We start from the raw sequence: 115,343 nt of genomic DNA, 5'->3' as shown, positions 1-115,343 counted from the left end.
CAGGTGTTCGCGGCGTCCCGTGGCGCGCGAGATAGGCAGGCGAGGCACAGGCAATCCGTGGGGACGGACGCAGCGGGCGGGCGATCAGGCCGGAATCGGGCAGCACGCCAACGCGGATCGCCGCATCAAAGCCTTCCACCGCCAGATCGACATAGCGATCTTCGAGCGACAAGTCGACCTGCACCTCCGGATACCGATCGAGATAGCCGGCCATTACCGGCACCAGCGCGCGCGTGCCGTAGGCTATCGGGCAGCTGATGCGCAGACGTCCGCGCGGGCTGGCCTGCATCTCGCGCGCATCGAGCTCGGCCGAATCGACCAGGGCCAGAATCTCCAGGCAGCGCGCGTGATAGCGCTTGCCCAGCTCGGTCAGGCTCTGGCTGCGGGTGGTGCGATGGAGCAAGCGGCCTTTCAGGCGCCGCTCCAGTTCGCGGATGTGGTTGCCGACCATGGTCGGCGTCATGCCGCTTCCTTCGGCCGCCGCCGCAAAGCTGCCGCGTTCCACCACGCGCACAAATATCGCCATGCTGGTGAAGCGATCCATTCGTAATTTCCGCTTATGAGTAAGTGAAGAAATCGCGCGTTTATCCAGCGTACGTAACGAATGATAGTGGCGGTCTCTCCACAACGGGACATCCACGTGAACACTGCCGCCTATTCGCTTAAGCAACAGCGGGTCGTTTTGCTGGGGGGTACTTCGGGTATCGGGTTGGCCACCGCACGGGCTGCGCAGCACGCCGGCGCGCGGGTGGTCGTCGTTTCCTCGCGCCGTGAGCGGGTAGAGCAGGCGCTGGCCTTGCTCGGCGAAGGTGCCGAAGGCCACGCGCTGGATGCCGCCGACGAAACCGCCGTGGAAAGCATGTTCAAGCAGCTCGGGCCCTTTGACCACCTGGTTTACAGCGCGGGCGAATCGCTGCAATTGGGCGCGCTTGCAGAAACGCCGCTATCGACGGCGCGCAAGTTCTTCGACGTGCGCCTGTTCGGCGCGATGGCCGCCGTGAAATACGCAACGCCGCAGCTGCGGCCCGGCGGTTCCATCGTGCTGACCGGCGGCATTGCCGCCGTGCGACCGAAAAAAGGCTGGACCGTGGCGGCGACGATCTGCGGCGGCATGGAAAGCTTGACCCGCGCCCTGGCGGTGGAACTGGCGCCGCTGCGCGTCAACCTGGTGTCTCCGGGACTCGTGCGTACCCCGATGTGGGAAGGCATGCCCGAAGCCGAACGCGAAGCCACCTATGCCAGCTACGGGGCCGCACTTCCGGTGGGGCGTGTGGGCGATGCCGAAGACGTCGCGCAGACGTATCTGCACTTGATGACCAATCGATATGCCACCGGGCAGGTCGTTGTGGTGGATGGTGGCAGCGTGCTGGTTTGATAGGTGCCTGCACCCGTCTTGGCTGGAGGAGAGGTGTGAATCATGGTTGACATGATGATAACCATGGTTAACACTGCACTTCATGGAGATAGTTAAGAGCAGGACGTTCGACCGCTGACTGCGGGAGCTCAGGGATCGTCATGCGAAAGCGCGAATCCAGATGCGCATTGATCGTCTGAAGCTTGGAAATCCAGGCCAGCATCGGCAACTGGTTGGCGGCATCAGCGAAATGAAGATCGATTGCGGCCCTGGCTACCGGATCTATTACGCGATACGTGGTGAAACGCTGGTCATCTTGTTGTGCGGTGGCGATAAAAGTTCCCAGCAGGCTGACATAGCCGATGCCATGCGTATCGCACGTGCTTGGAGAAGTTAACCTTGGCCACGAAAATAAAAGAAACGTTCAGTCGCTACGATACGGCCGATTACCTCCATGGCGAGGAAGATATCGCGGCCTATCTGGAAGCTTGCTCTGAACAGAATGATCCCGCGTTGATGGCTGCCGCACTGGGTGCAGTAGCGAGGGCGCGCAACATGAGCCAGCTTGCGCGTGATACGGGCCTCACGCGCGAAGGTTTGTACAAGGCCTTGTCGGCGGACGGCAATCCGAGCCTGGCAACGGCGATGAAGGTGGCCAACGCGCTTGGGTATCAGTTGAAGCTGGTCCCGTTGACGTCGTGACGCTGGCGTTCGGCAGCACCGCCGCGCAACTGACGGTCAAGCGGATTGCGCTGCCTGCATCCGCCGATGGCGCTGCCGGTAGAACATCAAGCCGATACCGATCAGCAACCCCGATCCGCCGATCACCTTGAGCAGGAACAGCGCCGGATGAGGATCGTCCGCCGGCGGGATCATCGCCGTGGCGATTGCCAGCAGGGTCACTGCAAAACCGGTAAGCCCTGCCACCCAACTGCCGACGTTGCCCAGCGGCACGAGATTCACGCCCTGGTTGCGTCCCTTCGCACGATGGCGCAGCAACGGAAATGCCAGCAGGATGTAGGACAAGGGCAGCAGCGACATGATCACCGTCATGTCGATCAGGATGATGTAGGCCTCGTGGATGGTGGAGCCCGACAATGCCGCCAGCAGCATCAGCGACGTCAGCACGCCCTGGGTGATCAGCGCCACGTGCGGCGTATCGTGCTTGGGATGCAGTTGTCCCAGCGCGGGCGGCAGATAGCGGTCGACGCCGACGACGAACGGCAGGCGCGCGGTGCCGGTGACCCAGGCGGCAATCGTGCCGATCGAACCCATGGTGACCAGCAAGGCGGTGATCGGGCCGAACACCGGCAGGCCGATGCGGTCTCCGATCGCCGACAAGGCCTGCGGAATGCCGCCGATCACGTCGATGGTCGAAGCCGGCAACGCGATCAGCAGCGAAGCGGTGCCGGCGATGTAGACCGCCGCAATCACCCCGCAGGAAATCAGCGTGGCGCGCGGAATGCGCCGCTCCGGCTCGCGGATTTCACCGCCGAGTATCGGTCCCAGTTCCAACCCCTGGAACGCGAGTGCGATGGTGGCAAAGGTCGTAAACGTGGCGAGCTTGCCGAAATCGGGCCACACGTTGTGCGCGGTGATGTGGGTGGCCGGCCCGAAGCGATACATCGCGATGGCGCCGCCGGCCAGAATCAGCACACCGGCCGACCAAGTCGCGGCGCCGCCGATGTTCTGCAGCCATTTCGCGCGTTCCAGGCCGAGGATGCTCAACCACGTGGCCGCCCACAACACGCCCAGGCAATACACCAGGTTGTAGCCGCCGTCGTTGGCGTGCGCCGTCCAGTGCGCGCCGCCCACGTGCAAAAAGATGCCCGCGCTGAACAACAGCATCGAAGGAAAGTAGGCGAGATTGGAAACCCAATAGGTCCAGCCGACGATAAAGCCGTGCAGATCGCCGAACGCTGCCTTCGACCACAGGTAAAGGCCGCCTTCGCCCGGTACGCGCGAACTCAGTTCCAGCACCGCCAGCGCCAGCGGCAGGAAGAAGCACACCAGCCCCAGCAACCACAGCACCAGGCTGGAAGGCCCGACCTGCGCCGCCACCGAAAGCCAGCGCAGGGCGATGATGGCGGCGATATTGAACAGCACCAGGTCCCACGTGCCCAGCACGCGGCGCAGGCCCGGCTCGCTCTCCGCCATGGGTGTAGCCGCCATCGTTTGCTCTCCCCGGGCAGGACGATTGCTGGTGCTCAGGATACGGCGTCTTGCGAATAAGCCGACTGTTTGCCGAGGTGCTCCGGCGTGCCGGCGGCAGCCGGGTGCCGGCCGATCTGCCGCAAGGGCAGCCCGGCCATCAGATTGCACTCGATCTGTTCCAGCGTTGCACCTTTGGTCTCCGGTACCAGCCAGAACGTGAGCACGATGAACACCGCGTTGAAGGCTGCGTACAGCCAGAACGTCTGCGCCTCGCCAATGCCGTTGAGCAGCGGCAGAAAGGAAATGCCGACCAGCCAATTGGCCACCCAGTTGGTGAAGGTGGAGCAGCCGATACCGAAGTCGCGGCCCTTGAGCGGCTGGATTTCCGAGCACAGCGTCCAGATCAGCGGACCGGCCGACATCGCGAAGCCGACGATGAAGATCAGCAGCATGCCCACGGTAAAGAACTGCTGGCCCTGCGTGTGGATGCCCGCGTGCATCATGGTGCCGACCACGCCGAGGCCCAGCGTCATCACCACGAAGCCGATGTACAGGATCGGCTTGCGCCCCAGCTTGTCGACCAGACCGATCGCGATGAAGGTGGCCAGCACGTTGACCAGGCCGACGATGGCGGTAAACCACATCTGCGATTCGGTGTCATAGCCCATGCCCTGGAAGATGCGCGGCGCGTAATACATCACCACGTTCATGCCGGTGAGCTGCTGCATCACCTGCAACAGCACGCCCAATCCCACCGAGCGGCGGAAGTTCGCATTCTGGAAGAACATCAGCACGCCGCGTTGCGGCGTCTTCAGCTGCTCGCGGATTTCGCCGATCTCGCGGGCGATCGCATCATTGCTGCCGAGCAGCTTGTGCAGCACCTGCTCGGCCTCCGGCTGGCGGTTGCGCATCATCAGCCAGCGCGGGCTTTCCGGCAGGAAGAACACGCCGAGCAGGAACAGCGCACCGGGAACGGCGATCACACCCAGCATCCAGCGCCAGTTGCCCGAGTAGCTGAAGGCCGTGTCGGACAGGAAGGCGACCAGGATGCCGATGGTGATCATCAACTGATACAGCGAAATCATCGCGCCACGAATCGATTCCGGCGCGATCTCGGCCAGGTACAGCGGCGCGGTGAAGCTGGCCAGGCCGATCGCCACGCCAAGCACGATGCGCCCTGCGATCAGCACATCGGGCGACCAGGCCGCACCGCACAGCGCCGACCCGCCGACAAACAGCACCGCACCGAGAATCAGCGTGCGCTTGCGGCCAAGCTGGCTGGACAGCCAGCCGGCCACCAGTGCGCCCAGCGCGGCACCGAGCATCATGATGCTCACGATCAAGCCGATGGTGTTGTCGCCGATGCCGAAATCCTTCTGGATGAACTGCTGCGCGCCGGAGATCACGCCGATGTCCAGGCCGAACATCAACCCGGCCAGCGCGGCGAGAATGCAGGTGAACACCGCGGTGGCGCGGGACGATTTGTGTGGAGATGTCGCAACAGCATTCATTGGGAAAATCCTGCAGGCAGCGGGTGGTGATGGATGATGCTGATGGCGGTCACGGGCATCGTAGGAACGTGACATCCATCAGAAGAAAGATCAGGGGCAGGTTGGTTTTCCGGCAAACCGCGGCTCGGCCAGCCCGCGCACCGGCACCCGAGTATGAAACAGCGCGCCGGCATCGGGCTCATCCGCCAGCTGCGCCGCAGACAGGCCGTCGCGCGCACTGGTGACATAAAGCGTATCCAGGTGCGGGCCGCCCAGCGCCGGGCGGGTCGGTTGCGTTGCAGATAGCGGCAACGTGTCGCGCACCGAACCATCCGGCGCATAGCGGATCACCCGGCCGGTGCCCCACTGCGCGTTCCACAACGCACCCTCGGCATCCACGCACGAGCCATCCGGTTCGCCGGTGGCGTCGTCCAGCTGCGCAAACAGATGCGCTTCGCCCAGCGTGTCGTCATAAGCGCACTGCAGGATGCGGCGCGACAGCGAATCGCAGAAATACATCGTGGAACCATCCGGGCTGAAGGCGATGCTGTTGCTGATCGCCACTTTCGGCAGCGCCAGCTGCTCCAGGCGCAGATCGGCGTGCAGCCGCCAGAAACTGCCTACGGCCTGCTTCGCGCCGGTCACCGGTTCGTGCAGGGTGCCGAACACAAAGCGGCCCTGCCGGTCGCAGGCCCCGTCGTTGCTGCGCGTGGGAAGGTCGGGCTCCACCTCGTGCAGGGTTTGCAGATAACCGTCGGACAAGCGAAAGAATGCCAGCCGCGAGGCGAGCGCCAGCAGCAGCCAGCCGTCGTCTTCGCATAGCGCGAAGGAAGCGAGCCGCTCCGGCATCGGCCATTGCTCCAGCTTGCCGCTGGCGGGCGCCATGCGATAAAGCGTGGCGCGCTGGATGTCGGTCCAATAAAGCGCCTGCGCGCGTTCGCACCAGACGATGCCCTCGCCCAGCACGTTGCCGGCATCCAGCAGCACGTCCAGCGCGGCGCTCATACCCAGCCGCCGTCGACGATGAAATCCTGTCCGGTACACATGCGGCTGTCGTCGGCAGCCAGGAACAGCGCGGCGCGCGCCAGATCTTCGGCCATCAGGAAACCGGGCAGGCATTGCACGCGCTCAATTTCTTCGCGGCCGGCGTCGTCCAGCCACAGCCGCGCCTGCTTCTCGGTGATCACCCAGCCCGGCACCAGGCTGTTGATGCGAATTTTCTGTTTGCCCAGCTCGCGCGCCATGCCGTTGACGAAACCGTGCACCGCGGCCTTGGCCATCGCGTACAGCGGATAGCCGCCGTTCTTTTTCATCCAGCCGGTGGAGCCCAGGCAGATGATCGAGCCGCCGCCGAGCCGTTGCATATCCGCAATCACCGCCTGGGTGGCGAAGACCTGGTGGCGCAGATTCACCGCCACGTTGCGTTCGAACGCCGTTGCATCCATCTGGGCCAACTGATGGCGGGCATCGTTGGCCGCGTTGTTGACCAGCACGCCGATCGGCCCGATCTGCTTGCGCGCCTCCACGATGGCCGCCTGCAACGCAGCCAGGTCGGTGAGGTCGCAATGCAGGTAGCTGGGCGCGTATCGCGCGTCGCCGAGCGATGCGCACAGGGCGACGGCGCTCGTATCGTCCACGTCCAGAAAAGCCACGCGTGCGCCTTGTCGCGCGAAGTGTTCGACGAAGGCCGCGCCGATGCCGCTGGCACCGCCGGTGATCAGCACGCTGCGGTCGACCAGGCTGGGGTAGGTTGCGAACGAAGACATCAGCGGGCTCCGGAATCAGGCAATGAGGCGGCGGCGATGCTCACCATTCGGCCACGCTGCCATCATCGTGCCGCCACAGCGGATTGCGCCAGCGATGGCCGACTTCGGCCCGCTCGGCGACGTAGTCTTCGTTGATCTGGATGCCCAGGCCGGGGCCTTCCGGAATCGTGACGTAACCGTTTTCGTAGGCAAAAACCTTGCGATCGGAAACGTAGTCGAGCAGGTCGTTGGAAGCGTTGTAGTGAATGCCCAGCCCCTGTTCCTGGATGAAGGCGTTGTGGCACACCGCATCCAGTTGCAGGTTTGCCGCCAGCGCGATCGGGCCCAGCGGGCAGTGCAGGGCCAGGGCCACGTCGTAGGCCTCGGCCATCGCGGCGATCTTGCGCGTTTCGGTAATGCCGCCAGCGTGCGAAGGATCGGGCTGAATGATGTCCACGCCGCCGGTTTCCAGCACGCGCTTGAAGTCGTAGCGCGAATACAGGCGTTCGCCCAGCGCGATCGGTGCAACGCCCAGCGAAGCCAGCTCGGGGATCGCTTCCAGGTGTTCGGACAGCACCGGCTCCTCGATGAACATCAGCTTGTACGGCGCCAGCTCGCGCATCAGCACTTTGGCCATCGGCTTGTGCACGCGGCCGTGGAAATCCACGCCCAGGCCCACGTGCGGACCGACCGCCTCGCGCACCGCCTGCACGTTTTCCAGCACGCGATCGACCTTGGCGTGGCTGTCGACGAAATGCATTTCCTCGGTGCCGTTCATTTTTACCGCGGTAAAGCCGCGCTCGACCGCAGCCTTGGCCGCACGCGCGGTGTCGGCCGGGCGATCGCCGCCGATCCACGAATACACGCGAATGCGCTGGCGCACCGGGCCGCCCAGGAGCTCGTGCACCGGCACGCCAAGGTGCTTGCCCTTGATGTCCCACAGCGCCTGATCGATACCGGCGATCGCACTCATCAGGATCGGGCCGCCGCGATAGAAGCCGCCGCGGTACATCACATTCCAGTGATCCTCGATGTGGCGCGGATCCTTGCCGATCAGGTAATCGGAGAGTTCTTCCACGGCGGCGGCCACGGTATGCGCGCGGCCTTCCACCACCGGCTCGCCCCATCCGCTGATGCCGGCATCCGTGTCAATGCGCAGGAACAGCCAGCGCGGTGGCACCAGAAAAGTGGTGAGTCGGGTGATCTTCATGCACTACGTTCCTTCGAGGGTGGGGAAACCGCGTTCCAGGCCTGGGCAAAGGCGCGGGCGCGTTGGGAGATTTGGGCGAGATCGATGCCGGGCGCGTACAGCGCCGAACCGATGCCGAAGCCTTGCGCACCGGCGGCAATCCACGGTGCCATGGTGTTGGGCGTAATGCCGCCGACCGGCAACACCGGCACGTCTTTGGGCAACACCGCGCGCCAGGCTTTCAGGCCTTCGGGCGAGATCTGGTCGGCCGGGAACAGTTTCAGTCCGTCCGCGCCCGCGGCCAGTGCGGCGAACGCTTCGGTCGGCGTCACCACGCCGGGCACGCATAGCAGGCCGGCCTGCTTGGCGGCGCGAATCACGCTGGTGTCGGCGTGCGGCATCACGATCAGGCGTCCGCCCGCGTCGGCCACCTGTTGCACCTGCTCGGCGGTCATCACCGTGCCGGCACCGACCAGGAATCCGTCGCCCAGCGATTGCGCGAGCCGCTGGATGCTTTCCATCGGCTGCGGCGAGTTGAGCGGTACTTCCAGCACGCGGAAGCCGGCATCGGCCAGCGCCCTGCCGATGGCGACGCTCTCGCTGGGCAGGATGCCGCGCAGGATCGCGACCAGGGGCAGGGGATGCAGCCAGGGTTTCAGCATGACGATGTTTCCTTGGATGCCGCGAACGGCCCGGCGTCGACCAGGCCTGCGTCGCAGGCAATGTGCCAGAGTCCGTGCGCCGCGGCGTCGGCGATGGGTTGGGCGAGCTCGAGATCGAACAACAGCGCGGCCGCGCGATAACGCTCGCACAGTGCGGCATCGCCGATCAGCTGGATCGCGGCATCTTGGCGGAACCGCTGCGTGGCAAGGCCGCTGCGCAGTTCCTCGCCGATCAGCAGGCCGGAGAGATATTCCGGCACCGAGGCAGCTGCCAGTGCGCCATCGAGCATCGAGGCGCGCGCGGAGAACAATCGGCTCAGCGCGCCGGCGGCGCCGCTGTCGCGTGCCACCACCACGCCGCGCGCAAACGCATCCGGATCGCTCGCTTCGCCGTCGATGCCGGCGGCAAGTATCGAATGCTGGCGCAGCACGGCGAACAACTCGCCAGTCATCAGCGTGCAGAAATCGGTGATCGCACCCTGGCGCACGCTGACCCATTTGCTGTGCGTGCCGGGCATGATCCAGCTGGAGTATTCGGCCAGCGCCGGCTGCGTGGCGAAGGCACCGATCAGCTGGGTTTCCTCGCCGCGCATCACGTCCGGCCCAAGCGGATTGCGCAGGCCGGCGACGATGTGCACATCCATGCCGTCGTCGGCGCGGACGCTGCGCAAAGCGCGCGCCAATTGTGTGCGCGTGGCAGGAACATCCAGGTACGGCACTTCCAGCCAGCCCTGGCGGCTGCCGACCATGCCGCAAGCCAGTCGCGGCAAGCGCGGCCATCCGGCGGTGATGTCGATCAGTGCGCCCTGGAAACCGCCTTCGGGCAGATGGCGGATACCCCACGCATGCGCACGCGTGTCGCAGATCTTGCCGGCCTGCAGCCAGTAGGCGCGCAGGCTGGAAGTACCCCAGTCCAGTGCGATCAGGCCGCTCACGTCAGCAGGTGCTCCGATAGGGTGGATGGGCGATGCGTCATGGCGAAGCATCCTTCCAGATCAACGTCTGCGCCGGCATCAGCGGCGTCTGACCGTGCACGATGTGCGCGCCGGCCGGAAGCGCAGGTGAAAACGGCTTCGGGTTGTAGTTCGACAGGAAATAGAAACCGCCACGCCAATTGAGAAAAACGCCGGTGGGCAGGTCGTCGATCGGCACGCCCGCGCGCTGATAGACGCCGCGCACCAGCTCGCGTTCCAGCACGCCGTCGTCGGTGGAAACGCCAATCATGGTGACCGTGCCCTTGCCGAGCGTACGCGTGGTCGCCGCTGCCTTGCCCGCGTAGTAATGATTGGCGTACGTCGCGAGCACGGTGGTGCCCGGGCGCGGCGTAAGGATGTCGCCCCAGCGATGCCAGGTGTACGGCTTGCCATCCGCCGTCACTTCGCCGTCCGCACTCGGCGGCAGCATGTCGAAGCCGTCCACGTCGTCGCCGATCAGGTCCAGAATCGGCTGCGACCACGGGCCTTCGGGGAAGTGGCCGTCCTCTTTTTTCTGGCCGGTGCGGGCGGTGAGGATCAGGTGGCCGCCCTGTTCCACGTAGCGGCGCCATTTCTCCGCCAGCGCCTTGCTCACCATTTGATAAGCCGGCGCGATCAGGAACGGGTAGCGGCTGAAATCGTCGTCTTCGGCGATGAAATCCATCGGCGCGCCGGTGCTCTGCACCGCCAGCGTGTAGCCGTTGCGATATTTCCAGCTGTTCCACAGCGTGGTTTGCGGCTGGATTTCCAGATCCCAGAACACGTCCTGGCTCCACAGGTACGCGGTATAGCGCGCGGCCAATTTCTGCGGCAACGGTGCCTTGGGGTCGAGCTGCGCTTCCAGCGCCTTGATCTGCTGCAGCGTGTCGACGAATTCGCGCCCGGTGCGCGACGGCGTCACGCCGTCGGTGCCGATGATGCCTTCGTGATACATCTCGCTGCCCTGCACCGGATGGCGATAGCGGTACGTGCTGAGCAGCGAGGCGCCGGAAGCGAACGCGTGCCACATCCACATACCCACCGCGCCGGGCATCGGCTGCGGATTGATCTCGCCCCAGTTCACCTGGCCCGGTTGGAGTTCCATCACCCCGAAGGTGCCATTGATCGGGCGGAAATACGCCGCCGCCTCCATCAGGTTGGCGGGTTTGCCGATGGCGTAGCTGTCGCCGCCCAGCACATTCGAGCCCTGCACCGGATACAGCGTGAAGGTGGGGAAATCCAGGTCGTGGCTGCGGCGCGGATCGGTCGCAGTGGTGACATTGGTGTAGTTGGTGGTCACCCACTGGTTGTGCGCGTACTTCTTGATGATCGCCGCCTGCGCATCGAGAAAATGCGCGGTGGTGTCGGCCTGGTAGCGCGCGAAATCCAGTTGCGCGTGCGGGCTTAGCTTGTCTTCGGCGGCCAGCGTGGCGTTGGGCAGGTGCACTTGCTTGAAGCTGCCGTAGCGCGTGCTCCAGAACGAACCGGCCCACACTTTGTTCATCGCATCGATGCTGCCGTATTTCTTTTGCAGCCACTGCTGGAACGAGGTGCGCGCGCTGTCGCTGAAATCCAGGAACGTGCTCGGCTCATTGTCGACCTGCCAGCCCCACACGCGGGGATCGTGGCCGTAATGCTGCGCCATGGCCGTGACCAGCCGCGCCACGAAGGCCTGGTATTTCGGATTGGCCAGCGATACCTCCGCGCGGATGCCGTGCTCGTGGCGCTGGCCGTGCTCGTCCACCCGGTATACCTCCGGATAGCGCTCGTCCATCCAGCTTGGCGGCGCGGCCGAAGGCGTGCCCAGGATCACGCGCAAGCCGGCCTTGCTGGCCAGATCGATGGCGTGATCCAGCCAGCTGAAATCGAAGCGGCCTTCTTCCGGTTCCAGGTAGGTCCAGTCGAACTCGGCCACGTGCGTGAACTGGAAACCCAGCTTGGCCATGCCCTGGAAATCGCGCTGCCATTGATCCTGCGGCCATTGCGTCGGGTAATAGAACACGCCGAAGCTCATCGGGTCTTGCTGGTGTAGCAGGGCCGCGCCGCGCAAGGCAGCCGGATGCGGGCCGCCCAGGTCGAGCGGTGTCGCGGCGGCAGCAGTAGTCATCACGGCAGCGGCCAGAACTGCCGCTAGCAAGGGCCGAAACATGCGATAAGCCTTCAGCTGAATTCAAATGTCAACTTATACTACTATTTGACCTCCCGCAATATTGGCCGCGCGCGAACTTATGGATGTTCTGACCCCCGACGAAGCGCTGCAACTGGCCGACCGCCATTGGCACATCCGCGGCACCGTCAGCGCGCTGCCTTCTTACGCAGACCAGAACTTCCGCATCCGCAGCGCCGCCGGCGAGTACGTGCTGAAAGTGGCGCATCCGTCCTGGTCGCGCCCGGACCTGGAGCTGGAAAACCTGGCCATGATGACGCTGGCCGCGCGCGAGCCCGGCCTGCACTGGCCCCAGGTGCAGCGCGCGACGGACGGGCAGCACCTGCTGACCCTGCCCATCCACGGGCAAACCTGTCACGTACGGATGGTGAGCTTCGTGCCGGGCTGTACATATGCGGAAGTGATCGAGGGCCTAGGGCCGGCGCAGCGCGAAATCCTGCATGCGAGTCTCGGCCGTGCGGTCGGCTTGCTCACGCGCGGCTTGCAGGGCTTCGAACACCCCGCCGCCGATCGCAGGCACGACTGGAACCTGCTGCGCCTGCCGGAGCTGCGCGGCGAAATTAGCGGCATCGAGGATGAGGGTCTGCGCGCCATCGTGCAGGCCCATCTGGATGCCTTCTGCGCGCACCTGCCCGAGTGGCGCAAACGCCTGCCGATCGCCGTCCTGCACAACGATGCCAACGATCTGAACGTGATCGTGGCGGTCGGCGACGATGTGCCGCGCGTCAGCGCCGTCATCGATTTCGGCGACATGTGCACCAGCTTCCGTCTGGCCGACCTGGCCATCGCCTGCACCTACGCCATGCAGCACGAGGCAGACCCGATGGCTTGCGCACGCACCATCGTCGGCGGCTATCTCGCCGCATGCCCGCTGCAACGCGCGGAACTGGAACACCTGCACGACTTCATTCTTGCGCGCCTGTGCCACAGCGTATTGATGGCCACCCGGGCGCATCGGGAAGATCCCGACAATCCCTTCATCATGGTGTCGCAACGAGGCGTGCGCGCCTTGCTGCGGCATCTCGCCGACATCGACCGCGGGGCCATTGCCGGCCCCTTTCTGGAATCCAGCCATGATTGATACCGCTCACCGCACCGTGCTCGATGGCGTGCCCCAGCGCGGCAACCAGGAAATCCTGCAATTGCGCAGGGAGCTGCTCAATCCCACGCTCAGCGTGTCGTATCGCGAACCGCTGAAGATCGTGCGCAGCGAAGGCATCTGGCTGTACGACCAGCAGGGCCAGGCCTATATGGACATGGTCAACAACGTCTGCCACGTCGGCCACTGCCATCCGCGCGTGGTCGCGGCCGGGCAGGCGCAGATGGCGCAGCTCAATACCAACACGCGCTATCTGCACGACAACATCGTCGAATACGCGTTGCGCCTCACCGCCACCTTGCCCAAGCCGCTGTCGGTGGTGTTCCTCACCAACTCCGGTACGGAGGCCAACGACCTTGCCCTGCGCCTGGCGCGTGCGCACACGAAGGCGCGCGGCGTGGTGGTGGTCGATCACGCCTATCACGGCCATTCGCCGTCGATGGTCGAGTTGAGCCCGTACAAATTCAACGGCAAGGGCGGCGAAGGCCGCGCACCGCACGTCGGCGTGGTCGCCATGCCCGATACCTATCGCGGCCTGTTCGGCGAAGGCCCCGATGCCGGCCGCCAATACGGCCAGCTGTTGGCGCCGGCCATGGCCGGCCTGCACCAGCGCGGAGTCGAGACGGCCGCGTTCTATTGCGAATCGCTGCTCGGCTGCGGCGGCCAGATCGTGCTGCCGCAGGGCTACCTGGCCCAAGCGTATGCCGACGTGCGCGCTGCCGGCGGCGTGTGCCTGGCCGACGAAGTGCAGGTCGGCTTCGGTCGTGCCGGCGAACACTTCTGGGCATTCCAATGCCAGGACGTTGTGCCGGACATCGTCACCCTGGGCAAGCCGATCGGCAACGGCCATCCGATCGGCGCGGTGGTGACCACGCCGGACATCGCGGCGAGCTTCATCACCGGCATGGAATACTTCAACACCTTCGGCGGCAACCCGGTGTCCTGCGCCATCGCACTCGCCGTACTCGACGTGATTGCCGAGGAACAACTGCAGGCCAATGCGCAATGCGTCGGCAACTTCCTGATGGATGGCCTGCGCGATTTGCAGCAACGGCACGAATGCATCGGCGAGGTGCGCGGACGCGGCCTGTTCATCGGCGCCGAACTGGTGAGCGAGCGCGGTGCGCGCACGCCGGACCGGCAAAAGGCCAAGGACGTGGTGGAGGCCATGAAGGACCGCCACATCTTGCTGTCGACCGAAGGTCCGGACGACAACGTGTTGAAGATCAAGCCGCCGATCGTCTTCAGCCAGGCGAATGCGGAGGAGTTTCTGGACAAGCTGGATACGGTGCTGAGTGCTGAGAGGCCCTAGCAGCTTCCACCGCTATAATGGCGCGGCGAGGCAGGGGTCCCTTGTCTGGACTCACTTTGGGGCCTCGCCTACCATGAGCAGCAACATGACGTCGAAGAAACACTCCGAACGCATCCTTGGCGCCCTTCGCGAAGCCTTGGGCCGGCCAGACATAGAACGTCCCGGAGTGTTGATCTACCAGCGCGACTGCCTGCAAGCCATGCAGGCGATGCCGCAGGAGCTGGTCGACCTGACCGTTACCTCGCCGCCCTACAACATCGGCAAGGAATACGAGAACAAGCTCGCCGTCGAAAAATACGTCGACTGGTGTGCAAGCTGGATCGCGCAGGTGCATCGCATATCGCGCGAAAGCGCCGCGTTCTGGTTGAACGTGGGTTATCTGTCGCTGCCCAATCAGGCCAAATGCCTGCCCATTCCCTATCTGCTGTGGGACAAGGTTCCGTTTTTCCTAATTCAGGAAATCGTCTGGAATTACGGTGCGGGTGTGGCGTCGAAGCGCAATTTCTCGCCCAGGAACGAAAAATTCCTGTGGTACGTGAAAAACCAGCTGGACTACGTGTTCAACCTGGACGACGTGCGCGATCCGAACGTCAAGTATCCCAATCAAAAGAAGAACGGGAAACTGAAATGCAATCCGTTGGGCAAGAATCCCACGGACGTGTGGCAAATCGCCAAGGTCACTTCCGGTGCGAACCGCTCATCGGTGGAACGCACCTCTCACCCCGCACAATTTCCGGTGGCGGTGATCGAGCGCATCGTGCGCGCATGCAGCCAGCCGGGAGCGCTGGTGATGGATCCGTTTGCCGGTTCCGGCACCACGGCGGCGGTCGCCAGGAAAACCGGCCGCTTGTCGCTGGGTTTCGAAGTGGAATCGAAATACCTGGAGATCATCGAGCGCCGGCTCGACAATCTCCAGGAAGTTGCCGAGCGCAACGCTGCGCAAGGCCATTTGTCATTTGCTGGCGCTTCCTTCGTAAAGGGTGCGGAGCTTGTGGCGGGCGACTTCGACTGACAAGTTTGCCTGCTGTCCGGTGGCGGCAGCCTGTCCGCGCCAGTCGCTGTGGTCCAGCCAGCCGAAGCGGATTTTCCGGATGCTCGGATCTTTTGCGTTTCGCTCGACCTTGTCGAAATTGACAGCCAGGTAATAACCCGACTTGCTCTTTTTGCCGTTCTCGGTCGGCTGCGCATAGCTTCTGTTGCCGAAGATCTGCGAGCGGTGCGAGGAGGTTTTGATTTCGAATGAAAAGTTCGAGTCGGGAATGCAAACCACGTCCTTTTCGCTCGCTTCACTCCCCAGGCGCCATTGCCAGGGGTGTCGCTCGCTCAGTTCGTGGCCGATGAGCTGCTCCAGCATGCTGCCCAGTACCTGCGGCGGAAAGATCAGCTGCTGCCCGATGGCGAACTTTCTGGCGCCGACGGTCGTCTTGAAAATGTCGCTCCAGCTGGAGAGAACGATTTCGACCAGTTCGTTCATGCGCAATGGAAACGCTGCGATGAGTTCGTCGGTTTTGTGGCTCCAAAGCTCTTGCGATAACTGATGATACGGTCCTTGCATCACGCATCCTCCAATAAAGAACCGGGTTTGGCATGCAGCGCCCGCGCGAGGCGGACGATATTTGCCAGGCTGATATTCCTTTCTCCCCGCTCCACCGAACCTACATAGGTTCTATGCAGGCCGCATCGAGCTGCGAGTTCTTCCTGCGAAATGCCCGCTGCCTCTCGCATTCGCCGAACGGTGTCGCCGAACTTCTTGGCTTCTTTGGAATGTGTCACGCCGCCAAATCTGGAATTCTGCACTCTATGTGTCTACAGACTTTAAGTAGCATGCCGGGCATCTGTGAAGCGAGCCTCATTGGCTTGATTGCAATACATTTGTCATGGACGGATGCGCCCCCGGCGCTCGTCAGCCGCCTGTAAGTCGCAGCGTCTGCGGGTGTGGCCGGTGCCGCGAGTCGTCGCGGCACGCCATTATTTTTGCCGGGTTTCGGCTGATTTTTTCACCGCGACCTTGCGGCGCTTGTGCAGATTCGCCTGCGAGTCGGCAATCATCGCCTGCATCGCCTTGCGCGCCACTTCCGGTTGTTGGCGGCGTACCGCGTCCAGCACCTTCTGATGGTGCGGCAGCGAATACTTGAAGTCGCCGGCCGTCTGCGCCGACAGCACGAAGAACATGCCCAGCGCGCTCTCGACCACGGAAAACAGCGAGATCATCAACTCGTTGCCGGTGGCCTGCAGCACTGCATCGTGGAAGTTCAGATCGGCCACCGCCCATTCGTCGGACGTGCGGGAAGCTTCCATCTGGTGATACGCGGTATCGATCTTCGCCAGCTGCGCGGCGGTGCGCTTGCGCGCGGCGGCGGCAGCGGCGGCCGGTTCGATGATCTCGCGCATCTCCACCAGCTTGTCGATGAAATCGTCGGTCGGCATCGAGGCGCAGCGCCAGGACAGCACGTCGGCATCGAGCTGGTTCCAGAATTCCATCGGGCGCACGCGCGTGCCGATCTTCGGCCGCGCTTCGATCAGGCCCTTGGCCGTGAGCACCTTCAAGGCTTCGCGCAGCGCGGTGCGGCTGACGCTCATGCTTTCGGCCAGCGCTTCCTCGCGCGGCAGCACCTCGCCCGGCTTCAGTTCGCCGGTGACGATCCGCTTGCCGACTTCCCGCACCACGTGGCCGTGCAAATTGCGCGCATCCGTAGCTTTCATCTTCGAGGTTTCTCCGTAACTCGGCGTTCGTTGCCTTGCCGCGTACCAGGTGCGTGCAAGGCCGTCTGCCATGAGGGTGCGGCGTCACGATTTGCTGCAGCGCAACGGTCGACAAAATTTATCATACAAACATATTGTGTGAGCTTTGCGTGGCGCGCACGTGGCGGCCACCCGGCAATGCCCGGAAGCCTTGCAAATCAGAGCCGTAGCGCCCGCTTTCGGTACGCTCACCCCCTGCGGCGAATGGCTTGGTCGATGGGATGGAGCGACTGGGCATGCCGAATGGCACAGGTGCGCTTTCATATTTCAAGCGTATGTTACTATTGTAGTACAAATACGATGTTTTGAGTTAAGCTCACGTCAACCGGCAACAAAGCCGGTGGCCAGAACGCAGCTAGGGGCAGGCGGCTCCGAAACTGCCGGCGCGCAAGCGTCGCCGCGATGGGTCCTGGAAAAAAACAGCCAGAAATCTCGGGGAGTAGATTCAATGAGCATTTGCAAGCAGATCAGCCGGCGCACGCTGGCGGTCGCCATAGGCGCTTTGTTGACGGCCGGTGCAGTGCAGGCCCAGGACACTCAGACCCAGGCCACCGGTACGCAGCCTACCCAGCCCAGCCAGGCCAAGCCCGCCGCGAAGAACGCGGCCGGCGCAACGCAGAACGCCACCACCCTCAACCAGGTCGTGGTCACCGGCAACTCCAGCTTCGGCGGTATTCGCAAGATCGACGCCAGCTACTCGGTCACCACCGCCACCAGCGAACAGATCAAGGAACTCAACCCGCTCAGCACGGCGGACCTGTTGAAGATGTCGCCCGGTGTGTATCCGGAATCCTCCGGCGGCCAGACCGGCGCCAACATCGAAGTGGCCGGCTTCCCCTCCGACAGCGGCGCGCCGTTCGTCACCTTGCAGCTCAACGGCTCGCCGCTGTTTCCGCAATGGGAATACTTCACCGACGCGATGTTCCGCCTCGACGACACCATCGATCGCGTGGAAGCCGTGCAGGGTGGCCCCTCGGTGCTGTACGGCAACGGCCAGCCCGGCCTGATCGCCAACTTCATCCTGAAGGAAGGCAGCTCCACGCCGGGTGGCGACGTCGGCATCACCTACGGTTCGGAAGGCATGGTGCGCCTGGACGGTTTCTACGGTTTCCCGTTGTTCGGCAAAGACAGCGGCTGGTACGGCAGCATCGGCGGTTTCTGGCGCAAGTCCGACGGCGTGCGCGATCCGCAGTTCGCCTCCGACAAGGGTGGCCAGCTTACTGCCACGTTGAGCCACGACCTGGAACACGGCTCGATCATGTTTTATGCGCGCGAGCTGCAGGACAAGAACCAGTTCGTCACCGACACGCCGATCCTCAATCCGGCGCCGGGCAAGTTCTCGGCATATCCGGGCTTCAACCCGCTTACCGGCACCTTCGGCAGCAACGCCGACCGCTTCCAGTTCCTGCAGACCACCCCGTGCTTCACGGCCGGCTGTGCGCCGGGCGGCATGAACATCGACATGGCCAACGGCCAGGGCGGCGACGTGCACGTGATTGGCGGCAACCTGGACCTGGACTTCGACAACGGCTGGTCGCTGTCCGACAAGTTCATCCTGCTGGGCGGCAACATGGATACCAGCGCCTTCTTCAGCACCGGCCAGAACCCGATGACGCTGGGCAGTTTCATCACCAGCGACGAACAGTCTTTCGGTTTGCCCGCCAACCTCACGACGACGGCGACCTACACCAATGGCAAGCCGGCCAACTTGAATGAAAACGTCACCGTCCAGAACCCCGAATACATTCACAAGCGCATCCAGTCGGTCAGCAACGAGTTCCACATCAGCAAGGATCTGTTCGACGGCAACACGCTGACCCTGGGCAATTACACCGCGGTGTATTCGGAGTTCCACCAGGAAGACGACGGCCTGAACATGCTGATGCAGGCCAAGAACAACCCCAACCCGATCGTGTTGAGCGCCACCGATGGCACCAACACCTATCAGCTCACCGACGGCCAGGGCCTGTTCTGGAACAACCAGCCGCAGTCGTGGATGGCGTTCAACGAAAAGTGGCACGCCATGACCACCGCCCTGTTCGCGGCCGACACCTGGAATATCGGCAACTGGCGTTTCGACGGCGGCCTGCGCGTGCAGTACATCAACATCGGCGGCTGGTTCCAGAACACCGCCTCCGGTGACCTGGATGCCAATCCGTACACGGTGTACAACAACGATGCGGAATACCTGATCGACAGCTTCCAGCATCCGTCGTATTCCAAGACCGCACCGTCCTGGACGATCGGCGCCAACTACGCCATCAATAGCAACATGAGCGTGTACGCGCGCGTGAACGACGGCGTGTTCCTGCCCACCTTCGACGACGTGCAGCCGCTGCCTAGCACCCCGGTGGAGAAGATCCACAACATGGAACTGGGCTTCAAATACCAGTCGCCGTGGATCTATGCCGACATCAGCGCCTATCGCCGCCTGTTCTACGGCGTGCCGTATTCGATCACGCTGGATACCGGACAGATCAACCTGGTCTACGGCTCCACCACCAAGGGCCTCAATACCCAGGTGATGATCAAGCCGTTCAATCACTTCTCCGTGGCGCTGAGCGGCAACTACATGGACGGCCACTACTCGGGCTACGCCGGTTGCGTACCCTACGTGGCGCAGGACGGCAGCAACCAGTGCAGCAGCATCAACGGCATGGACATGGACCGGCAGCCGCGCCTGCAGTTCCGCGTCACGCCTGCGTATGAGTTCCCCACCAGTTGGGGCAGCATGAAGTTCTGGATGACCTACGAGCACATCGGCAACCGTTACAGCGACCAGCTGCAACAGCAGCCGCTGGGCACGTACTACGATCTGTCCATCGGCGCCATCGCCAACATCGGCCAGGATTGGATGGTCACCTTGCGCGGCACGAACATGACCAACCAGATCGGCATCACCGAAGGCAATGCGCGCCTGTTCGGCTTTGCCAGCGGCGGCGGCGTGATTCTGGCGCGCTCGATCGAAGGCCGTGAAGTGAATGTCCAGGTGAAGTACAAGTTCTGACGTCGGCACTGCGCCCTCTCGCCGCGAGGCAGAGGGCGCAACCGGCGCGTCGATATCGCAAGCCACCATCCAGCCATGCATGCATTGAAGAAAACCTCGCTATTCGCCTTCGCCGTGCTGCTAGGCGCTGCACGGATCGCCGGCGCGCAGGACGACGCACGCTACTACGACGTACTCGACCTGCATGGCGCACCGGCGTCCCCCGACGATCGCAGCTTCAACATCTTCTTCGACGCCGGCGCGTGGCAGGGCTACAGCCTGCCGCCCGTCGGCGATCGCGCTACCGGTTTCATCGGCCCGTTCGTGCACAGTCTCGGCGATGGTCAGTGGGTCGGCACGCGCTTCGCGCAGCTGGTACTGAGCGACGCCGCGACGCATCAAGCCATCGCGCTGGCGCCGGTCGAAAGCCATGCTGCCCCCGGTTATCTGGTTCGCCGCTTTTCTACCCCCAGACTGAAAGTGAGCCAGATTTTTTTCTTTGCCAACTCCTGGCACGCGCTGGCGCAGGTCACCTTGACCGCGAGCCAGGCGCAGGACGTCGACCTCGGTGTCGAAGGGCGCATCTTTTCCTCGCCCTCGACACGACTCGCCGCAAACGGCGGTGAGGTGGTGCAAACCTTCACCAAGGCGCCTTCGGTACTGACGACGAGCCTGCAAACCGGCGGCCTTGGCGCCAGCCACGTCACGCTGTCCGCCGTGGGATACCGCATCGATCTGGACAAGCCGTTGCACCTGGCGGCGAACCAGTCGGTCACGGTCTACATCGACCAGACCCTGGTCTACGACCCGCGCACGGACAAGCCCGCAGCGGTCGATGACACTACCGCGTGGCAGCACAATCGCGAGCGCTGGGCCGGTTACCTGCACGGCGTTTCCAACAGCCACCTCGCCGGCGTGCCAGAAGAGACTGCGCAGCGCATCGCCGTCAAGGCCATGATCACCTTGCTGGGCAACTGGCGCGCAGCGCGAGGCGACCTGCATCACGACGGCGTCATTCCTTCGTACTCCAATCCCGACTTCAACGGCTTCTGGGCCTGGGATTCGTGGAAGCACGCCGCGGCGCTGGCCACCTTCGCTCCCGATCTCGCACGCGACCAGATCCGCGCGATGTTCGACTACCAGGCCGCCGACGGCATGGTGCCGGACTGCATCTATCTGGATAAATCCAACGACAACTGGCGCGACAGCAAGCCGCCGCTGGCCACCTGGGCCACGCTGGCGGTGTACCGCGCCACCGGCGACAAGGCGTTTCTCGGCGAGATGTACGACAAGCTGGTGCGCTATCACCGCTGGTGGTTCGCCAAGCGCGACCACGCGCACGACGGCCTGGCCGAATTCGGCGCGACCGACGGCACCGCGATCGCCGCCAAGTGGGAAAGCGGCATGGACAATGCCGTGCGCTTCGACGATATCCGCATGCTCAAGAATGGCGAAGGCGCCTGGTCGATGGATCAGGAGTCGGCCGATCTCAACGCCTATCTCTACCGCGAAAAGCTCGACCTTGCCGAAATCGCGCAAGTGCTCGGCAAAACGGACGATCACGCGCATTGGTTGCAGCAGGCGGCTGCCATGAAGCAGTTGATCCAGACCCGCCTGTTCGATCCCGCGCACGGCTATTTCTTCGACCGCAAGCTCGATGGCGGCGCCTTCGTCCGCGTCTACGGTTCCGATGGCTGGGCGCCGCTTTGGGCCGGCGCCGCCAGTGCGGAGCAGGCGAAAGCGGTGATGCAGGTGATGACCGATCCGCAAAAATTCGCCACCTTCCTGCCGTTCCCCACGCTGGCCAGGGATGACACGCACTTCTCGCCCATCAAGGGCTATTGGCGCGGACCGGTGTGGCTGGATCAGGCGTACTTCGGCGTAGTGGCGTTGAGAAACTACGGCTACGCCAGCCAGGCCGATGCGATGGCGCGCGATCTGCTGATGCACGCCAAGGGTTTGAGCGAACAGGCTCCCACGTATGAAAACTACGATCCGCTCACCGGACAGGGCTATCAATCGCGCAACTTCAGCTGGGCGGCGGCGAGTTATCTGATGCTGCTGCAGGGGCAGGGCGCCACGAAGCAGTGATGCATCACTGCACGTGGGCAGCCGCGTAGGCGCCTGGTCCGGTATGGAGCAATGGCGCCAACACCGCGAGACCTGCTTCCACGCGGTCCGCGCGAGCTTCCGCGCCCAGGCATATCCTCGCCGCGTGCGGCGTTGCCGCGCGTCCCGGCACGAAGATCTCGGTGGAGGCCAGCGATACGCCGAGCTTGTCCGCCTCGGCAATGAATTCGTTCGCGCGCCAGGGTTCCGGCAATGGCAGCCACAGGTGGAAGCTGGGCATGGTGGGCGATGCGAAAGCGGAACCAAGCCGGTGCCTGGCCAGTTGTTCGCGTTCCCTGGCAGTACGGATGCGTTGCTGCGCCATGGACCATGCCGTGCCGTCATCGACCCAGCGGCTGGCGATCTCGGCATTGAGCGGACTGCTCCAGGTGGTGGCGCCGATGCACGAAGTGATGGCTTGCCGTGACGTAGACGAACACGCCGCGACGTAACCCACGCGCAATCCCGGTGCCAGGCACTTGGAAAAGCTGGTGAGATATACCACCCACTCGGGCGCCAGCGCCTGCAACGGCGTCACCGCACTTTGTGCCATGAAGCCCCATGCATCGTCTTCGATAGCCAGCAATTGCCGCTTGTGCAACACCTGCGCGATATCGCGACGGCGCCGTTCGGACATCGTGAGCGTGGTGGGCGTGTGCAGCGTCGGCATCACGTACACGGCACGAGCGCCAGTGGACTCGCACGCACTTTCAAGCGCATCGGGCAACATGCCTTCATCATCGCCGGCCACTCCCATCAATCGCAGGTGATGCATGGCCGCAAGCGCTTTGATGCTCGGGCTGGTCAAGGTTTCCGTAAGCACGACATCGCCCGGTGCGGTGAGCGCGGCCAGGCTGGCGGCCAGTCCATGCTGCACGCTGGTGCACACCAGCACATCGTCCTCGTGTGCCGATACGCCCAAGCGAGCAAGCCAGCGTGCGCCAGCCTGGCGATGGCGCGCCAAACCCGCATACGGCGCCACACTCAATAAGCCGGACAAGGGCTGGCGCCGGCTCAACGCACCGAGCGTTTCGGCGAGTGCCTGTTCGGTGTCGCCGCATGCCGGATAGTTGAGCGCGAAGTTGATCGCCGACGCCCGGCCCAACCCAGTGCTGTGGATCGCGGTGTCGTTGCCTGCGGTCACAAAGCTGCCGCGCCCGACTTCCGCACTGACCACCCCGGCACGTTCTGCCAGGGCGTAAGCGCGATTCACCGTACCGGTGGTGATGCCCAGATGCCGGGCCAAGGCACGCTGGGTTGGCAGTTGATCGCCCGGACGCAACTTGCCCGCAGCGACGTCCGAGGCGATCGCCTCGGCCAGGCGCTCCGCCCAGCGTTTGCCGGAACCGGAGAGTTCGGGGAGCCACGTCGTAGTGACCTGGGGCTGTCTTGACATGCCGCGCCTCCCGATTGTAGCGTCGCTATAATCGATACAATAAATACAATATTTTCAAATTGTATCGATACATTCAAGCGGTAGCAAGTGCTCCCCATCCCCGTTTCGTGAGGAGAATTCCATGAAATGCAGTATCGCCATCGCCACGTCCCTTTTCGCTTGTGCGGCATCCTGGGCAGGTCCGGTTTCCGCCAACAGTGCCATGAAGATGCAGGACACGAGCAGCGCTGCTTCCAGTGCGGCTCTCAATGCCGAAGGACGCCAAAGCCTCGCGCTGTTCCAGAAAATCAAAAGTCTCACCGGTGAGTGGCAGGCACCGCTCGACGGCAACGGCTCCATGGTCAACATCTTCCGGCCGTTCGCCTATGGCACCAAGGTGCTGGCGGAAGAATGGGAGAACGGCAGGCACATTACCTCCACCGTGTTCTATGTAGTGGGCAACGAGCTGCACGCCGATCATTTCTGCGATTACAAGAACGAACCGCGCTATCGCCTGGAGGCCGCACCCAACGATGCCAACGTCATCGATTTCAAATTCGTCTCCGCCACCAACCTGGACAAATATCCGGTGCACTTTCATTCGACCACCTGGCACTTCGTCGACGACAAACATCTGATCCAGGACTGGTACACCGCTGGCGACAAGCAGCCCGTCGCGCCGATACGCATGAGCTTTACCCGCATCAAACTCTCCGTGCGAGAGGATGGCTCCCCCACGGCTTTTTCCGAACAGCAAGTAAAAGAAGGCAGCCTTGGCGGCTAGTCGAGTGCAGTGCAGAGGTGTGGTGCGCGGCGCGTGCGCCGCGCCATTCCTGCAACGTTATTACGTATGATTTGAGAACGATACGCGAACACGCCACTCTCAAAAATCGGGAGTAGAATACGCGCATTCCAGGTCAACCGACCCACCGACATGATTCGCATCTTTCAAGGTCAAGCTCTCCCCGACGCGCGACGAAAGACTGCCACGCCCAAGCGCCCCACCTAGCCGGGACACATCCCCCACTCATCCCAACGCTCGATTCGCCAGCGCTTCGGAAGCCTTTCGCTTCAGCGTGCTGACGTTTCACGCGACACGCGCCTCATGACAGGGCAAACCACCTAAACGGCACTTCGTCGCCCATCCACGTAGGGAATGGTCACCGCGCCATGGCCCAGTGGATAGCCGCGACTCTCGGCGCCGACTCCCATTCCAACCAACCACCGACGTCTTTCGCCAATGCCGGCCGCTGCCGCGCGTTGCGGCCAAGTACGTCCTTTTTCCGAGGTGAACCATCGTCACGACCTGATTCGTTGCACGCATTGCCAACCCTGACCGAGGTCAGGCCATCCGCATCAAGGACAGACATCCATGACCATTCTCATTGCCATAGCCGTAGCAATTGTCGTCATCGTCGCGTTGATCTTTGCATCCAACGTCATCGTCTACATACCCAACGACCGGGTCGGTATCGTCGAGCGGCTGTGGGGTGCGCCGTCGCTGACGCGCGGCCTGATCGCGCTGAGCGGCGAGGTGGGCTATCAGCCGCAGGTGCTGCGCGGCGGCCTGCATTATTTCTTTCCCTTCCAATACCGCGTGCACAAGGCGGACCTGGTGACGATACCGCAGGGTGAAATAGGCTACATCTTCGCCCGCGACGGCCGCGAACTGCTGGATGGCCAGGCGCTCGGCGAGATCGTCGATGCCAACATCGAAGACGTTGCCGCGTTTCTCAAAGCCGGTGGGCAGAAAGGTCCGCAGCGCGCGATCATTCGCGAAGGCACGCATGCGATCAACGTGGCACAGTTCGCCATCATCACGGCTGCGCGCGTGCACGGCTTGCTGTTGTCGGAAGAGGAAAAAGACACCGTCGACCACATGGGCCGCATGCTCGGCGAGCGCAAAGGCTTTGCGCCGGTGGTCGTAGGCGGCACCGCGTCCAAGGTATTGCCCGTGGAGAAGAGCGCTCAGGGCGACGACGATGCCAGCGACGTGCTTGGCGTGGTCACCATCCACGACGGCCCGGTCTTGCCGCCCGATGAAATTGTCGCGCCGCGGGTTGGCGAAGATCCGACCAACCGCGCAACCTTCCACAACAACTTCCAGAACATCAGCGCCTTCCTGCGCGCCGGCGGCCGTCGCGGTCGCCAGCACCAGGTGCTGGTGGAAGGCACGTACTACCTCAATCGCCTGTTTGCCACGGTGGAGTTCATTCGCAAGACGATTGTGCCGGTCGGCAGCGTGGGTGTAGTGGTTTCCTACTATGGCAAAGCGGGCGCCGATCGCTCGGGCGATGGTTACTCACACGGCGAACTGGTCGACAACGGTTGCCGTGGCGTGTGGAAAGAGCCGCTGCTGCCGGGCAAGTACGCCTTCAATACCTATGCGGGCAAGATCCAGCTGGTGCCCACCACCAACTTCATACTGAAGTGGTCCAAAGAGGTCACCAACGCCCACAAGTACGACGAGAACCTGACCGAAGTGGCGCTGATCACCAAGGATGCGTTCGAACCGTTGATGCCTTTGTCGGTCGTGGTGCACATCGATTACCGCAAGGCGCCTCTGGTCGTGCAACGCTTCGGCGACATCAAGCGCCTGGTCGATCAGACGCTCGATCCGATGGTGTCGGCGTATTTCAAAAATACCGGACAGACCAAGACCCTGATCGAATTGTTGCAGGAGCGCTCGGAGATCCAGGAAAAGGCCGGCATCGACATGAAAGGGCGCTTCGAGGCCTACAACCTCGAATTGCAGGAGGTGCTGATCGGCACGCCGCACGGCAATACCGGCGATGCATCCGGCCAGCGCATCGACACCATCCTCAATCAGCTGCGCGATCGCCAGGTGGCGAAAGAGCAGATGGAAACCTACGACCAGCAGCAACAAGCCGCCGACAAGGAGCGCACGCTGCGCGAAGCTCAGGCCAGAACTCAGATCCAGACCGAGCTCACCAAGTCGGAAATTAGCGTCAAGATCAGAACCAACGAGGGCGACGCGGCCATTGCCGCGGCGAGCAAGGAGGCGCAGGTGATCAACATCAATGCGGAAGCCGAGCGCAAGCGCCAGATCGCGGTGGGCGAGGGCAAGGCCGCCGCGACCGAGTCGGTAGGCAAGGCCGAAGCCAACGCCATTCGCGCCAAGGCCGAGGCACTTACCGGCGAAGGTGCGCGCATGCAGCTGATCAACGACCTCGGCCGGCAATTCGCCGATGCGCTGCGTGAAGGCAACATCGCCATCGTTCCGAAGATTGCGCTGGGCGGCAACGATGGCAACGCACTGTCGACGCTGGCGCAGCTCGCCAACGCTTTCATGGCGGACAAACTCGAACTGAAGGAAGGCGCGGAAGATTCGCGTGCTCCCGGCCCGGGAAGCTTGCCTCGCAACGTATGAGCCTGACCTGATCCTGCGCGTGTGATAGCAAAAAAGCTTCGCCCCGTGCCAAACGCGGGGCGGAGCTTGGTCGTATCGATCGGCGAATCCGTCCGGTGCCCGGCTGCGGTCCTGGAAAATCCACAGTTTGGTATTACGCTTCCGCATGCAGCTGGATAACGCATACAGGGGTGAGCCATGGCATGGATGGTCCGTTTGGCGGTGGTGTTGCTGTTGATCGTGAGCGGCGCGTTGCCTCGCGTGGTGCTGGCAGCTGACAGCAACGACTGCGCTTCTCAGTCGCAATTCGCTCCACCCGGCACCTTGCACATCACCAAGGCAAAGATCGCGGGCGCAGCGACCGAGCGGGTCTCGCTCTACGGACAGGTGCCCGCGGCGGGCGCCGATAACACGACATCGGGCTACGTGCTGGGCGGCGATGCCGTCGATCACGTGTACGACTGCGGCGACTACGCCTATGTGCGCTTTCACGGAAAGACGCGCACCACCACCGGATGGGTGTCGAGGAATCGGGTGACCTTGCTGGGCACGCCCTACGTGCCGCTGCCGGAAGGCGCCGAAGCGCTGTGTGCCGGCGTTCAAGACGCGGTCAATGCCAAGCATGCCGCGGGCTGGACCAATCTTGATGTGCTGCCCTCCAGTCAAATCCCGGAAGGCGGATTCAATGTCGATGCGGATCCCGAGTTGAGTCAGGGCAACGGAACCGTCCCCAGCTTCACCCCGTTCGATATCGGTAACCGGCACGTGGCCGCCATCGACTATTCGGATGGCGGTACGTGTCCCTCCGAAAGCATCTATATCTGGTCGGGCGATCTGAAGCGGCGCCTTTCGCCTGCAGATGTCGTCAGCCGTGATCCGGTGCGGCTTCATTACGGTGGTGAGGATTGGGCCATGGACCTGGGCGAGCATATCGTCAGCATCAAGGGCCGGCCGATGATGCTATCCAGCGGCACCGGCGGAGACTTCGAATTGTCCGCCATCGACGAAACCGGCGACATGCAGCTGGTCTGTCACGGACGTGACGTTGCATTGCGCAAGCAGACGGTGATCAGCGGAAGCGATACGGCGCTTTGCGATGCGGTGGCGGCGCACTCGCTGAAGCCGATTGCCATGCAAGCCGTTACGCCAGCGAACGGCAAAGCTCTGCTGCGCACCGATCAGATCAAAGACGTCCCCGGCCATTTCACCCTTTCGCAGACAGGCATGGCCGATCTGGACAATAGCGGCACGAAGCGTCCCGTCGGGATCGTTACTCATCAGTGGGATTTCGGCGGCGGCTGCGGTTCGGACGCGACGCTCCAATTGCCGGTGCTGCTCGATCAAGCGGGCCGTGCCGATCCTTCTGGCAAGACATTCCAGGCCGACTATAAGTCCCTGCTTGGCGAGCCCGGCGATATCCAGTGGGGCTCCAGGACCCGATCGATACGCCTCATCGAGTTCCAGGGCGCCACTTACGTCGAAGTCGTCAATCTGGATCTGACCGACGCAAAGAATGTGGCCGACGCGCCGGTCGAAAGCGTGTGGAAGCTCACCAGGACGGATGCCAAACAGATGTGCACGCTGCAGACACATCACTATGTCGTAAGCACGCCATCGAACCAGGAAAAAGAACTGAGCTACTGAGGCAGGTACGACGAAGGAAATCGTTGTCATCGCGAGATGATCGAGTCGCGTCCACCCGGTTGGCCGTGTCTTGGCGGCGCATGCATGCAGTTAGTCGATAGTCGTCGGCCGAGCGATTAATTTTTGCCGCAATATGCGTGAATTCTTTCTTCACGTCATCGATCCGCGCTTCTTGCGAAGTCCATCACGTTGCGACGTGGCCATAGCGGCCAGACGCACTGGACAACGTTGTCATTTCGCGTCGATACTCGCCGCACTTTAGCGCTCGAAAACGCATTGCACGCAGACACGTGCAGGGATGCGCGATGGCGGCTGTCCCCGCACGGAATTCCAGTACGCACCGGCGCCGCGCCGGTGCGGCGTAGAGGTTGCGAACTCGTCCAAGGGAGACAGTCCATGCATACATCGAAGTTGACGAAGTGGTCCGCGCTTACCTTCAGTTCCTTGAGCGGCGCGATAGGCGCCGTGCTTTCCACCGCCGTGCTGACGGCGGTGCCGGTGCAGGCCGTGCATGCGGAGACCTCGTGCGCAGCGGCGTGGAGCGCCACCGCGATCTACACCGCGGGCGATGTCGCCAGCGAAAGTGGCATCAATTACCAGGCGAACTGGTGGACCCAGGGCAACGACCCGGCCACCAGCAACGGTGGCGCCGGCAGCGGTCAACCGTGGACGTCGCAGGGAGCGTGCGGATCATCGCCGACGCCAACACCGACACCGACCCCTGCGCCCACGCCGACTCCCACTCCCACACCAACGCCGGTTCCCACCCCGACTCCAGCGCCGACCCCAACACCAACGCCCACGCCGTCGCCCGTCATCACCACCGGCACAGTCAACTTCCACCTGCTGCTAGGCGCAGGCTCGGCGCAGGATCAGATCCAGCTGGCGGGCGACAACTACACCGACCTCATCATGTCCAACGTGATCGCCGGCGTGATGTATGGCCATCTGGTGCAGGAATACTATCCGGGCATGCAGTTCGACAAGGACTACCTGTACGGCTCGATCATGGGCCAGCTGCTGCAGGAAAACATTGCTACCGAGTATTACCTCGACAGCAGCGATCTGATTGATCCTTCGCCCGATCAGCAAGCAGTGATGGGTGCCGGGCAGGGTGGCCCGTACCAGATCAACAATTACGCCGTGGACATGGTGTCCGGCTCGTACACACCAGCCGGCCATTCGTTGATCAACTACGTCGCGTTGCAGAAGAACATCGGCTACACCATGGCCAATGCGGCGACGCAATACAGCCAGCCGACGCCGCCTTCGTTCAACAACAAGTATTACGGGCCGATGTTGACGGCCTACTTCCACTACAACGACTTCGTGTCGTTGATCGTCACCGGTACCGGACCCGATGGCTGGGTCACGCCGTGGCAGCCGGCGTACGACAACGCGTTGACCAACTTCAAGAGCTTGCCGAACAACTTCCTCGACGTGCTGTTGAACGTGGCCTACAACCAGGGCTACTACGGCGGCCTGGTCGGCAGCTACAGCACGCTTGGCGCCACCGCGAACGCATCCACGGTTGCATCGGTGAATTCGTACAGCTCGATCTGGGGCAGCAACAACACCTATCAGCAATACCCCTACCAGGTGCACTATTACCTGGATCAGCTCTACGACAATCCGATTCCCACCACCAGCCTGACCACCGTGGTGACGCCGGCCAATCACGTCGCCTTTCCTGTCACGTCGTTGGAAAACGTTTTCTCCAACGTGTTCCAGACGTTGGCCTACGTAAACAACTCCGGCAGCTATGCCTACATCTCCGCGGCACAGGCGCAGACGGCATTCAACACGGCGCTGACGCAGGCGAACGTCGCCACTACCGATACGCTGGACCTGAGCAACGCAGGCGACCGCGCGAAAGTCTTCAGCGTGCTGGAAAATGCCATCGGCAATCTGGAAACCAACCTGGGTACGCAATTCGACGCGACGACCAACTCGCAACTCTGACGCGAACCATCAAACCGCAGCAACCTCTCCCTCCCTTGCGACAGCAAGGGAGGGATAATCTGGCGCCGACTGATCAGGCCCCGTAACGCAACGCATCCACCAGCAACGCAAACGCCGGCGAATGCTGCCGCCGGCTCGGGTAATACAGGTGATAGCCAGGAAACGGCGGGCACCAGTCTTCCAGTACGCGCACCAGCCGGCCGGCCTTGATGTGAGCCAGCACCATGTCTTCCGGAACATAGGCCACGCCGAAACCGTCGAGCGCCGCACTCAACACGTGCGGCGCCGTGCTGAACGCCAGTTGCCCGTGCACCCGGACGTGCACGTCGCGGCCGTGCCGCGCGAACTCCCACGCATACCATCCGCCGTAGGTAGGCAGGCGCAGATTGATGCAACGGTGCTCGGCCAGCTCCTGCGGCTTTTTCGGCCGGCTTCGCTGCGCGAAATAGGCGGGTGCCGCCACCGCCGCCATGCGCATGCGCGGCCCGATCGGCACGGCGATCATGTCCTTTTCGATCTGCTCGCCCATGCGCACGCCGGCATCGAAGCGTTCGGCAACGATGTCCTTCAGGCTATAGCTGACGTCGAACTCCACCTGGATGTCCGGATACTTGCGCAGCAGTGGTCGCAGTTTCGGCCACAGGATGGTGGCCAGCGCGTGCTCACCGGTGGTGATGCGGACGGTACCGGCGGGTTTGTCGCGCAGCGCGCTCAGTGCATCGAGTTCGCGTTCGATCTCATCCAGGCGACCGCCGATGCTGTCAAGCAGGCGCTCGCCCGCGTCGGTAAGCGACACGCTGCGCGTGCTGCGGGTAAGCAGGCGCACGCCCAGCCGCGCTTCCAGGTTGCGGACGGTCTGGCTCAAGGCGGGTTGGCTGACGCCCAGCTCGGCCGCCGCGCGGGTAAAGCTGCGCAAGCGCGCCACGGCGGTGAAAGCGAGCAGGTCGTTGAGATTCCGGCGGGCCATGGCCGCAACCCTATTCATAAATACAGGTTATATGTTTAATCCGATATTTCCGTCTAATCAATAGACGCCGGCGGGTCCAGACTAGCGTCATCCCATCCTCTGGAGCGCGCGCTCATGCACCTCATTCGCGGCGGTACGCAGGCATCGGCCAAAGGGTCGGCCGACTTTTTCACCGGCGATGTACGAGTCGATCCCTACTTCAACGCTCCGGCTCCGGCGCGTGTCGGGTGCGCCAGCGTCACGTTCGAGCCTGGCGCGCGTTCTGCCTGGCACACCCATCCGCTCGGCCAGATTTTGATCGTCACCGCCGGTTGCGGCTGGACGCAATGCGAAGGCGAGCCGGTGCAAGTGATCCGCGCAGGCGACGTGATCTGGTGCCCACCCGGCCATCGCCACTGGCATGGCGCCACCGCCACCACCGCCATGACCCACATCGCCGTGCAGGAATACCTCGACGGCAAGGCCGTGGAATGGATGGAACACGTCACCGACGAACAATATCTGGCCGGAAACGGAGCATCGTGATGAGCAACGAAACGCCCGCCAATGCAGGTCCCTATGCGGATATCGCCCCCGCACTCAACGACTACACCCGCCAGGTGCTGTTCGGCCAGGTGTGGGAGCGCGGCGAACTGCCCAAGCGCGACCGCAGCCTGATCACCGTTGCCACCCTTGTCGCGCTCTACCGCCACAACGAGCTGCCGTTTCATTTGAAGTTTGCGCAGCAGAACGGCGTGACGCGTGAAGAGCTGATCGAGCTGATCACGCACGTTGCGTTCTATGCGGGTTGGCCTTGCGCCAACACCGCCATCGAGGCGGCGCGCAAAGTCTTCGAAGAATCGCCAAGTAGGTTGGGTTAGCGCAGCGTAACCCAACGGCATCGCCGGGTTACGCTACGCTAACCCAGCCTACGTGCTGGGTCGTAACTCAATCGCACGCACGTAGCGTTCTATGCGGGCTAGCCTTGCGCCAACACGGCGATTGAGGTGGCGCGCAAAGTCTTCGAAGAATCGCCAGGTAGGTTGAGTTACCCCGGACTTGATCCGGGGATAACCCAACACAGCCGCACGGTATCGCTGGGTTACGCTGCGCTAACCCAGCCTACGTGCTGGGTCACAACTCAGCCGTACTCACGCCACCCATCGCTGCCACGGACTGCCTACGCCGCACCCAAGCCGGCGAAACGATGCAGCCGCGCTTGAACGCAACGGCGAGCAGCGCCAGCGTAACCAGCGTGCAAAGCGACAGCGCGATCACCGACGCCTCGGCACCGAACGCACCGCCGGTAAGCCAATCGGGTCCCGTACGGGTGGACACCAGCCAACCGTCAGCCGACGTGCCAGATACCGGAATGCCGTACACCGTGCCCTGGCAGAAATTCCACGCGGCATGCACGCCCATGCACAGCGGCAGCGAGCGGGTCACCACATAAAGCAGGCCGAACAGCAGGCCGGCTTCGATGGTGATGGCGAGCGAACTCCACACCGTTGCGCCGGGATTGCTGATGTGCGCCCAGCCAAAGAACAGCGCCGAGACGAACAACGCCGCCCAGCTGCCAAAGCCTTCTTCCAGGATGCGGAACAGCGCACCGCGGAACATGATCTCTTCGCCGATACCGGCGCCAAAGCCCACCATCAGCAGCGCCGTCACCCAATTGGCGCCCGGATTGAAGCTGGTTACGTGGTAGCTGCCCAGCAGCCACATCACCCCGACAACGGCGCTGAACAACACTGTGCCCACCAGCAGTCCGGTCAAGGCGCGGGAAGGCGCGTTGCGCGAGAACAGTTCGGCAGGCCTGCGTCGTTCCACGAAATAGGTCAGCAGCAAATACGCGACCAGCGCCGGCACGATACGTCCAAACAGCTGCCCCAGCCCGGCGCGCAAGGGACCGGCTGTATGTGTCCACCCCAACGCATGCATGGCGTGGGTTATGGCGATGACCCCGGGAATGAACAGCGCAATAAATATCAGCAAGCGCGCTATCGACGAATACAACAACCAGCGCTGCCAAGGCTTCGCCCCGGCGGGAATGGAAAAAGCGACCTTCTGGCCAGAAACAAACATCGATGATCCCCCGTAGATGTGACGGCAGTTTGGTAGCTGCCGGTCGGCATCATACAGTGGCGCAGGTCATTCCCTGCCAGAAGTCATTGTGCGATGAGGTTGCGCGATCGCCTGCAAGCAAGCGCATCGCTGACGATAAACGCCATCCAAACCCTACATGGATGCGCCATGCAACTCATTAGTGTGTCTTTGTCATCGGCGTGCTGCGCTTAACCAGCCCGCCGATGACCCATACAGCGATGTATGGAAAGCGCGGATCGTGAGAGCGGACACTCCCACGACCCGCTAAACCACAAACAACAACATAGGTAGGACTGTTGCTCATGGCCTCTAAGGATCATACGGCACGCGTGCCGCATTTGGTTTGCAACGAACCAAAATCTAAATCCACCTCATCGAACGACGGCAAGCCCCCCACGCGGGGTTCGGATGAGGAAAGTCGTCAAGCCCAGGTTGCCCAAGTCGCCGACATCGCGGTAGCCGTCGCGGTGCTCGAAGGCATGCGCGATTCGCATCGTGCCTTCGTGAAACGTGGCGCATGTGGCGCGAAAAGCGGACTGCTGCCATTGAATCCCGTGCAGCTCGCCGGCCTGACGACCGCCTTGAACTTCCTGCATCACTACGTCAATGCGCTCGCACCGGAGCAGGGTGGATAGATAAACCACCCGTGTCCGTGTGATGCAGCCATTTGGCGCATTGAGTGAGAGCAGTGCGTCGTTTTCGGCACGCTGAGCAGGAACAGCGTGCCGTTTTTTTTCGCCCTCACCTTCACTCCTCCCTGACCCTGCCGCGTGTAGCGTTCCGCGCGATCCCGGGCCACGCCCGCACCGTTGCAGTATCCGCACCATCATGCATAGGGAGGTTTGTGATGAAACGCATTCTGTATTTGGCCATACCGATCGCGGCGAGCGCAGCGCCATGCGCCGCACCGGCCCAGTCCGCCGCGCACCAAGCGGTGATCAGCGAATACGCGACACCCACCCAGGCCAGTTCTCCGCAGGGCGTGGATATCGCCCGCGACGGCAGCGTGTGGTACTCCGAAACCGCAGCGGGGAAAATCGCCGTGCTGCATCCGGATAAAACCTCCAGGGAATTCCCGCTGCCCAACGGCGGCCAGCCGTTCATCCTCAAAGCGGGTGCAGACGGCATCTGGTTTACCGACAGCGCCACCAAGGCCATCGGCCATCTCGATCCGAAAAGCGGCAAGGTGGTGGAATACGCCATTCCCTCCGGCGCATCGCCGTTCTTTATCCAGATCGCAGCCGACGGCAGCAAATGGTTTTCCGAAACCGCCGGTGTTGGGCGTCTCTCGCCGGGTGGCACGATCACCGAGTGGTCCGTCACGCTGGAGCACGACGACGACAACATCGAGCAGCTGAGCCTGGATCCGTTCGGCAACGTCTGGTTCGCCGAGCGCAATTTCGACGGCGGCGGCGCGGCGGGTACCAACGACGTGCGCCGCCTCAATCCGCGCACCAATGTCATCAGCACGTACCAGGTGCCGACCTTTGGCGGCAATCCCGCTGGCGTGCTGGCGAACGCCGATGGCACCGTGTGGGTGTCGGAGTATTACGCCAACGCCATCGCCTTGCTCATCCCCGCACTGGCCGCACACAGCGATGCAGTGGCCGTGCCGAACCGGCTGCCATCCAGCCCGCAGGTGGCATCGATATCACCCGCCGTCAGCGGACCCGCGCAAGGCACCGACACACCGGTCAGCCCCAGCGCGAATACTGCCCAGCCATCGCGCAGCCAGGGATGGACCGAGTACCCCATCCCGACCGCCGATGCCGAGGCCGAAGACATGCGCGTGGATCGCCGCGGGCAGCTCTGGTTCGAGGAGGACAAAGGGCTGCTCGGCCGCCTGGACCCCTGGACCGCGCGCTTCACCGAATACGCCATTCCCTCGCCCGACAGCGGCTACTACAACATCGTGCTCGACCGGAAAACCGATCGGCTGTGGTTTACCGAAGCCGGAGTGTTTGCGCCGGTGAGCACCAAGATCGGTTACCTGGACGCCCGCCATTAATGACGCAACGCGGACTCGCTGTCGCGGCAGGTTTTCGCTTGGATGCCGTATGTAGTCCTAACCCTACAAAGCATCGGGGTCGCCCCTGATTTCCCGACGTGGACATCAGGCGCAATCTAGCCAAGCCGGGGGCCAAACCTCTGTGCTTCCGGTGTAACCCCCTTTGAGCTTCACGCCCCCAACAAAGTGAAGCTCGTGGCCCCCGCAAGGGGGCCTTTCTATGTCGGGCGCGCGCCGACCGGTTCGCCGCCGAGCAGGACCGAATCCGTGCGCTTGAATCCGGCCCCATCGTCTCGTTCGTCATCGCGATGGCGCTTTACGGCGATCGAAAATTCGCACGGCCTTGCCGCGCTGGGCGAGCCGCCAACCGCCTGCTAGGCTTGCGTCCTGCCGCAATGGCACACAGGGAGTTAGGGGAATGGGGATGGTTCGCGTTGGTTGCGTGGTTGTCGGTTGCTTGCTTGCCGGCCAGGCTTGGGCGAGTAGTACCTGCCAGGTAAAAGACTTCGGTACGTTGTCGGTGGAAATGATTGGCGGCCAGGCCGTCACCGCGGTGAAGATCAACGGACAGGACGCGCGCCTCCTGGTCGATACCGGCGCATTCTTCAGCAGCATGTCCAAAGCCAACGCGCAATCGCTGGGGCTCAAGCTGCGGGCTGCGCCTTTCGGCTTTCGCATCGGCGGCATTGGCGGTTCTACGAGTGCGCAGATCGGGATAGCGCAGCAATTCACCATCCTCAATACGACACTCAAGGACATCGAGTTTATCGTCGGCGGCACGGATATCGGCTATGGCTTGCTCGGCGCCAACCTGCTCGATATCGCCGACCTGGAACTCGATCTTGCCGACGGCAAAGTCACTTTGTTCAAGCCGGAGCATTGCGATAAATGGGCCATGGCGTACTGGACGAAAACCGGTTACCAGGTGGCCAACACCGAAGACTCCTATAATCAAAACGACCGGCGCACCTTCGTCGACGTGATGGTCAACGGCAAGAAAGTGCGAGCGCTGATCGATTCGGGAGCGCACGCCACGATGCTAAGCCGCGACGCGGCCGAGCGCGCCGGTCTCGACCTCAACGCACCGGGTGTGAAGGTGAGCGGCACCTACGGCATTGGCTCCAAAGTGGTCAAGACGTGGATCGTGCACGTGGATGCGTTTTCGGTCGGCACGGAAACCATCCACAACAGCGAGATGGAGGTGTTGGATGGGAGCTTCACCAACATCGGCACCGACATGCTGCTCGGCGCGGATTTTCTGCTCGCCCATCGCGTATTCATCGCCAACAGCCAGCACAAAATGTATTTCACCTACAACGGCGGACGCGTATTCGCTGGTGCCCAGGCGCCGAGCGACACCGGCAAAGCCGATGCGGCAACGGGCGCAGACGGTGATGATACCAAGCCCAGGACCGCGAGCGATTACGACCTGGCTGGCGAAGCGCACCTGTCTCGCGGGGAGCCGAAGGAAGCCATTGCCGATCTAAACGAAGCGATTCGCATGGCGCCCGATCAGCCTGCCTACTACGTTGCCCGCTCAAGGGCGCTTGGTGCCGACAGGCAGTTCGATGCGGCACTTGCCGATCTGAACAAGGCGTTGAGCCTGGACCCGAAGAACGTCGATGCGTTGCTGGCGCGTGCGCAATGGCGAGTCCGGCACAAGGATCCGGCCGGCGCGGCCATCGATCTGACCACCGCCAGCAGCTTGGTGCCGCCCGACTCGAGGCAGTCGCTGATCATTGCCGACGTGTACATCGAACTGGGCCAGCCCGATGCGGCGATCCCCTTGCTCGATGCCTGGATTCACACGCACGGCAACGACGCCATGCTGGGCATCGCGCTCAATGCGCGCTGCTGGGCGCGCGGCCAGCTCAACCAGCAGCTCGACGATGCGCTCAGCGACTGCCGCAAGGCGATCAAGCGCGATGGCGAAAAGCCGGCCTATCTCGACAGCCTCGGCTTGGTGCAATTGCGTCTGGGGCACTACGACGATGCGATCAAGGCCTACCAGCAGGGGTTGGCAGTGAATCCGCATTTGGCCTGGTCGCGCTACGGCCTTGGCCTGGCCGAAGTGCGCAATGGCCAGGCGGACGCAGGCCATGCCGACATGGCTGCCGCTCGCGCGATCAATCCGCGAATCCAGATCATGGCTGCCAAATTCGGTTTGACCGAAAGCGGACATTGAGCGTGTTCGAGTACCGGTGAATCCAGGCTGGATTCACCGGAGTAACCCTTTGCAAGGATCTGCTGATGAAAATGTTGAAATCGTTCCTGGTGTCGTTCGCCATAGGTTTTGCGGTGATTTGGCTGCTGACGCTGGTGGAGTCTTTCTTTCACGAACGTGCGTTCAGACCGTTCGTGGCCGCGGGTATCGCCGCCGGCCTCGCGCTGGCGCAGGTCATTCGCGAAGAGAAGAAGTTGTCCACGGAACGCGCGGCGATTTTGAGTGGTGTGCTGGTGGGTCTTGGTTACGTGTTGGGTACCTGGTTGACGCACTGATGATTCGCGCCAAGACAGCATCGTGGTTGCTGTTCTTTCCGTTGGCTGCGCTACTAGGTTGTGTCGGCGTGTGGCTGGCCGGCTCGTCGCTCATCCGTCCAGCACAAAATGCCGTCGGTGCACCACCAGCGGACCTTCCCGTCGAGACCATCGTTTTTCCGGATGCCGCAGGCCAGCCCATCCACGGCTGGTTTGTCGCGGGCGAAAAAGGCCAAGGTGCGGCGCTGCTGCTCCACGGCGTGCGTGCAGATCGGCGCGCCATGATCGACCGTGCCAGATTCCTGCACGAAGCGGGTTATGCGGTACTGCTGATCGACTTTCAGGCAGCGGGGGAAAGCCCCGGAACGGCGATCACCTTCGGCTATCGCGAAGCGGCAGACGTCAAGGCATCGCTGCGCTATCTCCATCAACGGCTTCCCGGCGAGCGCGTGGGCATCATCGGCACATCGATGGGCGGCGCCGCCACGATACTGGCCGAACCCGACGTCGATGCAAACGCGGTGATACTGGAACAGGTCTATCCCACCATCCGACAGGCAACCGAAGACAGGCTGGCCATCCACCTGGGGCCCATCGGACCGTGGTTCGCTCCGCTCCTGCTGGCGACCTTGCATGCTCATCTGGGCATCGATGCGCAACAGCTGCGCCCCATCGACCACATCGGCCGTCTATCCATGCCCAAGCTGCTGATCGTGGGCGACCGCGATCGAGACACGACCATCGCCGAATCGCGCGCCATGTTCAGCGCGGCGGCGGAGCCCAAGCAGCTATGGGTGGTGCACGGTGCCAGGCACGTTGATTTGTACCGGTATGTCGGAGCCGATTATCGGGCGAGGGTGCTCGGGTTTTTTGGAGCTTGGTTGCGTAACCCATGAACTGAAGATGGCAAAACGGGGCGTAGCTCAACCCAGCCTTGCTTTGGAAACCTTCAATGGAGCGCACGACAATGTGGCGAGAGCAGCAGTTGAGTTGTAATGCCATCAGGCTAAAGAAAAAGTCCGATGGGTTAATAACCGGCATCTCAGGTGGACGTAATGGTTCAAATCAAGCATCAAACGCTAATAGTCGCCATCCAGGCCGTTGATGCGCAAATTCGCGCTATGCACATCGATTTTGCTGACGAGTCCGACCCCATGGCCTTTCAAATCCTGGATGACTGGCAACAAGCCGCGGATGATCTTGAGCGGGCCTACGGCGAGTTGGCTTCGACGGTCATTAACCTCCCGGCGTATAACGAGCTAGTTGGTCAGTAAGGTTGTTGTTGGGTCGCGTTTTCTTGATCAGTGGTAAGGAAGGCTGCCTGCCCTGATGACTTTGCGTAACAACCATGCGGCAAATGGAATGGCACCCCTGGCCAATGAGGCGCTTAGGGAAGCCCCTTTTCGCTATCGCTAATCTTTTCCGGAGTCGCCACGTGAGACCAAGCCCGACACAACCGACTGCGCTGCAAGATATCCAGGTACCCATCAAGCTGAAGCTCGCCGCGCTGTGGACCAGCCTGATGTTCTGCTACATCTACGGCGACTACTTCGGGCTTTGGCAGCCCGGCAATCTCGAAGGCATGCTCAAGGGCCAAATGGGTCCGCTTGGTGCCACGACGCAGCCCGTGCTGCTGGGCTTGTCGGTGATGATGGCCATTCCCAGCCTGATGATTTTTCTGTCGCTGGTGATGAAGCCGTCGATCAACCGCGTGGCGAACATCGTCTTCGGCTTGATCTATACCGTGATCATGCTGGTTTCCATGCCGGGCGCGTGGTGGTTCTACGTGATGTTCGGCGTCATCGAGATGGCGTTGTCGCTGGCGATCGTCGGGTATGCGTGGCGATGGCCGAGAGAGCAGGCATCGGGCTAGGTTCCTTTTCCCTTCATTCCCGCTCGAATTGCGCGATGTCTTGCAGCATTGCCTCGGCGTGTTTGATCGAGCTTCCGGCAAAGCTGTCTTCCAGGCGTTGACGCTGGCCGAGCTTGCAGATCAATGCATACGCCAGGCCGACCACGAGCAGTGAGCCCGCACCCAGCAACACGAGCCACGGCAGCGAACCGGAGGCCTGGTCCCACGCGTTGACGCCGGCGCGATCCATGGCGTACTGCGCCAGCATGAGCATGACTGGAATCCAGATGATGCTGCCCAATACGCCAAATACGCGTGCCTCCACGTTTACCCGCCACGCGCGAAGCTGGGCCAGGCGCCGTTGTATCTCCAGCACCGGGGCGGCGTAATCGACGGTGTGCACCAGCGCCAATACGCGCGCCGGGAAAATGATCGACAAGGTGCCGAATGCCTGCATGGCGATCCCGCAAGCCATCGCCTGCCAGATGCCGATGTGGGAGGACCAGAAGCCGATGCCCCACAGGGCAATGACCACACCCAGCGCCATCAGCGCCAACTGACCCCACACCAGCGTTCGCAGCCCGCGACGCAGGCGATCGGCCAGGCTGTTGCGAAATAGCTGCCGGTCGAGCACGTGCTGGCGGTCCAGGCGATGGTTGAGCGCTTGCCAGGCTTGCTTCATTTCGTCGAGTTCCACGGTCATGCTCCCGTCGAGGCCGCGCCGGTCATTTGTCCGCGCAGCGTTTGCTTGATGCGGCCGATCTTGGTGGCCACGTTGGTTTCGGTGATGCCGAGGATCTGTGCGATCTCGGCATACGACTTGTCTTCCAGGTACAGCAGAATCAGTGCGCGGTTGAGCGGATCGAACTGACCGATAAAGGCGTACAGCGCGGTCAGCCGCTCGTCCGGCTCGGGCATCGGTTCGGCGCCGATGCTGTCCCGGTGCTGCTGGTCGAGCGGTTCCAACTTTCCGTTCCAGCTGCCGCTGGTTTTGCGCAATTGCGAGATCGCCACGTTCAGCGCCACCCGGTACAGCCAGGTGGAGAACTTCGCCTTGGACGGATCAAAGCGCGCGAACGAGCGCCAGGCCTGCAGCCCGATTTCCTGCGCCAGATCCTGCCGGTCTTCGTTGTGATGGGCGTAGAGGCCGGCCACCTTGAACACGATGCCCTCGTGCTCGCGGAGCAGGGTTTGGAACTGTCGTGGATCGGTTCGCGGACTCATGCTCGCTCGTTTGCTTTCCGGTTCATCCCATGATTCGCGTGGCGGAAGAAAAAATCACAGTACGGCGGAAGATTGGAGGATGGGGCGGGAGCGGTGTCAAGCATGCTTTACATCGCACGCCCCTTTTTTAGCTTGCGAATGAGCGAGAGAATGAGCGCGCTGCCGGTTTGATGGCCACCCGTGAATGGAGCAAGCGCATGTCGGGGAAGAAAACGTGGGCCATCGGCCTGTTGTTGCTGGTGGCGGTACTGGGTGCAGGCATCTATGCCTGGAAAAGCCAATCCGGCGCGAACCGCCCGGCAGCGACCATCGCCACCGCGAACCCGCCGCAGCAAGCGGCCAAGCCTGTCGTGAAAGCCCCGGCGGCAACGTCCGGCAGCACGACAGATACCTATGCCAATGACCGCTTCAATTTCACCGTCAACTACCCGACGCAACTGCTGGTGCCGGGCAAGCCGGCGGATAACGACGATGGCTTGCGCTTTGCGCCGAAGTCGGGCGATGCCGATATTCGCGCCTGGGGCGAATACAACGCCAACGAAGATTCCCCCGCAGCGCTGCTGAAATTCGATCTCGACCACGACTGTGCCAAGGACAAGGTGTCCTATCGGGTCAGCAAGCCGGACCTGGTCGCGTATTCCTGCCTCAACCCGCAAGGCCGCGTCGTCTACCAGAAGGTGATCATTCGCGACGATACCCTCGCCAGCGTGCGCTTCGAATACGACACGAGCGAGCAGGCGACCTGGGCGCCGGTGATCAAGCAGATGGCCGGATCGCTCAATCTCGGGCCGGACCCGGTCGCGCAAGAGCTGCGCTGACGGCCGTCCATGGCGTTGTGGATCAGCGGGATTTTTGCGCCGATGCCGCCGATCCGGGCGCGGCGTGCCTGAGCGATCCTGCCGAGATCGCCCAGCCTGGAGCGATCCTCAACGTCCATCCCGGCCCCGTGTACGTGCCATCGTTCACGCGGAAGGCGCCGTCGACCGTGGCGGTCTTTCCATCGGTCGACACGAGCAGGCCGCCATCGACCGTGAGTGTTCCCCAATCGTCGTGCAGCACCGCGGTGGGATAGACGATGCCGAACGGTGGCAGCGGAAAAAGATTCTGCGGATTGAATTCCATCTGCACGTGCAGCAACGGCAGTTTCAACGTATCGCCGTCCACCAGTTTGGACTTCCATTTGGCGGCCGCCTGATCGCGTACGTGCTTGGCCTGCGTTTCTTCCTCTGCGATACCGGCGTAGCCGTATGGGCCGCGCACGGAACTCGCCGAAGGCAGCGGCGCATTGCCGATCGCTTCGTGCAGCATCGCTCCCAGGTCGCTGTCGGGGCGCAAGCGCGTGCGCCATCCCGGCGAATAGATATCCAGCAACAAGCCGTATGCGGGGCCCGATGCATAAGCGAAACTGCGCACGTACGCATCGCGGTGATCGTAGTCGGCCAGCGCCTTCAACGCGGAAGCGATCGAATCGGCGGGATTGCCCAGGCGCTTGCCGGTGTATTCGGCCAGCCCCTCGTTGATTTCCAGCGCATTCTCGCTTGCCGCCGCGTCGGGAAAGCGCGATCTGCGCCATTGGCGAAAAGCCAGCGCATCGCGCACCGCCGTTTTGCGCGCCTGGCCGTGTTCGCTCAGCGCCTTGGCCAGCGCGCGCCATTCCAGTCGCATGGATACCCGCCCTTCCAGCGTCGCCAGATGCTCCGGCAGCGGTGCGGGGGGAGGCGGCAGCCGGCTGGGCTGGATGCGATGAAACGACTCGTGCATGAGCAGTTCGTCGCGCCGGGTCTGATCTGTCGGCAGCGGCAGCATCACCATGATCCAGCGCGTTCCTTGCCACTCGGTCGAGGTATTGGCGATACCCACGTCCGGCGGCAAGACGCCGGTGTAGATGTCTGCGTCGCGCTTCAGGCTGCCGTCGCGTGTGTTCTGATTGGCGACGATCCGCCGGCTTGCAGCGTCGACCAGCAGCAGCGGCCCGCAAAGGTTTTGCCCCCAAAGATGGCCTTGGTCTCGCGCGCAGAGCGTATTGAATTCGGCGATCGCCGTTGCAGGCGAGACGGCCGCTGCGCGAGCCAGGCTGGGAGCCAGCAGCCAGAACGGGATGACGGCGAGCGAGGCTCCCGTGACGAGCTTGCGAGCCAATCGAGTGGTGACGAACATGGGATCTTCCAGGCAGTGCGGTACGTCCGTTGTAGGCGGCCCCGGTACCTGCTTCATGCCTGCTCTGTATCGGCCGACGGCTGCACGGACACGATGGCGATACATTTCTGATATATACCGCCCAGGTGAGCAGCCAAGCGAAAAAAATCATCGTCGTGGAAGACGACGGCAGCGTGCGTGACGCCATCGTCGGCTACCTGGCGATGCACGGTTATCACGCCGTGCCCGCCAAAGACGGTCGCGAGCTCGACAGCCTGCTCGCCAACGAAATGCCCGACCTGGTGGTGCTGGACATCATGCTTCCCGGTGAAAACGGCCTGTCCATCTGCCAGCGGCTGTTGGCGAGCGGGCCGCCCGTGCTGATGCTGAGCGCGCTGGGCGATACGGCTGATCGCATCGTCGGATTGGAAATCGGTGCGGCCGATTACCTGAGCAAACCGTTCGATCCGCGCGAGCTGCTCGCGCGGATCCGCTCGGTGCTGCGCCGGGATGCGCGCCCGGAAACAAGCCGCGCCTGCTATCGCTTCGACGGCTGGCTGCTCGAAGAAGAGCTGTTGCAGCTCACCGCACCCAACGGTCACGTCGTGCGCCTCACCGCGGGTGAATTGAAAATGCTGCTGGCCTTCGTCACTCACCCGATGCGCGTGCTTTCCAGGGATGCGTTGGTCGATCTCACCCATGAAATCATCGATGGGCCGTTCGACCGCGCCGTCGATCTTGCCGTGAGCCGCTTGCGCCGCAGGCTGGCCAGCCACGGCGGCGAATCCCTGATCGAAACCGTGCGCGGCTTCGGTTACCGGTGGCGTGCTGCGGTGGTTCGCCGGTGAAGCCGCTATCGATCCTGGCGCAAGTGACGGCGCTGGCGCTGGCCACGTTGCTGCTCGCCTTTGCATTGTGTTTTGCCGTGGTCATCGCCACGCCTGCACCGAAACCGCTGCGCATGACCATCGGGGATGCCGTTGCCGCGTTGCAGGGAAAGCCTGGCCGCAATTTCACGCTGGACAGTGGCGTGGCGCCGCCGTCGGGCCCTGGCATTCCGCAGGTCGAAACGGCTATCGCAGAAGCCCTTGGCGTTAATCCCAGCCGTGTGCATGCACGTTGGCTGGGCGTTGCAAGCATGGCCAGGCAAGTCGGCCAGAGTGTCGTGCTGGTGGGCAACCGCGCGTTGCTGGTGGACAGCGACGATGAAGGACTGCGCATGCGCTGGAGCGGCAACGAAACCTTCGCCGCCGATACCGAGATGCCGCCGTTCATGGCCTGGTACCAAGGCGCCAACGGTGCCTGGCAATCGGTGTCGCCGGTCGACCTGCGGCTTGCCGCGTGGCGACTGAGGATGCTGATCGCCCTGGGGCTGGCGCTCGTGCTGCTCGCTTTCCCTACCTGGTATGCAGCCCGGCGCCTGACCCGACCCATTCAACGACTTGCGACAGCCGCGGCAGGCAGCGCGCTGCACACCTCGCATCCCTTTCCGGTGGAAGGCCCAAGGGAAGTGAGAGAAGTCGGCGCGGCCATAAATGCCATGCACACGCGCCTCGCTGACGAGGCCGACGAACGCTTGAAGATCTTCGCGGCCATTGCGCACGATTTGCGCACGCCGTTGACGGGTCTGCGCATCCGCGCCGAATTCATGCCTCCCACGGAACGCCAGCGCGTGATCGAAGACATCGACCGCATGGCGGACATGACCGCCGAGTTGCTCGATTACGCCCGCTTCAATCATCGCCCTCTGCATCGCGAATGCATTGACCTGACGGCGTTCCTGGCCGATGTGGCGGAAGGCCGCCGTTCGGTCGCGCAAAACGTTGAGTTCCATGCCGGCAGCGACGAGACTCTCGTGCTGGCCGAAAGCGCCGCGTTGCGCCGAGCCATCGACAACCTGATCGACAATGCGCTGCGTTTCGCCGGCGATGCCAAGCTGTCCATCGAGCATCGACCCGGCTACGTCGATATCCACGTGGATGACAACGGTCCAGGCATACCCGAGGCGTTACTGCAGGAAGTGCTCAAGCCGTTTTCCCGCCTGGAAGGATCGCGCAGCCGCGAAACCGGCGGCGCCGGACTGGGCCTGGCCATCGTGACGCGCATTGCCGCCTCACACGGCGGGGCATTTGCGCTTTCCCATCGGGCGCAAGGTGGTTTGCGGGCGACGCTGAGCCTGGTGATGGAGTGATTGCTGCTTAAGGGGCACGTGAAGCAATTGCCTGCGTTCGATAGGATCGCCGCCGCACTCCAGGCGCCGTCGTCCGCGCGCGTGTCCGAGCAAAGTGTCCGCGGACACTCATCGCTGCGATAGCGCCAAGCTAAGCCACTGAATTGCCGCGCCGTTTTTCATCGGCTCAGCGTGGCACGTGGCTTGCTTCGATCGCCCAGCACTGGAGAGTGTCCGCTGCGGTAGCTCCAACGAACCAAGGAGAGTCGGTCTTGTTTGCCTACTACTTGTCGCTCGGCTTTCGCAGCCTACGCAAGGCGCCCATCTTGACCGCCCTGATGGTGATGTCGGTGGCGTTTGGCGTCGGCGCATCGATGACCACGTATGCGGTGTTCCGCGCCATGTCCGGCGATCCGATTCCGTGGAAATCGTCCAAACTGTATTTTCCGCAGTTGGACGTCTGGGGACCTAAATCGCGCGCGGGCAATCAGGCTAATGGCGAGCTGCCGGATACGTTGACCTATACCGATGCGATGGCCCTGATGCGCCACCGCACGGATGTGCCGCAGACGGCGTTGTATCCGATCGCGCCGACTGTCTATCCCGATGATCCGACGAAAAAATCCGTCGCGGTGGGTGGCCATGCGGTTTACGGGGATTTCTTCAAGATCGCCGACACGCCGTTCCGCTACGGCAGCGCGTGGTCGGCGCAGGACGACCAGAACCACGCTTTGCTTGCCGTCATCAACAGCGATCTCAACGAGCGGCTTTTCGGCGGCGGCAACAGCGTTGGCAAAGATCTTCGCCTGAATGACCGTACCTACCGGATCGTCGGCGTGCTCGACCATTGGCACCCGCAACCGAAGTTCTACGATCTGGCCAACAGCATCGCATTCGGTCCGGCTGACGACGTATTCATACCGTTTACCGCGGCGGTCGATCAGCAGATGCCGACCAATGGCGGCTTTGGCTGCGGGGCAGCGCTGCCTGCATCGGGATTCGCCGGCATCCTCAACTCCAATTGCGTGTGGGTGGCGTACCTGGTGGAGCTCGATGACGCCAGCCAGGTCGCGTCGTTCCGCACCCTGTTGCAAGGCTATCTCAGCGATCAGCAAAAGGCGGGCCGTTTCGACTGGCCGCCAAACTATAAGCTGCGCAACCTTCCCGCCTGGATGGATCTGGAACAGGTGGTACCGCCGGAGACCAAGATGTCGGTGGTGGTGGCTTCCTGTTTCCTGCTCGTGTGCATGGTCAACGCCATCGGCCTGTTGCTGGCGAAGTTCATGCGCCGCTCCGGCGAAATCGGCGTGCGCCGCGCCATGGGGGCCACGCGTGGAGCCATCGCCCTGCAATTTGGCGTAGAGGCGGCCACCATCGGCATTACCGGCGGCATCATCGGCTTGCTGCTTACCTGGGGCGGCATCGCGTGGATGCACCACGCACTGCCGGAGGACGTGGCCGCGTTGACCCGGATCGATGTGACCTTGCTGGCGGAAACATTGTTGCTTGCCATCGTGTCGGCCATTCTCGCCGGCCTGTATCCCATCTTGCGCGCTAGCGGGGTACGCCCGGCCATGCAGCTGAAGATCGATTGAGGAAAGCACCGTGGCCATCCATCCCATCATCGCAGCGTTGCGCAAGCACAAGACCGGCACGGTGCTGATCGTTCTGCAGATCGCGCTCACCCTTGCCATCGTCTGCAACGCGTTGTTCGTGGTGACGCAGCGGCTCGAACGCATCCATCGCGTCACCGGCATCGACGAAGCGGACATCCTGTTCGTATCCACGTCCCACGCCGGCCTCAGTGCCGATACGGACAGCGGCAAGGCGCGCATCGACGCCGACATCCAGGGCGACCTGCAAACGCTGCGCAAACTGCCCGACGTGGCCGACGCGTATGAATCGGAAATGCTTCCGCTGTCCAACGACAACTGGACGCTCGGGCTGAAGCGATCGCGCGACGATCGCCGCGGCGCACCCGGCGCAATGGTCTATGCAGACGATCACGCCATATCGACCCTGGGCATCAAGCTCATTGCCGGACGCAATTTCCAGCCCGACGAAATCGCCCAGCACACCTTGCTGGGCATGCTCGAACCGTCGGTCGTCATCATCACCAAGCACATGGCCGATGAGTTGTTTCCCAATGGCGATGCCTTGGGCAAACAGGTTTACATGGTCGGCGGCGCGACCAAGCCCAGCACCATCATCGGCATCGTCGACAGGTTGGAGAGCGCGGCCAGCCAAACCGACTCCGACAATCTTTCCTGGAACAGCATGCTGCTTCCGTATCGCATGACCGAGTCGCAGCGGTACTACGTGGTCCGTGCCAAGCCCGGCCGCCTGGAAGCCGCCATGAAAAGCGTGCCGGCCGCGCTTTATGCGCAAGATCCGCAGCGGGTCATTCCGGATGGCCAGGGCGACAAGGCCGGTGTGCGCACGTTTGCGCAGATCCGCGAAGAGGCCTACAAGAGCGACGTGGGCCTGGCGCAGTTGATGGTCGCCATCAGCATCACGCTTCTTGCCGTCACGGCGGCGGGCATCGTGGGGCTCTCCAGTTTCTGGGTGGGGCAGCGCCGCAAGCAGATCGGCGTGCGCCGTGCGCTCGGCGCAACCCGGCACAGCATTCTTTATTACTTCCTTACCGAGAATGCGTTGATCAGCACCTGCGGCGTCGTGCTCGGCGCGGCGCTCGCGATCGGCTTCAACCTGTGGATGGTCACCCAGTTCGAGATGCATCGTCTTCCCATGCCTTACGTGGTGTCGGGAGTCGTTTTGCTGCTCATCCTGGGTCAGGCCGCCGTACTGGGGCCGGCGCTGAGTGCCTCGAGCGTTCCCCCCATCGAGGCTACGCGGTCGGTGTGATAGTGAATGATCGCGGCTATGAAACCAGCGGTGCGCCACTGGGTTATGCAACACTTTCTTTTTCACAGATAATCGGGTTCGAGGAGAACCTATCAATGCGCCTGACGACGCTTGCGATGGTGTTCCTTGCGCTTTGCGCACTCTCTTTCCACGTCGACGCGCAGGCCGTTCAAATCTTCAAGTTCACGGAAAGTCCCGGCCCTTATGCGGTGGGATTGAAGGTTGTCGAGCAATACGATCGCGAGCGCAGCTTCCAGGGCGATGCCGACCATCAAGGCCAGTCCCAGCGGAGCGAGCACTCCCGGCCGGTGCAGACACTCATCTGGTATCCGGCGCAAAAGACTGCTGCGAAACCGATGACCGTCATGGATTACCTCAACGTGACGGCGACGGAAACCAGCTTCGGCAAGCCCCGGCTGGATCAGGACTGGAAGCAGAACCTGGCCGATATGGCACCTGCCTTGACCCAGTCGTCGTGGGCCGTACGCGATGCGTCGCCGGTGCCTGGACATTTTGCCGTCGTCATTTACGCGCCGGGCGCCGGCGGTCTCGCGCCGGAAAATTTCGATCTTTGCGAATACCTGGCCAGCCATGGCTACGTGGTTATCGCAAGTCCAAGCATCGGTGCGAGCGCACGCGACATGAAGCTCGATCTCGCAGGTGTCAATGCGCAGGCGCGCGACATCTCCTTTCTGATCAACTATGCGCAGACATTGCCCGATACCGATATGTCCAGGCTCGCCGTAGCGGGATACAGCTGGGGCGGACTCGCCAGCCTCTTCGCCGCCGCACGGAGCAACCGTGTCGATGCGCTGGTATCGATCGACGGCAGCCTGCGTTACTTCCCTGCGCTGGTAGAGCAAGCGGGCGACGTGCATCCGCAGCAGATGAAGATACCGCTGCTCGCCTTCACCCAGGGCGATATCACTCTCGAAGACGAGCAGCGCTATTTCAAGGAAGCCAGCCAGGGGCCGAATGTCCTCAACCAATGGGTCCACGGCGATCTGGTGACCGTGCACGTGATGGGTCTTGCCCATCAGGAATTCAGCGCCATGAATCAGCGCGACGAGGTGATGTGGCAGAAGGTGGGTTACAAGGACGACTATGGCCGGCAGGATGGTGCGACGGGCTATGCGCTGGTTGCGCGCTACACCTTGCAGTTCCTCGACGCCTATCTGAAACACGACGCTGCGGCCATGGCTTATCTCAAGCAGGCCCCGGCCGAACACGGTGTGCCCGCCCATACCATTACGGTGAAATTTCGGCCGGCAAAGCGCTGATCGGCTCCCGTTGGCCCGTGCGAAGGGTATAGTCCACCGGGCAGCAATGGAGGGGCGCCATGAGTCAAACCGTCATCCCGCAACTCAGGATCACCCGTGCAGCCGCCAGCCTGCAGTTCTATGTGCATGGCCTGGGTTTCATGGTCGATTGGCAGCATCAGGTTGGGGCGGGCGCTCCACTCTTTATCCAGCTCACCCGGTCGGGGCAGACCATCTTCCTCACCGAGCGTGCCGGCGATTGCGAGGTGGGCGGAGCGGTGTATTTTTCGGTCCCGGACGTGGACGAGTGCTACCGCAAGTTCCACGCCAGCGGCGTGGCCATCGCCAATCCTCCGAAAATGACGCCGTGGGGAACACGGGAAATCGTCGTGACCGACCCCGACGGCAATCGCCTGCGATTCTCGACGGCGGTTGCGCGATAATCGCACTGCCGTTTGAGCAACGAGAATGATCCACGAACCGCCGAATGATGGCGGTGTTTGCTATCGGAGCGGGTTTTGAAGCTGGAATTTCAGGGAAGCAGGCTTGACGCGCCCGGCGGGCCGATCGAGGTGGGGTTTCCCATCATCGACGCGCGGCGGATCGAGGACGTTATCGTGGTTCTGTGCGATTGGATGGCCTTTCCCAGAGGCGAGCCTGCCCGCAATCTCTTTGGGTTCGGCTTGAACGGCGAACACCTGTGGCGGGCGCAGGACATCGGAATGCACGCCATCGATGCCTATACGGACATCGTCGCCGAAGTCCCTCTATCCGTGTTCAACTACGCTTGCTTTGCCTGCACGATCGATCCTCGATCGGGCGAAGTACTGGCCAAGCAATTCACCAAATGATTTTTTCCGTCCGTTTTCGCACAAAATCGGCCGCGATTTCCCCGAGGTAGCCATGGTCACTTCCGACACCCTGCAAAAAGCATTGCTTCGCCTGTTCGAGCGCTACGAGGTGGAGCTGGAGCCCGATGAAGACTGGCTGGTGACCGATGGCGATTTTCCCGCCGTGCGCGCCAACTGGCACGAGGGAGAGGGAGATTCGCCGGGCCGGCTGGATGTGGACGTGGTGATCAGCGAGGAACGCCAGATGGAGGACAGCTTTGCCGGCAGCGGACGCGGCGAAGTGGGCCTGCGCGATGCGCTGGCCGCGTTCGAGCGCAACGTCCTGCACGTGCTGCTGGCGGCGTGCTGGTATGTCACGGACGATCGGCGCATCCAGCTGCAAAGCTGGGACATCGGCGTGCGCAACTGGGATATTTTCGTCGGCCCGCTTGCGTTCGATCGCGACGATGTCGCGGCGCCCGACGGCTTGCTGCCCGCCTTGCAGGAAGCCCTTCGCAACGAATCCCTGAGCGGCGAACTGCACTGGATCCGCCTGTTCCACCGCCGCCTGGATGATGGAACGGTCACCAGCGAAGCGCTGCTGGATAACGAGCCCTGGCTGGCCGGCGATCGTCTGCTGGGGCACTTGAATTGGCCATCGACGGACAAAGGTTATAGCGCGCGTTGCTTCATCGCCCTGGATATCCGGGACTACTGAGGCCTCCAGAGCTTTGGCGCTGAACCCTACTCGTGAGCAATCATGGACCTGTCCGCACGCCATCTCGTGTTTCACGGAAGTATCGTTTTGCTGATCGGCCTGCTTTGCGGTGCGCCTTATGGACGCGCCATCAGCCGTAACGCGCCTGCCAACATCGTCCACTCCTGGCGGGTGGCGCACGCCAGCCTGCCCATTGGCGCGATACTCATGTTCGCCGTGGCGGCATTGCTGTCGTCTTTTGCGGTGACGGCGCAGGTGAAGTGGTTGGTGGCGATCGCGCTGATGGTTTCCGCATATGCTTTTTCGTTCTCGCTGCCGCTGGCTGCGATGAGCGGTCATCGCGGTCTTTCCTCTGGCAGCACGCTCAGTGCAAAACTCGTGTTTACCGGCAACGTGCTGGGTTCCATCGCGTCGCTCGTGGCAGCGCTTGCGCTCGTCTATGCGAGTTATGTCTCGCTGTGAATCCCGTCCCGGTGAAGACAGGCAAATCCTCCGTGCGCATTGGCGCACTCGTTCCGCTTAGCCGTCCCGGCTGGGTCGAGGCGGGACGGCATCTGCTTGCCGGTCTGGATCTGGCTGTTGGCGAGGTGAACGGTGCCGGCGGGATCTGCGGCAAGCCCATCGAGCTGATCGTGCGAGACACCGCGGCGGATCCGCGGAAGGCCGCCGATGCCGTGGATGAGCTGGCTGGCATGGGTGTCGCCGCGTTGGCCGGGGAATATCACAGCGTTGTCGCGCGTGCCGCCGCTGCCCGCGCCGACGCGCTCGGCCTGCCCTTTCTTTGCGCTTCGGCGGTGCTCGATGCGCTTACCGAGCAACCTGCAGACTGGGTGGCGCGTCTGGCTCCGGCGCAATCGCACGGTTGGCGGATCTATGCGGACTTTCTGATTGGGGCAGGGCATCGCCGCATTGCCGTTGCCACTCAGCCGAGTGTGTACTGGGCTTCCGGTACGCGCATTTTGCGTGACCATCTCGCTTCGCGCGGCGGCAGCGTCGTGGAACTCGATACGCGGACGCTTGCAGCCGAAGCACTGTGCGAAGAGCTGGTCGAGCACCGCGCTACGGCGCTGCTTCTGCTCGTCGGCTATCCCGAGCCGGCGGCGTCGCTGGTCAGGGCCGTTCGCGGCGATCCGCGTCTCGCCCACGTGCTGATCGGTGCTCCGGCGGGCCAGCCGGAGTTCGCCGAGTGGATTGCCTTGTTGGGTAGCGATGGCGCCGCCATTCCGTTCCTGCGCTATCTGCCGGAACACCTGGGTGACTTCGGCGTGCGCGTCGAGGCGTCGTTGCGCGAACGTTTGAACGAGGCGCCGTCCTTCGTCGCCTTCGAGGGTTACGACACGCTGCTGGTGCTTGCCGAGCTATTGCGTAGAGATGCTGCGCCGTCTGCCGATGGCTGGTCGCAGGTGACGGTCGAAGGCACGCGCGGAAAAATCGCGTTTTCCCGCCAGCCCGGTATCAGCACGTGGCAATGGGCCTGGCCGCCCGTGCAGGTCGCCGATCGCGATCCGCACGTGCACGATCGCTTTCGAGTCCTGCACGTCGGCTGAGCCGCTCAGGTCAGGCTGCCCCTGCCATAGATATAGAAGTCGGCGAGTGAACCGGTGTCGTTGTCGCCGGCGTAGGGATAGCGATTGGGTATGTGGCGCAGCAATCGCCAGCCGGGCGCATTCGCGCGCACCCATTGGCTGAACTGGCGGTGGCGCACGTGCGCGGACGGCGTGTGCGGCTCGTCCTTGTCGGAGGAATAAATCACTACATAATCCCGCCCCGCGCCAAACAAGGTTTCCATGTACGGCTCGAACACCTCGTCCTCGGTCAGGTGATAGATCACGTCCAGCGACAGCGCGAGCTGCGCGGTCTGCCCCGCGTAGTCGTGCACCAGCATGAACGCCTTGTTGGCATCCTTGGCGAAGCGGCGGGTGCAGCGCTCGATGGCATCCGGGCTTACGTCCAGACCGAGATAGGACGGATATTTCGCCAGTGTCAACTGATTGCCGTCGCCACAGCCGAATTCGATGACTTCGCGAATATCGTGGCTGGCGACAAAATCGTTCAGCACCTCCGCCTTGAATTCGGCGAGGCGGTTATACGAGCCCGCGCCGGAGTTGCCGCCTTCGCGATATCGCTCCACCCAATAATCTTCCGAGCCGTGGAACGGTTTTGGGGGATTGAGCCAGCGCCGGTAAACGCTGCGGGCAACGGGGCCTAAGACGGGGATTCGCTTGATCAGGTCTTTCATGACGGCGCTCCAGTAACACGAAGATCCGCTGTGCCGCCAAGGTGGTTACCCCGTGCCCACGCTTTGGCGCCGTTGCAGAGTGCCCTAGGCTAGTCGCTCTTCAGGTAAAAGACGTCGCCGCTCGGCACCCCTCTTCAGCATCGATATTGTTTCGTGATTCGCGCGATCGAGGGGCGAAGAGGGCGACTTTGGCCGTTCAGCGGAACCAATCTCATAAAAAGGTGACATAAGCTCTAGCCGGCTTGGCCAATGCGATTCCAAGTCTTCACATTCGTATGCAAGGTGATGAGGCCGTTGACGAATGATCGCCCTGGACCCGATTTCCGTAGAAGACCTGATCGCTTTCGCGAAGGCTTCGGTTCCCGAGAGATTGGCCCATATCGCCCTGGAAGACGCACTGCCGCCTCCATCCGTTGCCACCCGATCGCTGAACCTGGTTTATCAAGGCCAGCAGCCTCCGTGGTGCAACAGCTTCTACATCCGCGAGCCCGACGACACCATCATCGGCGGCTGCCGATTCAAAGGCGAACCGCACAATGGGCAGGTGGAGATCGGCTATTGGGTATCCGTTGCGCGCCGAAACCGCGGCATCGCCACACGTGCCATCGAAGCGCTCGTGCTGATCGCCTTCAACAGCGGACAGGTTCGCGAGGTGTTGGCCAAGGTGAGGGAACTCAATGCTCCCTCGACGCGCGTCGTGCAAAAGCTGGGATTTGCAAGCGTTGGATCGGAGCTCAACCACAACGGAGAAGTGCTGGTCCATTGGACGCTGCAGATTCGTAGGTTGAGTTAGCGCAGCGTAACCCAACAAATTCCGCGAAAAACGTCAGGTTGCGTTGCGCTAACTCAACCTACGACATCCACGCTTCGTGCAACGCTTCGGTCTCCTCGTCCGAAGGAAACAAGGATTCGATGCGAAGCTCCTGCGCGGCAATGCTCTGCGGTGCGCCCACGCTGGTGATCATCGAAAAATACCGCAGGACCGTGCCATCCTTTTTGAAGCCGATGGGAATCATCGGCAGATTCGGAGCGGGACCCACCGATCCGTGCAATCGCCACGACGGATCGACCCCGGGGTAGGCAAACAACTCGTCAAGCAACGCATGGGCTTGTTCATCCAGGACGCGCCCGGTCGCTTCGCGATAGACGCGCTGAACCAGGCTTTGCGCGACGATTTCCCAATCCTGCACGAACGGCCGCATGCCGTCGGGATCGAACATCAAGTGCAGCATGTTGCGCGGACCGCTGCGCGCCGCCAAGTCGATAAACGAGCCAAAGAAGCGCGGCGACGATTCGTTGGCGTTCAACACATTCCAATAGCGGTCCATGACCAGGGCCGGATAGGGATTGTGCTGGCGAAGCATGCGCTCAAGCGCGCGCGTGATGCCCTGCATTTCATGGGCATTCCACGGTGCTTCCGAATAGACCGGCGCATAACCTGCCGCGAGGAACACGGCATTTCGTTCGCGCAGCGGAACATCCAGCGACTGCACGATGCTGGTCAATACCTGCCGACTGGGTGCGCTGCGGCCGCTTTCGATAAAGCTCAAGTGCCGCTGGGACATGCCGGCCTCGAGCGCCAGCCCCAATTGGCTGGCGCCGCGCACTTCCCGCCAATGGCGCAGGAGGGCGCCAAGGTCAGTGGATGGCCGCGTTCGATCCGTGCGAGGGGTGCCCACGTGAACCTCCCTAGGGCCTGTTAGCACTATTTTCGTAGCCCGCGTTGTCGTTGAGTGGTCGTCAGGTGGTAGTGCGCGGCACTGACTTGGCTGGCTGCCAAGCCGGTGCCGCGTGCTGCCGCATGGCGGCCACTCTACGGCAACCCTACGGGCCGGGTCTGTTTGCCCGCCATCCGGCGTCATCGCTCGGTCGTGTACGGACGTACACTCCCTCACTCTTCCTTGGCTGGCGCGCAAACAGCTCCCGGCGCGGGCCACGAAAATAGTGCTAACAGGCCCTAATAGGTCTTGCCTGGATATTAGCCTTGCTTGCGTGCATGTTTGCGAACATCGCTCCAAAAGCGTTCTATCGGTCGATCAGGCCTTCGGCGCATGCCAGCGATAATCCTGAAAATCCTGCTCCAGCGGCGGCAAGGTCACGTTGCCGGTGTAGTTGGTGATGGCCGATGCGGCGACGATGGCAATAACCTCCAGCAGGCGATCCTCGCCGAATCCGGCGTCCAGAAACGCCGACCGGTCGCGATCGTCGAGATGTCCGCGTTTTTCGATCAGCGTTCGCGCCAGCGTGGAGAGCGCAGCGTACTGTGCATCCTTGGGCAGCCGGCGCTCGCGGATGGCCTCGATATCCGCCGCGTCGATACCCTCTTTGGCAGCCAGGAACGAATGGAAGGCCACGGCCCAGGAACTCGCATTGGTTACCGCATTGGTAAGCAGCACGATCTGAACCTGTGGTTCCGAAAAACTTCCGCCGTGGACCTTGCCGAACAGCCCGACCAGGCTGCCGATCAGCACAGGCGATGTGGACATGGCGCGGGCAATATTCGGGATGACGCCAAACGTGTTTTGCAATGCTTCCAGGGCGGGCTTGGAGGATTCGGGTGCGGATTCGATGGTGTGAACGGGAAAGGCTGACATGGGGAGCGTCCTCTTTGAATGGCACGTCGATATCGACGGTGTGGAGCCACTCTAGGCGCACGAGTTCATCGCGCCAATTACCTCGGAGGTAATCAATCGGTATGCGACGTAACGCCCATCACGTGTTCCCGCGTGAAGCATGGCGATCGCGACGAACCCGGCGGGCGAATGTGCCGGGTTCGGGGTCGAATGCACGCGCTCGCCGATTTAACCGCCCGCCCTGGGCGCCCGCATCGTTTTCCCGTTCTGATGCAGGACCAACGCCGTGACCTTTCCGGAAGCATCGCGCTCAAAATCGATCTGTGCATCGACCACCCGATAGAAGAAATGGTCCTTGGCGCTGGCGTAGATGGGAAAAGTCGGCTGGCTGGCGAGTTTGGCCATCAGCTGTCCTTGATCGACCGTGATCACGAAGGTGCCGTCCGGCACGAGGTTGTAACGCCCCACATACTGCTGCAGCACGGCGGGATCAAGTGTGGTCTCCTTGACGCCTTCGATCGAAGCGGCGGCGGCCTCAGTGATTTTCGGCGCCGGATGGTCGCCGTGCTGATGCAGCACGAGGCGATTGATGCTGCCGTCCGCGTTGCGCTTGAAGCTCATGCTGATCCCGCCGATCCGCGCAAAGAATTCGTCGCGGCTGGAAGGGTAGATCGGAATGCCCTGTTGGCCGGCGGCCTGTGCCATCAGCTGGTCGCCGGCCAGGCTGAGCCTCAACACCATCTTGGGCGACAACTGATATGCGCCTTCGTAGACCTTCAGTTGGTCCGGCGACATCGCCACGCTTTTGCGCGACGGCTCCAGTTGCCAGTCCGGCCGCAGCGAAGCAAAGCCGAGATCGTCAACGTCGACCTGCGCATTGGTCAGGATCACCACGCCGTGCTTGCGGTCGGAGGTAAAGCCGATAAAGCTGGCGTAGCCACCGGTCATGCCGTTGTGCCAGACGATTTCCGGCTGGCGGCCGTCATGCTGCGTCATCCAGATCAAGCCGATTTGCACGGTTGAGCTGCCCGCGGATGTCCTGGCCGTTTGCGCCAGTTGCATGGCGGGCAGCAGCGGCGAAGGCAGCAGCCCCATATTGGCCTGCAGATAGCGCAGCATATCCGCGCCGGTGCTGCGGATGGCACCAGCGCCGGCCAGCGCGTCGAGGTGCCAGCCGGGTACCGGTTTTCCCATGGCATCGTGTCCGCCGGCCATGCCCGTGGGATCTGGGTTGCTCACGCCCACGGAGCTGTCTTTCATTTTCAGCGGATCGAAAATCGTGGACTTCAGCAGCGCCGGATAGCCGGTTCCCGCGTGTTGCCCCAGTGCATAACCCAGCAGGCCCACCGCAAGGTTGGAGTATTCGTAGCGTGCGCCGGGATCCCTGGGCAGCGTATACGCGGCCAGGAATTGCTTGAGCTTGGCCGCGTCGTAATCCGCATAAGGGTCCGTGGGATCGGCGGGCTTCATGTTGGAGGGAAGGCGCGGCAGCCCCGAATTTTGTTCTGCTATGTTGGCCAGCGTGATCGCCTTGCCGTCCTTGGATGGAATGGTAAAACCGGGAAGCAGCGTGGACAGCGGCTGATCCAGGCGCAATTGCCCCTTGACGACAAAGTTGGCCAGCAGCGTGGCGGTGAAGGTCTTGGTGACGGATCCGATCTCATACACCGTTGAGGGGGTAGGCGCCGCTCCGCTATCGAGTTTGCCAAATTCATAGATAGCGCTTTGGCTGCCGTCGACCACAGCCACCACTACGGTGGGATTTTCACCGGCGGCCACGCGATCGCGGATGGCCTGCTCCACGCGCGCGGGAATGAGCGAATCGGCCGCCACCGCATTCGCGGCAAGCATGCAGGCTCCCATAACTACGGCTAATCGTTTCACACTGGCTCCTTTCCACGTGGATTGGCGAAGACGTCGGGTAGTGCGGTGAGTCGAGGCTGCGAAGAATTGGTCAAGCATAACCATCGGTTGAAGTGCCTTTCGGCACACCACCCCGATTCCCGCGTCCGAAATCCCCGCTGCGGGCGACTTCTTTATGTCCACATTGTGAAATCACGGGATAGTCACGTGACGGCGCTGGAATGCTATCCGGATGGCACGGGCACGCCACGGCTGGAAAAGCGCGCAGGCGGCCCATAACCGGCAGGTTTCTTTCGAACTCGGGCGTTTTTCGGGGAAGCAGCCGGGCTGCCTCTGGATGTATTCGTTCCGCCCCTCTAGGATGGCCACGTGCCGCGGGGAAAATCAGGGAAGTGAATACCGACTCATGCCCCCGCGTGGCGTCGTCCTACTTTCGATGTGAAACAGGCCAACGAGGAGAAGCCATGAAGAAGCGTTTGTGTATTGCCGCCTTGACGTTGATGTCGCTGCCGTTGCTTGCCCATGCGTCGTGCGACAGCGTGAAATCCAGTATCGATGCCAAGATCAAGGCCGCCGGTGTAAGCAATTACAGCCTGGACGTGGTCTCGGCCGATCAGGCCGACAAGAATGGCGGCAAGGTGGTCGGCCAGTGTGAAGGCAACAAATCCATCGTCTACACCCGCGGCGAAGCGGCGGCGAGCGGTGACAAATCCGACAGCAAGTCGAAGGAGCAACCGGCCGCCGACAAATCGGCACCGGCGTCCAGTTCGTCCAGCGGCGGCTGAGTCCGCGCGATAGTCGTCTAACGACATCGAGGCCCGGCAGCACATTGTTGCCGGGCCTTCTACCGTACCGAAGACATCACACCAGCGGGATCGTGTCCGACTCATGGCACAGCATCGGAAGCGTCGTTACGTTGTCATCGTCCTGGCCTTGATCGCAACCGCGACCTGCGCCGCGCAGCAATCCACTGTCGAAGTCGAGCAACCCGGGCAATGGAGTGCAGCGGGCGTGTATTTGTGGCCAGGTGAAACCGACATTGCCGATGCGCCGGCGGGAACACGGGTCAGCACCGTCCGGTCGCCCAGCCACACGCTTGCGCTGAAAGTAACCGATGACGCATTGGCGGTCATCGATGCCAGCGGCAAGGCCGCGTCGAAACCGCTTGAGATCGAGGACCTCGCCGAGGTGAATTGGGCGCCGGATTCGCGCGAGTTCGCGGTAACCCAGAGCGACGGCGGCTGGGTGGGCACCTGGACGGTTACCGCCTATGCGGTGACACCCGACGGCCTGCACTCGTACGAGCTTTCGAAGCTCGTCGCCGCGAAGTTTCAGGCGAGGAAAGGCGGTTGTGCGGAAATTCCCAATGTCGGCGCGGGAGGCTGGCTCGGTCCAGGCCGCTTGCTCGTCATCGCCGAAGCGCCGCCGCACAGCAGCTGTAGCGACATGGGCAGCATTCGCGGCTACGAAGTTGCCGTCGAGCATGCGCAGATACTCGATGAATACGATGCCCCTGCATTGAAGAGCCGGTTCGGCCGCTTGCTCGGCCGGCGTTTCGGAAGTTCGCCATGACTTCGAGGAAGGCAATCGCATGCACGTGACGAGACGGGCAACGTGGCTGGTCATTTTGATACTGGCGACCGCCGGGTGTGCGAACAAGCACGCAGTGGCGGCGCCAGCGTCGTTTATCTCCGGCGAAACGGGCAAGGCCGGCGCCAAGCTGGCCTACGAGCATCATCTGCGCATCGAATTGCCCGATGCGCAGATCGCGCCGCGCGTGGCAGCCGTACGCGAAGCCTGCGAATCGGCGCGCTTCGGTGCGTGCAACGTATTGAGCATCGAGCAGAGCGAGCACAGCGGAGCACTCACACTGCGCGTAGTGCCTGCCGGAGTCGAGCCGCTCGCCACCATGGCCGGGCAAAACGGCAAGCTGGCCTGGCGGCAGACGCATGCCGAAGACCTGGCCGACGCGGTCCAGGACAACGACCAGAAGCTGAAACAACTGGACGCCTACTCCGCGCAGATGGAGCAGCTTTCACAGCGCAAGGATCTCTCGCCCAGCGACCTGATCGCGCTGGGTCACGAACGAGCGCAGATCCAGGTGGAACGGGAAAATCTCCAGAACGTCTCGGCGCAGCAGCAGCGGCGCATCGACACCAATCTACTCGAGCTGGATTTTGTCGAGGAGGGCGGCGGTCACCATCTTGGAATCTCGCTGGATAGCAGCATCGATCAGCTCTACGAAGGGATTCGCGATGCCCTGCAGATGCTCGCCTACGGCATTCCGTTCCTGCTGCTGGCGTTTCCGTTGGCCTTGGGTTGGCGCTGGGTATGGCGACGGATAACCAGGAAGTCGCGCGAACGAGATATGCGCTGACGTTGCGTTCTCCCTCCACTTCCGTCGCAGGGGAGGGAGCGGGTTTTCACTTTCGGTGCTGCATATCTGTCGTAGGTCACGTAGTGAACACCTCGTATAAGCTCTACATTCAACCGCCGCAATGTGGCGGATACCACAAGGGAATCCGATGAACGGTTCGATGCTGAAACGGGTTGCACTGAGCATGCTTCTGGGAACTGCCACCACGGCAGCCTGCGCCGCCACGGACGCGGGCTCACACTGGGTAGCCACCTGGAGCGCAGTGCCCGATTCGCAAGGTCCGGGCTTCAAAGACCAGACGCTGCGGGAAATCGTTCGCGTCAGCGCGGGAGGCACGGCGATACGCGTGCGCTTGAGCAACCTGATGGGTACTGGGCCGGTAACGCTAGGCCCCGTCCACGTGGCATTGCATGCCAGCGGCGCGTCCATCCAGCCGGGCAGCGATCACGCGCTCACCTTCCACGGTTCGTCCACGGTCACCATCGCCAAGGACGATAGCGTATTGAGCGATCCGGTCGCCATGGCGGTGGCGCCGCTGCAAGAGCTGGCGGTAAGTCTCTACGTACCTGCGCAGACCAATCCCTCTACCCAGCATGGTGACGCCCAGGCCACCACCTACATCACCGACAGCGGCAACGCGGCAGCAGCAGTGTCGTTTCCCGGCGAAGAAGAACTTCCCAGCCGGGTGTTTCTCACCGACGTCGAGGTGGCTGCATCGCCTGCCAGTAAAGCTGTTGTCGCGTTCGGCGATTCGATCACCGACGGCTATCGGTCGACACCCAACGCCAATCGCCGCTGGCCGGATGTACTCGCTGCGCGTCTGCATGCCGACCAGGCCACGCAGGCTGTCGCGGTGGTGAATGCGGGCATCAGCGGCAATCGCATCTTGAATGAGGGCGCAGGACCCAGCGCGCTTTCGCGCTTCGACCGCGATGCACTGCAGAAAGCCTCCGTGCACTGGATCGTCCTGCTCGAAGGCATCAACGACATCGGAGAGTCCAGCCAGCCGGACACACCCAAGGACGCAGTTTCCGCCCAGCAAGTCATCGACGGCATGAAAACGCTGATCGGTCGGGCACACGCCAAAGGGCTGAAAATCTACGGCGCCACCTTGCTGCCCTTCGGCGGTGCGGACTGGCCGTACCACACGCTCGCCGCCGAACAGAAGCGCCAGGCCGTGAATGCGTGGATACGCCAATCCGGTGCCTTCGACGCGGTGATCGATTTCGACAAGGTCGTGCGCGATCCTGCGCGCCCGAATCGTTTTCTGCCGGCGTTCGACAGCGGCGACCACCTGCATCCGAACGATGCAGGCTATCGGGCAATGGCCGAGTCGATCGACCTTGGGTTGTTCGCAAGCAAGCCTTAGCTAACCTGCCGTCGATCAGGGCAAGCTTTGGCTTGCCCGTCGCCAGTTAGTGCGAAACCTGACCGGTGAGGCGGGCCTTCAACGGTTCGGCATCCAGCAACATCAACGTATGCCGATCGGGAAGTTCCACCACTTCGCGCATGTCATTGCGCAGCACGTTGTCGATCTGGTTGAGCAGCACGCTGGGCACGCGCATCTTGCTGGATACGTCGATCGTGACGATGTTCTCGATGGCATCCACCACCAGCCCATACTTCTCCGACTCGTGCTCGACGATCATCACCTTGGTCGCTGAAAAATCTTCCTGCGCCGGCATGCCGTAGAGCGCGCGCAGATCGACCACGGTCACCAGCTTCTGCCGCAGGTTGAGAATGCCGCACACGAACGACGGCGCGCCTGGCGGCCGGGTCAGTTCGCCAGGGAAATCGATCACCTCGCGCAATTGATCGATGCGCATGCCCATCAGCCGGCCAAGCCGGAACGTCACATACGTTTCGCGTCCGCCCGAGCGGCGTGCGTTCGTTTGTTTGTCGCCGGTCCCCGCGATTTGATAGAGCGAGCGATGGCCGGCGGTCAGCTCCTTCACCTTTTCGTCGGCGATCAAGGCCTCCTGCTGCAGCAGGATGATGCTCTGCTCGTCCGACACGTGCAGGCAGCCGGCGAACAGCGAAGGCCGCGACTGGTCGAAAGAGGGCATGACCAGCAGTTCGTCGTCGCGATAGCCGACGATGCTCTGCACTTCGTCCACCAGCAGCCCGAAATAGACATCTGCATCCTTGATCACCAGGATGCGACGCTCGTCATCCACTTCATCCGTGGCCGCTGCGGCAGGAGCCGTGGCGGGCAGATCGAGAAAGCGCGCGAAATCGATCACCGGCACCGTATTGCCGCGCAGATTGAGCAAGCCGGCGCAATGCTCGCTGGCAAGCACCGACTTTTTCAGTTCCGGCAATCGGATGATTTCGTGGATGGCGCCCATCGGCAACGCCAGGCTGCGGTCGGCCACGCGGAACGACACGCACTGGCGCCGCTGGCTTTGCGCGTGATGCCGGCTGGCCGCCGAAGTGGTCCGGCTGGCCTCCAACTGCGGCACATCCTGCAACTTCACCAGCACGCCGGGCGAAAGAATCTGCAGAATGCGCTCGCCGCCTTCCAGCTTCAGCGCACCGCCGATCATCGGCGCCGTGCCGTCGGCATGCACGAAGCGGATCTTCTGCTCGTCGCGCACGCGAAGAATCTCTCCGGTTGCATCGAACAGCAGGCCGACCTTGCTGTGGCCAACTTCGACAATGGCGATCTTCGCTGCGTCGCGATCCTCGCCGTCGGGAAGGTTGAGCAATTCGCTCAGGTGCACGATGGGAATCAGCGTGCCGCGAAGATTGAACAGGCCAAGCAGGAAAGAGGGCGCCAGCGGAATCTGGGTGACTCGCGCCGGATAGTTCACCACTTCCTGCAAGTCGGACACCGACAAGGCCAGCTCGGTATCCGCCAGATGGAAGGAGCCGAACAGCTCGACCGTATCCTGTGCCGCAGACGACGCAATGTGTTCCATGAGCATGACCCCGTTCAAGTAGCGCGGCTGAAGGTTCGCACCGCGTAACAGTGTTGCGCGCAATCGATCAGCAGTTGCCGGCCCTGCTCGCCACCCAGGTCTTCGTGCACCACCCGGATGCCGGCCGCGGCCAGGAGACGCTTGGCGGCCTGCGCGTTCTGATCCCCGATAATCCCGTGCCGCGGCATCGTCTGCTGCTGCACCATGCTGGCGCCGCCGGCGATCACCGCTTCAATCTGGTCTACATCCGCTTTGTCGATACTCATCAGCTTCAACAGCGACGGTACCGCCAGCGTCACGTACTTGGCGCCGATGCCGGCGCTGGGCTCGCGTGCTTCCGGCAACAGGCAGTGCGCCAAGCCGTAGACGCCGCGATTGCGCCACATCAGGCCGATACCAACGCAGGAGCCCAGCGTGGCGCGCAGGACATCGTGGCCGCGGCCGATGCCGATCTCGCACATGCGCACCTGGATTTCACGCCCGCCGCTCACGCATGGCCTCCTGCTTGCGATAGATCAGCGGCTGCTCGAAATCGAAGCCCGTGCGGTGACGGCTCAGCGACTCCGACTCGCCGATGATCAATACGCCATCGGGCACCAGCGAGCTGGCGACGTTGTCCACCACGGCCTGCTGCCCGGCATCGTCGAAATAGATCAGCACGTTCCGCAACAGCACCAGGTCGATGCGTAGCGGATCGGCCAGACGCCGGTACAGGTTGTGCTCGCGGAACGATACATTGGCGCGCAGGGCAGGCACCACGGCGAAGCGGTCGTCGATCTTCGCGAAATATTTCTCGAAGAACGCCGGCCGGCTGCGCCGCAGGCCGTCGATGCTGCGCCCCTGGTAAAGCCCGATCTCGCCGGCACCCACGACATACTTGGCGATGTCCGTTGCCAGGATGCGGTAGCGGAAAGCGGGATGACGCTCGCGGTATTCCTCGCAAAGCATGGCCAGCGAATAGGCTTCCTCGCCCGACGAGGCCGCGGCCGACCAGATCTGCAAGATGCTGCCGGCGTGTTCGTTGTGCCACCTCGGCAGGAACTGCTGCCACAGATAATCCCAGATGCGCGGCGTGCGAAAGAACGACGTTTCGTTGGTGGTCACCAGGTCGATGAAGTAGGTGGCTTCATCGGCCCGGCTGTCCAACACGTCGAGATAATCGCGATAACTGTCCAGCGACAGCGCTTGCAGCCGGCGCCGCAAGCGACCCTGCAGCAGCGGCCACTTCTTCTCGGTCATCGTGATGCCCGTGTGGCGGTGCACGCTTGCCAGCAGTGCTTGCCGGGTGGGGCGATCGACGTCGTCGTTGATGTCCACGCTCATGCTCCGTCAAACGACGAACCGCGCCACCGTCTGGCTCAGGTCGTCGGCACCCTTGGACAGGTTGGTGGTGGACCGCGCGATGGTGTCGCACGATGCGGCGGATTTCTCCGTCTCTTCCGCCACCTGCTGGATCGCCGCGCTCACTTCGCGCGCCGCAACCAATTGCTCGTTGGCGCCGCAGGAAATCTCCGAAATGGCTTCGGTGGTGCGACTGACCCCGGTCAGGATCTTTTCGAACGCCTCGCCCGCCTGCTTGGAGATCTCGCTGCCGTGCGCCACGCGCTTCACCGACTCGTTGATCAGCTTGGAGATTTCCTTGGTGGCCTGCGACGAACGCTCCGCCAGCTTGCGCACCTCGTCGGCAACCACCGAGAAGCCGAGCCCATGCTCGCCCGCCCGCGCCGCCTCGATCGCTGCGTTGAACGCCAGCAGGTTCGTCTGGCTGGCAATCTCGCCGATCACCTTGATGATCTCGCTGATGTCTTCCGAGGACTTGTTGATCAGCTCCATCGATTCGATCGACTTGGCAATCGCCTTGGAGCCGCGCTCGGCTTCCTGTTGCGTGTCCTTGGCGAGATGGTCGGCGCTGCGGGAGTTGTCGGCGATGGAATTGATCGACGCGGTCAGTTCTTCGATCGACGCGTTCATTTCCTCCACCGTCGCGCCGAGCAACTGTGCGCCGCTGGCGACGACACCGGAACGCTCGGCGATGTCCTGCGAAGAGCTGGAGAACCCGTTCACCGAGTGCACCACCTTGCCGATCACGCCGCGCAGGTCGCCCATCATCTGCTTGATGCCGCCGGCCAGCTGGTCGATCGGATCGTGGCCGTTGACGGCGATCTCGGCCGTGAGGTCGCCTTCCGCCGCCTGCCTGACCTTGGCCAGCAGGTCTTCCACCTTGCGCTGATCCTGCTCCGCGCGAAGCTTGACGCTTTGTTCCAGTTCGACCTGTGCGGTAACGTCGGTGGCGAACTTGATCACCTTGGCCAGGCGGCCGTTGAGATCGAAGATCGGGTTGTAGGTGGCCTGGATCCAGATGGTCCGTCCGCCCTTGCCAATGCGCTTGTAGCAACCGGAGTCGAATTCGCCGCGGTTGAGCTTGGCCCAGAAATCCGCATAAGCCTGGCTGGCCGCGTGTTCCGGATCGCAAAAGATGCGATGGTGCTTGCCGCGGATTTCGTCCAGGCGATAGCCCAGCGCATTGAGGAAATTCTCGTTGGCGGCGAGCACGTGGCCGTCAAGATCGAATTCGATCACCGCCTGCGCGCGATCGATGGCGTTGATCTTGCCCTCGTTTTCCGCGGACTGCTGGCGTACCTCGGTGATGTCGGTGGCGAACTTGACGATCTTGTACGGCTTGCCCTTGCCGTCGAACACCGGATTGTACGAAGCACTGATCCACACCTCGCGTCCGTCGCGCCCAATGCGTTTGTAAATGCCGTGATCAAAGGTGCCCTTGCCAAGTCGAATCCAGAAATTCTTGTATTCCTGGCTGGCCGCATAATCGGGTTCGCAAAATATCCGATGATGCTTGCCCTGGATTTCCTCGAGGCTATAACCGAGCACGTCGAGAAAATTCTCATTGGCGGTAATGACGTGACCTTCGAGATCGAATTCGATAATCGCCTGCACGCGATGCAAAGCATCGATAACGGCTTTCAGCTCGACCGGTTCGAGCGGCATATCCGGCGTTTCTTTACCCATGACTGTCTCCTGAAAACATTCAAGGACAAACGCACTGACGCCGTATGAGCCGGTGCCCGATGCGGTTGCGAAATTAGATGCGCGAGAAAACCGTCGTCCTTGACGGGCCGCCATCCGCTTTTCCCCCGGCGATGGCAGTCCAGGCATACCGTTGCACGTCTGATCTATCGGCCCGTTATTGGGCGGCTTTAATCCCGGCCCATTGCGGCTGTGATAGGGCGCACACCTGAATCGATCTTATTAATGATGGGTAATGGGATTTACGCTGGAAAAACCGCGTATTTGAGTGGAGAGGCGGTTTTAATAATGCAAATAAATAATAACGTGAATATTATGTGAAAATGTGTCCGATATTCCGTGAGCCACCGCCCTGCAAGGCAGGGCGGTGGCCGAAGGTAGGACCGCTCGACTCAAGGCACCCGATCAAACGGCAAATTCCACACGCGGTCATCCGAAATGCGAATGCCCTTCACGCTGCCGTCGGCAGCGTAAATGGGGCGCAATATCACGTCGCCGGAAATAAAAGCCCGGGTATAGGCAGGAACAAACAAGCGGGATTTGCTAGGACGATCTTCCGCGACCACGTCGAGGCCGTTTTTTGCGGCGGTAACGCGATACGTCACCGGCACTTCGTCATTGTGAAAGCGTCCGGCGATGCGCGCGAGATCCGCCGCGGTTGGCGCGTAGGTTTGCGTGCGATCGTAGTAGGTGGCATCGCCCTGCGAATCGAAACGAAGACGCCCGTCCGCCAACACGGCACCGGTCGCCGCGACATCGCCGTTGGCGCGCGCGACCGAAAGCTTTCCATCCGGTCCGGCCATCACGGTAAGACCGTTGTCCGTTTGAAGGTGGTTGTCGTGAAAGCTGAGATGCAGCGGCACGCCGTCGCGCTCGCTGGCATATACGCCGGCAAGGCTGGCCGGTGGCGTGGCGGTGAAGGCTTTGTGCTCGGCTTTGGCTTCAGGCAGGTAGCGATCGACCAGCGCATGCGCGTCGGTGGAGGGAATCGCATCGTCGGCGTTGCACAGGATGGCCATCGACAGATGCTGTTCGGGAAAACGGCCAAGCCACGTGCGATAGCCGGCCGTGGCGCCATCGTGGGAGACCTCGCGCAGGCCGTGATAGCTGCGCAGGAACAGGCCGCGTGCGTAAACCGTGGGCCGCCCGTCCGAGAGCAGGGTACGCGTCTGCATCGCCTTGGTGACGAAAGCGCCGAGGCGTCCATCGGTCAGCGCTTTGTTCCACAACAAAAGGTCGCCGACCGTAGTCAGCAGGCCGCCATGCCCGTAGGTGTTTTCGAACGGCATCATCTGCTCGTAAACACCGGCCGATACGCGGTGATAGGCGATGGCGCGGCCCGGCACCACGCGACGGAAATCGTCGCGCCATTGGGTGTGCGTCATGCCGAGCGGCGCGAACAGGTGCTGCTGAGTGAAGGCTTCGAACGTGGTGCCGCTCACCCGTTGCACGATGATCGCCAGCAGGTTGAAACCCGTGTTGGTGTATGACCACGCCGTACCGGGAACGAAGTTCAGCGCGCGCTGGCGCGAGGAAATGCCAAGCACGTCGGCCATATCGTAGACACGCTCGGTGCGCGGCCAGCCGGCAATCGCCTCGATATCGCCCCAGTCGCGCAGGCCGCTGGTATGTCCCAGCAATTCGGCGATGGTGATCGGATGCCCGAAATCCGGCATTTCAGGCAGGTATTTGCGGATGTCGTCGTCGAGCGACAGCTTGCCTTCGCCGACCAGGATCAACGTGGCCGCCGCGGTGAACTGCTTGCTCACCGAACCGGCTTCGAACACGGTGTCGACATTGACCGGTACGGCGTGCTCCAGATCGGCCATGCCGAAGGCGCGCCGCACGGGGGTGCCGTCGCCGAATTGCACGCCGACGGCGCAACCGGGTACGTCGCCCGGGCCGATGTGCGCAAATACGGCGTCGATCTTTGCGGCGGGAGTGTCCTCGGCCGCGGCGACTGCGGTGGTGAGCGCGAGGGCGATGGCCAGCATCAGCGTCTTCATCGATTCTTCCAGGTTGGCGGCCAAAACTCGAAACTAAGCCAAAAGCGCGGTGCTCCGCTACTGCGCAACGGCGCACGCGCAAAGAAAAAGCCGGAGTCCGTCAAGGCTCCGGCCTTTCTGCAAACGAAGAAGTGCGCGCAGGCTTCAGTCGTCCTTGCCGAACAATCCGCCGAGCACCGAGCCGATCACGCCGCCGGCAATCGCACCGCCGATGCTCGAGCTGGAATCGCCGGTCAACACCGAGCCGCCGCCGCCTTCGCGTGCAAGATAGGGCTCCAGCGCATGCGCCAGGTTCGGCATGGTCAGCGTCTGCAACCAGACCTGGCCGGGGCCGGTGAGGTTGGCCACGAACAGGCCATCGCCGCCGAACAGCTTGTTCTTCAAGCCAGGCAACAGGCTGATCTCGAAATTCACCGTGCCTTCGAACATGCCGATGTGGCCCGGATGCACCTGCAGCGTTTCGCCGGGTGCCAGCGTGTAGGTGACGATCTCGCCGCCCAGCTCCACCCATGCGCGGGCATTGCCGGTCAGCTTCTCCAAAATGAAGCCGTCGCCGCCGAAGATGCCCGCGCCTAGCGAGCGCTGGAAGCCGACCGACAGTTCCACGCCTTCGGTACCGCACAGGAAACCGTGGCGATGGATGAAATAGGTGTGGCCGGGATTGACCTGCACTTCAACGATCGACCCGGGTACGTGCGCGGCGAAAGCGACCATGCCGGGTGAGCCGGATGTCGTGTATTCGTTCATGAACAGACCGCCGCCGGAAAGCGCGCGGCCCACCACGCCAAGAAAGCCCTTGGCGCCGGCCGTGCGCGCCGAGGTTTGCAGCGTGATGTTGCGCGTCATCCAGGAAAACCGTCCCGGCTCCGAAATAATCCGGTCGCCTTGCTCCAGGCCCACTTCCAGCACGGGCAAGGTCGTTCCCACCATCCGAGTCTTCATTGCTGCGTTCCCCAATTGACGTTGCAGCCGGCATTGTCGCGCCAACGGGCCAATGAGAGGGAGTGCCATTGTGCAGCGGCCGCCGCGCTTTACTCCTCCCCCTGCTAGCGACCCAAAGCTAGTCCCGTGGGACAGGGGAGGTGGGGAGGGGGTAAAGCTCTTCAGCTCTTCAGCTTTTAAGTTCTTGCGCCCCACACCACCTCAGTTCACATAAACAGGATTCCCCACCAGCAACAGCTCCCCAGCCGCTCCGCGCACATTGGCGCGGATCCAATGTCGCTTGCCGTCGCTCTGCCAGTCAAACGACTGATCCAGCGTTCCACGCACCAGCAGATCGGCATTCGGCGGTTGCCACACCTTGCCATCCACGATGATTTCCGCGCGGCTACCTTGCGGCGCAGAGGCCTTGACGGTGATGCGCGCGCGCTGGCCCGCAGCCAGGGTGATCGCATCGCCCATGTCGGCCGTCTGCGTGCCGACACTGGCACTGAGATCCAGAAAGCGATCGCGCGTGCCTTGCACGTCGATGAAGACGTGTCCCGCACGAATGCCGGCGAGAATGGCCGGCATCGAGAGCTCGCTGGCATGCACCACGGTAGTCGGCGTGCCGATCAGCGTGCCGATGCTTTGCTTGGCATCGTGATTGTCGCTGCCGCCCACGCCGGTCAGCCGATAGCCCTGGTCGAGCAGGTGCTGCCAGAACGGAATGCCCGAATCGGGAAGCATCGCATCGATGCCGTTCACAGCCTCGATCGCCTGTACCAGATGCATGTCCACCGGCTTGGCCGGCGCCCAGCCGCAGCCCATGCAGGTTTCATCGTCCGGCCGGATCGGATGGTTGATGGAAACCAGCCCATGCAACGTCGCAGCCGCGCGCAGCAACGTGTTCCAATCCGGCACCGAGGTGCTGCCGACACGAAAATCGATCGGCTGATCCGAGCCGAACAGGTTGGCGTGCCCTGTAAACGTGGTGAGTTCGCGCGCGGGGATCAGCAACAGGCGGTCGTAATAGGGTTGCAGCTCGCGGATGTCGTTGGCCTGCGACACCGAGTTGTGATCGCTCAACGCAATAAAGTCCAGCCCGCGCTGCAGCGCCGCGTCGATGGTGAGAAACAGCGGGCAGGGTACCTGCTTGCCGCTCTGGCTGGCGCAGCTGCCGTCGCTGTGCGCACCATGCATATGCAAGTCGCCGCGATACCAGCCGGCTTCCTGGCGCAATGGCGGATTCAACACTTCCGGCAACCACGCCGGATCGCCCGGATGCCCGAACCACACCTTCGCCGTGTAGTCGGCCGTCGCGTTGGGGCGAATATTGGGAATGCCAAGCAACAGAGTCCAGCGCCCGGGGCGAATGGCTCCCGGCAGGAACGACGGCGTGGCATCGGTGGCGCTGACGGTGAATATCTTCTTGCTTCCGCCGCTCCAGCCGCGAAAGCCGTCCTGTCCGCGAAACCCGTCCGGTCCAAGCAAACCGAGGTCGATCGTGGTGCGCTGGTTGCGGCCGGTGTAGTCGAACTGGATGGTGATGCGGTTGACGTTGGCGGGAACCTCGAACGGCACCGATTGATACGTGTGGTTTTCCGCAGGGCGAACCTGACCCTTGAGAACGAGGCTCGGCGGTGTGTCATCGGCGTGGACGATGCAAGCGGAACACAGGAGCAGGGCCATGAGCACCAACGAGCCGATCGCGCTGCGGATTTTCATGAGATATCGCTTAGGGAGCTGAGGAGCACGAATGCGGAAAACACTGCTCCCTCCCCTACTGCGTCCCACGGGACTAGCTTCGCGTCGCAGGGGAGGGAGACCAGCCGATCAAAACCGATACATCACCGAAGCGCGGAACGAACGCCCCAGCAACGGCCGGGCAATGAACACCGTCGCGCCGGCATCGGTGCTCTTCAACTCGCCCGAACGCGGATTGCCTTCGGTCAGTCCCAGTGAATTGGTGATGTTGTCGGCATACACGAAGAACGAGAGATCCGGCGTGGCCTGGTAGCGCGCGCTGAAGCCCAGTGTGGTGTATTGCGGCAGCACCACCGAGTTGGCGGTATCGGAGAAACGCTTGCCTTCGTATTCAAAAGCCGCCTGCAGGCGCAGCTTGTTGTTCAGCAGGTTCACGCCCGGCACGATGCGCGCGCTCTTCCGCGGCACGCGGATCAGCTGGTCGTCGTCATAGTCGTTCAACACCGGCGCGCCCGCCGTGACGGTGGTGTAGCGAAGTCCCTTGTAGCGTGGATCCTGCAGTGTGGCGCTGTACTGGATATCGAACCACTTCACCGGATACACCGTGCCCTCCAGCTCCAGGCCGTAGGTCTCGGTGTCCGCGTAACCGGTTTGCGCGGTCGATGCGCCGGACGTGGGGTTGAACACGTAGTTGCTGAAGCCTACGTCGTCGTAGCGCGTATAGAAAAACGTTTCGTAGGTTTCGATGTACTCGTTGGCGAACTTGTAGCCAACCTCCGGCAGGATCATCGTCTGGGTGATCGGCGTGGCCGTCGGCGTGGTGATGTACGAGCTGAGATTGGGCAGGCGGAAGGTGGAGGTATAGCGCGCGAACACGCCCTGGTGATCGCTGAACTGATAGTTCGCGCCCAGGGTCCAGCCGAGCTTGCTGAAGCTGTGGTTGTAGTCGACGTATTGCCCGCTGCCGGTGAGGATGTCGGCGCTCCACGGCGTGCCAAGATTGGCGGTGGTGGAAGACTCGGTCCAGCCGACGGTATTCACCCGCTCCCAGCGCGCGCCGCCGTCGATGCGCAGCGCATCGGTCACCTGCCATTCGTCCGATGCGTAGAACGCGTCCGTGTTGGATTTGCCCGAGGAATGCGCCCATTCGTAGCCGTTGTTGTAAACGCCGTCGTCGGTGAGCATGCCGATCGGCGCGCCGTCGGCATTCACCGCCACCAAGTTCAGCAGCTTGGCGTTATCGGAGGTATCCAATAGCACGGTGGAGGAGAAGCGGTCGAAGTTCTGCGCGAAATAGGCGTGGTAGTAGCCGAACGTCACGTCGTGGGTCTGGTCGCCGAATTCGAACTTGCGCATCAGGCGGGTATCGCTGGTGATCTCGTGCATGGGCATGGTGATGCCGCGCAGGCCGCCCAGAATCACCAGGCCGTTGCCATTCTGGTTGGTGTTATTGAAGGCTGCACCGGAATCGACGTACTGCAGCTGCATGCCGGCAGCGCCAGGGTAATACTGCAAGAGATGCGACTTGGCCGAGGCATAGAATGCGTCTGCGGTCTCGATGGCGTTCGGGTAGACACCGTTGCGGATCGTATCGGTGTCGCTGTAGCGCAGGTCTTCCGACAGCTTCCAGTCGTCCCCCAGGTTGTAGTCGAACTTCACCGTGAACTGCGTGCGCTTCACGTCGGTGCCGAGGCTGTCGTTGAAGTTGTAATAGCTGCCATTGCCTTGTTGAAGCGACGCATGCTCCGTTTCGGGGCCGGCCACGGTGCCGTAATTGCCGTTGAAGCCGGGCACCGCCACCAGGTCGCCGCTCGGGTTGCGGTACATCGGAATGCCGAGGTCGAAACCGACCTTGTCGTCCATGTGTTTCAGGTCGATGCTGATATCGCCGTTGTCGAACTGTTTGGACAAGGTGGCGCGCAGTTGCCCGCCATCGTCATTGGTGAAGCCGGGTTTGCGTATGCCGTTGTCGGTGCGCCAGAAGCCGCCGGTGCTGAATTTCCAGCCGTCGCCGATCGGCGTGCCGTACCAGAAATCCAGGCGGTTCAAGGAATAATTGCCGACGGTGTACTTCACCAGGCCATCGGGCATGTCATCCACCTGGCGCGGAATGAAATTAATCGCGCCGGCCGGTGCATTCGAATAGAAAATGGAAGACGGACCGCCGCGCACCACTTCGATGTGGTCGATCGTTTCATCCAACCGGAATGCCTGGTCGGCGTTGAGGTAGCCCAGCGCCGGATCGTGCTGCACCGGAATGCCGTCCTCCAGCAGATTGACCGAACCGTAGCCGTCCACCGGAATGCCGCGCGCACGGATGTTGCCGCTGGCTTCGCCGCCGGAGGATTCCACCCAGAAGCCCGGCACCGATTTCACCGCTTCGGTCACGCTGGTCGGCGCCTGCATGCGCAGGCGGTCTTCATCGATGGTGGTGACCGAATAGCTGGTTTGCGCACGTGTGCGCACGTCCACGCCGGAGCGCGCCGTGACTACTACGCTGGCCAGATCCTTCGCGGTTTTTTCCGGGCCGGTCAACGCCGCGCCGTTGTTGTTGGGGTTGGAGCCTGCACTACCGGCCGTCGCTGCCGCAGCGGGGGCCGGATTGCCCGCATTGGCTGCCACGTTTCCCGGGACGATGGTTACCGTATTGGGCGTGACGAAGCGATAGGTGAGGCCCGTTCCAGCCAGCAGCTGGCGCAGTTGCTGCTCCGGCGCCAAGCCCGCCTGCGCACCGGGGCTGCGGATGCTGTCGGGAATATCGGAACTGTAGACGATCTGCATGCCCGCTTCGTGCGAGAAACTTTGCAGCGCCTTGGCCAGCGGCATCGGCGCGATCGCCACCGTGTGCGATGCGGTGGCGGCTTGTGCGAACACCGCCAATGGGGTGCTCGTGCCGAGCACGAGCGCTATGTGTAGTGCCAAACGATTTCGCATGAGAAGGGAGGCTCTGAGGGACGAGTGGAGCGGGCGTTTTCGCCAGCACTTATCAATCAAGAGTCTCCACGCGCAAAACCGGGTACCGCGACTTCAGTGAATTTTTTGTTACAGCTGCCCGGCCTTGGTGTTGGTTTCATGCGAAACGGACACGACGCGGATGCGATCTCCGGCATCGATCACGCGCACATCCGGCAAGGTGGCGAGGTAGGCAACGAAGGCTTGCGGATTGTTGGCGTGGAAGATGCCGCTGATGCGTTGGCCGGCAATGCCGGCGTCCTCGATCGCCAACGGCTTGCTGGTGTAGGCATTGAAGCGGCGGGCGACGTTGCCGATGGTTTCGTGCTGGAAGCTGATTTCCGACGGCAGCCACGCGGTAGCTTGAGCGGCCTGCACGGTGTGGATGCGACTCGTGCCGGAGACATCGAGGTCGATCTGCTGGCCCGCGGTAAGGTCGGCGACGGAATCCCCCGGCGGCGGCAGTTCATCGCCCTTGGCTGGCGGAGTTTGCGCTTTCAATACGCGCACGCGGCCGCTGATGACGGTGAGCGTGTCGCCGGCCGCATCGCGCCTGACGTCGAAGATGGTGCCGATATCCTGCAAAACGTGGCCGCCGACGTCGACCAGCATCGGGCGCACGCGATCCTTGCCGATGTCGAACAGCACGTGCCCGCGCAGTACTGCAATGCGTCGCTGATGCGCATCGAACCGCACCTCGATGCGGCTGTCGCGGTCGAGCTGGATCAGCGTGCCATCGGAAAGCGTCAGCGCGCGTACGCCGGCGGCATTGCCCGCATAGCTCTGCACGGACGCCTGCGCGACCGTCTGCACGGGCACAGCATGCCTGGGCGCCAGGCCAAGCCATGCTGCGGCGATGGCCGCCGCCATGCCGGCGACACCGCCGAGCGCGAGCCCGATGTGGGACCTGCGCGCGGGCTGCGGGTTTCGCGTCCCGGGTTCGGCTTTCCCTACGCGCGGAAACATCACGATCGGATTGCTGTGCCGCGCCTGCTCCGCCAGCTCGTCCGCCGAGAGCTTCTCGAGTGCGGCGGCGGCCTTCACGTCGCCGTGCATCTGTGCGATCGCGAAATATTCGGCCACGTGCAGGGGCGAGGCGCGCAGCCAGTCCAGAAATGCGGTGCGCTGCCGTTCGCTGAGCGGTTCCTGCTGCTCGATGTACCAGGCCGCGGCCTGCTCGGTGATGCGGCGCGCTTGCCGCGCGGCGTCGAGTTGGGTCAATTCATTCATAGTCGGCCATCCGCTGCCGGCACGCTGCCAGTCCCTTTACGATGTACTTCTTGACCATATTGGTCGAAATCGACATGCGCTCGGCGATTTCCCGGTACGACAGCTCGTCGCGATAGTGCATCACCATCACCGCCCGGCATTTGGGCGGCAGGCGTTCCATCAGCGAGGCCAGGTGGCGCCGCCGCGATTCGCTGTCCACATCCGCTTCGACGTTGCTGGGCGCCACCAGGTGCTCCACGACGTGTTCCAGTTCATCGCTGCCCAGCGGCTGCTGCTGGCGCAGTACGGCGTGTTCCTTCACCAGGTTGGCCGCCACCGTGAACAAGTAGGCTTCGGGGCTGAGTATGTTGGCGGCGTCGGCCGGCTCCATGCGCAACAGGCGCAGGTAAACCTCCTGCACCAGGTCCTGTGCATCCCAGCGATGCGCCACCCGCCGCAGAAAATAGCTGCTCAACGTTGCCCGCTTCTCTGCGAACAATGCCGACCAGGTCGCATGCTTTTCGCGCATCAAGACCTCTTCGACCGTGCCGGCCGCAACCGGCTACGGTACTTGGAAGTTCGCAGAGACTAGGGTGAATGTGTGACGCTTTCGTGTAGATCCCCGGGCGGGGCTCAGGGTCGCACCGCGTTGAACGGAATGCAAATGCGCGGCAGGTCGTTGCCGTGCGGCTCCACGAAGTGCTCCAGCCAGTGCGGAAAAAGCACCAGCAAGCCGGCCGAAGGACGTAGCTGGATATCTTTATAGGCGTTCGCGCCGTTGCCTTTGGCAAACGAATTGAGCACGCCCAGGCGGGGATCCTTGAACACCAGCGCGCCGGATCCCTCCGGCACCTGCAGGTAGAACGTGCCGCAGAGCAGGGCGCCTTCGTGCAGATGCTGGAAGTTGAAGCCGCCGCGATCGTGGATATTCACCCAAGACTGCAAGGCGAACGCCGGGTTGCCAAGGCCCATCTCGGCGAACGCCTGTGCGCAGTAGCCGCGGGTGACGCCGAGCAGATCCGCAAACGCCGGCTGCTGCAACACCGCGTTGTCCGTGCTGTTCCAGCCGCCGCGATTGGTACGCCCGGCGGGTGCGGGGTTCGCTGTGCGCATCGCCTCGATGGCCTGCACCCACGACGCATATTGCGGCGCCGGATACTTCAGCGGTACCTGCCAGATGCGGGTGGCAAACAGGTCAAAGGCTTGTGCCGGCGGCAATGCGGGAGAGGCCGCAACGTTGTCGCCCATGGTTACGCTGTAAGTGCTGTTCATATCGTGTAAGACCTGCCCGTGAGGTTCAGTCTGGCAGCGGAATGTAACAGTTTGCGTAGCAGGTCGCTGTCTGCGGCCTTGCACAGCACGGTGGCAGTAGGCAATGTGGGCGGCACGACGGGCACACCTTTCTCCGCTATGGATGGGGCAGATAGCAATCCATGATCATCGGTCTGGTTTCGCTGCTCGTTTTGGTCACGCTGGCGATATTCGTCGCGTTGACCCGCTCGTCGGTGCACGACGTAAGCGGCGATGAGGAAGTCTTTCGATACAAGAAGTCGAATCTGACGGCCCTGCTCATCTGCGCACCGGCATTTGCCCTGCTTAGCTTTTGCACGTACGTGCTGGCACATCCACGGCCAACCGGAACGGCGCTGTATCCCTACCTGCTCGCGGGGATACTGCCGACCGTCGGTGCGACTTTTCTTTATATCTACATGCGCTCGTTCTCCATCGTTGCCGTTGAGAGTGGCCTGCGCATCACCCGTTTCAGCCGCGAAACATTCGTCGGCTATAAAGACATCAAAAAACTGACGCTGGTCCAAGGCGGAAAAGGCGGCATGACGCTATCGGCGTTCGATGCGGGCGAGCGGCGCATTTTCACGCTGAGCGACAGCTTCGAAGACGTGCCTGGCTTGTGCGGCCTGATCAGGGCGCGGGCGGATAAATTCGGGCTGGTGTACCGGCATCGCGACAGGTGGGGCAAGTGGACGTGACGGGCGGTGAGCGCATCCGTTCCGGTGGCGCAGAGGGGCTAAGATAAGTTCTTGCTTCTCCATCCGGGCACACCGGGAGAACGCCCCATGCCGATCGATCGCCGCGATTTCCTCAAGCTTGGTGGCCTCGCTGCCTTGAGCAGTGGCTTGCCCACGCTGGCGCAGGCGGCCGGGCCGGCTATGGCCATGGCAGGCAATGCCGACTACACCTTGCGCATCGCGCGCAGCCTGGTGGAACTGTCTCCCGATCACATCGTCTCGACCACCACGTACAACGACCAGTTTCCGGGGCCGCTGATCCGCCTCAAGGAAGGTCGGCGCGTGGTGGTCGACGTGTACAACGACACCGACGTGCCGGAGCAATTGCACTGGCACGGCCAGTTTCTGCCGGTGGATGTCGACGGCGCCGCCGAAGAAGGCACGCCATACATTCCCGCGCACGGCATGCGCCGGCTGTCGTTTGTGCCGGGTCCTGGGGGCTTGCGCTTCTATCACACCCACGTCGTGGCCGGCAGCGATTTGACCCTGGGCCAATACAGCGGCCAGGTAGGTCCGGTGTATATCGAGCCGCGCCACGAACCGGGCAACTACGATCACGAAATATTCCTGACGCTCAAGGAATTCGATCCGTTCTTCAGCAAGGGCGGCGACATGGCGATGGATTTCCTGCGCCCCGCCCAGCGCGATCGCACTTTGGAGCAGCGCGGCGAGTCTGCCATGCAGGCATCGCTGGCCAGCGGTCACGCCAAGGGCTATGAAGTGGGCTATCAGGCGTTTGCCATCAACGGTCGCGCGCTTGGGTCCGGCGAGCCGATCCGCGTGAAGCAGGGCGAGCGCGTGCTGCTGCACGTGCTCAACGGCAGCGCCACCGAAATACGCAGCCTTGCCCTGCCTGGCCACGTCTTCAAAGTCATCGCGCTGGATGGCAATCCCGTGCCGCATCCGGCCGACGTGCCGGTGCTGTGGATCGGCACCGCCGAACGCATCAGCGCCGTCGTCGAGATGAATCATCCAGGTACCTGGGTGCTGGGCGATCTCGACGATGACGATCGCGGCCACGGCATGGGCATCGTGGTGGAATACGCCGGGCATAGCGGAAAACCGCAATGGATCGCGCCGCCGCCCTTCGGTTGGGATTACCGGCTATTCGCTCTGCCGAATACGCGCGCGACCGAACCGGAGCAGATCATCGACCTGACCTTCGCCAAGCAGAATGCCGCCGACCACAGTTTCAATCGATGGACCATCAACGGGGTAGCATTCGACATGCAGGCGATGAAGCCGATGTTCCAGCTCGCATACGGCAAGCGCTACCGCCTGCGCATGCACAACGGCAGCGACGACATCCATCCGATGCACCTGCATCGGCACAGCTTCGAGATCGCCAGCATCGCCGGCCAGCCAACCGGCGGCATCATCAAGGACGTGGCGATGCTAGGCGGCTATCAGAGCATGGAAGTCGACTTTACCGCCGACCAGCGCGGCCTGTCGCTGTTCCACTGCCACGTGCAACTGCACCAGGATTTCGGGTTCATGGCGTTGTTCGAGTGCGCGTAGTTGAGGTTTCCGCGCGTTGGTCCGCTTTGGCCATCGTGGCATGGTGCGTCGTTGCATCGATGGCGAGGCTGTTCATCGGGATCTAGTGAAGCGTGTATGGATCCAGGTGAATTCTTTTATCAGGCCAGCATGGCAGCCAGGGTCGACACGCAAAGCACTACGCAGGTGGCGAAGAAGCTGCTGAGCATCAGGGTTTCGAATTTCATGGCGGTACTCCTGTAAACGGTTGGATGAGGCTTTCGAGTGTGTTGTTGCAAGCTCGATGCCAACCGCGCCAAAGCGGCGAAAACCGCATGGGAATGCGGTTTTTCAGGATACGGAGGAGAGCGTGACGATGTCCGCGGACGCTTGTCCGCACTGTCCGGACAGTGCGGTCACCCACCATCGGGTCGTAGGTTGGGTTACCTCGGACTTGATCCCTGTCTCTTGATCACATCTTTACGCTCTGCCACGTCAGCGAAATCGAGGTGGCTCAAATGCCCCAAACCCTTCCATCTTTCCGCCGTCATCCCGGCGAAAGCCGGGATCCAGCGACTTTACACGGCGAAGACACTGGATCCCGGCCTTCGCCGGGATGACGATATGAAAGGTTTTTGGCTTACTGGAACCACCTCGATTTCCATGAAAGCCAAAACGAAAGATGTGATCAAGAGACAAGACTTGATCCGACGGTAACCCAACGATCTGAGACGCTTTGACAAAACCAATCGGGTTACCCCCCGGAGCAGGTCCGGGGTAACCCAACCTACAAGCGCGGTTCGTCGCTGCGTTTCAATCGTCAAAAGGCTGCTTGCCCAGCGCGCCCACCACGTAATCCACAAAACAGGTAATGCGCGAAGCGAGTGTGGTGTTGCGGTAGTAGACGGCATTGATCGGCTGGCGCACGTCCAGCGTTTGCCGGGGGAACAGCGGCACCAGCCGGCCGCTCTTGCGATCGCCGCGCGTCATGAAGTCCGACAGGCAGGCAATGCCCAGTCCTGCCAGCGCCATCTGCCGGATGGTTTCGCCGCTGGATGACGCAATGTTGGGTTTGATGTGCACGGCATTGCCATCCGCACCGCGCAGCGGCCAGTCGTTCAAGGTCTCCGGCTGGTTGAAGCCGAGCAACTGGTGCTGGCCGAGCTGTGCCGGTTTGGTCGGCGTGCCGTGGCGTTCCAGATAGGCGGGGCTCGCAAGCAAGCGCACGCGGCTGCTGCCGATCGGGCGGGCGTGCAGAGTGGAGTCTTTCAGCGAGCCGATGCGAAAGGCCACATCCGTGCGCCGCTCGATAAGGTCGATGATGCCCTCGTTCGAATTCAGTTCCAGCTCCACCTCCGGATAGCGTGCGCGGAAACCGTCCAGCAGCGGCACGATCACGTGCAGCATGAACGGTGTTGCGGCATCCACGCGCAAACGTCCCACCGGGCGCATGCGCCGTGCAGCCATCTGCTCTTCGGCTTCGTCCACCGAGGCGAGGATGGCGCGTGCGCGTTGCAGAAAGGCTTCTCCTTCCTCGGTCAACTCCAGGCGCCGGGTGGTTCGTTGCAGCAGGGTGGTTTGCAGCTTTTCTTCCAGGCGCCCCAGCGTTCGGCTGGTGGCCGAGATGGTGAGCCCCAACTGCTCCGAGGCCGCCGTGATGGAGCCGGTATCCACCACCGCTACGAATGCCTGCAATTCGTCGAGGGTGCTTTTCATATTTGATTTCAAATCAAAAGTATTTCCCTTATACGCGGCTTAATCTGCAAATGTAAAGCGAGCAGACTGCGCCTCTGCATTCCTCGTTCAACGCTACCGGAGTCATTCCATGAGCATTCCTTCCTTTGGTGTCGGCACCTTCCGCCTGACCGGCCAGACCGTGATCGACTCGGTGCGCAACGCGCTCGAACTCGGTTACCGCGCCGTGGATACGGCGCAGATCTACGGCAACGAAGCCGAGGTGGGCCAGGCGATCGCCGAAAGCGGTGTCCCGCGCGGCGAGTTGTTCGTCACCACCAAAATCTGGGTGGACAATTACGCCAAAGACAAACTGGTGCCCAGCCTGCGCGAAAGCCTGGAGAAGCTGCGTACCGACCACGTCGACCTCACCCTCATTCACTGGCCGGCGCCGGGCAATGGCGTGGCCTTGTCCGAGACACTGAGCGCGCTAGCCGAAGCCAAGGCGCTCGGCCTGACGCGGCAGATCGGCGTATCCAATTTCAATATCGAACTGACCAAGCAGGCGATTGCCATCGTCGGCAAGAACGAAATCGCCACCAACCAGATCGAGCTCAGCCCTTATCTGCAAAGCCACGTGCTGACGGCGTTTCTGAAAGAGCAGGGCATCACCGTCACCTCGTATATGACGCTGGCCTACGGCAAGGTGCTGAAAGACCCCGTGCTCGCGCAGATCGCCGACAAGCACCGCGCAACCGTTGCGCAGGTGGCCCTGGCCTGGGCGCTGCAACTCGGCTACGCGGTGATTCCCTCGTCGACCAGGCGCGAAAACCTCGCCAGCAATCTGCTCGCCCGCGGGCTGCAACTGGATGCCGACGATATGGCAAAGATCGCCAGGCTCGAACGCAACGGCCGCGAGGTCAGCCCGCAGGGCCTGGCCCCGGTGTGGGATTGAAGGAGACACATCATGCGCAACGACATTGATCCACTGTTCCAACCGTACACGCTCGGCACACTGCAATTGCCCAACCGTATCGTGATGCCGCCGATGACACGCTCGCGCGCCAGCCAGCCCGGCGACGAGCCGAACGACCTGATGGCCCGGTATTACGCCCAACGCGCCAGCGCCGGCTTGATCGTCAGCGAAGGCACCTGGGTGTCGCCGCTAGGCAAAGGCTATGCGTGGACACCAGGCATCTACACGCCCGCGCAGGTGGCCGGCTGGCGCAAGGTGACCCAGGCGGTGCACGATGCGGGCGGGCGCATCTTCGCGCAGCTGTGGCACGTCGGCCGCCTCAGTCACACCAGCCTCCTCGACGGCCGCGCGCCGGTATCTCCCTCCGCGATCCAGGCCGAAGGGGTGAACGTGTTTGTCGCCGAAAGCGATGGCCAACCCGGTTTCGTGCAGGCATCGCAACCGCACGCGTTGCAGATCGACGACATCCACGCCCTGGTCGACGACTTCCGCCAGGCTGCGCGCAACGCCATGGCTGCCGGCTTCGACGGCATGGAATTGCACGCGGCAAACGGCTATCTCGTCAATCAGTTCATCGATTCCAATGCCAACAATCGCACCGACGAATACGGCGGCTCGCTGGAAAACCGCCTGCGCTTTCTCGCCGAAGTCACCCAGGCGATGATCGAAGGCACCGGCGACAAGGGCCGCGTAGGCATCCGCCTGGCGCCGCTCACCACGCTCAATGGTTGCGCCGACGCCGATCCGCAAACCACCTACATCGCCGCCGCCGAGCTGCTCGGCAAACTCGGTGTGGCCTATATCCACATCGCCGAAGCAGATTGGGAAGATGCACCGCACATGCCTGCCACCTTCAAGCGCAAGCTGCGCGAGGTCTATCCCGGCGCGCTGATCTACGCCGGCAAGTACACCGCCGAGCGCGCACGCAGCGCGTTGAACGAAGGCTGGGCCGACCTGGTCGCCTTCGGCCGTCCCTTTGTCGCCAATCCCGATCTGCCGGAACGCCTGCGCATCAACGCACCGCTCAACGTGCACGATCGCAACACCCTGTTCGGCGGCGATGCGCGCGGCCTCACCGACTACCCGGCCATGGCCGTGTTCATGCCGTAGCCGATAGCGGTTGCGAATAAGTACGAAGGCATGCACCGATAGCACGTGCGACGCCAGGGAAAACCCCGCACACGCACATCATCCCGAACCCATATACAGGCAACGCCGCCGCTTATTAGCCTGATACCGTCATCGGCGCACTTCGCTAATCCCGAACGCCGATGACCCATGCAGCAATGCTTGGAGAAGCGCGGATCGTGAGAGCACCAACTCTCACGACCCGCTAAGTCAAACCAACTATCAGAGAGTTGATCATGACCTCCATGGATCATACGGCAGCCTCACGGCATTTGGTTCCCATCGAACCAAAATCTAAATCCGCTTCGTCCGTCGACGATGCACGCCGAGCTGAGCGTGCAGAGCGGGAGCGACGGCAAAGCTACGCGTCTCAACGGGCCGGCACCGCGCTTGCCGTGGCGGTGATCGAGGGTCTGCTCAAGGCTCACCGCATCTCCAAGTACGCAGGCGACACCGGCAAAAGAACGAATCTCTTGCCGCTCAACCCGGTGCAACAGATCGGCCTGGAGACCGCCATCGACCTCCTGCATCTTCACGTCGACACGCTCAGCCACGAGGGAGGTGGATAGACCGGGCGTGTCCGTGTGACGAGGTCATTGGGCGCATGGCGTCAGAAACGATGCGCCATTTTCGGCACGCTGTAGTGAGAGCGGCGTGCCGGTTTTTTGATGAATAAAAGACTTGCGTTCCGGCCAATCGAGCGGGCGCTTTATTCGCGCCGTCGAGACTTGCGCGAATAAGCCACTGCGCCGAGTACGATGGCCGTCAAAAAGGAAGACAACGCTACCGTTTCATTTGTCTCAGTCACTTCAGGTGGTGCATCGCCGACCTGCGTCACTTTGATGAGCTTCGGCTTCAAGAAGAAAGACGGCAGCAAGACATAGTCGCGACGGTGATAGCTGCTGCCCTGCGAAAAGCCATCGCGGCCGCCAAGCACCAGCGGCATTTGTCCAGGGTAAGCCATAAGTACACGGTCAAACGCAGGCAGCGGGAAAAAGTAGGTGTACACCACGGATGGCAATAAAAATGGGATCAGTAAAAATCCAACCAAAGAGAGCAGTAGCAGCACAAAGGATGCTTTCTTTCCCAAGTCGTTTATTCCATAAAAGACCAATGAGCGCCCCGGCTTTTCGGTTAAGCACCGGCATGGCGCATGCTGCTTCGCGTTACAAATGGAAATGCTAAAGCGATATGGATACCACTGAAGACATAAGCGCGTGCATTACACAAGCATCTCACTCACAGTAAGTATCTGGCTCGCAAAAGCAAAGCTCCTGAGTTGAAGGACCAAAGCGTCCGTTTTAATCTCCAGCGCACCCAAATCATCCGACTGGCGACGAAGCTCCTTTTGAACGACATCACTGGCCAAAACGAGTTGTTCAAAGTTTAGTGAGTCGCGCGATTCTTCGATGGCCCGTATGGCGGCCTGATCCGCAGCTATATAGGCCACCCGAGCCGCATATGCAGCTTCCTGAACATCGCAGGTCATCAGGCATCGAATGACATATGTCAATGAGTAAAGGGTATGCTCACTGTAAATATGGAGCGGAGCCCAATCAGTCTGTTCTTCTGGATACAGAGACTCGACAATTTTCAACTGTTCGGACCAGTGCGTATCGTCGCTCTTTGCGGAATCGACAAACTCCCACAATTTTTCAACTATACGGCGTGGTACGGCGCGCGCTTCGGGCGCGAATTTATCCGCATAAGCCTCGTAAGCATTTAGCTGCCGTGTTGCGCAACACAAAGCAAACGTGATGGCAGATTTTATTTGAAGTGTAGAAAGTCGTTGAACCAATGAAGGCTCATCAAATATTAAAATGTTCATAGCAGCGGTGCACGCCATACAGCTGTTGTTGGACTGGTAATGGTTCCGCCTGATTGCTGAATTGCCTGCTGGCAATCAGGGCAAAACGGTCTCGAAGTTGCCATAAATGATGGTGCATATCCTTGCGTCTCAGAGGTCGATAGAACTGTTATTTCCGCGTGCGCCCTTGACTGCTTTCCCAAAATCTCGCCTGCCATCTGCGTGGCACGCTGTGCTGGCTCTAAATCTCGACCGCCTTGTCCGAGAATTCTAACCCCCTGTGTAGTATCCAAAACTGCCACAGTTCGATGATTCTGAGCAACCGGATCGAGCATGGCCGCCAGCTCTTGGGCTCGACTTTCTGCTGTAACTGCTGGCTTCAGTTCAGGAGCTATTTTGACTGCGCTGAATAACACGTCAGCCAGTTTATTCAGTCCCGCAGGAATGGCGCCAAGTTCAGGTTGTTCCGCAACTAGTGGCTGCGTAAGTTGATCTGCAACTTCCATGAAGTTGTCCGCAGCTTCTAGCTGCGCCACTTGCACGTGATCAATTAAAGCAGGGTCATCCGTGCCCAACTCGTTAGCAAGCGGTAAAGACTGCCTGCCGTTCGGGTCGATATTCAGAATTGGATTGTTATTTGCGTAGCCGTACCGATTGAACTTGTAGGCATTGCCCGGGGCAATGCCTACCGGATCGACACTTAGGAAATGCGCAATTACTGGGTCATAGTAACGCGCCTGCATATAGACGAGGTTCGTCTCGGGATCATTAACGTGCCCCGTGTAACCCGGTCCGCTCGGCGATGTGCCTAAAGCTGTTGTTCCATAAGGCGTGTAATCGTATGTCTGTGTGATGTTGCCATTGGCATCAGCTTCTGCAAGCGGCGTGCCCTGCGGATCGGTGTAGACGTAAGTGACTGTCCCCTGTTGCTGAGCGTGTAATGCACTGCTCGTGATTAAGAAGAGTAGGTAAATAAACAGCTTTATCCAAAGCCCGCGGCTTCCCTGACCAGCCATATTTCTTCCTCATTGTCCCCTAACGGTGTCAGCAGGTTACCCTAAAGCAGTTCGCCAGTAACCGTCCTGAGAATTAACAATCAGTGCAATGTTGAGTTCTGGCAAGAGGCGGTCCTTGTAGACGTCGGGGGCTAGCCGCCTAATGCGTATGAGGGCACGGCCTGCAAATGGACCATTGGTGTCGGCCATGCTGGCCCTGCAGTCCATCAAGGGGAAGCCTCAGGGTCAGAGTGCAGTTCCTCACGAACTCTTTCCATTTCTTGCGTTGCGCTGGCCCCGGATCGGCCTGGAACCGCCATCGACTTCCAGCATCATCACATCGACACGCTTAGCCACGAGGGAGGTGGATAGACCGGGCGTGTCCGTGTGATGAGGTCATTGGGCGCATGGCGTCAGAAATGATGCGCCGTTTTCGGCACGCTGTTGTGAGAGCGGAGTGCCGGCTTTTTGATGAATAGAAGACTTTCATCCTGGCCAATCAGGCGGGCGCTTTATTCGCGCCGTCGCGACTTACGCGCATAAGCCACTGCGCCGAGTAGGATGGCCGTCAAAAAGGAAGACAACGCTACCGTTTCATTTGTCTCAGTCACTTCAGGTGGTGCATCGCCGACCTGCGTCACTTTGATGAGCTTCGGCTTCAAGAAGAAAGATGGCAGCAAGACATAGTCGCGACGGTGATAGCTGCTTCCCTGCGAAAAGCCATCGCGGCCGCCAAGCACCAGCGGTATCTGTCCGGGATAAGCCGTAAGCGTCTGGTCAAACGCGGGCAATGGGAAAAAATGGGAATACGCCGCGGGCAAAGAAAGCGCGGCCAGTAAAAACGCAACGACGAAGAGTGATCGCTTCACGGAGGGTCCGTCCTTTCCAAGTCGGTGACTGGGCAAAAGCCTAATGCCATGCGCGGAAAAAGCGTAGGGTCAATGTGATCCAGGGGATGGTTACCCATCGCTGGCTTTCAGGTAACCTCCTGAAATCCATGAAACATCAACGAGGCTCGCTGATATGCGTCCGCTTTAGGTGGGTGGTCTCATTGCTCCATTGTTTGCCCCACTGATGTTCTTTCTAGTTATATCGCTTTGTAGCGTGGCGACAGATGGGTGGGTTCAAGGAACTCACGACTGGCAGGCTGGCGTAGCGGCAACGGTGGCATTCGTTCTACCCGTGAGTTACCTCGCGACGTGGCTTCTTGGCATGCCGTGCATCTACTGGCTAAAGAGACATTCGCGTCTGTCCACTCTCAACACCTGTGTTGCGGCGGTCCTATGTGGCGTGGTTGCGATGTGGGTCGTTCAATTTATCGGCAAAGTAGGCCCCCTCAGTTGGCGACCACTCGCTTTTGGAGCGCTAACCGGCGCAGGGTTGGCTGCATGTGTGGTGTTGCCCATGTGCTGGATTATCGGGATATCGAAGCGAGCCGACGTTGGCGGGTGAAGACGCATTTTCATTTGCAGCGATAGTTGGTTTGGTTCGTCAAACCCGACGCCTAATCTGAAGTAGATAAGCAAATTACTCCGGATAAAAATAAATGAATGTTGAAAGCAAATATATTTTGGAGATGAAAGAAAAGGCCGGCGCAGCGTTCAAGCGACACGACTTTCAGCTCGCGCTCGCACTTTCGGAGAAGTTGGTGGAGGAAAACGTGCCGTCGGCATTTTTTACCTGCGGCTTGATCATGGAAAGAGGCTGGTTGAATGGCGTTGCAGATCTTGAAAAGGCTTTATTTTTCTATAGAAATCTCGCCATAAAGTTTAATGATGATGAAGGTTATCTCGGCTGTGTCCGAATTTTTCTGGCGCGGCGCGAACTGGTTAATCGAGAGAAGGCCATGCGCTATTGCCAGGACGCGACACGAGGGCGTCTGAGGCATCTTGCCTACCTGCTCATGGGAAGAGTCTATGAAGAATTGTATGAAGTACCCGAGTACACGCTGGCCAGGAAAGCGTATTTAGCGTCATTTTTTTCGGGATCGGCCTGGGCTTTACGAAAATATGCTTTGTCACTCAAGAAGTCTCATCAAATCGTCGGCAGCGTTTTAATCCACATCGTTGCTACGGTGGTCTCTCCCATCATGGTCCTGTTTGGCGGAGTAAGGGTCACTCGTAAAGGGTGATGTTCACGCCTCACCCAGGCAACGAGCCTGAGTGAGGCGCGCACTTCTTCGTGAACCTTTTGAGCATGATGCCGTGTGCTGGAATTGATCGGCGCGTGCCTAACGTCCGCGGCCACCGTAGTTGCCGGAGATCGTGGCCGGTGGGGCCGAAGGGGTAAAGCTACTCTGCATATTGGTGAAGTTGTTCAAAACGTCGCGACTGACCAGGCCCAACTTGCCGGTGGAGTCGTGCCCCCAATACCAACTGCCAGTCGGTACGGGACTGGCCGAGACATACGCGAAATGAACGTTGTAGCCGCCCGTACTAAGCGCGTCGGTTTGCAGCGCCAGGTTGATGATGAACTGGGACGCCATCGGCTTCCCATCTTTGTCCTTGGCCGGCGTATGGATCATGTCGGCCAAGTTGCTGCGCAGCAGCTTCATGAGATCGGGCGAAAGTTTATAAGCCGGCGAGATATCGGTAATTTTGCCCTGTGCATTTACGTGCACCAATACCGGCTCGATATCGTGGTTATTGGCATAGCCCAGCGTCGCCGGCCCGTCGGCAATGGCATTCATACTGCCGAGCAACACGACGATTAAAGCGGGAATCACTAATGCGCGCACGTCATTCTCCCTGTGACAGTTGGCATTGAGCTTCTTACGCTCAGTAAATCGCCGAGTCAAGGAGCAAAGCGATAATGGCCCGATAACCTCTTTGTTGGTCTAGTAAAATTTTTATAAATTCATTTATGGGGCGACCGGCCTTTTCGCAATTGGAAATGCGAACGAGGTTAGCTTTATTGAGATTATTCAAGCATTTGATCAATGATGCTGATTTCCATCATTTGATCTGAATTATGCGTTTGGTTGAGGTCAACCCCGGAGCTGAGTCTGGAGGTTCCCTGCGGTGTTTTGCTCGATCATTCCTGCAAAATAAGCGTTACATCCAAACTGATCGAGGCCTTCAAAAAGGCTCGCCGTCACCCCAGCGAAAGCTGGGGTCCAGCGACTTTCCCGCACAGAAGCACCGGGTCTCGATAAGTCATCGTTCTTGAGGCTTAAAAGTTGTCACCAAGAGATCGAAACCATATTTGCGCCCAATAGATTTACGTGATCTTGAACGATTATCGATTCTCCCGTGAATGGTCTACCGTATGCACGAGGTTGACAGGTGGTGACGTCTTCGGACGTGATCTCGTCTCGATAAGTTATAACCATCGGGCAATTCTTGTATGAGCTCACGCCCAGCACCGTCGCCTGGGTCGTCACCGGATGCCCGGGCGCAAGGATCACGACGAAGCGCAAAATGGCACGAGCACAAAACCAGCTTATCGGCACGAGTACGGCAAGGAGGAGGACGCCTCTGGCAGCAGCGGAACCCGGCGTAGCCTGTAGTGTGGCGCCACTTCTGTCGTGATATCTGAATCCGTTGCTTTTTAGCTTCTTCCACCACAACCAGGTGATGGCCGCCGCTAAGAGGCAAGCCGCCGGTGGGAGCAGATATTCGGTGACGAAGGGTTTCAGGCCCACCCCGGTGGAAGTGGACAGGCTTATTAACAGGAAAGCGGGGCCACCGATCAGCATGAGCAACATAAAAGAAATGCCGACTTTCAATTGCTCGTCTGCGGAATCCTCGATCGGTGTCGCATCGGTGCTCATAAAAATGTCCGCGTCAATTTATTAGTTGCGCTTTGCGTTGGGCAGAATCAGTGGCGTAAAGCGCGCTATGTCCCACGATAATTTATCCCAGTGCGCTCGCGGCAATCGTGTCATTGGTTGAATGAGAGAGGAGCTTTCCGAATGGTCTCGGTAAAGTTCACTCCGATCCCAGCTTTCGTCGTCTTAGCGCGAACTCGATCAGTATGCCTTAGGCGCTGCGGTGCACTGGCCTTCGAGAGTAGAGAGGGCGTGTTCGGTGAGGTTGAGGATGGCACCTCGCTGCACGTTCGCCACCAAAGCCTTGCCGGTGGTGTCGTAATTCCAGCCCCTCAGCTCGATCGCGTTGCGCGTGGTGCAATTGAACATTACTTCGCTGATGCGAGTGGTATAGCTGTCGGCGCCGACGATCTTTGCAGGCGAGTAGTCGGCCTTCAGCCAGACATAAACGTTCCCCTTGGCGCGTATCGCCCAGGACAGGTCGATCGAATAAGCCGTTCCGGCCACGGCCCCACCGGAGTACCACACCGGTACGGTGCCCTTCCGCAGACGTTGACCATCCTTCGCATCAGGCAGTGGTTGCTCGATGAGGCAGCCGGGATGCATGGTGCGACTCGGCCTTGATAGATGGTCTGCACCGAGGCACAAAAGATTCGGGCCCGACGAGCTGGTGTCGCCGGAGTTGTGGGTCATCGCGCTGGCAGTACCCACGCCCGCAGTCAAAGAAAAGAGAGCCACGACAAGCGTCCATTTGCTAGGCACGCTGTTACTCCTACGTCGCATGGAAGGATTTAAACGAAGCTTTCAACATCCGCCCGGGTTTAGGAAATCTGGGTCAGAGTGCGCCTTTCCCTTGGGGAGGTGCACTCCGACTTCCGTTTCGCCCCCGCCACCGTTCAATCAAGGCTTGGGCGACGGATAGTTGCAGCCCGTGAAGTAGCAGAAGCCTGACGCGTTTGGATTTGAAGTTGCTGTCGAGAGCCACGTTCCCGGATACGAAGACGGAGCGGGGTAGGGAGATGGCGAGCTCATGATGCCGTAGCCTGGCGTGTCTTCTGCCTGGAATGCCCTGAAGTAAATGAAGTACGTGAGCCAAGGGAAGTTTTCCTGGCTCAAAGTAACGGCATCGGCCATCCACGTCGCGGCCGTAGCTTGCGAGTCCGTTGGGCAGGAGGATTGCGCGGTAGAAGCGCATACCGAGTATCCGGTTTCAGAGAAAATCATCGGTATGGACCCGTCTCCGTGCTGCGTAAAGACGTTGTATACCGTGTTATTGGGTGTTACCCAGGTCGAGGTTGTTGCGTCGCCAAGAATGTAAGGGTGCCAGCTTCCGCCGTCAAAATAGTCGCGATGATTTTTGCTTGGCCACGATCCAGAATCGATATCTGCGTAGATGGAACTGACGAAGTTCGCCAAATTTTGAAAAGTGCCGTCGTACTTCATGTTTCCATTTTCGTCGGGCTCCGTAGGGCTCGGCGGCGGCATAAACACGACCGCATTCGGAATTTGACCGTGTATGGCGGCATGCGCGGCGTACATCAGGTCAGTCGTGATGGCTGCGGATTCCTGCGGGGTAAAGTAGGCAAGGTGGCCCGGGCAAAAATTGTCTGCTGGAGAAGTGTCGGGTAGCAGCAGTCCGTTTGTTTCGTTGGCGGGTTCCCAGAATTGGATTGTTGGAAGCGCCTGAGCCATGGTGGCTCTCGCTTGTGCATAGTTGCTCAGGAACGTCTCATAAGCACTGCCTGGCGTGGTATTCCTGCATGGGATGTAGTCTGCAATGCCCCCTGTCATCCATGCTGGATATCTACCATCCATTGCAATAACCGTTATGCCGTTGCTCTGTAGTTGGGATACGGCCTCCTGAGCTAATGCCATGTTCGTAGTGTTGACCTGTGTCGGGCTCTGGAGCAAATCATCCGAGAGCGTCCATAGCCTTACTACCCGCGCGTTGATGCCGTTTCCATTCAGGGCATTGACTTGGGCACTGATAGTCCAACCGCTGTATAGGTTCGCATCTTCAACCATTTCCTCGCCGATACCCAGGCTTCCGGCTCCGGCCGGCACGGTCGATGCATTTTGTGGCTGCCCGCAGTAGAAAAAGCGGTAATCAACATTAGGCGTGCCAAGTGCTGGATAGGCGGTATAACCAGCAGGACAGGTCAAAGGGGTCCCTGTTGCGGGATTGGTGTAAGGATTACTTCCATCCCCCGTCATGCCGCCAAAATACATGACCGCACTAGTGGAGTCGTTTGAGTGCGGCCTGTAGCAATAAAAGAGATTGTTGTCGACATTCGGAGTGCCGAGAACCTTTGCCATGCTGTAGCCTGGAGGGCAGCTATCTGTGTGCGTGAAAGGATTGACGTAGTAAAAATAGCCTTTCCATGGGACCGCATAATAAGCGGTGCTGCCAGCCAGTCCGACCATGCCGCCAAAATCGTATAAGGGCGCTTGTCCGGCGACGTGCTGACGTCCGCAAAAATACATTGACCAGTCGACGTTGGATGTCCCGTAAACGAGATACGCGCTGTAGCCATCCGGACATGACGCTGCGTTGGTATAGGGGTTGGGATATATCCCGCCATTGGTGTACCCGAACATGCCACCGAAGTCCCACGCCGTATCTGCATGGGCAGGAGACATTGCGAGCAGCAAAACGGAAAGCATCCCAGCTATGAAGCGCATCATACGCAGGTCCTTCGATTGCATAAGTTCCAGATCCCCTGAAAATTTCCGTCGTTAGCCAGCAGTTTCTTGTGACGGTGAACGAGTGAGAGTCTCGGGGCTGGAGGTAGCAAGACCCATTCAACTACCTCCAGCCGCTATCGACATCGGCTTACCAGTTGTACGCAATCTTCCCAAACCAATACCGCCCGTCGAATCCGAACGGCGACAGCGACGAGTATTGCAGGCCGACGGCCGCGTATTCGTCACCGGCGATATTGGCCAGGAGCACCTTGGTGGGATATTGGTTGAACAGATTGTCGACGCCCGCCGAGAACGTCCATTGGCGCCAGTTGTAAGAGGCGGTGAGGTCGGTGATCCAGCGAGCGGCATAGACCTGCCCGGTCGACGGAGCGCCGAAGTCGTTGATGGATTGCGGTGTATCGATGCTGATTTCGCTCACCTCGCCATAGCGGGTGACGTCGGCGTGCAGTTTGAAATGGTGGTAGTTCCAGTCGCCGCTGAACACGTACTTGGTGCGCGGCGTGCCATCGGTGAGCAACGCCTGGCTGTACGGGCCGAACAGATCCGGGTTGGTGACGCCGTTGACGCTGATCCGGTTGTAGTTGGCACTGACGCTGCCGACCAGGTTGCCCCAATTGCCCAGGCTCTCGGTGCCGTTGAACACGACATCGGCGCCGCGGCTGGTGACATTGGCGCCGTTGAGGAAGAACTGGATTTCGCCGTATTGTGGATAGTTGGGGTTGGTATTGTTCATCTGATCGCTGTAGACGATCTGATGATTCACCCGCACCTGGTACAGATCCACAGTGCTGCTGATGTTGTTGTTGGGCTGCCAGACACCGCCCACCGAAATATTGGTGGATTGCTCCGGGGTAAGCGGCTTGGCGCCGTAGGAGATGGCCAGCGGATTGTTTGGCCTCAACGTGCCCACCTGGACCAGCTGCTCGTTCTCCACCAGGGTTACGGTGGAGCTGTAGTTCATCTGTGCCAGCGAGGGCGCGCGGAAGCCGTTGGACACCGTGCCGCGCAGTGCGAACGTGTCGGTGAACTGGTAGCGCGCCGACAGTTTGCCGGCGGCCACGCTGCCGATGCCGTCGTCGTAGTCTTCGAAGCGGCCGGCGGCGCCGACGGACAGCTTGTCGCTGACGTCGTTCTCCAAGTCGATATAGACGGCCCCGTTATCGCGTTTCCAGGTACCGGCAAGGCTGGGCTTGATGCCGCCCCATACCTGCGAACCGGCCGTGTACACGTCGCCGGTGTTGGGATCGATGGTGTTGGGGTTGAAGTACCAGGATGCGGCATCGCCCGAGCCGATGGCGTAAGTATCCTGTTTGAATTCGGCACCCCAGGCCACCGACAGCGGGTTTTTCAGGAAGCCCAGATCGAACTCGCGGTTGGCGTCGAAGTCCAGCGTGAACAACCGGGTGGTGTAGCTGCCGGCATAGAAGGATGTCGGTGAGTAACCGGTGGAGTAATACAGGTTGCTGTTGATCGAGTTGTCAATGTTGAACTGCAGATTGTTCTCGCCGTAGTTGGCGGAAAGATCCCAGTTCCAGCCCAGCGCCCGGCCACGCACACCGAACACGCCTTGGTAGTCCTTGGTGGGGTTGTCGAAATGCGGCAGGAACCCGTCCGGATAAACGGCCGGTACGTTGTTGTCGTAGTTGTTCCAGAAGCGCCAGAAGCCGTTGGAGCGGGTGGTGCGCTTGCTCAGATCGAGATAGCCGTACAGCTGGGCGGCGCTGCTCAGGTCGTATTGGAAATTGAGCACCGCCTGGTAGATCTTCTGCGCCGGTTCGCCGTAGCGCTCGTAAGGTGTCGGCGGCGGGAAGTTGGTGCCGTAGAAGACGGCCGGCGGATAGTTCACCGTGGGGTCGGTGACCGCGGCCCGGTTGGTGCTCATCACGCTCTGGTAATTGAAGGACAGGCGCAGCCACCCCGGCGCGGTGCCGCCGTTGACGGCCTTGCCCAGCGGAATGGCCGTGGAACCTTCCACGCCGTTGTTGGCGCCATCACCCTTGTCCATGATGCCGCCGTAGGTGTCGATCTCGCTCTTGCCGGCACCCGGGGCGCCTTTGAGGATGACGTTGACCACGCCGGCGATCGCATCGGAGCCGTATTGCGCTGCTGCGCCATCGCGCAGCACTTCGATGTGGTCGATGGCCGACATCGGAATCGAGTTGAAATCCACCGGCGCGGAGCCGCGGCCGACCGCGTAGTTGTAATTGATCAGCGAAGAGGTGTGATAGCGCTTGCCGTTGACCAGCACCAGCACGTCGTCGGGCGAGAGTCCGCGCAAGGTCGCGGGGCGCAGGCCATCGTTGCCGTCGGTGATGGCCGTGTGCGGAAAGTCCAGGGAGGGCAGCAACACGTTCAGTGCGCTGGCAAGATCGGTCTGGCCCGTGGCCTGCAGATCTCCGGGTGAAATCACATCGATCGGCGAGAGCGATTCGGCCACCGTGCGATCGGTGGTACGCGTACCCGTAACAATAACCTGCTGCAGCTGCTTGACGTTGCTGCCCTGCTGGGAGCTGTCACTTTGCGAGGCAGTGTCTTGTGCGTGGAGTGATGAAACAGCCAACCCTGCGACAACCAACGACAGCCACAGTGCGTGACGTTTGCATGGCATGCCCTTTCGGCCAACGGTCATAAAATCCCCTCTTTGATTTATGGACGCAAGTACAACGGCATTGATGGAATGATTCGTCCATCAGCGCATTGGCGCTCCCCAGCACCAATGTTTGAGCAATATGCCAAGAAGATCCGCGCAACGTGTTGCGCGACGCAGCATCGACCCACGCTTGCGCGTGGCTGACAAAAACCCGTTCGGCGGCGCAGTGGCGGAGTTAGCACGTGAGCTGGTGAATTTGGTGTGATCCAGCGCTCGGCACGTACCAGGCGTGTGCTTCGTTGGTGACTGCACGTGTACCGCGGTGTCTGGTTGCACGAGGCAGCAGCCAAGGCAGGCGACACCGGCTTTGCCGCGTGAGGCGGACTTCAACCGACAGGCTCCAGATCATCCGGAAAACGGGATGCCCAATCCCAGTCGCCATCGGGCACCGCCTTGGCGCTTCGCCGCCAGGCCCGGTTGAGATGCGCGTATACGTGACCCAGGTCTATGCGAAGGTCTTCATCGCTATAGTCCGGATCGTGCTCGATATCCTTTATCAGGTTTCCGAGATGCTCCAGGGCATCTTCGAGCTCATACATAAATGAGCACCATTCAACCGGTTGAAGTTGCTTGTCGATCATCTCGCACCTGGTTTATTTCGCTTGGGTCAAGGTGGCCATGTCCGCCTCAAGTGGCGGAACACTGGCTATCTTTTAATGAGTTTGACGGCGGATTGCCTGACTTTGACGTCACATCCGGTTTCCAACTCCAGGACAAGTAGCGGATCCGGATGCAGCTCCACTATCGTCACCAGCGAACCAAAAGAGCCCGCCAGTTCTCCGGATACAACTTGAACGTAATCGTTGTGCATAAAGCGTACGCCGGGTATCGCTTCGCGGTTTAGAAATGCCTGGCAGATATCCACGTGCTTCCCCTCACATTCCATTCTTTCACTAGTTTTCATACAAGCGACGGTATCCGTGCCACTCAAACCCGCGATCGGTGATGGACATCTCCGGGTATGAAACACCATTGACCACCTGGGCATCACGGCGTATCAGTCGAAGCTTCTTATCGGGATCGAACACGAGGCTCAAACCGGTATTGGCAACCTGACACTGCATGACACCAGGGCCGCTCCCAAAGCAAAAGCCCAAATCGAGCTTCTTTCGAACGTCCTCCATGGTCTGCATCGGGGCAGCGTACGGCTTCAGTTTGGCCAGAATTTCATCCCGCGTGGAACTTGCGTAAATAATCGCATCTATCTCTTTCGCAGTCCGATCAGTCGACGTGTTCGACTGTTGCTGACCCGATGCAACGCTTGGATTCAAAGTCACAGTGAGCCCGGCAAACAAAATTGCCAGAGCGGAACACAAGGGGTGGCGAAACGAGTTCATGGATACCTGCCGGGTTTCGTGAGGTGAAAAGTGGCGATTGAAATTAAGCGAGCATCTTCCATGCTGGGCACGGTGGTCGAAAGCGGACGTTTACACGTGACTGGCTACGCAACCACCAGCACATCACCGTTTTCTACGGTAAAGCATTCGTATTGATCGTTATCGCTGAAAATTTCCAGCACGGTGCCAGAATCGAAAGCCAATTCAAGCCCGCCGTCGACAGCCGCGTTGGCGCTTTTGATTCCGTCCCCAAGCAGCGAAAACAATGCCACCGCGTCCTCGATCTCTCCCTCGAATCGCTTCAAGGGAGGTCTGGATTGGCCGATTGCAAATCCGCCAAAGATCTTGATGACTACTTGCCGATCTCCAGCGATGGTAGATGCCCCAGTGCTGACGCAAATCTGATCAATGTGGACTCCGGCAAGAAATGAAAAATCGGTGTTTCGATCAAGTTTGTACACGTGAATTTTCCCAGCTGCTAGCCGGCGTACGAGTTGATGAGGTGTTGCCTGAAATCGAAAGCCGATATCTTGCAGGGTCAAAAAGTTACGCGCAAAGAGTAGCGATATTGCCGGCGAACGCGATCAAGGCACGCATGCACGTGTATCGAGCGCGTGCATTTTCATTCCATGCGTCCTGGCCGGCACTGCATGGAAATCACTTTTGCGCTTTGGCCTGCAGTCCTTTGACATAACCAAGCTCGTTGATCGATCTCTGATCTCCCGGGCTGATAGCGAGGCAAGCGTTGTACTTCTGTGTCGCCTCGTCGAGCTTGTGAAGTTCGACCAGCACGTAGCCTTGACCGCGCAGGGCTACGCAGCGGAGCGCGGTCTGTTTCTCGGGCGCCGCGAAATCGGCGACGCCATATGCACTCTGAAACGTATCCAGCGCGCTTGGCCAGTTCTTTTCGTTTTCGTAGACATCCCCAAGCTCGGAGAGAAACTGGGAATTGAATGGTGAGAGCGCCAGCGCTTGCTTGAGACTTTCCTCGGCATGAGGCAGATCGTTCATGGATCCATACGCGTAGCCACGAAGAAAATAAGCCAGCGCCCAGTCCGGTTTGCTCAGGACCACCGAACTCTTGTGATTCTTGGAAGCGATGCCTGAATAGACGAGCGCCTCCGGCAGGGTTTCGGCGCAATAGATTTGCTGTTTGCTATGCGCGTAGGCCGTCTCGTAGGTGTGGATGACTTGCGCGAGCGGGCCGTTGATGGCATCGGCGTTCATGCCCGCCTTGATCTGCTCCATAGCCTGCTGAAGAAGCTTCTCCTGGGCCGCATCGTCAACCGGCGAGCCGGCCGATGTTTCAGCGGCTGGTGCCGCAGGCGCCGCCTGCGCACAACAAGCTGCGCCCCATCCCAACGCAAGCAAGACAAATCCCGTCCGTAAAACCCCAGCAGCCATACGCCCCCGCTCCCTTGGCCTGATTTTCCAAAAAGCCTAATGCGACTTCGCCATGCGGTGCAAGTAACGCGACGCAGGGCTTGCCGATCTCCGGGGGAACTAACCGGCCCAATTGATCCTTGGCATCGCCGTCAAAATTGGGGCGTCTGCAGGTGCTCACCAGTAGCTGGATTTTCTAGTAATGCGCGGTAGATGCTTCCGGTTGAAGGCGGGCACGTGGCGCACCTCCAAAGCTGCCTGCGCGTGGCTAGGTGTCGCGCTTATCAAACGCCGATGTCGGCGTGCCTTGGTGAAAGCGCATCTTCCATCCGTCTTCGGTGTGCTGCCACAGCGACGCTCGATTTGTGTAGCATTCGAGCTGATCCAGGGCGGCCACGTGAGCAGAGCGATATATCAAAAGCGCCACATCCGGCGCCAATTGCTCCAACTCGAAATCCTGCGACCAGATGACGGGTTGAACTCCCTCGTTGACGACGTGGGCAACGATGTCTTCTAGCGAATATTGCATGCCTGAGCGGCCAAGCTCGCGGAAGGCGGGATGCAGGAGTGCCTCAAGACGCGCCTGATTTGACCGCACGTGAGGATCGTGGAGCGATATTTCCAGCACGCGCAGGGTTTCAAGCAGCATCGCCGTTTACTCCGCATGGATGGGCGTAACTATGTGCGTAGGATAAAAGGCTTGAATGTCAGCTCCGTGTTGCGAGCATGCCGGATTGTCGACTCCGGCATCAAATTCAACGCACCGATGACGATTTCCGTTAGAAGTGGCACTGCCAGTGCGGCACAGGTGGCGACCCAAAGTCGCGTTCGCTTTGGAACGATGGCCAAAACCAGCGTAGCTATGGAACAGGTGTACGCATCTATCTCCTTCGACGGATCGTGCTCCATCCACGGCCTGGCGAAAAGCAGATGAGCCACCGACAAACCAATGATCGCTAACCGCAAAGGCCAATTTAGATTCCACTCCCGCGTTAATCTCATCTCGACTTAGGCTTGCGCTTGAACAATTGTTACGGCGTCGGCCTCGGGTTTGGATTGAAGGCAGGCCGTGGAGGGTAGGGCAAAAAACAATCGGCTAATATCCGTCCGCGGAGATAGTCATGACCATTCCCCCTAGCTTGTTGTCTTCTCCGTACTGGATAGTGACGTTGCTGCCGCGTTCCTCGGTGCCGTAGGAAAACGAAACGCCCACTCGAGCCAGCTGAAGCATATCCGCAAAATGAGTACCAGCGGACAGGCATTCGATGGCGCGCAAGGCGTTGTTTCCGGCAAATTCAACTTGTCCGTGCTGCATCAAGTAATCGCACGTGCTCTTGGCAGGCGCGAATCCGCCATCAAGACACCGCTTTTCGAAGAAAACATTCTTTGGCGAGCTTTTGAAGCCACGTCCCCAGGAGGTATGAAACTCGAGGGTTCTGGTTTCGCCTTTCCCGACCGAAGCGACAAAGGTCTTAAGTGGCGAGCAAAACGCATCCTTTTGTATTCCCGCTGATGCCGTGCCGGGAAGGATCGCAGCACATAGAAGCAGCAGAGCAAGTCTTTCCGAAGAGATGTGTTCTTTCATCGGTTCCCCTGAATTCACTTCAGTGCACGTGCCCGCCTTGGATCGCCGGCAATCTCGCGTGATCCACTTGACCGGGAAAAACGACCATCAATTTCGATGGCGGCAGTACCGGCAACGAGCTGAAATCAGACATCTGCAATGCCCTGAATCACGACACGATTTACCCGCCTAGTGGCCGACAACCCGGTCCCTATAGCCTTCCCAATCTTCAATGCTGGCACCCAGCAATTGCGCAAGCTGCACGCCCGAGCTGCAAATCGCGAAGCATTCAGCCACTGCAGAAGGCAAGTGAGGCGCCTGATCTGCGCTCGTAAGTATGGTCATAGGCATTTCGGCTTGCGATTCGCTTCTGCCTTGAGCATTGAAGATGACCATATCCCCGGCGACGGCTATGTCATAGACGAAGAAAATGAGACTCTTCGAAAAGCCTCGTAGGTGAAATGCACAGCCGGTAAATTCATCATCGGTTTCGAGCCCTTTTGCGGAAAGCTCGACGTGCGATCCGTCAGGAAATTCGACGAGATAAAATCCAAACCGATCCTCGGGCTGCTGGCAGACCGTGCGGAGAACCGACAGGACGGCAGCGCGATCTACTTGCGCTGAGGTGCCTGAATCGAACCGTTGCAGGAACAGGTCAAAACTCACATTGCCCTCCTTGCACGCAAACATTCACTGCAATCATTGACGTCGACCGCCAAACTTGGGTGAGATCGGGCCCAGGCATCTCCTGACCATTCACCTGGAGTCGATTTATACAGCCCTTGCCACTAACTGGTGGTCCTGTCTCGACATGCTTGCTGCGCCTTGATGATCAGGTCATAGACCTCGCGCACGTTACCGATCAAGTCAAACGTCGGTGGCTGGGATTTGGCCATGCCCGGCCATGGAGTGCCGGCCATCCAGGCGCGACCTGGCGGGGTCGGCCCAAATTGTATCGAGCCGGTTCGATTGGATTGCTCGCTAAGCGTGATGTCGGCCATAGCGGCAAGTGGCAGGCTTTTGACCTCACGGGACAACAGGCCGCTGACGATGATCACCCGTTGACTCGTCACGCCGTACTCGGTTCGGCCACGCAGGTATGCATCGGCAAAAAAACGACCGACGATCATATAAAGCCCGATGAGCACGAAAGGGACGCCCCAGATACCGAAGAAGAAGGGAGCGTCCTTCGACAGCACCGAATATTCCCAGAAAACGGCAAATCCGCCCCAGAGCAGGGTGAACGGAATGGTCATAAGATCGCTTGGCCGGAAAACGACTCCCCGCCGCGGCACGCCGCTCCACAAAAGCCGCTCGTCGCGGCCAAGTTCGCGCAAGAGCGACTGCGGATTCGAAACTGTCATCATTTTCCCCTGTTGATGGCCGCCGAATATAGCCAGCCTGATCTGATTGGCGATTCCACTTCCTTAGCGCATTCCGTCGGCGGGTGGCGCCGTAAGAGGCTACCTATGAATGCCCCTCGCTGTCGAATACTTTGATGTCCGCTTCGGGTTGCGGATTCAGACAATGAAACTATCGCGCTTGGGCGGTAGCGGACGCCTTTCGTCGCGACACAAAGAAAAGAAAAAGGAAAAAGAGAGAGATACCCAAGAGCTCAAGCCTTCCAAAGATTCCTACGCGCTCGTAACCGTAGGGCGCGAAGTGCAGAAGCGCTATCGAAGTCACCAATACGAGCCACAGCAAGAAGGAAGTGCTTAAAAGCAAATAGCCGCTGCTCTGCAGGCGCAAGAGGTTCCATGACCCAAAACATCCGACAATGGCAAACGCCATAATGCAAGAATTAAAGAAAATCCAATGCAATTTCCATTTCGTTGGATCAAAGGAATAGCCCATATGGGAAGCCAAGAGGCCATATCCGTGTGCGTCGGCGTCGGTTCTATAAATGCTCATCGCACATATTACGAAAGTAAATCCCCAAGCCAGTGACATGAGGACACCAACTATTCTTGAAAAAATACGCATGGTCCTTCCCCTTGTTCTAGTCAATGTTTCCACGACTTGGAACTTTTCCACTGAGCCGATTAGGGTTTTGGATTAGGCACCATCGACGCAGCAGCTGTAGTAATCGCTCAATCATTAGTGTGTTGCATCGAGCGGTTGAATGCGATGTCGAGAGCAGTCACTTCGAGCCATCATTGAAATGTCATTCCGTACCGGTCTTCACTTCGTTCACCCCCTGGCGTGCAAGTAGGTGAAATAGGTCAATAAAGACCTCGGCATTTGGGAAGTCTCCCTTCTTTTCCACATAGGCAAAAGGTGTAACCGTGATCTGGCTCCCCGCGTCATTCAGTCCAACCATGGCAATGGCTTCTCCGAACTCGTTTCTTATGTGGTACCAGTCGAACCCGAATCGGTCGCGAATGATCAAGCCGAGAGCATAGCCAAGGCCTAGAATGACGCACTCAAGTTCCGGTCGATCCGGAGAGGTGTCAAGCAACCAGGATGTACGAAGGACATCAAGGAATTCAGCCTTCGCTGGAAAGCCCTTGGCGACGTTGATCTCAGGCAAATATCTTGAGCTGAGGTCGCTAAGGTGTGGGTAGCTTTCGCGCTTGAGTAAGGAAATGTCCGCCTGAGTGAGCAATCGCTTTGAAGTTTCAACCATTGCCTAGCCCCTTGGTAAAACCTTATCACTGAGAGACGTGCGCGATGTACGTAGTGCCGCCAAGAATTTCGAAAGGACCCTCTGTGGACCGGATGCGGGCGTACCTCGCTAGATGCGCACATCTGCTTTGGGGGTGATCCGCCATCGCAGAAAAGTCATGGCAGTGCTTCGATCTCCGAATCGAACACGTCCCCAGCCCAACGAATACTTCCGTCCGCGTTGCGGCAAACAACCATGCCCATGGGCTCCCCATTTGGGCCGGTATATCCGTGATCGAGTTCGATGATATCGCCAGCCTTGGCGCTGGGACCGTTCCCGGCGGCTTCATCCACTCGTTCAGGAGGGATATTTACCAGTAGGCGAGCTTTTCGCGGGCTACGACGTTCCATGCACGACCTCACACATTGATTTAGCGGGCTTAATACCGACCTACATTCCATTGTCCATGCTAGCTGCTTCGGGTCGGAGGCGGACATTGGCAACCCGACTACGCTCAGCCTTATAACCGACCAGTCTCAAACGATCTCTCCCACCCATCGGCGCTCGTCACGCGACCCGCTTCGAACGTGAACTCCATTCGGTACACGCTTTTGCCTAGGCTATCGATGAACTCGACTTCAACCTTTTGCTTTGAGCACGGGTCAGCCGGCATGTCCATGTAATCCCAGCCAAGGAAACGATACGTGTCCGCTTTCATCGCTTGTGCAAGCGCGCGAGCGCCATCGACTCCCGTTCCCAAGGGACGGGCGACGTCGCCCGCACCAAGGTTGAAACTCGCGGAGGGGGCGACCAACGCAGCAAGCCCTGCATCCGAGCTTGCTGCACGCTTGACCACGTCAATCGCCCGAAGGCTCAGGAATTGGTTCAATTCACGTGAGCCCGATATTTGCGGCAGGCCGCATCCGGAAGGCCCTGCGAATGCGGGGCCTGCAGCCAATGCCAATGCTAAAAGTACGCTTACCGCGGAATTCCATCGGCGCATGGCAGTCATCCTTGCGGGATCATCAGGTGTTTTCTTCGGGCGGCGGATTCAACTGGCGAAAACGGACATGTCACCCATGGCGCCGAGTCACGCGGAGAGTTTGGCTCACCGTCACTGACTTTGAGCACCCATCTCCGCTGCATCTAATGAGAATCTGCCGACCCGCTTTGCTGTGCAGCCCTTCTCATTTGCGCTTGCTTCGCGGAAATCTCCTCGGTAATAACCTTTAAGCGCTCCAAGGATTGTTCCAATCGCGCTCGTTGCTCGGGCGTCAGGTTCAGAGATTGTTCCTGCTTTGGGCTCGTCGCATCGTCTGGCGTGATCGTCATGGTCGGCTTGGTATTGGTCGCGCCAGGGCAAGGATGGTCCTGGTATGCCGTGGAGCCATCTTGCAGTTTGCATTTGAAAATCGACTGGCCATGAGCGGCGACTGCGAACAAGCTCAAAATCGCAAATAGATAGAAGCGCATTTCCCCCTCCTGAGTTGTGCGAACCCCACTTTAATAGCGAGAACACCCCGGCGACAACGGATGGACGTATGCAATCCCGCCCAGGGCCAGGTCGGTAAACCTGGATTGGGTGGCCGGCCAGCCACGTGCGTCTCGCCATAGCGGCGCATGGGCCGCCGCGAGTTTTTGCGGCGCCGATGAGAGCCTGGAGCACGTGCTGAGGTCCGCTATGGGTTGCGTTGACCGGCTGAGGCCGCCGTCGGAAGTGGACATCCGGCAAATTAGTTATGCGTCACCTAAGGCCTGCTTTTGAACACTTGATCAGTCCCGCTGAGCTCCGCAAGCGGCGCAGAAGCTTGCCTTGGCCGAGCGTAATGGTTTCCCGCAAGAGGCACATGGTGGACCATACAGGCTACTGCGATGATGCCATAGAGCTTGAACGTCGGACTCCTTAAAGCCTGTGAGTTCTCGATATCGCATCAAAACCTCTCTGCCAAAATCCTGGCGCAAGGTTTCGCTTAGTAACACCTCATTCTTTTGGCGATAGCGCTGAATCTTAGAAATTACCTCGGACAATTGAGGCTCGATGACGGCCCATTCTTGTTCGTCGAGCATCGAAACATCTCGTTCGCATCGCCAACAGTAGAGAGTCTTGGCCATAGGTACCTTTACGTGCCCAATGAATGTCCGCCTAGGGTCGAAAGCCGGCGTAAGGGCTACGGCTTCCCTCTCAGATTGTTAAAGATGGCAATCGCAGACCAAAAGGTCGCAAGCGTCGCTATTCCAGCTACTTGGATATGTCCCCGGGATTGAGTGCAATCCTTGCGTGAGGGATATCGGCCCAAAGTGACAGTGAGCATTGCAACCCGTCCCAAGTGGAAAAGCACGAAGTCCCAGATGATCACTTCAAAAATGAATCTGGTGATTGCCTTGAAAACATCGACGATGGTTTCGCGCACCTATCCCCCTAAAAGACCAAAATGCCCACCTTTTCGCTTTGGGTCGAAAGCGGACAGCGCACACCTCCGGAAGCAACTATTGCCGCTCCACCGGCTTGACGGCATTAATGAGAATGCCGACCAGCGCATCGTATTCAATAATGCTCTTCGATATGAAGAATCTCCTTCCATCGTAGAGCTTGATGCGGAGACCACGATCGTACCGAGAATCATCCATATCCATCTCCGCTATGTCGCTCGTGTTGAAATGCCGCTTAAAAATCCCGGAAATGGTGACCTGGTGGCAATTTATGATTAATCGATACTGACGCGTGTAGTACGCGCCTGCTAGTCCAAGCAGTGAAAAGCCTCCGCACAATGCCAAAGCTATAGCATCATGCCCAAGCCACAGCGGCGCCATTGCAAAAAGTATGCTTGGCAAGAGGCTCACATAGAAGGTACCCGCGGGGAACTTGTAGATTTGCATCGTCCCGATCCGTTGGCGAAGATCTTCTTCTCCAATCGGAGACAGGGAAATCATCGCTATCGCTGCGATTACGATTGACAGCGGAAGTACAAATAAAATCATGTCGCGCAGTCCCTGGATAGCCATCACGAGATTACGTAAAGCGAGATGCAATGTCAGCTTAGGGAGCGGACACTGCCAGCCCGATCAACTAGTCCACGACAAACAACTTGGCCCCCATCTTCGTATACGAGCGATGCGGTTCCGCACCGTCACCGACCTGATAGCTCATGCCAGGCCTCAAGGTGAAGGTGCGACCATCTTCGAGCTCCGTGTGAAGCTCACCTTCCACGCACAACAGGATGTGTCCTTTGGTGCACCAGTGATCTGCAAGATAGCCGGGCGTATATTCGATCATCCGCACCCTCATGCTGCCGAACTGTTGGGTGCGCCAATAGGCGAGGCCGGATTCACCCTCGTGTTGGGTCGCATCCACGGACGACCAGTCGGTTGTTCCAAATGGGATGCCTGAGATTTCCAAAGGAGTCGCCCTTTCTTGGCTGACGAAGTCGGAAGCGCGATGATGCCACGTCCGTCATGGGTCGAAAGCGGAAATTGCCTTAGCTTTCAGTAGACTCTAGTTCGTCTTGATATATCGCATCCAGCTAGATGGTCGATCCATCCGATGCCGAGCACTCAACCTCGTAGGCGTCTGCATACATCTCTAGGATCGTCCCAACGTCTCCGACCATAGGGCGCGCTTAATGCAAAAAAATGTCATATCACATTCTCCTGACCATGGTGAAGATAAGTGGCCAGATGCTCCACGCAATAAAGATGTCTACAAGAAAAAGCAACGCCGCGCTAAATTGATCCAGCATGCGGAGTTCGCCGCTTTTCTCTTCATTCAAAAGTTGGTCAAGGCTCGATTTCCCGTAATTGTGCATGGCTCTGAACAAGCCGAGCAGGCGTGGGTCCTTCAGATTTTCCGGCCCGAGCGAAAAATACATGCGCTCCTCCGAGCGACCGTGCGGACGATAAACAAAGGCATATCGCCAGCCGGAAGATCTATAAACTCGCACATAATCGGTTGCATAGCCGAGTACGTCTCGGGCGTGTATGACCTGAGTCGAATATGCTTGCACGATCTCGATCGAATCGGCACGAATGGTCATGCCCCGCTTGGTTAAACTGGCCACGTAGTACACCACCAGCGACATGAGACCGAACGTGGCGAAGATCAGCCAGCCTGGCAGCGATGCATGCTTGATTGATTCCAAAAACAAAGCCGCGAGAAAGGTGATCATGGTGAGCATACCTATCATCGCAAGCACCGGAATCACCATGCGCCGCAGTAAAGAGTCGCGGTACGCCTGCGGCAATCCATAGTGTGCCGCCAGATAAGTCGCGCAGGCATCCTCGTCAACGAGAGGTTTGCTTGACTCAGACGGTGAGTTCTGTGCATTGCTCGAAAGTGATCCAGGGGAACCCTGTGATGTTTTCGAGTACGCCTTGCCGCATGCAGGGCATTCCCAATCTGGTGCCTGATCCGCCGGTTTTCTCTGGTATCCACATGCCCTACATATGGTCTCCATCCCCACTCCTTGAACAGGTCGATTCTTTCAGGTGAATTATTTTGCTTGTAAGTCAGAAACGTTTGCTTCGGGTTGCGACTTCAGCCAGAAGGAAGAATGGTACGCGACCGTTTCCCCATCGCAGCATTCTCCAGGATCGTCGTGCCGTCTTGTCCGTGAAGAAGCTCTTCAGCAAATGCGCGGCCAATAACATCCTGATCAATCGTACCAAACGGACCCGGAACGAGACGCCCGAGCCAAGCGAGAAGCGCTGGCGTATGTGCATTGCCCGCAATGATGCCTGGGCGAAAAATGGCCAGGCGCTTGAACCTGAGCCCGCGCACCACGTCTTCTTTTTCTCCCATGATGCGCGCGTAACGGATCTTGCTCGTTGGGCTACTCCCGGCGGCTGAAAGTAACCCAAAGGCTTCAACGCCCCCGGCCAGGCAGCCACGTGCGAACGCGCCGACGACGCCAATCTCAAGTTTCCTGATGTCCTCGTCGCTCCAATGCTGGCTCCCCTTGCCGATGCCGATGCATGACGCGGCATACAGCGGCTCGCCAGGCACACTGCAGTCCTTGGCAAGTCTCGCGATCTCGTCGGCTAAGCCTGGGGCACTGGTCTCCATGACCACCTGGCGTAATCGCGCATCACTCGCCAGCGGACTCGTCCGGCGATTGACCATGATGACTTCGACGCACGGGGAGGTCGCGAGCAAAGCGCGTACCAACGCCGACCCAACTTGCCCAGTACCTCCGGCGACCAAGACGCGAAAACTCATTTTCTAGCCTCGCTTTTCGTTGTGGATCATGCCTGTCATGGCGGCCCCGCCTCCAAAGGGAGAGAGGGAGTCAATGCACTGATACCGCTACGGCGTGCTTGACGGACCGGACTCTCTCAACGCTTCAGGCGTTTTGCCCGTCCAGTCGTTGAAGGCTCGGAAGAAGGAGTTGGGATCCTCGAAGCCCAGAAGGAAGCCAATCTCGCTGGCCGAAAGTTTCGTCTGCGTTAGGTAGTGCCTCGCAAGGTCCTCTCGGGTTCGATTGACGACGCTCCGGAAGCTGTCGCCCTCCGCTTCCAGGCGACGTTGCAACGTGCGGCTGCTCATCGCCAGTCGACTGGCTACCGTCTCGATCCCCGGCTGCCCGCCGGGCAGCAATTCGAGAAGCGCGGAACGCACCCGTTGCGCGGTCGTCGCCGCCGCGTCCAGTTCGCCCAGGCGTCGGCGCAGATCGGGCTCGAACACTTGCCACATCGCATCGTTTGCGGTGAGGAAAGGGCGATTCGCGTCGACCGCAGATAGCGTGAGGGACGGAGCCCCATCGCGCCGTACCGGGATGCCGAAGTAGTCCGCATAGGCCTTTGTCTGGGCCTTGGCCGGTAGTGTGGGCATCGTCACCTTGACCGCCCTCACGGGTTCGCGCGTCGCCATGCGGACCACGCGCATGAGGAAAGCCAATTCACTTGCCACCAGGATGAAGGGTGCCTCGCCTTCCGCAGCTATCCATTGGGGAGACAGAGACAGCTCTCCCTGGGAGCCGGTGACCGCGGCCAACCGCATGGGGGCTATCAGTCTCTTGTAGGTCGCCAGCCGCTGGGCTGCCTGCAGCATGTTGACGCTGCACAGCGCGGCAAAAAGCGGCGGGACGAACGACTCCGCCTGGATAGCTTCGGCCAGGTGAAGCGGCAGCAAGGGATCAGCAGCCTCCGCATCGAGGCTTTGCCACAGGCGGAAGTGTTCGGTCGTAGACAATCCGCTGCCCGGGCGCGAAAACAGGTCGTCGGGCAGGCCTGCTCGACGCAGTACGTGATCTGCCCGGATACCCAGGTCCTTCATGAGGGGGCGCAAGCCTTGCTCGACTGGAAAGGTCACGTTGGTCGCCATGGTCGGTCAACTCGCTTCATGATGCGGCGATCACCAAGGTGACCGCCAGAGTGGGCGCGGACGGAACCTGTCGTGCGCTGGCCACGCCACGGCATGGCCACATTCCGCTGCATGAAGGGTTGCGCACGCAAAACCACAGGGTTGATGGCTGATGGAGAGCGATCAGGGCTTCGGCATGCCGGCAGCCGTGCGCATCAGGCCGTCGAATGCGCGATCAGACAGCAGGCGACGCATGAAGATCAGGGGCTTGGCGCCAAAACCAACGGCATAGCGCGTCTTGGGACGACGCGCCGTAACGGCCTTGGCGACGGTCTTCGCAATCAACTCGGGCGGCGATTGGCGGCTGCCGTTGGCCTCCGTCCGCATCATCTTCGCCACCGCGCTGGCCTGGGAGGCGTAGGCGCTCAGGCCGGATACCTTCTGCAGATTGTCCGCGGCAATGCCAGCCCATTCCGTCTTGATGCCACCAGGCTCGACCACGACCACATCGATGCCAAAAGACGCCACTTCCATGCGCAGGGCGTCGCTGATGCCCTCCAGCGCAAACTTGGTGCCGTGGTACCAGGCGCCAAGCGGCGTGTGGATCTTGCCCCCCATCGACGTGATGTTGACGATGGTGCCCGAGCGTTGCTGACGCATATGCGGCAACACCAGCTGCGTCAGGCGAACCGCGCCGAAGACATTGACTTCGAACTGGGCGCGGGCCTCACTCATGGGAACGTCTTCCACGGCACCGTAGGAGCCGTAACCGGCGTTATTGACCAACACGTCGATGCGGCCCGATTGGCTGATGATGTCCTTGATTCCGGCCTCCATTGAGGCATCGTTCGTTACGTCCATGGCCAGCACGCGGACCCCGGCACCGGCCAGGGAACGCATCCGGTCGACGCGTCGGGCGGCGGCGTAGACCGTGTAGCCGAGCTTCTTCAATTCCAGGGCAGTGGCTTCGCCAATGCCGGAAGACGCACCTGTGACGAGTACAACTTTAGCGTTCACGTTGAAAGACCCTTGAGAGTTTGTATGGGGCGGGCCGCCCTTCGGGCCGGACCGTGTGCAAACTCTAAGAAATGCAATGCGACAGCGATCTAGCAATTCCCGCCATTCTCACGGCAAACGGCGCCAACGAAATCAGCAGTCGAAAGCGGACATTAGCCAGGCAGTCGAGCCAGCTCTTTGGTCCGTCAATGGCCAGAGCAATGCTGGCGCCGAAGGGTGGGCGAGACTGCCTCCGCACGAGCTTCTGCGCGACTTTTGTCATCCAGCCGGTGCTACGCTCTCCACTCAACAAATGGACTTCAACCAGGGGAATGGCATGAGGCTGGCGACTACACGAAGCATGATTTGGCTTTGGGTAATTTGCCTTGGTCTGCTACCCCAACTCAGTTGGGCTGATCGTCCAGCGTGTTTATCCACGTGGATCGCCGCAGGACAAATGACCGTCACGCCTGCGAAAGTTGTCGGGAAGCCGAAGGAGCATCTCATGCTTCTGGGCAGTCATCCCGGCGAAGATCGCGACGCCATGAAAATCCGGCCCGACGATGGCTACCTGATTGCAGGTGACGAGGTCGACCTTGTCACGACCTGCGACGGCTTTGACTACGTCCGCTTCCATGGCCCAAAGCGGGTATCGACCGGTTGGGTAGACGGGAAACGCATCAAGACGACGGGAGCGGAGCGCAGCGTCTTGCCGCCTGGCGCCGCCATGTTGTGCAAGGCGGCGCAGGACACCATGAACAACGGTACCCCACTGGCCTCGCCAGCGATGACGAACGCGGATGACAAACTGCTTGCCAAGACGGGCCTGGAGGCCGGCGCGAACGGCTCACCGACACAGATCGCCCACGTCGTCGTCGACGGCAGGCCCTTGGTCGTCAGCGTGGTCGACTCTGGTGGAACCAGTCACGACACGGAGGTCTATGTGCTCAGCAATGACTTGAAGAGCCGGTTATCACCGCCTGACAGGGATGATCGCGACGCTGAGAATGCTGGCGCGGATGCGTGGGGATTTGGCGTGAGTGAAGACGTTGTCATGGTGCTTGGGCGGCCCATGGTGCGTAGCTGGGAGGGAGGAGGCACCAATGGCGCGTATCTGTCGGTTATTGACAGGAACGGCGACATCATTCCCACGTGCGAAATGCACGGCCAGTCGATGAATCAGAGAAAAATCGTATCGAGCACTAATGATCGTGTTTGCCATGCGTTCCTCGATGATCGATTGAATACTTTGGCGATGCATCAAGCAACGCAAGGCGAGTCGCTTGCGTTGAACCTTCCACCTCAGAACTACATCAAGGAACCGATCAAGCTGCACCCGGACGACACCAAGGGTACGACGCTTCATTTTCACAACAACGAACGCGCTTCGGAGGTTCAATATTCGCTTGAAAGTGCTGGATACGTCGACCTCGACAATAGCGGGAATGTGCAGCACGTAGGCCTCGTCTCGTTTGCAGACGACGAATCGACTGCAGGCGACGGCACTTACAGCGACGCAGAGCTATTCCCCGTGTATTTCAACAAGCAGGGCGTGGCCGACCTCTCCTCCGATGCCAACCAAAAACTGATCCAGCTTCTTCCTCATAACATGCAAACCGCGAAAATCGTAAGCATGGATGGCGTAACTTATCTCGAGCTGACGTCCGATACCGTACCAGAGGACTCGGGCCAGATTTGGAAAATCACTCCCCATGGAGCCGATCAGGTCTGCGGACTTCAGCTCTGGCACACCGTGGAGCTCGTACGCCCAATCGTTCACTAATCAGTGCCCGATCTGTCCGCTATGAGTCGACAGCGGATATCAGCAAACCACCATGGCTCAGCGTCTACGGATGTTTGTAAGCAAGGATTTCCACAAATTGCGGCAGCACCGGCGGCGTCACCGGGCAAGCCAAGCTTGCACTGGAACCATCGTCGTAAGCGGCAGACGCCTCGTGGCCAGTCGCGCATTGAGAATAAATGGCCGATGCCAGTTGTGGGGGTTGAGACGTTGCGAAGGCTTCACCCGCAAGCGAGACGACAATCTTCCCTGCCGAAAGATTACTGCAGGAGGGAAGAGGGTGATCCAAAAGAAAGCCATTCGGCTTTTTCCAGAAGCTGATACGCCCGTGGCAGTCCTGTGCCATGAACGCCGCCATCCATTTCCCATTTATTGCTTCGCGTTCTTCGCTGGATGCGTTGCTGACAGGCTGCAGCTTGAAGCCGGCCAGGTTTAGCGCACGCACGATGGCAGTCGAATACGCCTGATCTTGACGCACGGCAGCTTCGAGAGTTTGGACTATCTTGGGATCAGCGGAGCTCATGACCAAATCGGTCCAGCGGTACGACCGATCCGTGGCGTCACGCTTGCGCTGAATAAGTTGCTTCCAAGCCAGGAAAAATCCCTCGCCCGGTCGCTGCGGATCGTTGGCAGCGCCTATCACCAGCATCACTGGAACCCCGCAATCGTAGGGGAGCATGCCGTGGCCAAGATGCCCGTCCGATAGGCTTCCTCGTGTGGGCAACTCAAGTAGGCATCGATTGAGAGCGTCGCTTACGCCTGCCCACCAGGCACTTTGGTTTTGCTTTTGTTGTTCGGCGGTCGCCAATATTTTCGCAAATTCCGCGCCGCCCTCTACGGCGAGGTTTGATTCGTCATCGGCGGGATGCATGCCGTTGGCCGCATTCCAGGCGTGAAAGACCTCGTGCGCGACGAAGGCAATTAATTTATCGGCTTTCTGGGTGTCGGGCTGACGCCAGCCATTGCCAATGAGCCCCAACGTGATGGATTCGGGAAGGCGCTCGCCGTGATAGTCCGTGTCCGCACTATCGCTGGGTTGACTGTAAAAAAACACCGTCGGTAGCGTTATTGGCCCTAGATAATTGCTGTAGAAATGAGCGATATGCGGAATTGCGCGTGCGACCTGGTCGAGTGCCCACGCTGGAATCCCTCTGTCGCTGACAATCGTTACCCCAAAGCGGCGGTCGATCCTTGGAGTGCCAAATGCGACGTATCCTGAAGATGCCTGAGGTGGCAGAGTCAATGCCTTGGTTGTGACAGTACCAAAGCCGGCCACTTCTTCGCCGGGCGCAGGAATAAAGTGCGCACATAATGATGGTGAATCAGAATTAGCACGATAAAGCGCACTGTCCACCGCCACGGTTCCGTCTGAGAAGCGCAAGAAAGGCGGATAAACGCGATCGATTCTATCCAGGTTTTCGCTTACGTTCATGCTTGCTTGCATGGACCTGGCATGCGTTGGCGTAAGCGCCGCGTCCGTCACCGTTGCCGAATCGTCTTCAGACAGCCACAGCTGACTGCGCCGGTAGCCATCAAAATCAGCGAGCCGCAATGCACGAACATCGTTCGGAAGATTGACTTTAAATAGAACTGCTTTGTGATCGGGTGTTATTCGAATGTCGGCATCAACGCATGGCGCGTCGGCTAACACCGGTTTCGCAATTAGCAAAAAAATAGCCGTTACCGAGAGCAACCAAATCCTTTTATTCACGCTTCATTCCTTCAATGCGCTTGTGGTTGACAACTGGCCTTGGGTCGCGGACTGAAAGCAGCTATGCCTGGCTGTACAAGGTGACCGCTACTGCTCGAAAACTTATCTTTACTCAACGACCAAATCGACTCCATAGCCAACCTACCGCTAACGCGACACCGGTGCACAGGAAGGTCATGAATGTTCCGAAGGACGTGGTGCATCCGAATGACCTCGTGTGCGCGTAATGGCATGCTTTGGCCCCTTCAGAAAGCATCGGTACGCCGTAAAGGTATGTCACGAGGCCGGCGACCAATAAGACAACGCATATCCAACTGAGGAACGCCTTAGGACTCTTCATCATCCATCCCTCCGCAGCCGACTGACGTTGTTCGTATGGGAGCGATAGCGGGCCTCCCTGACCATTTCGTACGCCATCTTCAATGGATTGGGCGCCGATAACATGGCGGCGTCCCCAAGAGATGGCGGGCTGTCATGCCATTACGTTGCAGGAGGTGCTGGAACGTGGTGGCCAAAAGTTACTGGAATTCTCATCCACGATGGCTGACGTGCGCCATTTTTGAACTCCGCCACATACCTCCAATGTTTTGCGGCATCGATGGCGCTTGCGTCGAGCTCGGGAAAGCCGCTGCTTCGATCTATGCGGACATCGCCAACTTCACTGTCGGCACCGACATAGACCATCAAAACCACGACACCATAGTGGCCAGCCCTGATGGCTTCCAATGGGAAATGCGGCGGATTGCGCGAATTGTAGGTAATGTCCTGGGCCGCTGGGCGAGTGGAGGAGGGCGCGGTGACATAGTGCGGCACGATAGTTTGCGGCTGTGTATTTTCAGTCGAAGGCGGCACGTTGCTCGCAGATTTTGGCGGCGTCTGTGCGCAAGAGGTTAGCAGCAACAAGATGGCGACCTGTGAAAAATTGCGCAGATACATGATTTCCCCCTGAGAAAATGTTGTATTCAAGCCTTTGATCTTGAGTTCGATCTAGGCCATGAATATGCGTTTTTATTTTGCTTGTCGCACTGTGAAGTGGAACATCATCACCACGTAAGCTGGAGTGAGGACCAACTTTCCCCAGGGTACTAGCGGCGGACTTTCTCCTACTGGATCCATGCGTGCCCGGCTCAACGGCTGAAATCGGTCAACCGAACAAGAGATCAGGCTCGGCGTCGCGACTTTGCAACCATGACGAGAAGCGCAAGTGCACAGAGCGCGAAGGTTATGGAAACCCCGAAGGCGATGAAATGGTTGATCAAGCCGCTGGTGGCGAAGACCAGGAATATCGCGTTGGCGGCTACGAGGCAAAGCGCGAGCACTGCGAAATGCTTGCGCGAAAAATTCCTTTCGCCTGCGTTGATTTTACCCATCATTATCTAGGCCCCTTCCAAGATATGTGACAAGAGCCGCCACTATAGCCTGCTGAGCGCAAATGACCAGCCTCGCCTTCAGGCTAGAGCAAAATGGGCTATGTTGAACGTCCGCCCAACTCCGCTTCTGGATGCGTGCGTTTTGAGGCGAAAGCGGACATCAAGGGGAGTTGCTTGTCGAATCCTCGTAAGCATCAAGCAGTTTTTGGAGGAGCGCGCGTTGCTCATCCGTCATCTGAATAGCCGCATCAGCGAGAATGCCATTAACCAAGTAATACTCCGTGTCGTTTCGAATCTTGCCACGTTTGACGACGTGTCGATATCTCGCTGAGTAACGGCGCCGCATCTCGGAAATCGAAATGATGCCGGCAGACCCGAACCGGGAGTCCAGTTCCAAAAGCGATGCGATGGGCAAGTGAGCGGTGCTTTCAAGGGTGCCGTTGACTGCCTGACGAAGCCCCTGCAGCGCCCTTGACATGCCGTATTTCTGGATGATGGTCGTCAGGGAATGAGCCGGGTGGGACGGTGATGCTGGGTCAATGTTCCAGAGGTGAGTTGCGAAGAAGTCGACATAATGGGAGAGTTCGTCGAACTCGCGTACACGCTCGGGCGCCATCGTTTTTGGCATTGGTGATGCTCCGCACGTTGGAGATAACCTGATTGAGACTTGCCTTTCGTTGTGGGTCGAAAGCGGCCATTCGTCTAAGCTTTTCGCCGGATTAACGCGTCAACCAATCTCGCTACGCGCTTTCTCGAATGCTATTGAAAAATTTCGTCATACGCGCTTTGAAAATTTCCGTCGTTTTCTCCGTACGACTTGCCGTTGTATTGAAGGATTGTCCGGGCTCCTTTGCTTTTTTCGTCCGTTTCGTTGCGGGCGGTTATCGACAGATCTGCAAAGCCGTGGGAGCTGGTTTTCTCGACGCCGATCGTCAAATGAGAAGCATTGCTACCCTCTATTTGCTCCAGAGGCACCTCGAGTACGTGTCGTAATTTCGGTCCGTCGGGCACAAATAAGACCAAGTAGTCGCTCGCCCAATTATCCGCAGCCTGTGGCTCCTGGCCACCGACAAAAATGACGCCGAATGCGCGCACTCCCGGCGCCAAGTCGTAACGCGCGGTGTCCAGGCGGAAGTCATCATGACCCTGAATCTGCAAGGTAGCATCCTGGGAGACCATGCCTTTGAAGCTACTGACAACCGCCGAGCGAGAGGCGTCGACCATGGCGACCACAAAGTGGCGATCGGCCTGATCATCTGGCCGCTTCGGGTCGCTGGGCAACCTATACGCCGCTGCGACCAGCACTATGTTCGTGTCCTTGGGCCACGCCTTGCATGAGGCGGCAACGACCGCTTCCGTTTGGTCCTGATAGCTCGCTTGTTGGAATTTTTTGACGTGAAGAAATGTGCCTACCGCGTCCAGCGTGGACTGATCACACGATTGCGCCACGTCCTGCGCGCGCGATGTTGACGCGAAGAGCAGGCCAACGAGAAAAAGCATTGCCGCACTTGTCCGTATCATTCCCATCCCCTGATAACTATGCGTGCCATTTATCCAAATCGGACGTCGAGCTGTTAAACCCACGCGTGAGCTGGGTCCGGCCTTTAAAAAAAGCCTACAGGCCTTCCCACAACCCTGGTTCGGTTGCCCAGTCTTGCAGCAACGCAGCGCGGGCCGCCAGCAATGGGGCTAGATCTTTCCAGTTGGTGGGATTCCCCATCGAGATGCCGGGCATGATCTGGCCAGACCGCTGGTTTTCCGCTATGTCGCGCCAGCGGGCGGCTATGGCAGCCATTGCCTCGCGAGGGTGCTTGATGGCGGAAGCGGAAACATAGTCCGTGGGCAGGTCGCCCGAAATAGCCCACCAGCCTACGTGTCCAGGCGCGACCTTGCTCTCTATAGCCCAGATCGCCACGTAGGGCGCCAAATGCCAAGCTGCCCACTCGCCAACTTGTCCGTGCTGGACGCCCTGTCGCTGTAAATAGGCAGACACGTCGTTGCGACGCTCCGCGCACCACTGTTCTTCGACTTCCGGGTTGTCGTAATCCATGCATTAGGCTCAAAGGTTTTGCAGCTTTCAGGTATTGGCGGTGACCGCACCGGATCGAGGACCGCCACGCTTGCCGATCATTCTGCGCCAGTGGTCACGTAGTTGACAGTGACCCTTGGATCGGGATGTTGGGAATCACAGAACTTAATTCCTTCATTCCAATTTGGGTTCAGCGTGGACAGGTCTGGGTCGGGGTGCGCCGCCAGGTAATCGCCTGCGTCGGTGAGCACCTGTTTGTCCCGATCCGTACACAGAAGGTGCATGTCAGTTTTCGACAAGCAGCTTAAATTGATAAGAGCTTCTCGAAG

At 60.5% G+C, this 115,343-nt stretch carries 113 protein-coding genes (2 of these 113 only partly in view); 46 read left to right on the top strand and 67 right to left on the bottom strand.

The genetic code is table 11. The features are described 5' to 3' along the window. On the bottom strand, window positions 1–544 hold the 5' portion of the coding sequence (locus ISS99_RS08955; RefSeq protein WP_204631267.1) for a LysR family transcriptional regulator. It extends 365 nt beyond the left edge of the window; the window shows 544 of its 909 coding nt (coding positions 1–544); the start codon lies at window positions 542–544; the stop codon falls past the left edge of the window. A 96-nt stretch (window positions 545–640) separates the two neighbouring features. Here ISS99_RS08955 and ISS99_RS08950 point away from each other — a divergent pair, with 96 nt between their 5' ends. The 3 genes from ISS99_RS08950 to ISS99_RS08940 all read left to right on the top strand — a co-directional run bounded on the left by ISS99_RS08950 (window position 641) and on the right by ISS99_RS08940 (window position 2,056). Then, the gene (locus ISS99_RS08950; RefSeq protein ID WP_204631266.1) at window positions 641–1,375 is read left to right on the top strand and encodes an SDR family oxidoreductase; all 735 of its coding nucleotides are present in this window, start codon (window positions 641–643) and stop codon (window positions 1,373–1,375) included. Window positions 1,376–1,493: 118 nt separating this feature from the next. Then, window positions 1,494–1,751 (top strand): type II toxin-antitoxin system RelE/ParE family toxin, encoded by a 258-nt coding sequence (locus tag ISS99_RS08945; protein ID WP_239537857.1) that lies wholly within the window; start codon window positions 1,494–1,496, stop codon window positions 1,749–1,751. 2 nt (window positions 1,752–1,753) lie between these two features. Next, window positions 1,754–2,056, top strand: coding sequence for an addiction module antidote protein (locus tag ISS99_RS08940; RefSeq protein ID WP_239537812.1), 303 nt, complete (start codon window positions 1,754–1,756; stop codon window positions 2,054–2,056). A 36-nt stretch (window positions 2,057–2,092) separates the two neighbouring features. On the opposite strand, the gene ISS99_RS08935 is transcribed toward ISS99_RS08940, so the two are convergent. The 8 genes from ISS99_RS08935 to ISS99_RS08900 form a co-directional block, all read right to left on the bottom strand. Further along, window positions 2,093–3,526 carry an APC family permease gene (locus ISS99_RS08935; protein ID WP_204631265.1) on the bottom strand — a complete coding sequence of 478 codons (1,434 nt, stop codon included), beginning with the start codon at window positions 3,524–3,526 and terminating at the stop codon, window positions 2,093–2,095. Between the two features lie 35 nt (window positions 3,527–3,561). Further along, a complete protein-coding gene (locus ISS99_RS08930) occupies window positions 3,562–5,019 on the bottom strand; it encodes a sugar porter family MFS transporter (RefSeq protein ID WP_204631264.1) in 1,458 nt (485 codons plus the stop codon). Between the two features lie 90 nt (window positions 5,020–5,109). After that, a complete protein-coding gene (locus ISS99_RS08925) occupies window positions 5,110–6,003 on the bottom strand; it encodes an SMP-30/gluconolactonase/LRE family protein (protein WP_204631263.1) in 894 nt (297 codons plus the stop codon). Continuing rightward, on the bottom strand, window positions 6,000–6,764 hold the full coding sequence (locus ISS99_RS08920; protein WP_204631262.1) for an SDR family NAD(P)-dependent oxidoreductase: 765 nt from the start codon (window positions 6,762–6,764) through the stop codon (window positions 6,000–6,002). The genes ISS99_RS08925 and ISS99_RS08920 overlap by 4 nt, the downstream gene beginning before the upstream one ends. Before the next feature lie 40 nt (window positions 6,765–6,804). Continuing rightward, entirely contained in the window at window positions 6,805–7,953 is a 1,149-nt protein-coding gene (gene dgoD / locus ISS99_RS08915; RefSeq protein WP_204631261.1) for a galactonate dehydratase, read from the bottom strand. Continuing rightward, the gene (locus ISS99_RS08910; protein ID WP_204631260.1) at window positions 7,950–8,594 is read right to left on the bottom strand and encodes a 2-dehydro-3-deoxy-6-phosphogalactonate aldolase; all 645 of its coding nucleotides are present in this window, start codon (window positions 8,592–8,594) and stop codon (window positions 7,950–7,952) included. The genes dgoD and ISS99_RS08910 overlap by 4 nt, the downstream gene beginning before the upstream one ends. Beyond that, window positions 8,588–9,529 carry a 2-dehydro-3-deoxygalactonokinase gene (locus ISS99_RS08905; RefSeq protein WP_204631259.1) on the bottom strand — a complete coding sequence of 314 codons (942 nt, stop codon included), beginning with the start codon at window positions 9,527–9,529 and terminating at the stop codon, window positions 8,588–8,590. The genes ISS99_RS08910 and ISS99_RS08905 overlap by 7 nt, the downstream gene beginning before the upstream one ends. A gap of 37 nt (window positions 9,530–9,566) precedes the next feature. Continuing rightward, window positions 9,567–11,696, bottom strand: coding sequence for a beta-galactosidase (locus tag ISS99_RS08900; protein WP_204631258.1), 2,130 nt, complete (start codon window positions 11,694–11,696; stop codon window positions 9,567–9,569). 79 nt (window positions 11,697–11,775) lie between these two features. Here ISS99_RS08900 and ISS99_RS08895 point away from each other — a divergent pair, with 79 nt between their 5' ends. From ISS99_RS08895 to ISS99_RS08885, 3 genes are all read left to right on the top strand, one after another. Beyond that, entirely contained in the window at window positions 11,776–12,795 is a 1,020-nt protein-coding gene (locus tag ISS99_RS08895) for a phosphotransferase (RefSeq protein WP_204631257.1), read from the top strand. Next, complete coding sequence (locus ISS99_RS08890; protein ID WP_204631256.1) at window positions 12,788–14,125, top strand: aminotransferase class III-fold pyridoxal phosphate-dependent enzyme; 1,338 nt, start codon at window positions 12,788–12,790, stop codon at window positions 14,123–14,125. Before ISS99_RS08895 ends, ISS99_RS08890 begins: the two co-directional genes overlap by 8 nt. A gap of 85 nt (window positions 14,126–14,210) precedes the next feature. Beyond that, window positions 14,211–15,137 carry a DNA-methyltransferase gene (locus ISS99_RS08885; RefSeq protein ID WP_204631255.1) on the top strand — a complete coding sequence of 309 codons (927 nt, stop codon included), beginning with the start codon at window positions 14,211–14,213 and terminating at the stop codon, window positions 15,135–15,137. Here the strand turns inward: ISS99_RS08885 and ISS99_RS08880 are convergent. The 3 genes from ISS99_RS08880 to ISS99_RS08870 all read right to left on the bottom strand — a co-directional run bounded on the left by ISS99_RS08880 (window position 15,078) and on the right by ISS99_RS08870 (window position 16,828). Beyond that, window positions 15,078–15,680 (bottom strand): ScaI family restriction endonuclease, encoded by a 603-nt coding sequence (locus ISS99_RS08880; protein ID WP_204631254.1) that lies wholly within the window; start codon window positions 15,678–15,680, stop codon window positions 15,078–15,080. The two genes, ISS99_RS08885 and ISS99_RS08880, sit on opposite strands and share 60 nt — an antisense overlap. Further along, window positions 15,680–15,898, bottom strand: coding sequence for a helix-turn-helix domain-containing protein (locus ISS99_RS08875; protein WP_284343768.1), 219 nt, complete (start codon window positions 15,896–15,898; stop codon window positions 15,680–15,682). The genes ISS99_RS08880 and ISS99_RS08875 overlap by 1 nt, the downstream gene beginning before the upstream one ends. A gap of 195 nt (window positions 15,899–16,093) precedes the next feature. After that, window positions 16,094–16,828, bottom strand: a complete 735-nt coding sequence (locus ISS99_RS08870; protein ID WP_204631253.1) for a FadR/GntR family transcriptional regulator — start codon at window positions 16,826–16,828, stop codon at window positions 16,094–16,096. A 487-nt stretch (window positions 16,829–17,315) separates the two neighbouring features. Here ISS99_RS08870 and ISS99_RS08865 point away from each other — a divergent pair, with 487 nt between their 5' ends. Next, window positions 17,316–19,874, top strand: a complete 2,559-nt coding sequence (locus ISS99_RS08865; RefSeq protein ID WP_204631252.1) for a TonB-dependent receptor — start codon at window positions 17,316–17,318, stop codon at window positions 19,872–19,874. Between the two features lie 75 nt (window positions 19,875–19,949). Further along, entirely contained in the window at window positions 19,950–21,944 is a 1,995-nt protein-coding gene (locus ISS99_RS08860; protein ID WP_204631251.1) for an MGH1-like glycoside hydrolase domain-containing protein, read from the top strand. Window positions 21,945–21,948: 4 nt separating this feature from the next. On the opposite strand, the gene ISS99_RS08855 is transcribed toward ISS99_RS08860, so the two are convergent. After that, on the bottom strand, window positions 21,949–23,358 hold the full coding sequence (locus ISS99_RS08855; protein WP_204631250.1) for an aminotransferase-like domain-containing protein: 1,410 nt from the start codon (window positions 23,356–23,358) through the stop codon (window positions 21,949–21,951). 121 nt (window positions 23,359–23,479) lie between these two features. On the opposite strand from ISS99_RS08855, the gene ISS99_RS08850 reads away from it, so the two are divergent. The 4 genes from ISS99_RS08850 (at window position 23,480) to ISS99_RS08835 (ending at window position 30,313) form a co-directional block, all read left to right on the top strand. Then, window positions 23,480–24,121 (top strand): hypothetical protein, encoded by a 642-nt coding sequence (locus ISS99_RS08850; protein ID WP_204631249.1) that lies wholly within the window; start codon window positions 23,480–23,482, stop codon window positions 24,119–24,121. Window positions 24,122–24,709: 588 nt separating this feature from the next. Continuing rightward, complete coding sequence (locus ISS99_RS08845) at window positions 24,710–26,728, top strand: SPFH domain-containing protein (RefSeq protein ID WP_204631248.1); 2,019 nt, start codon at window positions 24,710–24,712, stop codon at window positions 26,726–26,728. A gap of 177 nt (window positions 26,729–26,905) precedes the next feature. Further along, window positions 26,906–28,351, top strand: coding sequence for a hypothetical protein (locus ISS99_RS08840; protein ID WP_204631247.1), 1,446 nt, complete (start codon window positions 26,906–26,908; stop codon window positions 28,349–28,351). Window positions 28,352–28,747: 396 nt separating this feature from the next. Further along, window positions 28,748–30,313, top strand: coding sequence for a carbohydrate-binding protein (locus ISS99_RS08835; protein WP_204631246.1), 1,566 nt, complete (start codon window positions 28,748–28,750; stop codon window positions 30,311–30,313). A gap of 73 nt (window positions 30,314–30,386) precedes the next feature. Here ISS99_RS08835 and ISS99_RS08830 read toward each other — a convergent pair whose 3' ends face one another. Continuing rightward, window positions 30,387–31,280: a LysR family transcriptional regulator gene (locus ISS99_RS08830; protein ID WP_204631245.1), complete on the bottom strand. Its 894-nt coding sequence runs from the start codon at window positions 31,278–31,280 to the stop codon at window positions 30,387–30,389. Between the two features lie 114 nt (window positions 31,281–31,394). On the opposite strand from ISS99_RS08830, the gene ISS99_RS08825 reads away from it, so the two are divergent. Next, window positions 31,395–31,805 carry a (R)-mandelonitrile lyase gene (locus tag ISS99_RS08825; RefSeq protein ID WP_204631244.1) on the top strand — a complete coding sequence of 137 codons (411 nt, stop codon included), beginning with the start codon at window positions 31,395–31,397 and terminating at the stop codon, window positions 31,803–31,805. After that, on the top strand, window positions 31,805–32,140 hold the full coding sequence (locus tag ISS99_RS08820) for a carboxymuconolactone decarboxylase family protein (protein ID WP_204631243.1): 336 nt from the start codon (window positions 31,805–31,807) through the stop codon (window positions 32,138–32,140). The genes ISS99_RS08825 and ISS99_RS08820 overlap by 1 nt, the downstream gene beginning before the upstream one ends. 253 nt (window positions 32,141–32,393) lie before the next feature. Here the strand turns inward: ISS99_RS08820 and ISS99_RS08815 are convergent, their stop codons facing one another. After that, window positions 32,394–33,344, bottom strand: a complete 951-nt coding sequence (locus ISS99_RS08815) for a CPBP family intramembrane glutamic endopeptidase (RefSeq protein WP_204631242.1) — start codon at window positions 33,342–33,344, stop codon at window positions 32,394–32,396. Window positions 33,345–33,667: 323 nt separating this feature from the next. On the opposite strand from ISS99_RS08815, the gene ISS99_RS08810 reads away from it, so the two are divergent. The 7 genes from ISS99_RS08810 (at window position 33,668) to ISS99_RS08780 (ending at window position 39,724) form a co-directional block, all read left to right on the top strand. Continuing rightward, a complete protein-coding gene (locus ISS99_RS08810; protein ID WP_204631241.1) occupies window positions 33,668–34,000 on the top strand; it encodes a hypothetical protein in 333 nt (110 codons plus the stop codon). 212 nt (window positions 34,001–34,212) lie between these two features. Next, window positions 34,213–35,373, top strand: coding sequence for a Vgb family protein (locus ISS99_RS08805; RefSeq protein WP_204631240.1), 1,161 nt, complete (start codon window positions 34,213–34,215; stop codon window positions 35,371–35,373). A 424-nt stretch (window positions 35,374–35,797) separates the two neighbouring features. Continuing rightward, the gene (locus ISS99_RS08800) at window positions 35,798–37,558 is read left to right on the top strand and encodes an aspartyl protease family protein (protein ID WP_204631239.1); all 1,761 of its coding nucleotides are present in this window, start codon (window positions 35,798–35,800) and stop codon (window positions 37,556–37,558) included. A 65-nt stretch (window positions 37,559–37,623) separates the two neighbouring features. After that, the gene (locus ISS99_RS08795) at window positions 37,624–37,872 is read left to right on the top strand and encodes a hypothetical protein (protein ID WP_204631238.1); all 249 of its coding nucleotides are present in this window, start codon (window positions 37,624–37,626) and stop codon (window positions 37,870–37,872) included. Beyond that, window positions 37,872–38,747 (top strand): alpha/beta hydrolase, encoded by an 876-nt coding sequence (locus ISS99_RS08790; protein WP_204631237.1) that lies wholly within the window; start codon window positions 37,872–37,874, stop codon window positions 38,745–38,747. The genes ISS99_RS08795 and ISS99_RS08790 overlap by 1 nt, the downstream gene beginning before the upstream one ends. 159 nt (window positions 38,748–38,906) lie before the next feature. Continuing rightward, a complete protein-coding gene (locus tag ISS99_RS08785; protein ID WP_204631236.1) occupies window positions 38,907–39,125 on the top strand; it encodes a Tsi2 family anti-toxin in 219 nt (72 codons plus the stop codon). Between the two features lie 161 nt (window positions 39,126–39,286). Then, window positions 39,287–39,724 (top strand): DUF6326 family protein, encoded by a 438-nt coding sequence (locus ISS99_RS08780; protein WP_204631235.1) that lies wholly within the window; start codon window positions 39,287–39,289, stop codon window positions 39,722–39,724. Between the two features lie 13 nt (window positions 39,725–39,737). Here the strand turns inward: ISS99_RS08780 and ISS99_RS08775 are convergent, their stop codons facing one another. Further along, the gene (locus ISS99_RS08775; protein ID WP_204631234.1) at window positions 39,738–40,406 is read right to left on the bottom strand and encodes a hypothetical protein; all 669 of its coding nucleotides are present in this window, start codon (window positions 40,404–40,406) and stop codon (window positions 39,738–39,740) included. Next, entirely contained in the window at window positions 40,403–40,927 is a 525-nt protein-coding gene (locus ISS99_RS08770) for an RNA polymerase sigma factor (protein WP_204631233.1), read from the bottom strand. Before ISS99_RS08770 ends, ISS99_RS08775 begins: the two co-directional genes overlap by 4 nt. 197 nt (window positions 40,928–41,124) lie before the next feature. Between ISS99_RS08770 and ISS99_RS08765 the strand changes: the two genes are divergently transcribed. After that, a complete protein-coding gene (locus ISS99_RS08765) occupies window positions 41,125–41,745 on the top strand; it encodes a hypothetical protein (protein WP_204631232.1) in 621 nt (206 codons plus the stop codon). 22 nt (window positions 41,746–41,767) lie between these two features. Here the strand turns inward: ISS99_RS08765 and ISS99_RS08760 are convergent, their stop codons facing one another. After that, window positions 41,768–43,141, bottom strand: a complete 1,374-nt coding sequence (locus ISS99_RS08760; protein WP_204631231.1) for a hypothetical protein — start codon at window positions 43,139–43,141, stop codon at window positions 41,768–41,770. 68 nt (window positions 43,142–43,209) lie between these two features. Here ISS99_RS08760 and ISS99_RS08755 point away from each other — a divergent pair, with 68 nt between their 5' ends. The 10 genes from ISS99_RS08755 (at window position 43,210) to ISS99_RS08710 (ending at window position 52,452) form a co-directional block, all read left to right on the top strand. Further along, a complete protein-coding gene (locus ISS99_RS08755) occupies window positions 43,210–43,911 on the top strand; it encodes a response regulator (RefSeq protein ID WP_284343770.1) in 702 nt (233 codons plus the stop codon). Next, the gene (locus ISS99_RS23660; RefSeq protein WP_204631230.1) at window positions 43,908–45,254 is read left to right on the top strand and encodes an ATP-binding protein; all 1,347 of its coding nucleotides are present in this window, start codon (window positions 43,908–43,910) and stop codon (window positions 45,252–45,254) included. Before ISS99_RS08755 ends, ISS99_RS23660 begins: the two co-directional genes overlap by 4 nt. A 251-nt stretch (window positions 45,255–45,505) precedes the next feature. Further along, window positions 45,506–46,828 (top strand): ABC transporter permease, encoded by a 1,323-nt coding sequence (locus ISS99_RS08745; RefSeq protein WP_204631229.1) that lies wholly within the window; start codon window positions 45,506–45,508, stop codon window positions 46,826–46,828. Between the two features lie 10 nt (window positions 46,829–46,838). Then, window positions 46,839–48,098 (top strand): ABC transporter permease, encoded by a 1,260-nt coding sequence (locus tag ISS99_RS08740; protein WP_204631228.1) that lies wholly within the window; start codon window positions 46,839–46,841, stop codon window positions 48,096–48,098. 95 nt (window positions 48,099–48,193) lie between these two features. After that, window positions 48,194–49,378 (top strand): dienelactone hydrolase family protein, encoded by a 1,185-nt coding sequence (locus ISS99_RS08735; protein WP_204631227.1) that lies wholly within the window; start codon window positions 48,194–48,196, stop codon window positions 49,376–49,378. Between the two features lie 59 nt (window positions 49,379–49,437). Further along, window positions 49,438–49,800 (top strand): bleomycin resistance protein, encoded by a 363-nt coding sequence (locus tag ISS99_RS08730; protein WP_204631226.1) that lies wholly within the window; start codon window positions 49,438–49,440, stop codon window positions 49,798–49,800. A 75-nt stretch (window positions 49,801–49,875) separates the two neighbouring features. Then, window positions 49,876–50,208: a DUF7957 family protein gene (locus ISS99_RS08725; RefSeq protein WP_204631225.1), complete on the top strand. Its 333-nt coding sequence runs from the start codon at window positions 49,876–49,878 to the stop codon at window positions 50,206–50,208. 52 nt (window positions 50,209–50,260) lie between these two features. Then, complete coding sequence (locus ISS99_RS08720; protein ID WP_204631224.1) at window positions 50,261–50,905, top strand: DUF6348 family protein; 645 nt, start codon at window positions 50,261–50,263, stop codon at window positions 50,903–50,905. A gap of 42 nt (window positions 50,906–50,947) precedes the next feature. Continuing rightward, window positions 50,948–51,367: a styrene oxide isomerase gene (locus ISS99_RS08715; protein WP_204631223.1), complete on the top strand. Its 420-nt coding sequence runs from the start codon at window positions 50,948–50,950 to the stop codon at window positions 51,365–51,367. Between the two features lie 11 nt (window positions 51,368–51,378). Further along, on the top strand, window positions 51,379–52,452 hold the full coding sequence (locus ISS99_RS08710; protein ID WP_204631222.1) for an ABC transporter substrate-binding protein: 1,074 nt from the start codon (window positions 51,379–51,381) through the stop codon (window positions 52,450–52,452). A 5-nt stretch (window positions 52,453–52,457) separates the two neighbouring features. Here ISS99_RS08710 and ISS99_RS08705 read toward each other — a convergent pair whose 3' ends face one another. Next, entirely contained in the window at window positions 52,458–53,144 is a 687-nt protein-coding gene (locus ISS99_RS08705) for a class I SAM-dependent methyltransferase (protein ID WP_204631221.1), read from the bottom strand. A 301-nt stretch (window positions 53,145–53,445) separates the two neighbouring features. Here ISS99_RS08705 and ISS99_RS08700 point away from each other — a divergent pair, with 301 nt between their 5' ends. Further along, window positions 53,446–53,937, top strand: a complete 492-nt coding sequence (locus ISS99_RS08700; protein WP_204631220.1) for a GNAT family N-acetyltransferase — start codon at window positions 53,446–53,448, stop codon at window positions 53,935–53,937. A gap of 58 nt (window positions 53,938–53,995) precedes the next feature. On the opposite strand, the gene ISS99_RS08695 is transcribed toward ISS99_RS08700, so the two are convergent. From ISS99_RS08695 to ISS99_RS08685, 3 genes are all read right to left on the bottom strand, one after another. Continuing rightward, on the bottom strand, window positions 53,996–54,823 hold the full coding sequence (locus ISS99_RS08695; protein WP_204631219.1) for a helix-turn-helix domain-containing protein: 828 nt from the start codon (window positions 54,821–54,823) through the stop codon (window positions 53,996–53,998). Between the two features lie 357 nt (window positions 54,824–55,180). Then, window positions 55,181–55,738, bottom strand: a complete 558-nt coding sequence (locus tag ISS99_RS08690; RefSeq protein WP_204631218.1) for a carboxymuconolactone decarboxylase family protein — start codon at window positions 55,736–55,738, stop codon at window positions 55,181–55,183. A 207-nt stretch (window positions 55,739–55,945) separates the two neighbouring features. After that, entirely contained in the window at window positions 55,946–57,568 is a 1,623-nt protein-coding gene (locus ISS99_RS08685; RefSeq protein ID WP_204631217.1) for a serine hydrolase, read from the bottom strand. A 476-nt stretch (window positions 57,569–58,044) separates the two neighbouring features. Between ISS99_RS08685 and ISS99_RS08680 the strand changes: the two genes are divergently transcribed. From ISS99_RS08680 to ISS99_RS08665, 4 genes are all read left to right on the top strand, one after another. Beyond that, window positions 58,045–58,365: a DUF1161 domain-containing protein gene (locus ISS99_RS08680; protein ID WP_204631216.1), complete on the top strand. Its 321-nt coding sequence runs from the start codon at window positions 58,045–58,047 to the stop codon at window positions 58,363–58,365. Between the two features lie 103 nt (window positions 58,366–58,468). Continuing rightward, window positions 58,469–59,152 (top strand): hypothetical protein, encoded by a 684-nt coding sequence (locus ISS99_RS08675; protein WP_204631215.1) that lies wholly within the window; start codon window positions 58,469–58,471, stop codon window positions 59,150–59,152. Between the two features lie 19 nt (window positions 59,153–59,171). Further along, window positions 59,172–59,957 carry a DUF4349 domain-containing protein gene (locus ISS99_RS08670; protein WP_204631214.1) on the top strand — a complete coding sequence of 262 codons (786 nt, stop codon included), beginning with the start codon at window positions 59,172–59,174 and terminating at the stop codon, window positions 59,955–59,957. 184 nt (window positions 59,958–60,141) lie between these two features. Then, window positions 60,142–61,326, top strand: a complete 1,185-nt coding sequence (locus tag ISS99_RS08665; RefSeq protein WP_239537809.1) for an SGNH/GDSL hydrolase family protein — start codon at window positions 60,142–60,144, stop codon at window positions 61,324–61,326. Window positions 61,327–61,372: 46 nt separating this feature from the next. Here the strand turns inward: ISS99_RS08665 and ISS99_RS08660 are convergent, their stop codons facing one another. The 11 genes from ISS99_RS08660 to ISS99_RS08610 all read right to left on the bottom strand — a co-directional run bounded on the left by ISS99_RS08660 (window position 61,373) and on the right by ISS99_RS08610 (window position 75,987). Continuing rightward, window positions 61,373–62,878, bottom strand: a complete 1,506-nt coding sequence (locus ISS99_RS08660) for a chemotaxis protein CheW (protein WP_204631212.1) — start codon at window positions 62,876–62,878, stop codon at window positions 61,373–61,375. Window positions 62,879–62,892: 14 nt separating this feature from the next. Beyond that, window positions 62,893–63,369, bottom strand: a complete 477-nt coding sequence (locus ISS99_RS08655) for a chemotaxis protein CheD (RefSeq protein ID WP_204631211.1) — start codon at window positions 63,367–63,369, stop codon at window positions 62,893–62,895. Beyond that, window positions 63,353–64,195: a CheR family methyltransferase gene (locus ISS99_RS08650; protein WP_425490449.1), complete on the bottom strand. Its 843-nt coding sequence runs from the start codon at window positions 64,193–64,195 to the stop codon at window positions 63,353–63,355. Before ISS99_RS08650 ends, ISS99_RS08655 begins: the two co-directional genes overlap by 17 nt. Before the next feature lie 12 nt (window positions 64,196–64,207). After that, window positions 64,208–65,905 carry a methyl-accepting chemotaxis protein gene (locus ISS99_RS08645; RefSeq protein ID WP_239537808.1) on the bottom strand — a complete coding sequence of 566 codons (1,698 nt, stop codon included), beginning with the start codon at window positions 65,903–65,905 and terminating at the stop codon, window positions 64,208–64,210. A 410-nt stretch (window positions 65,906–66,315) separates the two neighbouring features. Continuing rightward, window positions 66,316–67,929 (bottom strand): serine hydrolase domain-containing protein, encoded by a 1,614-nt coding sequence (locus ISS99_RS08640; RefSeq protein WP_204631209.1) that lies wholly within the window; start codon window positions 67,927–67,929, stop codon window positions 66,316–66,318. 144 nt (window positions 67,930–68,073) lie between these two features. Next, window positions 68,074–68,871: an AIM24 family protein gene (locus ISS99_RS08635; protein ID WP_204631208.1), complete on the bottom strand. Its 798-nt coding sequence runs from the start codon at window positions 68,869–68,871 to the stop codon at window positions 68,074–68,076. 201 nt (window positions 68,872–69,072) lie between these two features. Then, complete coding sequence (locus ISS99_RS08630) at window positions 69,073–70,575, bottom strand: CehA/McbA family metallohydrolase (RefSeq protein ID WP_204631207.1); 1,503 nt, start codon at window positions 70,573–70,575, stop codon at window positions 69,073–69,075. A gap of 108 nt (window positions 70,576–70,683) precedes the next feature. Beyond that, on the bottom strand, window positions 70,684–73,488 hold the full coding sequence (locus ISS99_RS08625; protein WP_239537807.1) for a TonB-dependent receptor: 2,805 nt from the start codon (window positions 73,486–73,488) through the stop codon (window positions 70,684–70,686). Between the two features lie 108 nt (window positions 73,489–73,596). Then, the gene (locus ISS99_RS08620; RefSeq protein WP_204631206.1) at window positions 73,597–74,736 is read right to left on the bottom strand and encodes a FecR family protein; all 1,140 of its coding nucleotides are present in this window, start codon (window positions 74,734–74,736) and stop codon (window positions 73,597–73,599) included. Next, the gene (locus tag ISS99_RS08615) at window positions 74,729–75,244 is read right to left on the bottom strand and encodes an RNA polymerase sigma factor (RefSeq protein WP_204631205.1); all 516 of its coding nucleotides are present in this window, start codon (window positions 75,242–75,244) and stop codon (window positions 74,729–74,731) included. The genes ISS99_RS08620 and ISS99_RS08615 overlap by 8 nt, the downstream gene beginning before the upstream one ends. A 104-nt stretch (window positions 75,245–75,348) precedes the next feature. Next, window positions 75,349–75,987 carry a TIGR02466 family protein gene (locus tag ISS99_RS08610; RefSeq protein WP_204631204.1) on the bottom strand — a complete coding sequence of 213 codons (639 nt, stop codon included), beginning with the start codon at window positions 75,985–75,987 and terminating at the stop codon, window positions 75,349–75,351. Between the two features lie 161 nt (window positions 75,988–76,148). On the opposite strand from ISS99_RS08610, the gene ISS99_RS08605 reads away from it, so the two are divergent. From ISS99_RS08605 to ISS99_RS23510, 3 genes are all read left to right on the top strand, one after another. Then, entirely contained in the window at window positions 76,149–76,703 is a 555-nt protein-coding gene (locus ISS99_RS08605; RefSeq protein ID WP_204631203.1) for a hypothetical protein, read from the top strand. A gap of 87 nt (window positions 76,704–76,790) precedes the next feature. Beyond that, a complete protein-coding gene (locus ISS99_RS08600; protein WP_204631202.1) occupies window positions 76,791–78,260 on the top strand; it encodes a multicopper oxidase family protein in 1,470 nt (489 codons plus the stop codon). Between the two features lie 96 nt (window positions 78,261–78,356). Beyond that, the gene (locus ISS99_RS23510) at window positions 78,357–78,482 is read left to right on the top strand and encodes a hypothetical protein (RefSeq protein WP_275578131.1); all 126 of its coding nucleotides are present in this window, start codon (window positions 78,357–78,359) and stop codon (window positions 78,480–78,482) included. A 549-nt stretch (window positions 78,483–79,031) separates the two neighbouring features. Here ISS99_RS23510 and ISS99_RS08595 read toward each other — a convergent pair. Further along, window positions 79,032–79,934: a LysR family transcriptional regulator gene (locus ISS99_RS08595; protein ID WP_204631201.1), complete on the bottom strand. Its 903-nt coding sequence runs from the start codon at window positions 79,932–79,934 to the stop codon at window positions 79,032–79,034. A gap of 109 nt (window positions 79,935–80,043) precedes the next feature. Here ISS99_RS08595 and dkgB point away from each other — a divergent pair, with 109 nt between their 5' ends. The 3 genes from dkgB (at window position 80,044) to ISS99_RS08580 (ending at window position 82,565) form a co-directional block, all read left to right on the top strand. Further along, complete coding sequence (dkgB, locus tag ISS99_RS08590; RefSeq protein ID WP_204631200.1) at window positions 80,044–80,847, top strand: 2,5-didehydrogluconate reductase DkgB; 804 nt, start codon at window positions 80,044–80,046, stop codon at window positions 80,845–80,847. A gap of 12 nt (window positions 80,848–80,859) precedes the next feature. Continuing rightward, window positions 80,860–81,978, top strand: coding sequence for an alkene reductase (locus ISS99_RS08585; protein WP_204631199.1), 1,119 nt, complete (start codon window positions 80,860–80,862; stop codon window positions 81,976–81,978). A 254-nt stretch (window positions 81,979–82,232) separates the two neighbouring features. Continuing rightward, entirely contained in the window at window positions 82,233–82,565 is a 333-nt protein-coding gene (locus ISS99_RS08580) for a hypothetical protein (protein ID WP_204631198.1), read from the top strand. Window positions 82,566–82,705: 140 nt separating this feature from the next. Here ISS99_RS08580 and ISS99_RS08575 read toward each other — a convergent pair whose 3' ends face one another. The 4 genes from ISS99_RS08575 to ISS99_RS08560 form a co-directional block, all read right to left on the bottom strand. Next, a complete protein-coding gene (locus tag ISS99_RS08575; protein ID WP_204631197.1) occupies window positions 82,706–83,086 on the bottom strand; it encodes a hypothetical protein in 381 nt (126 codons plus the stop codon). 132 nt (window positions 83,087–83,218) lie between these two features. Continuing rightward, window positions 83,219–83,824 carry a DUF416 family protein gene (locus tag ISS99_RS08570; RefSeq protein ID WP_204631196.1) on the bottom strand — a complete coding sequence of 202 codons (606 nt, stop codon included), beginning with the start codon at window positions 83,822–83,824 and terminating at the stop codon, window positions 83,219–83,221. Further along, the gene (locus ISS99_RS08565; protein WP_204631195.1) at window positions 83,821–84,819 is read right to left on the bottom strand and encodes an RHS repeat domain-containing protein; all 999 of its coding nucleotides are present in this window, start codon (window positions 84,817–84,819) and stop codon (window positions 83,821–83,823) included. The genes ISS99_RS08570 and ISS99_RS08565 overlap by 4 nt, the downstream gene beginning before the upstream one ends. Window positions 84,820–85,310: 491 nt before the next feature. Further along, on the bottom strand, window positions 85,311–85,667 hold the full coding sequence (locus ISS99_RS08560; protein WP_204631194.1) for a hypothetical protein: 357 nt from the start codon (window positions 85,665–85,667) through the stop codon (window positions 85,311–85,313). Between the two features lie 677 nt (window positions 85,668–86,344). On the opposite strand from ISS99_RS08560, the gene ISS99_RS08555 reads away from it, so the two are divergent. Continuing rightward, window positions 86,345–86,929, top strand: coding sequence for a hypothetical protein (locus tag ISS99_RS08555; protein ID WP_204631193.1), 585 nt, complete (start codon window positions 86,345–86,347; stop codon window positions 86,927–86,929). A gap of 99 nt (window positions 86,930–87,028) precedes the next feature. On the opposite strand, the gene ISS99_RS08550 is transcribed toward ISS99_RS08555, so the two are convergent. The 23 genes from ISS99_RS08550 to ISS99_RS08440 form a co-directional block, all read right to left on the bottom strand. Continuing rightward, window positions 87,029–87,535, bottom strand: a complete 507-nt coding sequence (locus ISS99_RS08550) for a hypothetical protein (RefSeq protein WP_204631192.1) — start codon at window positions 87,533–87,535, stop codon at window positions 87,029–87,031. 444 nt (window positions 87,536–87,979) lie between these two features. Then, window positions 87,980–88,570 carry a hypothetical protein gene (locus ISS99_RS08545; RefSeq protein WP_204631191.1) on the bottom strand — a complete coding sequence of 197 codons (591 nt, stop codon included), beginning with the start codon at window positions 88,568–88,570 and terminating at the stop codon, window positions 87,980–87,982. 198 nt (window positions 88,571–88,768) lie between these two features. Then, window positions 88,769–89,305: a hypothetical protein gene (locus ISS99_RS08540; protein ID WP_204631190.1), complete on the bottom strand. Its 537-nt coding sequence runs from the start codon at window positions 89,303–89,305 to the stop codon at window positions 88,769–88,771. 162 nt (window positions 89,306–89,467) lie between these two features. Beyond that, window positions 89,468–91,273: a hypothetical protein gene (locus ISS99_RS08535; RefSeq protein WP_204631189.1), complete on the bottom strand. Its 1,806-nt coding sequence runs from the start codon at window positions 91,271–91,273 to the stop codon at window positions 89,468–89,470. 127 nt (window positions 91,274–91,400) lie between these two features. Continuing rightward, window positions 91,401–93,881 carry a TonB-dependent receptor plug domain-containing protein gene (locus ISS99_RS08530; protein ID WP_204631188.1) on the bottom strand — a complete coding sequence of 827 codons (2,481 nt, stop codon included), beginning with the start codon at window positions 93,879–93,881 and terminating at the stop codon, window positions 91,401–91,403. A 368-nt stretch (window positions 93,882–94,249) separates the two neighbouring features. Next, window positions 94,250–94,504, bottom strand: coding sequence for a hypothetical protein (locus ISS99_RS08525; protein WP_204631187.1), 255 nt, complete (start codon window positions 94,502–94,504; stop codon window positions 94,250–94,252). Between the two features lie 65 nt (window positions 94,505–94,569). Next, complete coding sequence (locus tag ISS99_RS08520; RefSeq protein ID WP_204631186.1) at window positions 94,570–94,788, bottom strand: hypothetical protein; 219 nt, start codon at window positions 94,786–94,788, stop codon at window positions 94,570–94,572. 28 nt (window positions 94,789–94,816) lie between these two features. Beyond that, window positions 94,817–95,260 carry a hypothetical protein gene (locus tag ISS99_RS08515; protein ID WP_204631185.1) on the bottom strand — a complete coding sequence of 148 codons (444 nt, stop codon included), beginning with the start codon at window positions 95,258–95,260 and terminating at the stop codon, window positions 94,817–94,819. 104 nt (window positions 95,261–95,364) lie between these two features. Next, entirely contained in the window at window positions 95,365–95,721 is a 357-nt protein-coding gene (locus ISS99_RS08510) for a hypothetical protein (RefSeq protein WP_204631184.1), read from the bottom strand. Between the two features lie 196 nt (window positions 95,722–95,917). Beyond that, complete coding sequence (locus ISS99_RS08505; RefSeq protein ID WP_204631183.1) at window positions 95,918–96,664, bottom strand: tetratricopeptide repeat protein; 747 nt, start codon at window positions 96,662–96,664, stop codon at window positions 95,918–95,920. Between the two features lie 247 nt (window positions 96,665–96,911). Further along, window positions 96,912–97,292: a nuclear transport factor 2 family protein gene (locus ISS99_RS08500; protein WP_204631182.1), complete on the bottom strand. Its 381-nt coding sequence runs from the start codon at window positions 97,290–97,292 to the stop codon at window positions 96,912–96,914. Window positions 97,293–97,739: 447 nt separating this feature from the next. After that, window positions 97,740–98,228, bottom strand: a complete 489-nt coding sequence (locus ISS99_RS08495) for a hypothetical protein (RefSeq protein WP_204631181.1) — start codon at window positions 98,226–98,228, stop codon at window positions 97,740–97,742. A gap of 168 nt (window positions 98,229–98,396) precedes the next feature. After that, window positions 98,397–98,873 carry a hypothetical protein gene (locus ISS99_RS08490; protein WP_204631180.1) on the bottom strand — a complete coding sequence of 159 codons (477 nt, stop codon included), beginning with the start codon at window positions 98,871–98,873 and terminating at the stop codon, window positions 98,397–98,399. Window positions 98,874–98,995: 122 nt separating this feature from the next. Continuing rightward, window positions 98,996–99,571, bottom strand: a complete 576-nt coding sequence (locus ISS99_RS08485; protein WP_204631179.1) for a PH domain-containing protein — start codon at window positions 99,569–99,571, stop codon at window positions 98,996–98,998. 800 nt (window positions 99,572–100,371) lie between these two features. Beyond that, complete coding sequence (locus ISS99_RS08480; protein ID WP_204631178.1) at window positions 100,372–100,833, bottom strand: hypothetical protein; 462 nt, start codon at window positions 100,831–100,833, stop codon at window positions 100,372–100,374. Between the two features lie 499 nt (window positions 100,834–101,332). Beyond that, window positions 101,333–101,815: a hypothetical protein gene (locus tag ISS99_RS08475; RefSeq protein ID WP_204631177.1), complete on the bottom strand. Its 483-nt coding sequence runs from the start codon at window positions 101,813–101,815 to the stop codon at window positions 101,333–101,335. A 143-nt stretch (window positions 101,816–101,958) separates the two neighbouring features. Next, window positions 101,959–102,285 carry a DUF4124 domain-containing protein gene (locus ISS99_RS08470; protein ID WP_204631176.1) on the bottom strand — a complete coding sequence of 109 codons (327 nt, stop codon included), beginning with the start codon at window positions 102,283–102,285 and terminating at the stop codon, window positions 101,959–101,961. Window positions 102,286–103,299: 1,014 nt separating this feature from the next. After that, window positions 103,300–103,818 carry a hypothetical protein gene (locus ISS99_RS08465; RefSeq protein WP_204631175.1) on the bottom strand — a complete coding sequence of 173 codons (519 nt, stop codon included), beginning with the start codon at window positions 103,816–103,818 and terminating at the stop codon, window positions 103,300–103,302. A gap of 61 nt (window positions 103,819–103,879) precedes the next feature. Continuing rightward, on the bottom strand, window positions 103,880–104,209 hold the full coding sequence (locus ISS99_RS08460) for a DHCW motif cupin fold protein (protein ID WP_204631174.1): 330 nt from the start codon (window positions 104,207–104,209) through the stop codon (window positions 103,880–103,882). 241 nt (window positions 104,210–104,450) lie between these two features. Further along, the gene (locus ISS99_RS08455) at window positions 104,451–105,263 is read right to left on the bottom strand and encodes a hypothetical protein (RefSeq protein ID WP_204631173.1); all 813 of its coding nucleotides are present in this window, start codon (window positions 105,261–105,263) and stop codon (window positions 104,451–104,453) included. 80 nt (window positions 105,264–105,343) lie between these two features. Beyond that, entirely contained in the window at window positions 105,344–106,024 is a 681-nt protein-coding gene (locus tag ISS99_RS08450; protein ID WP_204631172.1) for an SDR family oxidoreductase, read from the bottom strand. Window positions 106,025–106,111: 87 nt separating this feature from the next. Further along, window positions 106,112–107,128, bottom strand: a complete 1,017-nt coding sequence (locus tag ISS99_RS08445) for an AraC family transcriptional regulator (RefSeq protein WP_204631171.1) — start codon at window positions 107,126–107,128, stop codon at window positions 106,112–106,114. Window positions 107,129–107,290: 162 nt separating this feature from the next. Then, complete coding sequence (locus ISS99_RS08440; RefSeq protein WP_204631170.1) at window positions 107,291–108,124, bottom strand: oxidoreductase; 834 nt, start codon at window positions 108,122–108,124, stop codon at window positions 107,291–107,293. Window positions 108,125–108,608: 484 nt separating this feature from the next. On the opposite strand from ISS99_RS08440, the gene ISS99_RS08435 reads away from it, so the two are divergent. Further along, a complete protein-coding gene (locus tag ISS99_RS08435; RefSeq protein WP_204631169.1) occupies window positions 108,609–109,886 on the top strand; it encodes a hypothetical protein in 1,278 nt (425 codons plus the stop codon). A 64-nt stretch (window positions 109,887–109,950) separates the two neighbouring features. On the opposite strand, the gene ISS99_RS08430 is transcribed toward ISS99_RS08435, so the two are convergent. Beyond that, window positions 109,951–111,615: a hypothetical protein gene (locus tag ISS99_RS08430; protein ID WP_204631168.1), complete on the bottom strand. Its 1,665-nt coding sequence runs from the start codon at window positions 111,613–111,615 to the stop codon at window positions 109,951–109,953. Window positions 111,616–112,095: 480 nt separating this feature from the next. Continuing rightward, window positions 112,096–112,551, bottom strand: coding sequence for an energy transducer TonB (locus ISS99_RS08425; RefSeq protein ID WP_204631167.1), 456 nt, complete (start codon window positions 112,549–112,551; stop codon window positions 112,096–112,098). Between the two features lie 182 nt (window positions 112,552–112,733). Here ISS99_RS08425 and ISS99_RS08420 point away from each other — a divergent pair, with 182 nt between their 5' ends. Beyond that, window positions 112,734–113,015 (top strand): hypothetical protein, encoded by a 282-nt coding sequence (locus ISS99_RS08420; protein WP_204631166.1) that lies wholly within the window; start codon window positions 112,734–112,736, stop codon window positions 113,013–113,015. A gap of 130 nt (window positions 113,016–113,145) precedes the next feature. Here ISS99_RS08420 and ISS99_RS08415 read toward each other — a convergent pair whose 3' ends face one another. The 4 genes from ISS99_RS08415 to ISS99_RS08400 form a co-directional block, all read right to left on the bottom strand. After that, on the bottom strand, window positions 113,146–113,613 hold the full coding sequence (locus ISS99_RS08415; protein ID WP_204631165.1) for a hypothetical protein: 468 nt from the start codon (window positions 113,611–113,613) through the stop codon (window positions 113,146–113,148). 131 nt (window positions 113,614–113,744) lie between these two features. Then, window positions 113,745–114,485 (bottom strand): PA3715 family protein, encoded by a 741-nt coding sequence (locus ISS99_RS08410; protein ID WP_204631164.1) that lies wholly within the window; start codon window positions 114,483–114,485, stop codon window positions 113,745–113,747. A 115-nt stretch (window positions 114,486–114,600) separates the two neighbouring features. Continuing rightward, window positions 114,601–115,035 (bottom strand): DUF4826 family protein, encoded by a 435-nt coding sequence (locus tag ISS99_RS08405; RefSeq protein ID WP_204631163.1) that lies wholly within the window; start codon window positions 115,033–115,035, stop codon window positions 114,601–114,603. 77 nt (window positions 115,036–115,112) lie between these two features. Next, window positions 115,113–115,343, bottom strand: partial view of a hypothetical protein gene (locus ISS99_RS08400; RefSeq protein WP_204631162.1) — the 3' portion only. Its footprint extends 204 nt past the window's final position; the window shows 231 of its 435 coding nt (coding positions 205–435); its start codon lies beyond the right edge, outside the window; its stop codon occupies window positions 115,113–115,115.

The sequence above is a fragment of the Dyella mobilis genome, assembly GCF_016904945.1.
Lineage (GTDB): Bacteria > Pseudomonadota > Gammaproteobacteria > Xanthomonadales > Rhodanobacteraceae > Dyella_B > Dyella_B mobilis.
The sequence above is the reverse complement of the archived record's forward strand: the minus strand, read 5'-3'. Positions and strand labels throughout refer to the sequence as shown.

Coding starts and splice junctions, on each gene's coding strand:
- ISS99_RS08935 (WP_204631265.1), bottom strand. CDS start 3,526: ATGGCGGCTACACCCATGGCGGAGAGCGAGCCGGGCCTGCGCCGCGTG.
- ISS99_RS08930 (WP_204631264.1), bottom strand. CDS start 5,019: ATGAATGCTGTTGCGACATCTCCACACAAATCGTCCCGCGCCACCGCG.
- ISS99_RS08925 (WP_204631263.1), bottom strand. CDS start 6,003: ATGAGCGCCGCGCTGGACGTGCTGCTGGATGCCGGCAACGTGCTGGGC.
- ISS99_RS08920 (WP_204631262.1), bottom strand. CDS start 6,764: ATGTCTTCGTTCGCAACCTACCCCAGCCTGGTCGACCGCAGCGTGCTG.
- dgoD (WP_204631261.1), bottom strand. CDS start 7,953: ATGAAGATCACCCGACTCACCACTTTTCTGGTGCCACCGCGCTGGCTG.
- ISS99_RS08910 (WP_204631260.1), bottom strand. CDS start 8,594: ATGCTGAAACCCTGGCTGCATCCCCTGCCCCTGGTCGCGATCCTGCGC.
- ISS99_RS08900 (WP_204631258.1), bottom strand. CDS start 11,696: ATGTTTCGGCCCTTGCTAGCGGCAGTTCTGGCCGCTGCCGTGATGACT.
- ISS99_RS08895 (WP_204631257.1), top strand. CDS start 11,776: ATGGATGTTCTGACCCCCGACGAAGCGCTGCAACTGGCCGACCGCCAT.
- ISS99_RS08890 (WP_204631256.1), top strand. CDS start 12,788: ATGATTGATACCGCTCACCGCACCGTGCTCGATGGCGTGCCCCAGCGC.
- ISS99_RS08885 (WP_204631255.1), top strand. CDS start 14,211: ATGACGTCGAAGAAACACTCCGAACGCATCCTTGGCGCCCTTCGCGAA.
- ISS99_RS08880 (WP_204631254.1), bottom strand. CDS start 15,680: ATGCAAGGACCGTATCATCAGTTATCGCAAGAGCTTTGGAGCCACAAA.
- ISS99_RS08870 (WP_204631253.1), bottom strand. CDS start 16,828: ATGAAAGCTACGGATGCGCGCAATTTGCACGGCCACGTGGTGCGGGAA.
- ISS99_RS08865 (WP_204631252.1), top strand. CDS start 17,316: ATGAGCATTTGCAAGCAGATCAGCCGGCGCACGCTGGCGGTCGCCATA.
- ISS99_RS08860 (WP_204631251.1), top strand. CDS start 19,950: ATGCATGCATTGAAGAAAACCTCGCTATTCGCCTTCGCCGTGCTGCTA.
- ISS99_RS08855 (WP_204631250.1), bottom strand. CDS start 23,358: ATGTCAAGACAGCCCCAGGTCACTACGACGTGGCTCCCCGAACTCTCC.
- ISS99_RS08850 (WP_204631249.1), top strand. CDS start 23,480: ATGAAATGCAGTATCGCCATCGCCACGTCCCTTTTCGCTTGTGCGGCA.
- ISS99_RS08845 (WP_204631248.1), top strand. CDS start 24,710: ATGACCATTCTCATTGCCATAGCCGTAGCAATTGTCGTCATCGTCGCG.
- ISS99_RS08840 (WP_204631247.1), top strand. CDS start 26,906: ATGGCATGGATGGTCCGTTTGGCGGTGGTGTTGCTGTTGATCGTGAGC.
- ISS99_RS08835 (WP_204631246.1), top strand. CDS start 28,748: ATGCATACATCGAAGTTGACGAAGTGGTCCGCGCTTACCTTCAGTTCC.
- ISS99_RS08830 (WP_204631245.1), bottom strand. CDS start 31,280: ATGGCCCGCCGGAATCTCAACGACCTGCTCGCTTTCACCGCCGTGGCG.
- ISS99_RS08825 (WP_204631244.1), top strand. CDS start 31,395: ATGCACCTCATTCGCGGCGGTACGCAGGCATCGGCCAAAGGGTCGGCC.
- ISS99_RS08820 (WP_204631243.1), top strand. CDS start 31,805: ATGAGCAACGAAACGCCCGCCAATGCAGGTCCCTATGCGGATATCGCC.
- ISS99_RS08815 (WP_204631242.1), bottom strand. CDS start 33,344: ATGTTTGTTTCTGGCCAGAAGGTCGCTTTTTCCATTCCCGCCGGGGCG.
- ISS99_RS08810 (WP_204631241.1), top strand. CDS start 33,668: ATGGCCTCTAAGGATCATACGGCACGCGTGCCGCATTTGGTTTGCAAC.
- ISS99_RS08805 (WP_204631240.1), top strand. CDS start 34,213: ATGAAACGCATTCTGTATTTGGCCATACCGATCGCGGCGAGCGCAGCG.
- ISS99_RS08800 (WP_204631239.1), top strand. CDS start 35,798: ATGGTTCGCGTTGGTTGCGTGGTTGTCGGTTGCTTGCTTGCCGGCCAG.
- ISS99_RS08795 (WP_204631238.1), top strand. CDS start 37,624: ATGAAAATGTTGAAATCGTTCCTGGTGTCGTTCGCCATAGGTTTTGCG.
- ISS99_RS08790 (WP_204631237.1), top strand. CDS start 37,872: ATGATTCGCGCCAAGACAGCATCGTGGTTGCTGTTCTTTCCGTTGGCT.
- ISS99_RS08785 (WP_204631236.1), top strand. CDS start 38,907: ATGGTTCAAATCAAGCATCAAACGCTAATAGTCGCCATCCAGGCCGTT.
- ISS99_RS08775 (WP_204631234.1), bottom strand. CDS start 40,406: ATGACCGTGGAACTCGACGAAATGAAGCAAGCCTGGCAAGCGCTCAAC.
- ISS99_RS08770 (WP_204631233.1), bottom strand. CDS start 40,927: ATGAGTCCGCGAACCGATCCACGACAGTTCCAAACCCTGCTCCGCGAG.
- ISS99_RS08765 (WP_204631232.1), top strand. CDS start 41,125: ATGTCGGGGAAGAAAACGTGGGCCATCGGCCTGTTGTTGCTGGTGGCG.
- ISS99_RS08760 (WP_204631231.1), bottom strand. CDS start 43,141: ATGAAGCAGGTACCGGGGCCGCCTACAACGGACGTACCGCACTGCCTG.
- ISS99_RS08735 (WP_204631227.1), top strand. CDS start 48,194: ATGCGCCTGACGACGCTTGCGATGGTGTTCCTTGCGCTTTGCGCACTC.
- ISS99_RS08730 (WP_204631226.1), top strand. CDS start 49,438: ATGAGTCAAACCGTCATCCCGCAACTCAGGATCACCCGTGCAGCCGCC.
- ISS99_RS08720 (WP_204631224.1), top strand. CDS start 50,261: ATGGTCACTTCCGACACCCTGCAAAAAGCATTGCTTCGCCTGTTCGAG.
- ISS99_RS08715 (WP_204631223.1), top strand. CDS start 50,948: ATGGACCTGTCCGCACGCCATCTCGTGTTTCACGGAAGTATCGTTTTG.
- ISS99_RS08705 (WP_204631221.1), bottom strand. CDS start 53,144: ATGAAAGACCTGATCAAGCGAATCCCCGTCTTAGGCCCCGTTGCCCGC.
- ISS99_RS08700 (WP_204631220.1), top strand. CDS start 53,446: ATGATCGCCCTGGACCCGATTTCCGTAGAAGACCTGATCGCTTTCGCG.
- ISS99_RS08690 (WP_204631218.1), bottom strand. CDS start 55,738: ATGTCAGCCTTTCCCGTTCACACCATCGAATCCGCACCCGAATCCTCC.
- ISS99_RS08685 (WP_204631217.1), bottom strand. CDS start 57,568: ATGCTTGCCGCGAATGCGGTGGCGGCCGATTCGCTCATTCCCGCGCGC.
- ISS99_RS08680 (WP_204631216.1), top strand. CDS start 58,045: ATGAAGAAGCGTTTGTGTATTGCCGCCTTGACGTTGATGTCGCTGCCG.
- ISS99_RS08675 (WP_204631215.1), top strand. CDS start 58,469: ATGGCACAGCATCGGAAGCGTCGTTACGTTGTCATCGTCCTGGCCTTG.
- ISS99_RS08670 (WP_204631214.1), top strand. CDS start 59,172: ATGCACGTGACGAGACGGGCAACGTGGCTGGTCATTTTGATACTGGCG.
- ISS99_RS08665 (WP_239537809.1), top strand. CDS start 60,142: ATGCTTCTGGGAACTGCCACCACGGCAGCCTGCGCCGCCACGGACGCG.
- ISS99_RS08660 (WP_204631212.1), bottom strand. CDS start 62,878: ATGGAACACATTGCGTCGTCTGCGGCACAGGATACGGTCGAGCTGTTC.
- ISS99_RS08645 (WP_239537808.1), bottom strand. CDS start 65,905: ATGGGTAAAGAAACGCCGGATATGCCGCTCGAACCGGTCGAGCTGAAA.
- ISS99_RS08640 (WP_204631209.1), bottom strand. CDS start 67,929: ATGAAGACGCTGATGCTGGCCATCGCCCTCGCGCTCACCACCGCAGTC.
- ISS99_RS08635 (WP_204631208.1), bottom strand. CDS start 68,871: ATGAAGACTCGGATGGTGGGAACGACCTTGCCCGTGCTGGAAGTGGGC.
- ISS99_RS08630 (WP_204631207.1), bottom strand. CDS start 70,575: ATGAAAATCCGCAGCGCGATCGGCTCGTTGGTGCTCATGGCCCTGCTC.
- ISS99_RS08625 (WP_239537807.1), bottom strand. CDS start 73,488: ATGCGAAATCGTTTGGCACTACACATAGCGCTCGTGCTCGGCACGAGC.
- ISS99_RS08620 (WP_204631206.1), bottom strand. CDS start 74,736: ATGAATGAATTGACCCAACTCGACGCCGCGCGGCAAGCGCGCCGCATC.
- ISS99_RS08615 (WP_204631205.1), bottom strand. CDS start 75,244: ATGCGCGAAAAGCATGCGACCTGGTCGGCATTGTTCGCAGAGAAGCGG.
- ISS99_RS08610 (WP_204631204.1), bottom strand. CDS start 75,987: ATGAACAGCACTTACAGCGTAACCATGGGCGACAACGTTGCGGCCTCT.
- ISS99_RS08605 (WP_204631203.1), top strand. CDS start 76,149: ATGATCATCGGTCTGGTTTCGCTGCTCGTTTTGGTCACGCTGGCGATA.
- ISS99_RS08600 (WP_204631202.1), top strand. CDS start 76,791: ATGCCGATCGATCGCCGCGATTTCCTCAAGCTTGGTGGCCTCGCTGCC.
- ISS99_RS23510 (WP_275578131.1), top strand. CDS start 78,357: ATGGATCCAGGTGAATTCTTTTATCAGGCCAGCATGGCAGCCAGGGTC.
- ISS99_RS08595 (WP_204631201.1), bottom strand. CDS start 79,934: ATGAAAAGCACCCTCGACGAATTGCAGGCATTCGTAGCGGTGGTGGAT.
- dkgB (WP_204631200.1), top strand. CDS start 80,044: ATGAGCATTCCTTCCTTTGGTGTCGGCACCTTCCGCCTGACCGGCCAG.
- ISS99_RS08585 (WP_204631199.1), top strand. CDS start 80,860: ATGCGCAACGACATTGATCCACTGTTCCAACCGTACACGCTCGGCACA.
- ISS99_RS08580 (WP_204631198.1), top strand. CDS start 82,233: ATGACCTCCATGGATCATACGGCAGCCTCACGGCATTTGGTTCCCATC.
- ISS99_RS08570 (WP_204631196.1), bottom strand. CDS start 83,824: ATGAACATTTTAATATTTGATGAGCCTTCATTGGTTCAACGACTTTCT.
- ISS99_RS08565 (WP_204631195.1), bottom strand. CDS start 84,819: ATGGCTGGTCAGGGAAGCCGCGGGCTTTGGATAAAGCTGTTTATTTAC.
- ISS99_RS08555 (WP_204631193.1), top strand. CDS start 86,345: ATGAATGTTGAAAGCAAATATATTTTGGAGATGAAAGAAAAGGCCGGC.
- ISS99_RS08545 (WP_204631191.1), bottom strand. CDS start 88,570: ATGAGCACCGATGCGACACCGATCGAGGATTCCGCAGACGAGCAATTG.
- ISS99_RS08535 (WP_204631189.1), bottom strand. CDS start 91,273: ATGCAATCGAAGGACCTGCGTATGATGCGCTTCATAGCTGGGATGCTT.
- ISS99_RS08530 (WP_204631188.1), bottom strand. CDS start 93,881: ATGCCATGCAAACGTCACGCACTGTGGCTGTCGTTGGTTGTCGCAGGG.
- ISS99_RS08525 (WP_204631187.1), bottom strand. CDS start 94,504: ATGATCGACAAGCAACTTCAACCGGTTGAATGGTGCTCATTTATGTAT.
- ISS99_RS08515 (WP_204631185.1), bottom strand. CDS start 95,260: ATGAACTCGTTTCGCCACCCCTTGTGTTCCGCTCTGGCAATTTTGTTT.
- ISS99_RS08505 (WP_204631183.1), bottom strand. CDS start 96,664: ATGGCTGCTGGGGTTTTACGGACGGGATTTGTCTTGCTTGCGTTGGGA.
- ISS99_RS08500 (WP_204631182.1), bottom strand. CDS start 97,292: ATGCTGCTTGAAACCCTGCGCGTGCTGGAAATATCGCTCCACGATCCT.
- ISS99_RS08495 (WP_204631181.1), bottom strand. CDS start 98,228: ATGAAAGAACACATCTCTTCGGAAAGACTTGCTCTGCTGCTTCTATGT.
- ISS99_RS08485 (WP_204631179.1), bottom strand. CDS start 99,571: ATGACAGTTTCGAATCCGCAGTCGCTCTTGCGCGAACTTGGCCGCGAC.
- ISS99_RS08480 (WP_204631178.1), bottom strand. CDS start 100,833: ATGGTTGAAACTTCAAAGCGATTGCTCACTCAGGCGGACATTTCCTTA.
- ISS99_RS08475 (WP_204631177.1), bottom strand. CDS start 101,815: ATGCGCCGATGGAATTCCGCGGTAAGCGTACTTTTAGCATTGGCATTG.
- ISS99_RS08470 (WP_204631176.1), bottom strand. CDS start 102,285: ATGCGCTTCTATCTATTTGCGATTTTGAGCTTGTTCGCAGTCGCCGCT.
- ISS99_RS08455 (WP_204631173.1), bottom strand. CDS start 105,263: ATGGAGACCATATGTAGGGCATGTGGATACCAGAGAAAACCGGCGGAT.
- ISS99_RS08450 (WP_204631172.1), bottom strand. CDS start 106,024: ATGAGTTTTCGCGTCTTGGTCGCCGGAGGTACTGGGCAAGTTGGGTCG.
- ISS99_RS08445 (WP_204631171.1), bottom strand. CDS start 107,128: ATGGCGACCAACGTGACCTTTCCAGTCGAGCAAGGCTTGCGCCCCCTC.
- ISS99_RS08435 (WP_204631169.1), top strand. CDS start 108,609: ATGCTTCTGGGCAGTCATCCCGGCGAAGATCGCGACGCCATGAAAATC.
- ISS99_RS08425 (WP_204631167.1), bottom strand. CDS start 112,551: ATGTATCTGCGCAATTTTTCACAGGTCGCCATCTTGTTGCTGCTAACC.
- ISS99_RS08415 (WP_204631165.1), bottom strand. CDS start 113,613: ATGCCAAAAACGATGGCGCCCGAGCGTGTACGCGAGTTCGACGAACTC.
- ISS99_RS08410 (WP_204631164.1), bottom strand. CDS start 114,485: ATGCTTTTTCTCGTTGGCCTGCTCTTCGCGTCAACATCGCGCGCGCAG.
- ISS99_RS08405 (WP_204631163.1), bottom strand. CDS start 115,035: ATGGATTACGACAACCCGGAAGTCGAAGAACAGTGGTGCGCGGAGCGT.